Annotated in this window: 107 protein-coding genes and 1 riboswitch (2 of these 108 only partly in view); of the genes, 43 read left to right on the forward strand and 64 right to left on the reverse strand. The window is 72.0% G+C overall.

Annotated elements, in window-relative coordinates:
* Positions 1-165 carry the beginning of a hypothetical protein gene (locus ACIBVQ_RS19980; protein WP_399179050.1) on the reverse strand. It extends 288 nt beyond the left edge of the window, so the window shows 165 of its 453 coding nt (coding positions 1-165); the start codon lies at positions 163-165; its stop codon lies off the left edge, out of view.
* A 188-nt stretch (positions 166-353) separates the two neighbouring features.
* Here ACIBVQ_RS19980 and ACIBVQ_RS19985 point away from each other — a divergent pair, with 188 nt between their 5' ends.
* Positions 354-1,163 carry a methyltransferase domain-containing protein gene (locus ACIBVQ_RS19985; protein WP_352011492.1) on the forward strand — a complete coding sequence of 270 codons (810 nt, stop codon included), beginning with the start codon at positions 354-356 and terminating at the stop codon, positions 1,161-1,163.
* A 24-nt stretch (positions 1,164-1,187) separates the two neighbouring features.
* Here ACIBVQ_RS19985 and ACIBVQ_RS19990 read toward each other — a convergent pair whose 3' ends face one another.
* Complete coding sequence (locus ACIBVQ_RS19990; RefSeq protein WP_399179052.1) at positions 1,188-2,471, reverse strand: M14 family metallopeptidase; 1,284 nt, start codon at positions 2,469-2,471, stop codon at positions 1,188-1,190.
* A gap of 84 nt (positions 2,472-2,555) precedes the next feature.
* Positions 2,556-2,963: an ATP-binding protein gene (locus ACIBVQ_RS19995; protein WP_362775630.1), complete on the reverse strand. Its 408-nt coding sequence runs from the start codon at positions 2,961-2,963 to the stop codon at positions 2,556-2,558.
* Positions 2,964-3,154: 191 nt separating this feature from the next.
* Here ACIBVQ_RS19995 and ACIBVQ_RS20000 point away from each other — a divergent pair, with 191 nt between their 5' ends.
* From ACIBVQ_RS20000 to ACIBVQ_RS20010, 3 genes are all read left to right on the forward strand, one after another.
* Positions 3,155-3,979 (forward strand): helix-turn-helix domain-containing protein, encoded by an 825-nt coding sequence (locus ACIBVQ_RS20000; RefSeq protein ID WP_399179055.1) that lies wholly within the window; start codon positions 3,155-3,157, stop codon positions 3,977-3,979.
* A gap of 22 nt (positions 3,980-4,001) precedes the next feature.
* Positions 4,002-4,232 carry a DUF397 domain-containing protein gene (locus tag ACIBVQ_RS20005; protein WP_352011488.1) on the forward strand — a complete coding sequence of 77 codons (231 nt, stop codon included), beginning with the start codon at positions 4,002-4,004 and terminating at the stop codon, positions 4,230-4,232.
* Positions 4,233-4,775: 543 nt separating this feature from the next.
* The gene (locus ACIBVQ_RS20010) at positions 4,776-5,855 is read left to right on the forward strand and encodes an MraY family glycosyltransferase (protein ID WP_352011487.1); all 1,080 of its coding nucleotides are present in this window, start codon (positions 4,776-4,778) and stop codon (positions 5,853-5,855) included.
* Here the strand turns inward: ACIBVQ_RS20010 and ACIBVQ_RS20015 are convergent.
* On the reverse strand, positions 5,827-6,114 hold the full coding sequence (locus tag ACIBVQ_RS20015; RefSeq protein WP_352011486.1) for a hypothetical protein: 288 nt from the start codon (positions 6,112-6,114) through the stop codon (positions 5,827-5,829). The two genes, ACIBVQ_RS20010 and ACIBVQ_RS20015, sit on opposite strands and share 29 nt — an antisense overlap.
* Before the next feature lie 150 nt (positions 6,115-6,264).
* Entirely contained in the window at positions 6,265-7,401 is a 1,137-nt protein-coding gene (locus ACIBVQ_RS20020) for a PQQ-dependent sugar dehydrogenase (protein ID WP_399179058.1), read from the reverse strand.
* A 69-nt stretch (positions 7,402-7,470) separates the two neighbouring features.
* Between ACIBVQ_RS20020 and ACIBVQ_RS20025 the strand changes: the two genes are divergently transcribed.
* Positions 7,471-8,223, forward strand: a complete 753-nt coding sequence (locus tag ACIBVQ_RS20025; RefSeq protein ID WP_399179060.1) for an SDR family NAD(P)-dependent oxidoreductase — start codon at positions 7,471-7,473, stop codon at positions 8,221-8,223.
* 92 nt (positions 8,224-8,315) lie between these two features.
* Here the strand turns inward: ACIBVQ_RS20025 and ACIBVQ_RS20030 are convergent, their stop codons facing one another.
* Positions 8,316-9,536 (reverse strand): sn-glycerol-3-phosphate ABC transporter ATP-binding protein UgpC, encoded by a 1,221-nt coding sequence (locus ACIBVQ_RS20030; protein ID WP_352011483.1) that lies wholly within the window; start codon positions 9,534-9,536, stop codon positions 8,316-8,318.
* 176 nt (positions 9,537-9,712) lie between these two features.
* Here ACIBVQ_RS20030 and ACIBVQ_RS20035 point away from each other — a divergent pair, with 176 nt between their 5' ends.
* Positions 9,713-10,711 carry a LacI family DNA-binding transcriptional regulator gene (locus tag ACIBVQ_RS20035; RefSeq protein ID WP_352011482.1) on the forward strand — a complete coding sequence of 333 codons (999 nt, stop codon included), beginning with the start codon at positions 9,713-9,715 and terminating at the stop codon, positions 10,709-10,711.
* Here the strand turns inward: ACIBVQ_RS20035 and ACIBVQ_RS20040 are convergent.
* The gene (locus ACIBVQ_RS20040) at positions 10,683-11,168 is read right to left on the reverse strand and encodes a glutathione peroxidase (protein ID WP_352011481.1); all 486 of its coding nucleotides are present in this window, start codon (positions 11,166-11,168) and stop codon (positions 10,683-10,685) included. The genes ACIBVQ_RS20035 and ACIBVQ_RS20040 overlap by 29 nt on opposite strands.
* Before the next feature lie 221 nt (positions 11,169-11,389).
* Between ACIBVQ_RS20040 and ACIBVQ_RS20045 the strand changes: the two genes are divergently transcribed.
* Entirely contained in the window at positions 11,390-11,800 is a 411-nt protein-coding gene (locus ACIBVQ_RS20045; RefSeq protein WP_352011480.1) for a transglycosylase SLT domain-containing protein, read from the forward strand.
* 316 nt (positions 11,801-12,116) lie between these two features.
* Complete coding sequence (locus ACIBVQ_RS20050) at positions 12,117-12,707, forward strand: lytic transglycosylase domain-containing protein (protein ID WP_399179064.1); 591 nt, start codon at positions 12,117-12,119, stop codon at positions 12,705-12,707.
* Between the two features lie 129 nt (positions 12,708-12,836).
* On the opposite strand, the gene ACIBVQ_RS20055 is transcribed toward ACIBVQ_RS20050, so the two are convergent.
* The 4 genes from ACIBVQ_RS20055 to ACIBVQ_RS20070 form a co-directional block, all read right to left on the reverse strand.
* On the reverse strand, positions 12,837-13,559 hold the full coding sequence (locus ACIBVQ_RS20055; protein ID WP_399179066.1) for a hypothetical protein: 723 nt from the start codon (positions 13,557-13,559) through the stop codon (positions 12,837-12,839).
* Positions 13,560-13,650: 91 nt separating this feature from the next.
* Complete coding sequence (locus tag ACIBVQ_RS20060; protein WP_352011477.1) at positions 13,651-13,974, reverse strand: DUF202 domain-containing protein; 324 nt, start codon at positions 13,972-13,974, stop codon at positions 13,651-13,653.
* Positions 13,971-14,312, reverse strand: coding sequence for a DUF202 domain-containing protein (locus ACIBVQ_RS20065; protein ID WP_352011476.1), 342 nt, complete (start codon positions 14,310-14,312; stop codon positions 13,971-13,973). Before ACIBVQ_RS20065 ends, ACIBVQ_RS20060 begins: the two co-directional genes overlap by 4 nt.
* An 88-nt stretch (positions 14,313-14,400) precedes the next feature.
* Positions 14,401-14,802 (reverse strand): hypothetical protein, encoded by a 402-nt coding sequence (locus ACIBVQ_RS20070; protein WP_352011475.1) that lies wholly within the window; start codon positions 14,800-14,802, stop codon positions 14,401-14,403.
* A 231-nt stretch (positions 14,803-15,033) separates the two neighbouring features.
* On the opposite strand from ACIBVQ_RS20070, the gene ACIBVQ_RS20075 reads away from it, so the two are divergent.
* Positions 15,034-15,291, forward strand: coding sequence for a UBP-type zinc finger domain-containing protein (locus tag ACIBVQ_RS20075; protein ID WP_352011474.1), 258 nt, complete (start codon positions 15,034-15,036; stop codon positions 15,289-15,291).
* A 9-nt stretch (positions 15,292-15,300) separates the two neighbouring features.
* On the opposite strand, the gene ACIBVQ_RS20080 is transcribed toward ACIBVQ_RS20075, so the two are convergent.
* Complete coding sequence (locus tag ACIBVQ_RS20080) at positions 15,301-16,884, reverse strand: Na+/H+ antiporter (RefSeq protein WP_362911544.1); 1,584 nt, start codon at positions 16,882-16,884, stop codon at positions 15,301-15,303.
* Positions 16,885-16,944: 60 nt separating this feature from the next.
* Positions 16,945-18,237 (reverse strand): hypothetical protein, encoded by a 1,293-nt coding sequence (locus ACIBVQ_RS20085; RefSeq protein WP_399179069.1) that lies wholly within the window; start codon positions 18,235-18,237, stop codon positions 16,945-16,947.
* A gap of 265 nt (positions 18,238-18,502) precedes the next feature.
* Here ACIBVQ_RS20085 and ACIBVQ_RS20090 point away from each other — a divergent pair, with 265 nt between their 5' ends.
* Positions 18,503-20,542 (forward strand): ATP-dependent DNA helicase, encoded by a 2,040-nt coding sequence (locus tag ACIBVQ_RS20090; protein WP_399179071.1) that lies wholly within the window; start codon positions 18,503-18,505, stop codon positions 20,540-20,542.
* Positions 20,543-20,590: 48 nt separating this feature from the next.
* On the opposite strand, the gene ACIBVQ_RS20095 is transcribed toward ACIBVQ_RS20090, so the two are convergent.
* The 12 genes from ACIBVQ_RS20095 to ACIBVQ_RS20150 all read right to left on the reverse strand — a co-directional run bounded on the left by ACIBVQ_RS20095 (position 20,591) and on the right by ACIBVQ_RS20150 (position 32,860).
* A complete protein-coding gene (locus tag ACIBVQ_RS20095) occupies positions 20,591-21,370 on the reverse strand; it encodes an SGNH/GDSL hydrolase family protein (protein WP_362911546.1) in 780 nt (259 codons plus the stop codon).
* Complete coding sequence (gene aroQ / locus ACIBVQ_RS20100) at positions 21,370-21,801, reverse strand: type II 3-dehydroquinate dehydratase (RefSeq protein WP_352011393.1); 432 nt, start codon at positions 21,799-21,801, stop codon at positions 21,370-21,372. The genes ACIBVQ_RS20095 and aroQ overlap by 1 nt, the downstream gene beginning before the upstream one ends.
* A 4-nt stretch (positions 21,802-21,805) precedes the next feature.
* Positions 21,806-22,882 (reverse strand): 3-dehydroquinate synthase, encoded by a 1,077-nt coding sequence (gene aroB, locus ACIBVQ_RS20105; RefSeq protein WP_399179074.1) that lies wholly within the window; start codon positions 22,880-22,882, stop codon positions 21,806-21,808.
* The gene (locus ACIBVQ_RS20110; protein WP_399179076.1) at positions 22,879-23,382 is read right to left on the reverse strand and encodes a shikimate kinase; all 504 of its coding nucleotides are present in this window, start codon (positions 23,380-23,382) and stop codon (positions 22,879-22,881) included. The genes aroB and ACIBVQ_RS20110 overlap by 4 nt, the downstream gene beginning before the upstream one ends.
* Positions 23,383-23,404: 22 nt before the next feature.
* Positions 23,405-24,583, reverse strand: a complete 1,179-nt coding sequence (gene aroC, locus ACIBVQ_RS20115; RefSeq protein ID WP_352011390.1) for a chorismate synthase — start codon at positions 24,581-24,583, stop codon at positions 23,405-23,407.
* A gap of 68 nt (positions 24,584-24,651) precedes the next feature.
* Positions 24,652-25,392, reverse strand: a complete 741-nt coding sequence (locus ACIBVQ_RS20120) for a prepilin peptidase (RefSeq protein ID WP_399179079.1) — start codon at positions 25,390-25,392, stop codon at positions 24,652-24,654.
* 59 nt (positions 25,393-25,451) lie between these two features.
* Complete coding sequence (locus tag ACIBVQ_RS20125; RefSeq protein WP_399179081.1) at positions 25,452-26,048, reverse strand: SseB family protein; 597 nt, start codon at positions 26,046-26,048, stop codon at positions 25,452-25,454.
* A gap of 50 nt (positions 26,049-26,098) precedes the next feature.
* Positions 26,099-26,671 carry an OmpA family protein gene (locus ACIBVQ_RS20130; protein WP_399179082.1) on the reverse strand — a complete coding sequence of 191 codons (573 nt, stop codon included), beginning with the start codon at positions 26,669-26,671 and terminating at the stop codon, positions 26,099-26,101.
* Positions 26,655-27,281, reverse strand: coding sequence for a hypothetical protein (locus tag ACIBVQ_RS20135; RefSeq protein WP_352011386.1), 627 nt, complete (start codon positions 27,279-27,281; stop codon positions 26,655-26,657). Before ACIBVQ_RS20135 ends, ACIBVQ_RS20130 begins: the two co-directional genes overlap by 17 nt.
* Before the next feature lie 79 nt (positions 27,282-27,360).
* Positions 27,361-30,186, reverse strand: coding sequence for a BTAD domain-containing putative transcriptional regulator (locus tag ACIBVQ_RS20140; RefSeq protein WP_399179084.1), 2,826 nt, complete (start codon positions 30,184-30,186; stop codon positions 27,361-27,363).
* A gap of 4 nt (positions 30,187-30,190) precedes the next feature.
* Positions 30,191-31,717 carry a protein kinase gene (locus ACIBVQ_RS20145; protein ID WP_399179086.1) on the reverse strand — a complete coding sequence of 509 codons (1,527 nt, stop codon included), beginning with the start codon at positions 31,715-31,717 and terminating at the stop codon, positions 30,191-30,193.
* Between the two features lie 51 nt (positions 31,718-31,768).
* Positions 31,769-32,860, reverse strand: coding sequence for a ring-opening amidohydrolase (locus ACIBVQ_RS20150; RefSeq protein ID WP_362775606.1), 1,092 nt, complete (start codon positions 32,858-32,860; stop codon positions 31,769-31,771).
* A 734-nt stretch (positions 32,861-33,594) separates the two neighbouring features.
* Here ACIBVQ_RS20150 and ACIBVQ_RS20155 point away from each other — a divergent pair.
* The 3 genes from ACIBVQ_RS20155 to ACIBVQ_RS20165 all read left to right on the forward strand — a co-directional run bounded on the left by ACIBVQ_RS20155 (position 33,595) and on the right by ACIBVQ_RS20165 (position 37,938).
* The gene (locus ACIBVQ_RS20155) at positions 33,595-34,911 is read left to right on the forward strand and encodes a glycosyltransferase (RefSeq protein WP_386195313.1); all 1,317 of its coding nucleotides are present in this window, start codon (positions 33,595-33,597) and stop codon (positions 34,909-34,911) included.
* A 100-nt stretch (positions 34,912-35,011) separates the two neighbouring features.
* On the forward strand, positions 35,012-37,051 hold the full coding sequence (locus ACIBVQ_RS20160; RefSeq protein WP_399179089.1) for an acyltransferase family protein: 2,040 nt from the start codon (positions 35,012-35,014) through the stop codon (positions 37,049-37,051).
* Positions 37,048-37,938 (forward strand): glycoside hydrolase family 16 protein, encoded by an 891-nt coding sequence (locus ACIBVQ_RS20165; protein WP_352011380.1) that lies wholly within the window; start codon positions 37,048-37,050, stop codon positions 37,936-37,938. The genes ACIBVQ_RS20160 and ACIBVQ_RS20165 overlap by 4 nt, the downstream gene beginning before the upstream one ends.
* A 221-nt stretch (positions 37,939-38,159) precedes the next feature.
* Here the strand turns inward: ACIBVQ_RS20165 and ACIBVQ_RS20170 are convergent, their stop codons facing one another.
* Positions 38,160-38,885 carry a thioesterase II family protein gene (locus ACIBVQ_RS20170; protein WP_386190628.1) on the reverse strand — a complete coding sequence of 242 codons (726 nt, stop codon included), beginning with the start codon at positions 38,883-38,885 and terminating at the stop codon, positions 38,160-38,162.
* A gap of 290 nt (positions 38,886-39,175) precedes the next feature.
* Here ACIBVQ_RS20170 and ACIBVQ_RS20175 point away from each other — a divergent pair, with 290 nt between their 5' ends.
* The gene (locus ACIBVQ_RS20175) at positions 39,176-40,099 is read left to right on the forward strand and encodes a cation diffusion facilitator family transporter (RefSeq protein WP_399179091.1); all 924 of its coding nucleotides are present in this window, start codon (positions 39,176-39,178) and stop codon (positions 40,097-40,099) included.
* On the opposite strand, the gene ACIBVQ_RS20180 is transcribed toward ACIBVQ_RS20175, so the two are convergent.
* A complete protein-coding gene (locus ACIBVQ_RS20180) occupies positions 40,091-40,660 on the reverse strand; it encodes a TetR family transcriptional regulator (RefSeq protein ID WP_399179093.1) in 570 nt (189 codons plus the stop codon). The genes ACIBVQ_RS20175 and ACIBVQ_RS20180 overlap by 9 nt on opposite strands.
* An 81-nt stretch (positions 40,661-40,741) precedes the next feature.
* Between ACIBVQ_RS20180 and ACIBVQ_RS20185 the strand changes: the two genes are divergently transcribed.
* Positions 40,742-42,313 carry an MDR family MFS transporter gene (locus ACIBVQ_RS20185; protein WP_386190619.1) on the forward strand — a complete coding sequence of 524 codons (1,572 nt, stop codon included), beginning with the start codon at positions 40,742-40,744 and terminating at the stop codon, positions 42,311-42,313.
* A 66-nt stretch (positions 42,314-42,379) separates the two neighbouring features.
* Here ACIBVQ_RS20185 and ACIBVQ_RS20190 read toward each other — a convergent pair whose 3' ends face one another.
* Both ACIBVQ_RS20190 and ACIBVQ_RS20195 read right to left on the reverse strand, forming a co-directional pair.
* Entirely contained in the window at positions 42,380-42,916 is a 537-nt protein-coding gene (locus ACIBVQ_RS20190; RefSeq protein WP_362911559.1) for a carboxymuconolactone decarboxylase family protein, read from the reverse strand.
* Positions 42,916-43,470 carry a peroxiredoxin gene (locus tag ACIBVQ_RS20195; protein ID WP_352011374.1) on the reverse strand — a complete coding sequence of 185 codons (555 nt, stop codon included), beginning with the start codon at positions 43,468-43,470 and terminating at the stop codon, positions 42,916-42,918. Before ACIBVQ_RS20195 ends, ACIBVQ_RS20190 begins: the two co-directional genes overlap by 1 nt.
* Positions 43,471-43,566: 96 nt before the next feature.
* Between ACIBVQ_RS20195 and ACIBVQ_RS20200 the strand changes: the two genes are divergently transcribed.
* Positions 43,567-44,511 carry a LysR substrate-binding domain-containing protein gene (locus ACIBVQ_RS20200; protein ID WP_399179096.1) on the forward strand — a complete coding sequence of 315 codons (945 nt, stop codon included), beginning with the start codon at positions 43,567-43,569 and terminating at the stop codon, positions 44,509-44,511.
* 9 nt (positions 44,512-44,520) lie between these two features.
* Here the strand turns inward: ACIBVQ_RS20200 and ACIBVQ_RS20205 are convergent, their stop codons facing one another.
* Entirely contained in the window at positions 44,521-45,690 is a 1,170-nt protein-coding gene (locus ACIBVQ_RS20205) for a pyridoxal phosphate-dependent aminotransferase (protein WP_386190615.1), read from the reverse strand.
* Between the two features lie 112 nt (positions 45,691-45,802).
* On the opposite strand from ACIBVQ_RS20205, the gene ACIBVQ_RS20210 reads away from it, so the two are divergent.
* Genes ACIBVQ_RS20210 through ACIBVQ_RS20225 form a run of 4 tightly spaced genes read left to right on the forward strand, consistent with a single transcriptional unit; the run spans position 45,803 to position 48,503 of the window.
* Positions 45,803-46,789 carry a DUF418 domain-containing protein gene (locus tag ACIBVQ_RS20210; RefSeq protein WP_399179098.1) on the forward strand — a complete coding sequence of 329 codons (987 nt, stop codon included), beginning with the start codon at positions 45,803-45,805 and terminating at the stop codon, positions 46,787-46,789.
* On the forward strand, positions 46,786-47,604 hold the full coding sequence (locus ACIBVQ_RS20215) for a carbon-nitrogen hydrolase family protein (protein WP_352011370.1): 819 nt from the start codon (positions 46,786-46,788) through the stop codon (positions 47,602-47,604). The genes ACIBVQ_RS20210 and ACIBVQ_RS20215 overlap by 4 nt, the downstream gene beginning before the upstream one ends.
* A gap of 9 nt (positions 47,605-47,613) precedes the next feature.
* Positions 47,614-48,075 (forward strand): hypothetical protein, encoded by a 462-nt coding sequence (locus ACIBVQ_RS20220; protein ID WP_352011369.1) that lies wholly within the window; start codon positions 47,614-47,616, stop codon positions 48,073-48,075.
* The gene (locus ACIBVQ_RS20225) at positions 48,072-48,503 is read left to right on the forward strand and encodes a hypothetical protein (RefSeq protein WP_352011368.1); all 432 of its coding nucleotides are present in this window, start codon (positions 48,072-48,074) and stop codon (positions 48,501-48,503) included. Before ACIBVQ_RS20220 ends, ACIBVQ_RS20225 begins: the two co-directional genes overlap by 4 nt.
* A 10-nt stretch (positions 48,504-48,513) precedes the next feature.
* Here the strand turns inward: ACIBVQ_RS20225 and ACIBVQ_RS20230 are convergent, their stop codons facing one another.
* Positions 48,514-50,022, reverse strand: coding sequence for a carboxyl transferase domain-containing protein (locus tag ACIBVQ_RS20230; RefSeq protein WP_399179279.1), 1,509 nt, complete (start codon positions 50,020-50,022; stop codon positions 48,514-48,516).
* 49 nt (positions 50,023-50,071) lie between these two features.
* Entirely contained in the window at positions 50,072-51,229 is a 1,158-nt protein-coding gene (locus ACIBVQ_RS20235; RefSeq protein WP_399179101.1) for a CaiB/BaiF CoA transferase family protein, read from the reverse strand.
* A gap of 156 nt (positions 51,230-51,385) precedes the next feature.
* Here ACIBVQ_RS20235 and ACIBVQ_RS20240 point away from each other — a divergent pair, with 156 nt between their 5' ends.
* Positions 51,386-51,988 (forward strand): AAA family ATPase, encoded by a 603-nt coding sequence (locus ACIBVQ_RS20240; RefSeq protein ID WP_352011366.1) that lies wholly within the window; start codon positions 51,386-51,388, stop codon positions 51,986-51,988.
* Here the strand turns inward: ACIBVQ_RS20240 and ACIBVQ_RS20245 are convergent.
* Together ACIBVQ_RS20245 and ACIBVQ_RS20250 are read right to left on the reverse strand one after the other, a co-directional pair.
* Positions 51,973-54,099 (reverse strand): hypothetical protein, encoded by a 2,127-nt coding sequence (locus ACIBVQ_RS20245; protein WP_399179104.1) that lies wholly within the window; start codon positions 54,097-54,099, stop codon positions 51,973-51,975. The two genes, ACIBVQ_RS20240 and ACIBVQ_RS20245, sit on opposite strands and share 16 nt — an antisense overlap.
* A 98-nt stretch (positions 54,100-54,197) precedes the next feature.
* The gene (locus ACIBVQ_RS20250; RefSeq protein WP_352011364.1) at positions 54,198-54,851 is read right to left on the reverse strand and encodes a histidine phosphatase family protein; all 654 of its coding nucleotides are present in this window, start codon (positions 54,849-54,851) and stop codon (positions 54,198-54,200) included.
* Positions 54,852-54,911: 60 nt separating this feature from the next.
* Between ACIBVQ_RS20250 and ACIBVQ_RS20255 the strand changes: the two genes are divergently transcribed.
* Positions 54,912-55,304, forward strand: coding sequence for a signal peptidase I (locus tag ACIBVQ_RS20255; protein WP_399179106.1), 393 nt, complete (start codon positions 54,912-54,914; stop codon positions 55,302-55,304).
* A gap of 20 nt (positions 55,305-55,324) precedes the next feature.
* Here the strand turns inward: ACIBVQ_RS20255 and ACIBVQ_RS20260 are convergent, their stop codons facing one another.
* On the reverse strand, positions 55,325-55,783 hold the full coding sequence (locus ACIBVQ_RS20260; protein WP_352011362.1) for a hypothetical protein: 459 nt from the start codon (positions 55,781-55,783) through the stop codon (positions 55,325-55,327).
* A gap of 147 nt (positions 55,784-55,930) precedes the next feature.
* On the opposite strand from ACIBVQ_RS20260, the gene ACIBVQ_RS20265 reads away from it, so the two are divergent.
* Complete coding sequence (locus ACIBVQ_RS20265; protein ID WP_352011361.1) at positions 55,931-56,560, forward strand: thymidine kinase; 630 nt, start codon at positions 55,931-55,933, stop codon at positions 56,558-56,560.
* Between the two features lie 43 nt (positions 56,561-56,603).
* Here ACIBVQ_RS20265 and ACIBVQ_RS20270 read toward each other — a convergent pair whose 3' ends face one another.
* The 10 genes from ACIBVQ_RS20270 to ACIBVQ_RS20315 all read right to left on the reverse strand — a co-directional run bounded on the left by ACIBVQ_RS20270 (position 56,604) and on the right by ACIBVQ_RS20315 (position 66,322).
* A complete protein-coding gene (locus tag ACIBVQ_RS20270; protein WP_399179109.1) occupies positions 56,604-57,281 on the reverse strand; it encodes a DsbA family protein in 678 nt (225 codons plus the stop codon).
* A gap of 46 nt (positions 57,282-57,327) precedes the next feature.
* The gene (locus ACIBVQ_RS20275; RefSeq protein ID WP_399179111.1) at positions 57,328-58,230 is read right to left on the reverse strand and encodes a hypothetical protein; all 903 of its coding nucleotides are present in this window, start codon (positions 58,228-58,230) and stop codon (positions 57,328-57,330) included.
* Positions 58,231-58,283: 53 nt separating this feature from the next.
* A complete protein-coding gene (mnhG, locus tag ACIBVQ_RS20280) occupies positions 58,284-58,625 on the reverse strand; it encodes a monovalent cation/H(+) antiporter subunit G (RefSeq protein ID WP_352011358.1) in 342 nt (113 codons plus the stop codon).
* The gene (locus ACIBVQ_RS20285) at positions 58,622-58,882 is read right to left on the reverse strand and encodes a monovalent cation/H+ antiporter complex subunit F (protein WP_352011357.1); all 261 of its coding nucleotides are present in this window, start codon (positions 58,880-58,882) and stop codon (positions 58,622-58,624) included. Before ACIBVQ_RS20285 ends, mnhG begins: the two co-directional genes overlap by 4 nt.
* Complete coding sequence (locus tag ACIBVQ_RS20290; RefSeq protein WP_352011356.1) at positions 58,879-59,430, reverse strand: Na+/H+ antiporter subunit E; 552 nt, start codon at positions 59,428-59,430, stop codon at positions 58,879-58,881. The genes ACIBVQ_RS20285 and ACIBVQ_RS20290 overlap by 4 nt, the downstream gene beginning before the upstream one ends.
* Positions 59,427-61,040 carry a Na+/H+ antiporter subunit D gene (locus ACIBVQ_RS20295; protein WP_399179114.1) on the reverse strand — a complete coding sequence of 538 codons (1,614 nt, stop codon included), beginning with the start codon at positions 61,038-61,040 and terminating at the stop codon, positions 59,427-59,429. Before ACIBVQ_RS20295 ends, ACIBVQ_RS20290 begins: the two co-directional genes overlap by 4 nt.
* On the reverse strand, positions 61,040-61,735 hold the full coding sequence (locus ACIBVQ_RS20300; protein WP_352011354.1) for a Na(+)/H(+) antiporter subunit C: 696 nt from the start codon (positions 61,733-61,735) through the stop codon (positions 61,040-61,042). The genes ACIBVQ_RS20295 and ACIBVQ_RS20300 overlap by 1 nt, the downstream gene beginning before the upstream one ends.
* On the reverse strand, positions 61,732-64,515 hold the full coding sequence (locus ACIBVQ_RS20305) for a Na+/H+ antiporter subunit A (protein ID WP_399179116.1): 2,784 nt from the start codon (positions 64,513-64,515) through the stop codon (positions 61,732-61,734). Before ACIBVQ_RS20305 ends, ACIBVQ_RS20300 begins: the two co-directional genes overlap by 4 nt.
* 161 nt (positions 64,516-64,676) lie before the next feature.
* On the reverse strand, positions 64,677-65,357 hold the full coding sequence (locus tag ACIBVQ_RS20310; RefSeq protein WP_399179118.1) for a carbon monoxide dehydrogenase subunit G: 681 nt from the start codon (positions 65,355-65,357) through the stop codon (positions 64,677-64,679).
* A 17-nt stretch (positions 65,358-65,374) separates the two neighbouring features.
* The gene (locus ACIBVQ_RS20315) at positions 65,375-66,322 is read right to left on the reverse strand and encodes a fatty acid desaturase family protein (protein ID WP_386190642.1); all 948 of its coding nucleotides are present in this window, start codon (positions 66,320-66,322) and stop codon (positions 65,375-65,377) included.
* A 282-nt stretch (positions 66,323-66,604) separates the two neighbouring features.
* On the opposite strand from ACIBVQ_RS20315, the gene ACIBVQ_RS20320 reads away from it, so the two are divergent.
* The 3 genes from ACIBVQ_RS20320 (at position 66,605) to cydB (ending at position 70,341) form a co-directional block, all read left to right on the forward strand.
* Positions 66,605-67,480, forward strand: a complete 876-nt coding sequence (locus tag ACIBVQ_RS20320) for a polysaccharide deacetylase family protein (protein WP_399179120.1) — start codon at positions 66,605-66,607, stop codon at positions 67,478-67,480.
* 467 nt (positions 67,481-67,947) lie between these two features.
* Complete coding sequence (locus ACIBVQ_RS20325) at positions 67,948-69,387, forward strand: cytochrome ubiquinol oxidase subunit I (protein WP_352011350.1); 1,440 nt, start codon at positions 67,948-67,950, stop codon at positions 69,385-69,387.
* A 12-nt stretch (positions 69,388-69,399) separates the two neighbouring features.
* Positions 69,400-70,341, forward strand: coding sequence for a cytochrome d ubiquinol oxidase subunit II (gene cydB / locus ACIBVQ_RS20330; RefSeq protein WP_352011349.1), 942 nt, complete (start codon positions 69,400-69,402; stop codon positions 70,339-70,341).
* On the opposite strand, the gene cutA is transcribed toward cydB, so the two are convergent.
* The 4 genes from cutA to ACIBVQ_RS20350 are packed head-to-tail and all read right to left on the reverse strand — an operon-like array spanning position 70,299 to position 75,506.
* Positions 70,299-72,743: an aerobic carbon-monoxide dehydrogenase large subunit gene (gene cutA / locus ACIBVQ_RS20335; protein WP_399179122.1), complete on the reverse strand. Its 2,445-nt coding sequence runs from the start codon at positions 72,741-72,743 to the stop codon at positions 70,299-70,301. The two genes, cydB and cutA, sit on opposite strands and share 43 nt — an antisense overlap.
* Positions 72,740-73,213: a (2Fe-2S)-binding protein gene (locus ACIBVQ_RS20340; protein ID WP_352011723.1), complete on the reverse strand. Its 474-nt coding sequence runs from the start codon at positions 73,211-73,213 to the stop codon at positions 72,740-72,742. Before ACIBVQ_RS20340 ends, cutA begins: the two co-directional genes overlap by 4 nt.
* A gap of 5 nt (positions 73,214-73,218) precedes the next feature.
* Positions 73,219-74,112 (reverse strand): FAD binding domain-containing protein, encoded by an 894-nt coding sequence (locus ACIBVQ_RS20345; protein WP_399179124.1) that lies wholly within the window; start codon positions 74,110-74,112, stop codon positions 73,219-73,221.
* Positions 74,109-75,506, reverse strand: a complete 1,398-nt coding sequence (locus ACIBVQ_RS20350; protein WP_399179126.1) for a uracil-xanthine permease family protein — start codon at positions 75,504-75,506, stop codon at positions 74,109-74,111. Before ACIBVQ_RS20350 ends, ACIBVQ_RS20345 begins: the two co-directional genes overlap by 4 nt.
* Positions 75,507-75,790: 284 nt before the next feature.
* On the opposite strand from ACIBVQ_RS20350, the gene ACIBVQ_RS20355 reads away from it, so the two are divergent.
* On the forward strand, positions 75,791-78,193 hold the full coding sequence (locus ACIBVQ_RS20355; RefSeq protein WP_399179128.1) for a germacradienol/geosmin synthase: 2,403 nt from the start codon (positions 75,791-75,793) through the stop codon (positions 78,191-78,193).
* A 3-nt stretch (positions 78,194-78,196) separates the two neighbouring features.
* Here the strand turns inward: ACIBVQ_RS20355 and ACIBVQ_RS20360 are convergent, their stop codons facing one another.
* Together ACIBVQ_RS20360 and ACIBVQ_RS20365 are read right to left on the reverse strand one after the other, a co-directional pair.
* The gene (locus ACIBVQ_RS20360; protein WP_352011344.1) at positions 78,197-78,418 is read right to left on the reverse strand and encodes an RNA-binding S4 domain-containing protein; all 222 of its coding nucleotides are present in this window, start codon (positions 78,416-78,418) and stop codon (positions 78,197-78,199) included.
* A gap of 10 nt (positions 78,419-78,428) precedes the next feature.
* On the reverse strand, positions 78,429-79,997 hold the full coding sequence (locus ACIBVQ_RS20365) for a PucR family transcriptional regulator (RefSeq protein ID WP_399179130.1): 1,569 nt from the start codon (positions 79,995-79,997) through the stop codon (positions 78,429-78,431).
* Positions 79,998-80,218: 221 nt separating this feature from the next.
* Between ACIBVQ_RS20365 and ACIBVQ_RS20370 the strand changes: the two genes are divergently transcribed.
* The 5 genes from ACIBVQ_RS20370 (at position 80,219) to ACIBVQ_RS20390 (ending at position 87,436) form a co-directional block, all read left to right on the forward strand.
* Positions 80,219-81,121, forward strand: a complete 903-nt coding sequence (locus ACIBVQ_RS20370) for a DUF2877 domain-containing protein (protein ID WP_352011342.1) — start codon at positions 80,219-80,221, stop codon at positions 81,119-81,121.
* Entirely contained in the window at positions 81,118-82,581 is a 1,464-nt protein-coding gene (locus ACIBVQ_RS20375) for an FdrA family protein (protein ID WP_399179132.1), read from the forward strand. The genes ACIBVQ_RS20370 and ACIBVQ_RS20375 overlap by 4 nt, the downstream gene beginning before the upstream one ends.
* A gap of 47 nt (positions 82,582-82,628) precedes the next feature.
* Entirely contained in the window at positions 82,629-84,020 is a 1,392-nt protein-coding gene (locus ACIBVQ_RS20380) for a DUF1116 domain-containing protein (protein ID WP_399179134.1), read from the forward strand.
* 88 nt (positions 84,021-84,108) lie between these two features.
* A complete protein-coding gene (locus ACIBVQ_RS20385) occupies positions 84,109-86,082 on the forward strand; it encodes a serine/threonine-protein kinase (protein WP_399179136.1) in 1,974 nt (657 codons plus the stop codon).
* A 115-nt stretch (positions 86,083-86,197) separates the two neighbouring features.
* A complete protein-coding gene (locus ACIBVQ_RS20390) occupies positions 86,198-87,436 on the forward strand; it encodes an MFS transporter (RefSeq protein WP_399179138.1) in 1,239 nt (412 codons plus the stop codon).
* Here ACIBVQ_RS20390 and ACIBVQ_RS20395 read toward each other — a convergent pair.
* The 3 genes from ACIBVQ_RS20395 to ACIBVQ_RS20405 all read right to left on the reverse strand — a co-directional run bounded on the left by ACIBVQ_RS20395 (position 87,418) and on the right by ACIBVQ_RS20405 (position 92,249).
* Positions 87,418-89,019: a bifunctional 3'-5' exonuclease/DNA polymerase gene (locus ACIBVQ_RS20395; RefSeq protein WP_386190557.1), complete on the reverse strand. Its 1,602-nt coding sequence runs from the start codon at positions 89,017-89,019 to the stop codon at positions 87,418-87,420. The two genes, ACIBVQ_RS20390 and ACIBVQ_RS20395, sit on opposite strands and share 19 nt — an antisense overlap.
* 49 nt (positions 89,020-89,068) lie before the next feature.
* Positions 89,069-90,586, reverse strand: a complete 1,518-nt coding sequence (locus ACIBVQ_RS20400; protein ID WP_352011337.1) for a metallophosphoesterase — start codon at positions 90,584-90,586, stop codon at positions 89,069-89,071.
* Positions 90,587-90,674: 88 nt separating this feature from the next.
* Positions 90,675-92,249 (reverse strand): FAD-binding oxidoreductase, encoded by a 1,575-nt coding sequence (locus ACIBVQ_RS20405; protein WP_399179282.1) that lies wholly within the window; start codon positions 92,247-92,249, stop codon positions 90,675-90,677.
* A 46-nt stretch (positions 92,250-92,295) separates the two neighbouring features.
* Between ACIBVQ_RS20405 and ACIBVQ_RS20410 the strand changes: the two genes are divergently transcribed.
* The 4 genes from ACIBVQ_RS20410 to ACIBVQ_RS20425 all read left to right on the forward strand — a co-directional run bounded on the left by ACIBVQ_RS20410 (position 92,296) and on the right by ACIBVQ_RS20425 (position 96,120).
* On the forward strand, positions 92,296-92,871 hold the full coding sequence (locus ACIBVQ_RS20410) for a TetR/AcrR family transcriptional regulator (protein ID WP_352011336.1): 576 nt from the start codon (positions 92,296-92,298) through the stop codon (positions 92,869-92,871).
* Positions 92,868-94,361 carry a glycerol-3-phosphate dehydrogenase/oxidase gene (locus tag ACIBVQ_RS20415; RefSeq protein WP_399179141.1) on the forward strand — a complete coding sequence of 498 codons (1,494 nt, stop codon included), beginning with the start codon at positions 92,868-92,870 and terminating at the stop codon, positions 94,359-94,361. The genes ACIBVQ_RS20410 and ACIBVQ_RS20415 overlap by 4 nt, the downstream gene beginning before the upstream one ends.
* 426 nt (positions 94,362-94,787) lie before the next feature.
* On the forward strand, positions 94,788-95,702 hold the full coding sequence (locus tag ACIBVQ_RS20420; protein WP_399179143.1) for a sucrase ferredoxin: 915 nt from the start codon (positions 94,788-94,790) through the stop codon (positions 95,700-95,702).
* 103 nt (positions 95,703-95,805) lie between these two features.
* A complete protein-coding gene (locus ACIBVQ_RS20425) occupies positions 95,806-96,120 on the forward strand; it encodes a WhiB family transcriptional regulator (RefSeq protein WP_012893126.1) in 315 nt (104 codons plus the stop codon).
* A gap of 97 nt (positions 96,121-96,217) precedes the next feature.
* On the opposite strand, the gene ACIBVQ_RS20430 is transcribed toward ACIBVQ_RS20425, so the two are convergent.
* The 6 genes from ACIBVQ_RS20430 to ACIBVQ_RS20455 form a co-directional block, all read right to left on the reverse strand.
* The gene (locus tag ACIBVQ_RS20430; protein ID WP_352011333.1) at positions 96,218-96,463 is read right to left on the reverse strand and encodes a hypothetical protein; all 246 of its coding nucleotides are present in this window, start codon (positions 96,461-96,463) and stop codon (positions 96,218-96,220) included.
* 51 nt (positions 96,464-96,514) lie between these two features.
* A complete protein-coding gene (locus tag ACIBVQ_RS20435; RefSeq protein ID WP_399179145.1) occupies positions 96,515-96,883 on the reverse strand; it encodes a hypothetical protein in 369 nt (122 codons plus the stop codon).
* A gap of 179 nt (positions 96,884-97,062) precedes the next feature.
* A complete protein-coding gene (gene rsgA, locus ACIBVQ_RS20440; RefSeq protein ID WP_352011331.1) occupies positions 97,063-98,181 on the reverse strand; it encodes a ribosome small subunit-dependent GTPase A in 1,119 nt (372 codons plus the stop codon).
* A gap of 301 nt (positions 98,182-98,482) precedes the next feature.
* Positions 98,483-99,739, reverse strand: coding sequence for a serine hydroxymethyltransferase (gene glyA, locus ACIBVQ_RS20445; protein ID WP_352011330.1), 1,257 nt, complete (start codon positions 99,737-99,739; stop codon positions 98,483-98,485).
* 33 nt (positions 99,740-99,772) lie between these two features.
* Positions 99,773-99,853: riboswitch (ZMP/ZTP riboswitch) on the reverse strand.
* Positions 99,854-99,871: 18 nt separating this feature from the next.
* The gene (locus tag ACIBVQ_RS20450) at positions 99,872-100,837 is read right to left on the reverse strand and encodes a YihY/virulence factor BrkB family protein (protein ID WP_352011329.1); all 966 of its coding nucleotides are present in this window, start codon (positions 100,835-100,837) and stop codon (positions 99,872-99,874) included.
* 79 nt (positions 100,838-100,916) lie between these two features.
* Positions 100,917-101,315: a YccF domain-containing protein gene (locus tag ACIBVQ_RS20455; protein ID WP_352011328.1), complete on the reverse strand. Its 399-nt coding sequence runs from the start codon at positions 101,313-101,315 to the stop codon at positions 100,917-100,919.
* A 129-nt stretch (positions 101,316-101,444) separates the two neighbouring features.
* On the opposite strand from ACIBVQ_RS20455, the gene ACIBVQ_RS20460 reads away from it, so the two are divergent.
* From ACIBVQ_RS20460 to ACIBVQ_RS20480, 5 genes are all read left to right on the forward strand, one after another.
* Complete coding sequence (locus ACIBVQ_RS20460; RefSeq protein WP_352011327.1) at positions 101,445-101,591, forward strand: hypothetical protein; 147 nt, start codon at positions 101,445-101,447, stop codon at positions 101,589-101,591.
* A 363-nt stretch (positions 101,592-101,954) separates the two neighbouring features.
* The gene (locus ACIBVQ_RS20465; RefSeq protein WP_399179149.1) at positions 101,955-103,637 is read left to right on the forward strand and encodes a nitrite/sulfite reductase; all 1,683 of its coding nucleotides are present in this window, start codon (positions 101,955-101,957) and stop codon (positions 103,635-103,637) included.
* A 28-nt stretch (positions 103,638-103,665) separates the two neighbouring features.
* Positions 103,666-103,809 (forward strand): Insertion element protein, encoded by a 144-nt coding sequence (locus ACIBVQ_RS20470; RefSeq protein ID WP_184616917.1) that lies wholly within the window; start codon positions 103,666-103,668, stop codon positions 103,807-103,809.
* Positions 103,806-104,534, forward strand: a complete 729-nt coding sequence (locus tag ACIBVQ_RS20475) for a phosphoadenylyl-sulfate reductase (protein WP_352011325.1) — start codon at positions 103,806-103,808, stop codon at positions 104,532-104,534. The genes ACIBVQ_RS20470 and ACIBVQ_RS20475 overlap by 4 nt, the downstream gene beginning before the upstream one ends.
* Entirely contained in the window at positions 104,531-105,301 is a 771-nt protein-coding gene (locus tag ACIBVQ_RS20480) for a sirohydrochlorin chelatase (RefSeq protein ID WP_352011324.1), read from the forward strand. The genes ACIBVQ_RS20475 and ACIBVQ_RS20480 overlap by 4 nt, the downstream gene beginning before the upstream one ends.
* On the opposite strand, the gene ACIBVQ_RS20485 is transcribed toward ACIBVQ_RS20480, so the two are convergent.
* The 3 genes from ACIBVQ_RS20485 to ACIBVQ_RS20495 all read right to left on the reverse strand — a co-directional run bounded on the left by ACIBVQ_RS20485 (position 105,287) and on the right by ACIBVQ_RS20495 (position 107,429).
* Positions 105,287-106,120 carry a hypothetical protein gene (locus ACIBVQ_RS20485; RefSeq protein WP_399179152.1) on the reverse strand — a complete coding sequence of 278 codons (834 nt, stop codon included), beginning with the start codon at positions 106,118-106,120 and terminating at the stop codon, positions 105,287-105,289. The genes ACIBVQ_RS20480 and ACIBVQ_RS20485 overlap by 15 nt on opposite strands.
* Complete coding sequence (locus ACIBVQ_RS20490; RefSeq protein WP_399179154.1) at positions 106,117-106,620, reverse strand: SigE family RNA polymerase sigma factor; 504 nt, start codon at positions 106,618-106,620, stop codon at positions 106,117-106,119. Before ACIBVQ_RS20490 ends, ACIBVQ_RS20485 begins: the two co-directional genes overlap by 4 nt.
* Before the next feature lie 92 nt (positions 106,621-106,712).
* Positions 106,713-107,429, reverse strand: a complete 717-nt coding sequence (locus ACIBVQ_RS20495) for a DUF1707 domain-containing protein (RefSeq protein WP_386190539.1) — start codon at positions 107,427-107,429, stop codon at positions 106,713-106,715.
* Positions 107,430-107,525: 96 nt separating this feature from the next.
* Between ACIBVQ_RS20495 and ACIBVQ_RS20500 the strand changes: the two genes are divergently transcribed.
* Positions 107,526-108,974, forward strand: coding sequence for an ankyrin repeat domain-containing protein (locus tag ACIBVQ_RS20500; RefSeq protein ID WP_399179156.1), 1,449 nt, complete (start codon positions 107,526-107,528; stop codon positions 108,972-108,974).
* Positions 108,975-108,978: 4 nt separating this feature from the next.
* Complete coding sequence (locus ACIBVQ_RS20505) at positions 108,979-110,607, forward strand: isovaleryl-CoA dehydrogenase (RefSeq protein WP_399179158.1); 1,629 nt, start codon at positions 108,979-108,981, stop codon at positions 110,605-110,607.
* Here the strand turns inward: ACIBVQ_RS20505 and ACIBVQ_RS20510 are convergent.
* Positions 110,600-111,049 carry the 3' portion of a hypothetical protein gene (locus ACIBVQ_RS20510; protein ID WP_352011318.1) on the reverse strand. The gene runs 150 nt beyond the window's last position, so only the last 450 of its 600 coding nucleotides appear in the window; the start codon falls outside the window, past its right edge; the stop codon is at positions 110,600-110,602. The two genes, ACIBVQ_RS20505 and ACIBVQ_RS20510, sit on opposite strands and share 8 nt — an antisense overlap.

The raw sequence follows: 111,049 nt of genomic DNA on the forward strand, positions 1-111,049 counted from the left end.
TCCCGACCAGGGCGGCTGGACCGGCGTTCCCCCGCGCAGCCACACGACGACGTCGTGGCCGTGCGCGTCGGTCAGATGACGGACGACGTACTTCTCCTGCCAGACGTGCCAGCAACGCAGGCACTCCATCGGCCAGGTCTCACTTGTGCTGAACTCCTCGGTCACGAGGACCACCCCCACGGCGACGCCGGTACCGGAACGCCGGTACCGGACCCGAGTGTGAGCGCGCCCCACTGTGACAGCAAGTGTCCGAATGATGCGAAATCCGTAACGACCACATATTGAGACAACCTCTCTTGGAATATGAGATAGATGCTACGGTTCGGATAGATCGACCGAAGGAGTGATCCGCCATGACGTTCAAGAACGCCGTCTACACCCACGGGCACCACGAGTCGGTGCTGCGCTCGCATCGCTGGCGCACGGTGGAGAACTCCGCTGCCTACCTCCTGCCGCACCTGCGCCCCGGGATGTCCCTGCTGGACGTGGGATGCGGGCCGGGGACCATCACCGCGGAGCTGGCCGCCCTGGTCGCGCCGGGGACGGTCACCGCGGTCGAGGTCACCGAGGACGCGCTGGCCCTGGCCAGGGCCGAGGCCGAGCGCCGAGGGCTGTCCAACGTCGAGTTCGCCGTCGCCGACGTGCACGCCCTCGACCTGCCCGACGACGCCTTCGACGTCGTCCACGCCCACCAGGTGCTGCAGCACGTGGGCGACCCCGTCCAGGCGCTGCGGGAGATGCGCCGGGTCTGCGCGCCCGGTGGGGTCGTCGCCGTCCGCGACAGCGACTACGCCGCCTTCACCTGGTTCCCCAGGCCCCCGGAGCTCGACGAGTGGCTGAGCCTCTACCAGCGGGTGGCCAGGGCCAACGGCGGCGAGCCGGACGCGGGACGGCGGCTGCTCTCCTGGGCGCACCAGGCAGGGTTCTCCGACGTCACCGCCTCCGCCTCCGCCTGGTGCTTCGCGACGCCCGAGGACCGCGACTGGTGGGGCGGCATGTGGGCCGAACGCATCCTGAAGTCCGACATGGCCGGCCAGGCCCTCGCCTCGGGCGTCGCGACCGAGGACGACCTGCGCCGCATCTCCCGTGGCTGGCTGGCCTGGGCCGCCGAGCGGGACGGCTGGCTGTCCATCCTCCACGGCGAGCTGATCTGCCGCCCCTGATCCCGCCCCGCCGTACGGCCCGCGTCAGGCCTGCCGGGCGCCGCAGTACCGGGACTGTTTGCCGATGATCCGGTAGACGCAGTCGGCGTACTCCAGCAGGTGGAGCACGGCCTCCCTGTTGCGGGTCGTCTGCGGGCGGATCTGCTCGTCGGGCGGGTAGAAGCCCGGCGGGGAGTCGGCCGGATACATCTCGAAGGTGTAGCTGAAGATCTTGTAGGTGCCCCACAGCCAGTCGTCGATCGCTCCGTCGACGATGTAGAGGTCGCTGGACTGCATGGCCTCGTAGCCGTTGGTTGAGGCCATGTTCGCGCCGAGGGTGGCGAGGGCGTCGTGTTCGTCCCGCGTCATGCCGGGGGCGATCTCGTCGTAGGTGAAGCCGTACGGCCACAGGACCAGTTCGCTGTAGCTGTGCCAGTCGATGTTCGCCTTGATCTGCTGCACGCCGCCGACGACCCTGCCGCGCACCCAGTCGGCGACCGCCCTGACCTCGGGCGCGGACTCGGGTGCCGGGCCCCGGTAGGACTCGCTCGACGGTGAACGCGACGAGCCGCCGCAGCAGCCCCACCGATAGGCCCAGTTGCGGTTCAGGTCGGTCCCCACGTACGACGAGCCCGCGTTGGGCTGGCGGTTCTTACGCCAGAGCCGGTAGGAGCCGCTGGAGATGTCGTACTCGCCGCCGTCCGGGTTGAGGTCCGGCATGACCCAGATCTCCCGTGAGTTCACCAGGGAGGTGATCCTGGAGTCGGCGCCGTAGCCGTCGGTGAGCAGGTGGAGGATGTACAGCGCCATCTCCACGGTCAGGTGCTCCCTGGCGTGCTGGTGGTGGGTGAACAGCACCTCGGGTTCGTTCTCGTCCGTTCCCGCGTTGTCACTGATCTTCACCGCGATCAGGTCGCGTCCCTGGACGGAGGTGCCGTAGCTGCTTCTGCGCGCGATCGAGGGGTGGGCTGCGACGATCCGGTCGATCTCGGCGGTCATCTCGGCGTAGTTGTGGTAGCCGGAGTCCGCGGCGGGAAAGTCGAACGGCCTCGCCTCGCGGGAGGGGGGTCCCTGAATCCTCGTGACCGTGTAGCCCAGCCTTCTGATCGCCTCGACCTCGGCGTCCCCCGCGGTGATCACGACCGAGGACTCCTCGACGTGGTCGATCACCGCTCCGGTGGCCGCGACGGCGCTGCGCCGGCGCGGATCATCGGGTCCCTGGACGCGGTACTGGCCGCTCGGCGGCGGGTCTCCGGACGCGCCCGCGGTGGTGACGCCCAGACACGACAGCGCCAGGACCACGAGCACCATGATCGAACGGTGTCTCACCTGATCTCCTCTCCCGGCGCGTCTCGGAATCCACGCACCTCAACCGAGAGTCAGGCATCGACTCCGCAGAGTAAAGCACCCCGGTCAGAAGCCGATCTCGAACCAGACCGTCCGCCGCCCGCCCCGGCGGTCGTCCTTGACGCCCCACCGGTTCGCGAGCAGGTCGACGAGGAACATCCCCCGGCCGTTCTCGGCCTGCGGGTCGTTGCGCACGTGCGGCGCGGACGCGCCCGATCCGGCGTCGGACACCTCGACCAGCACGCTCTGCGCGCCGAGTTCGACGGTCATCGCGACCTGCCCGCCCGTGCCGGAGGCGGAGTGGACCACCGAGTTCGTCACCACCTCGCTGACCAGGAGGACGACGTCCTCCGACACGGGGTGTCCCTCACCGAGAAAGCCCCTGACCCGGTCCCTCGCCTCGGAGACGGCCTCCGGCACGCCCCGCAGGAACATCGTTGACCGCAGCGGCTGGATCCGTTGCACGACCGCCATGATTGGCCTCGCTCCCCGACACACACATTCCCATGCGCGTCGCGCTCTGAGATGGCACACTCACTCACGGTGAACTGTTCTATCAGGGACTTCAATAGCTCATATTGAGATTCCTCAGTTTCGTTGTCATTGGAACGGAGGTATGCACCATGGCTCCCCGGCGTAGTCCAACGGCGCGGCACCGCCGTCTGATGGCTGAACTGAGCCGTCTGCGAGAGAACAGTGGACTGACGCGGGTGGAGGTGGCTGAACGGATCGGCTCCACCGACACCACTCTCTGGAGATACGAGACGGGTTTGACCCGTCCGAAACCCTCAGACGTGTCGGTCCTCACCGATGTGTACGGCGTGACCGGGGAGGCCCGCGACTCCCTGATCCAGATGGCCAGGGAGGCCCGCCAGCGGGGTTGGTGGCACCGGCACCGGCAGGCGCTGAAACCCGGCTTCGACTCCTACATCGGGCTTGAGGCGGAGGCGTCGGTGGTGCGCACCTACGAACCGCTCGTCGTGCCCGGCCTGATGCAGACCGAGCCGTACGCACGAGCCGTCATCGAGGCGACCGCCATGACCCAGGCCCCCTCCGAGGTCGATGAGAAGGTCTCCGTGCGCATCTCGCGGCAGCAGTTGCTGCACGGCCCCGGTGACCCGATCCAGCTCGTCGCTTTACTCGACGAGGCAGTACTCCGGCGTCAGATCGGCGGGCGCGCGGTGATGCGCGAGCAGCTTGAACACCTCGTCGGGCTCGGCAGGCTGCCGAACGTGGAGATCAGGGTCATCCCCTTCTCCTCGGGGGCGCACGCCGCGATGGACGGCAAGTTCTGCCTGCTCAGCTTCCCCGAGCCCGAAGACCCCGATCTGGTCTACCTAGAGCAGGCCACGAGCGGGCTCATGCCCGAGGACCCGGAGGAGGTGCGCCGTTACACCCTCATGTTCGGCAGCCTGTCGGCACTGGCTCTCGGCGCGGAGGCGTCGGCCACCTTCATCGCCCAGATGGCGAGGCGATGTTCCAGTCCATAGAAAGAGAGTGCGAGGACCATCGATGGATCTGTCCAGCGTCGTATGGCGCAAGAGCAGCCGCAGCACCAACGGAGGAGACTGCGTGGAGGTCGCGGTCGTCCCCGGTGACCCGGCCCTGGCGGCGCACAAGGCCGACGCCGACGCGCTCTACCTCGTCCGTGACTCCAAGGACCCCGGCGGCCCGGCGCTGGCCTTCACTCAGGGTGAGTGGGACGCCTTCGTCGGCGGCGTGAAGGACGGCGAGTTCGGCTGAGTCGCCCTCGGGGGAACCGGGCATCCGGTTCCCCCGGAAAGCACCCCGGCGGCAGCCCGATCACACGGCCCCCTGCGTTTCCCCCTGTGCCTCCCACTGTGCCCTCCTCCGCAGCTCCCGCCATGCCCCGGCCATGCGTCGGCAGGGGATGGGAAAACATCTCCCCGCCATCGCCATAGCCGCGAAGGAGCGGGCGGACTCCCGGCTAACTTCTCCAGCACGTCCGTGATCCGTCGGTGAGGGACACCGGACGGGCCCGTCGGTGAAAGGCACCCGGTGCGGGACGCCGGGTGGGTTTACGGCCGGACACGTCACCGTCCCGGACCGGCACGAGAACGGCACCTGCGAGGGGGCCGGGGAACGTGTCCGTCGTGCGCACGGCCGCCGAGCTAGCGAGAGGTGACTGACCGTGAAGATCGTTGCGACCGGCGCAACCGGGGCCGCCCGTGCGAAGCCATATGTGAGACCGCGGCGTTGTGGTGCCTCCGTGGGGAACGTGCCCCGCGGGACGATCCGCCGGGTGCCGGGTGCCGGGAGCGCCCGGTGATCTCCGCGGTGGTCTCCGGGGAGTCCCTCACCGTCATCGCGTCGGCGGGCGCGGCGGCGTTCGTCCTGGTGGCCGTGTTCACCGAGTTCACCCGGCGGTTCGCCCTGCGGCTGAAGATCGTCGATCGTCCCGGGGCGTACCGGCCGCACCGGCGCCCGACGCCCCGGCTCGGCGGACCGGCTGTCGCGGCGGGAACGTTGCTGCCCACGACGGCGCTGGCCGGCGAGTGGAACCTCCAGCTCATCATGATCATGATGAGCGGCGTCCTCGTCGCCCTGCTCGGAGTGATCCACGACTGCAGGCGGCTGCGGCCCGCGTGGCGGCTGGCCGTCGAGAGCGTCGCCGCGACCCTGGTCGTGGCATCCGGGGTGCGCGTCGAGATCTTCGGCGCCTGGATCGACATGGCGGGCACGCTGCTGTGGATCGTGTTCGTCGCCAACGCGTTCGCCATGATCGACAACACCGACGGCGTGCTCGGAGGCGTCGGAGCCGTGGGCGCGGGCATCCTGGCCGTCACCGCGCTCGCCTCGGGCCAGCCCGCCTTCGCCCTGCTCCTGTTCTCGCTGGCCTGTGGTTGCGTGGGCTTCGCCGCCCACGGCTGGAGCCCCGCCCGCATTCGCATGGGCAAGGCGGGCCCGCTGTTCGTCGGCTTCACCCTGGCGGCGAGCGCGGTCGCGGTCTCCGGCCAGGCGGAGCCGGTCACGGTCGTCCCGGCGCTGCTGCTCTTCGCCTTCGTCCCGGTGCTCGACACCTGCCTGGCGGTCGCCGCCCGTCAGCGGGCCGGCCGCCCCTGGCTGCTGGCGGGCCCGGACCACCTGGCGCACCGCTGCGTCGCCGCGGGTCTCACCGCACGGCAGGTCGCCCTGGTCATGAGCGCCGCGGCCACCGCGGCGGGCCTGCTCGGCATGTACGTGATGCTCGGCCGGGTGCCGGGGGCCGTCGCGCTCCCCGGCGTCGTCTGCGCCGGTGCCGGGCTTCTGGCGTTCCTGGTGCGGATGCCGGGACGCTATCCCGTCGCCCCGCTCCGGGCCCGCCGCCTGGGAAGGGTCACGGCTTCCGCGGAGGGGAGAGGGTGAACCCGCCGGGCTGCTGCCTGCCGGAGCGCTTCCTCAGGTAGGCGGCGAACTTCCTGGAGAGCTTGCGGTCGGCGAAATGGCGGCCGGTGAACTCGCGTTCCGCGAGGTTCTGGCCGTCGTCGCCCAGCCGGGGCGACGGCTGGGCGTGCGCGGTCGGTTCGGGGACGGGTTCCGCGCCCGCCCCGGTCGCCGTGAACATCGGCCCGGCCGCGACCAGGGCCATGCCGAGAAGGATGGGCGTCACACGTCTTGCGGTCATCTCGAACTCCCCCGCCGGTGGTGAACTTCAGGGGAGACACGGGTGGGGCCTCCCCGCAGTCCGTGGTACCGGCCGCGGCGGGGGCGGCCCGCGCGCCCCGCGAGATGCTTGCCGAAGGATCGCGGACTGTTCTCCGGGCGTTGACGCCGGTCAGCCGGTCGCCGCCTCGATCCGGTAGAGGGGGCCGGACAGGCTCAGGGCGTACAGCTCGCCGTCGTGGTCCTCACCGAAGGAGGACAGCTGTTCGATCCTGCCCACCTCCTCACCGGCCCCGGGCCGGTCGGCGGGGGTCGTCCTGACCCAGCCCGCGCAGAAGTCGCCGTAGAGGAAGCGCCCGGACAGGGCGGGGACGCGCGTTCCCCGGTAGACGTGCCCGGCGATGACCGAGCAGTTCCCGCCCTCGTGCAGGGGATACTCGATGACCGGTTCGGCCGTTCCTGTGGCCTGGCCGCCTCGGAAGTCGTGTTTGCCCTCCCTGCGGTTCCAGCCGTAGTTCACGCCGCCCTTGCCCTTCGGGGCGAAGTCGACCTCCTCCCAGGAGTCCTGGCCGACGTCCCCGATCCACATGTCGCCCGTCTTCCTGTCGAAGGAGAACCGCCAGGGGTTCCGCAGGCCGTACGCCCATATTTCGGGTTTCGCCCCCTGGGTGGCCGTGAAGGGGTTGTCCTGCGGCACCCGGTACGGCGTGCCACGCGGGTCGATCCTGAGGATCTTGCCCAGCCAGGTCCCGGTGTTCTGGCCGTTTCCCTGCGGGTCTCCCCCGCTGCCCCCGTCGCCGAGGGCGATGTAGAGGTAGCCGTCCGGCCCGAAGGCGAGCTGCCCCCCGTTGTGGTTGGCGTACGGCTGCCGCTGGAAGAGCACGTCCCTGCGGTTCGTGGCCCTGACGCCGTCGAAGGCCCACTCGGTGACGTGGGTGTGCCCCTCGGCGTCGGTCCAGTCGAGGTAGAGGTGACCGCCGTCCGGATGGAAGGCGACGCCCAGCAGGCCCTGCTCGTTTCCTCCGCTCACCTCGGCGGAGAGGTCCACGACGGGTTCCGGCGCGACCTTGCCGTCCTTCACCGCGCGCAGCCGCCCGGTCTGCTCGGCGACGTAGAGCGTCTGGTCGCCCTTGCGTACGGCCATCGCCACCGGCATGTCGAGCCGCGCCAGCTCGGTGAACCGTACGGGCGAGGCGGCGGCCGGGGCCTCGGCGGGGGTGGGGGCGGGGGTGGAGCAGGCCGAGACGGAGACCAACAGGGCCGCGCATAACGCGGCCGCTCCCGGCCCGGTCCCACGGGAGATCGACATATTCCTCATGTCCCAATCATGCGTCGTGGGCCCGCGAGCGTTTCCGATCACAGGAACTAGACTGCGGACATGCCTTCAGCACTGATCACGGGCGCGACGGCCGGCATCGGTGCCGCCTTCGCGCGACGGCTCGCCGCCGACGGGTTCTCCCTCGTCCTGGTCGCCCGCGACGAGGAACGGCTGAGCGCCGCCGCCGAGTCCCTGCGCCTGCGGTACGGGGTCGAGGCCGAGGTGCTCGCCGCCGACCTGGCGACCGACGAGGGGTTGGAGCGGGTCGAGACGCGGCTGCGCCAGGGGGTCGACCTGCTGGTCAACAACGCGGGCTTCGGCCATCCCGGCTCGTTCCTCGACGTCCCGGTCGCCGACGAGCTGCGGATGCTGAAGGTGCACTGCGAGGCGGTGCTGCGGCTGACGATGGCCGCGCTGCCCGGCATGCGCAAGCGGAACCGGGGCGCGGTGATCAACGTGGCGTCAGTCGCGGCCTTCCTCAACCGCGGCACCTACAGCGCCTCCAAGGCCTGGGTCGTCAACTACAGCGAGTCGATGGCCGCCGAGCTGGTGGGGACGCGCGTGCGGGTGATGGCGCTGTGCCCGGGGTTCGTCAGGACCGAGTTCCACGAACGCGCCTCGATGGACACCTCGGGCATCCCCGGTTTCCTGTGGCTGTCGGCCGACGACGTGGTGAACGAGTCCATGCGCGACCTGGCGCTCGGCAAGCGGGTGAGCGTGCCCGACCTGCGCTACAAGGTCATCGTCGGGGTGAGCAGGCTGGTGCCCCGCGGTCTCGCGGCCGGTGTCTCCCGGCGTCTCGGCCGGAGATGATCGGAGACAGCCGGGAGGAACGGAAACGGAGAAGGAAGGGCCCGCGCGGCAGGAGGGGGTTGCGGCGCGGGCCCTTCCGGTACTCGGATCGGTCAGACGTGCAGGTTGGCCGGGTGGCCGATCGACAGACCGGAGACCGGGTCGAAGAAGTGCAGGTTGTGGGTGTCGACGACCAGCTCGACGTTCTGGCCGGGACGGACGTGGCTGCGGGAGTTGACGCGGGCGGTCCACAGCGACTTGTCGCCGACCAGCGGCAGCGTCGTCTCCTCGTCCTCACCGGCGTCCGCGGCGGCGACGGTGTCCTGGTGCTGGACCGGCGGGGCGTCGATCAGGAACAGGACGTTGATCTCGGAGCCGAGCTCCTCGGTGACCTCGGCGCGCACCTGCAGGCGGCTCCAGTGGCCCGGAGCGCCGCTGGCGGCGGCCGCGTCGTCGAAGTCGGAGGGCCGGACGCCCAGGATGACCTTCTTGCCGAGCCACTGGTCGAGACCGGGCTTGTCGGTGAAGCTCTGGTTGGGCACCGGGAGCTTGATGCCGGCGAACGAGACGAAGGCGCCGCCGTCACCGCGGACGAGCTCGGCGTTGACGAGGTTCATCGACGGTGAGCCCATGAAGCCCGCGACGAAGAGGTTGACCGGGCTGTCGAAGAGGTTCTGCGGGGTGTCGACCTGCTGGAGCAGGCCGTCGCGCAGCACGCAGACCCGGTCGCCGAGGGTCATGGCCTCGACCTGGTCGTGGGTGACGTAGACGGTGGTGACGCCGAGGCGGTCGTGCAGCGTGTTGAGGGAGGCGCGCATGGAGACACGGAGCTTGGCGTCCAGGTTGGACAGCGGCTCGTCCATGAGGAAGGCCTGCGGCTCACGCACGATGGCGCGGCCCATCGCGACACGCTGACGCTGACCACCGGACAGGGCGGCGGGCTTGCGCTTGAGGTACTGCTCAAGGCCGAGCATCTTGGCGGCCTCGTTGACCCTCTTGGAGATCTCCGCCTTGGGCATCTTGCGGAGCTTGAGGCCGAAGGCGAGGTTCTCCTCGACCGTCATGTGCGGGTAGAGCGCGTAGTTCTGGAAGACCATGGCGATGTCGCGGTCCTTCGGCGGCAGGTGGTTGACCACCCGGCCCCCGATGGAGATCTCGCCGCCGCTGATGTCCTCAAGGCCGGCGATCATGCGCAGAGCGGTGGACTTGCCGCAGCCGGACGGGCCGACCAGCACCATGAACTCGCCGTCCTTGATCTCAAGGTCAAGGCCGTTCACGGCTTTGACACCGCCTGCGTAGATCTTGTCGACTTTGCTGAGAACGATGGATGCCATGGAAGTCCTTAGCGCCTCGGGCCAAACCCGCGTTCACCCGATGTGGATACGTTTTCATGAATCTCACCGGAAACGAAGATCCCTGTCAACCCCTCAGCCGGTACTACCTTGTCAGCGGCGCTTCCGTTATCTCTCCGCGCTGGATCGAATACTGAAAACATGATGGAATCGTTTCCATGAGCATGCGTCGTACGACCATCAAGGACGTCGCGGAGGCGGCGGGGGTCGGGGTGGCAACGGTCTCGCGGGTTCTGTCCGGGGGGTCGGCCAGCCCCGAGACCAGGGAGCGGGTGCTGACCGTCGCGGCCCAGCTCGACTACCGGCCGAGCGCGCTCGGCCGTAACCTGCGCCAGCAGCGCTCGGGCGGGATCGGGCTGCTGTTGCCCGACATCACCGACACCTTCTACGGCCGGCTGGCCGACGGCGTGCTCGCCTGCGCCCGTTCGGCGGGCGAGCCGGTGATCCTGGGCGCCACGGGCGACGACGAGGAGCGCGAGGGCGAGCTGATCGGCATGCTGGTCGAACAGGGCGTCGACCGGGTGATCGCGGTGCCCTCGGGCGAGGGCGAGATCTGGGCTCCGACGCTGCGGGCCGGGCTCACCACGGTGTTCGCGCACCGGAGCGCGGGCGGGCGCGACGAGGTGCCCTCGGTGCTGGCCGACGACCGCGCGGGCGTGCGGACCGCGATCGACTATCTGACGGGCCTGGGCCATCGACGCATCGCCTACCTCGGCGGCCCCGGGCAGTCCCAGCGCCTGACCGCCTTCCGCCAGGCGCTGGGCCCCCTGGTCGACGAGGAGCTGATCGTGCTGGCGCGCGGCACCAGGGACTCCGCCTACGCCGCGGCGGCCGGGCTGTTCCAGCACCGGCCCGACCTGACCGCCGTGCTCGCCGGGGGCAACCTGCTGGGCGAGGCCGCCGTGCTCGCCGCGAGGGAGCTGGACGTACGGGTGCCCAGGGACCTGTCACTGATCATGTTCGACGACGTTCCCTGGGCCGAGCTGTGCTCTCCCCCGCTGACGGTGATCGCCCAGCCCGCGCGGGACATCGGCTACCGGGCGGCCGAACTCGTGCTCCGCGCGGGCGGCAGGCGCCCGCGCGGTGTGCTTCTGCCGACCGAGCTGATCGTGAGGGGAAGCTGCGGACCTAGAGGGTCTTCTCGATCGCCGCGATGACGGCCGGGTCGCCGGGCTCGACGCCCGGCCGGAACCTGGCCAGCACCTCGCCCTCACGCGAGACCAGGAACTTCTCGAAGTTCCACTGGACGTCCCCGGCCGTCCCCTCGGCGTCCGGGGTCTCGGTGAGCGAGGCGTACAGCGGGTGCCGCCCCTCACCGTTGACATCGGTCTTGGCCAGCAGCGGGAAGTCCACGCCGTAGGTGGTCGAGCAGAACTCCTGGATCTCCTCGGGGCTGCCGGGCTCCTGCCCCATGAACTGGTTGCAGGGGACCCCGACGACGGTGAGACCCGCCCCGCCGTAGGTCCGCTGGAGTTCGACGAGCCCGGAGTACTGCGGGGTGAGGCCGCAGCGGGAGGCGACGTTCACGACGAGGGCGGCGCCGTCCCCGGCCAGCTCGGCGAGGGTCGTCGGCGCGTCGGCGAGAGTGCGCAGAGGAATATCACGAATGCTCATGATCTGCACCCTAAACCCGCTGTCACATCCAAGAGTTATGACACCCGGGAAAGGAAATGTGACGGACGCCACAGGTGATTCGACGGCCCCCTGAGCAGGCACTTGATCTTTTTCTAACCGATCTTTGACAGAAGGCTTGACAAAGCCTGTCGGCTGGCCCGCTGGAAATCACTGGGGCATCGTGACGGCGTCCCCCGAAACCGGCGAAAGGTCACTTTCCTATGCCGACGCCACGCCGTACCAGCCTGTCGCTGGGCCTCATGGCGCTCGCCGTCAGCACCACCGCCACGGTCGTCGACGTCTCCCCCGCGGCCGCCTCGTCGTCCGCGTTGCGGGGCAACCAGGCCCTCGCGGCACCCATGGTGGCCGCCAGGGGCTGGAGCCGCGCCAACTTCGACTGTCTCCGGCGACTCTGGACAAGGGAGAGCAACTGGAACCACAGGGCGCACAACCGCTCCTCCGGCGCGTACGGAATCCCCCAGGCACTGCCCGGGAAGAAGATGGCCGACGCGGGCCGGGACTGGCGGACCAACCCCAGAACACAGATCAGATGGGGCCTCGGCTACATCCGGCAACGCTACGGCTCGCCGTGCGGAGCATGGGCGCACTTCCGCTCCCACGGCTGGTACTAGATCCAAACCCCAAGGCGGGGTGATTTTCGTCTCCCGCCGGTCTCCAGGCAGATCACCGCCGGTCAGGTGATCACCGCCGAACCACCCGCATGCCGCGAAGATCGGGCAAACACCTTCCCCGCACGTGTCCCAGGCGCCCGTCGCCGCTCCTCCGGCGTACTAGAAAGCCGCCTAGGAAACACGTCGCGGTGTCTCATGCCGGAAACGGGCCGGCGAGACCACGCGGGCGTCCCCGCCCGAGCCACGGGTGCCGGATCGTCGAGCGCGCGGGGACTCCGGTTCCACGCGCCTTCCCGCACGCGGCCAGCGGACAAGGATGAAAGTGGACAGAAACCGTGTTCTGCGCAACACCGTTCTGAGCATGATCGCCGCCTCGACCGTGGTCGGTTCGGCGTCCATCGGACGGGCCGACGACATCACGACGACCACGAACGCCGGTACCACCGAGGCGACCGGCACCGCCGGCGGCCCCGCGGCGTCCGAGGAGGCCGCCCGGACCGGGAGGGCCGCGGCCGCGGCCGTGAGTCCTCAGGTCAGGAGGGTCCACCGGGCCGTCTGGGTCACCAGGACCGTGCCCAAGGTCAGAACGGCCGCCAGAACATCGAAAAGCAGGAACAAGGCGATCGCGTTCCGCCTCGTCGCGCGCCGTTCGTGGTCTCGCGACCAGTTCCAGTGCCTGGACAGTCTCTGGACCAGGGAGAGCAACTGGAACCACCAGGCGCACAACCCCTCTTCGGGTGCCTACGGCATCCCCCAGGCCCTGCCTGGTTCGAAGATGAGGGGCGTCGGCGGGGACTGGCGGTCGAATCCGGTCACGCAGATCCACTGGGGTCTGCGCTACATCAAGAGCCGCTACGGGTCACCGTGCGGCGCGTGGGGTCATTTCCGGTCAAGAAACTGGTACTGACCTGGGGAGTGTCCAGGGGAAGGGAACACTCCCCCGGCGTCCGGGGCCCACAGGTCCCGGACGCCACCCCGTTCACCTCCCCGTACGGCCCGGACCGTGTTCAGTGGCCAGCAGGTGCCCGGGCAGCTCCTAGTGACCGAGGGCGCTCAGGCCCAGCAGGAGTGACTGCCGTTCTCCGGTGGTCAGGACCTCGTACGGCACGGCGGCCCTGCGGTTCGTGTCCTCCTCGATGCGCTCGCGGGAGGGGCCGGAGGACAGGCCGACGATCTGGGTGGCGGTGAGACCGGCCTCCTCCCACGCGGCGGCGTGGGCGTCGGCCCGGTGGTAACGCAGCGCGGCCAGCCGGTTGAACAGCAGCACCCCCTCTGAGGTCCCCTCCGGTTCGTACGGCGGCGCCGCCTGGGCGAAGGCCTCGCCACCGCTGTCCGCCGAGGCCTCGACGAGCCGCCCGGCGAGGCCGGCCAGCTCGGGCAGCCGTTCGGCGTGCCCGGCCCACATCTCCCCGGTCACCGTCGTGTGCAGGCCGTACAGCTCCGTGATGAAGGCCAGCGCCCTGGGGGTGGCGCGCAGGGCGCCGTCGTGGTCGGTGACGAGGGTCCCCTGGGCGAGCTGGACCCCGATCTCGTTGTCGTCGAACGGGTTGTACCGGTAGAGCGCGGCCAGCCCTCGCCGGGTGAGCGGGCGGGCGGGGAGCACGTACCGGAGATCGACCAGCAGGTCCGCCTGCAGTCCTGACCGTTCGACGAGTTCCCGGCCGAGCGGCCTGCCCGCGATGAGGACGCCGAGGTGGACGGCGTCGATCAGCGGGGCGATCGACGCGGCGTAGCCAGGCAGATCATCGAACCGTGACATGCTGCGCTATCCTGCCGTATTTTCCTTGAAGCAGGAGTACTTAGGCGGCGGAAACAGCCGACCGGCCGGATATTCGCGCCGAACGCCGTGGCTATCTGACGACGACGAAGACGGCCGCCCCGAGAGCGGCGGCCATCGTGCCGAGCCAGGCGACGAGGGCGTCCACCCGGACGTCGAGGGGACTGCCCTCGTGCAGGGCGCGCTGCACGCGCCGGTAGCGGACGCCGGTGCGGGCCAGCAGGAGGGCACCCGCGGCCGCGGAGAGGAAGAAGGGGGTCACGGCCGCCGGGGGCACCCCGGCGCGCAGCGCGACACCGCCCGCCCCCAGGCCGCCGACCGCCTGCACCGCGGCGGTGCGGACCCAGGCCAGCCGGGTCCGCTCGTTCTGCAGCCCCTCGTCCCAGATGGGGATCATCGGCCCAGGAGGATGAGAACCATGGCGAGCACGGCCACGGCCGCGACGCCGTACCCCAGGAGCGGGGCGATGGCGGGTTCGGGCAGCGGCGCCGCCTGGCGCAGGGCGCGCTGCACCCTGCGCCAGCGCGGGTAGGCCATCGCGGCGCACAGGGCCGAGAGCGAGACCAGGGTGACCGCCAGTACGGTCCTCATCCACGGGACGAAGACGTCGGCGGAGACGGCGGCCATGGCGACGCCGCCCGCGCTCAGGGCGAGCGACGTGCTGAGCCAGGTGAGGAACGTGCGTTCGTTCGCGAGGGTGAATCGGGGGTCCGGTTCGTCCCTGGATAGGTCCATATTGACGACGCTAGTTCAACCATATTTCCCATAGAGAACCCGGGAATGCGGGAGGCCTTCCCCTTTTCTCCGGCAGGGAAAGCGCCTCTCAGCTGCAGGCTTCGGTCAACTTCCTGATCCAGGCCACCGAGTCGTTGCCCGCCTTCTGCACGGCGTCGACGGCGCTCTGCGCGTCGGTGACGTTCAGGTTCTTCAGGCTCTCGGAGACGTCGTCCGCGGCCTGCTTGAGCGTGGTGTTGGACGCCTTGTCCGCCAGCTCTCCCAGCTTCGCGGCCCCGTCGTTCAGCGCCTTCTCCGCCGCGCCGGGGTCGTCGGCCAGGGTGGCGAGCTTCTTCACCGTGTCGGTGACGATGCCCGCGGCTTGCACGCACTGCTGGGCCTTGTCGACGCCGTCCGAGACCTGCTGGATCTCCGCGCAGCCGGAGAGAAGGAGGACGGCGGCCAGCCCGGAGGCGGCGATGGCGGGAATTCGTCGCGGAAGGGGTCGCATGCCCCGACCCTACCCAAGTGCCCGGCCAGGCAGGCGCCACCGTATCGGCCTTGTCACCCCATGGAGACTCCCCATGCCCGGTCCCCGCGCCCTTGGGGGTGTCCTGGGGGTAAGTAGAGTGGACTGGCCCGCCACGGTGCCGTCCGTGGATCTCGCAGGGGCGGGTTCGCGGGCCGGGCCGCGCGACGGCTCCGGCCGTACGGCCGGCACGACGATCCACCGAGAGGAACCATGTCCACCTGCGACCACCTCACCCAGGCCCAGAACCCGGCTCCCCGCACTCCCGAGGGGTGCGAGGAGTGCCTCGCGACCGGAAGCCGCTGGGTCCACCTGCGCAGATGCCTGTCGTGTGGGCACATCGGCTGCTGCGACTCCTCGCCGAACAAGCACGCCAGCGCCCACTTCGCCCAGGAGGGGCACCCGGTCGTCGCCTCCTTCGAGCCCGGCGAGAGCTGGCGGTGGTGCTACGTCGACGACATCCTCGGCTGAGGGGGACCCTCAGTCCCGCTCCAGGGTCGCCTCCTCGAAGTCGAGTTCGTGCATGACCCTGTTGAGCACCTCGTCGTCGAGACGCCCCTCGTCGCGCAGACGCACGAACACCTCGCGGCCCGCGGCGAGCATCTCCCTGCGCAGCCGCCGGTAGACGGTGCTCGGCGTCTCCTCACCCCTCGGCCCCGTGCCGCCGCCGAGGCGTTCCCAGGCGGTGAGGGCGCGGCGCTCGGCCCGCGACCTGAGCTGGTCGACGACCTCCCGGTGCACCTCGTCGATCCCCTCGGCGACCAACTCGTCGAGGCGGGCCAGCTCGGCCGCGGCGGCCGCCTGCTGGGCCGCGGCCTCGGTGAGGTTGTCGTTGAAGACCTCCTCCTCGTTGGAGATCCGCAGCCGCCTGATCAGCGCGGGGAACGTCAACCCCTGGATCAGCAGGGTGCCGATCACCACGACGAAGGTGAGGAAGAGCAGCGTCGGCCGCCCGGGGAAGTCCGGCGGGATGGCGAAGGCGGCGGCGAGTGAGACGACGCCGCGCATTCCCGCCCAGCTGACGACGACCGTGTTGCGCCACGACGGCGCGTTCGGCTCGTTCCTGCGCACCCCCGCCGACAACACCCGGGGGAGGTAGATGCTGGGCACGACCCAGACGGCCCTGGAGAGCACCGCGGCGGCGAAGACCGCGACCGCCATGCCGGTGAGCAGCCAGGGGTCGGCGTCCCTCAGCTCCGTCATGATCGGCCACAGCTGCAGGCCGATCAGGGCGAAGACGATCGTCTCCAGGAAGAAGTCGACGACCCGCCAGACGGCGCCGGACAGCAGGCGGGTGCCGAAGCCCGCGCGGGGCATGCGATGACCGACGTAGAGGCCGACGATCACCACCGCGATCACACCGGAGACGTGTACGGCCTCCGCGGCGAGGTAGACGCCGAACGGGATGAGCAGCATGACGGTGTTCTCGACCAGGGCGTCCCGCAGCATCAGCAGGATCCTGGCCAGGCACCAGGCGAGCACCAGCCCGACGACCACGCCTCCGGCGGCCGCGTAGAGGAACCGTCCCACGGCGTCCAGCCAGCTGATCCCCTCCCCGAGCGCGGCGGCGACGGCCACCCGGTAGGCGGTCAGCGCGGTCGCGTCGTTGAAGAGGCTCTCCCCCACCAGGATGGTGACCACCTTGCGGGGCAGCCCGAGCCTGCGGGCGACCGCGACGGCGGCCACCGCGTCCGGCGGCGCCACGATCGCGCCGAGCGCGAAGGCGGCGGCCAGCGGCAGCGACGGCATGAGCAGGTGGACGACCCAGCCGATGACGAGCGTGGTGAACAGCACCAGCCCGATCGAAAGCAGCGCGACCGGGCGCCGTACCGCCTTGAGCCGCATGTAGGAGCTGTCGATGGCCGCGGAGTAGAGCAGGGGCGGCAGGAAGACCAGCAGGACCAGCTCGGGGTCCAGCTGGTAGCCGGGTACGAACGGCGACAGCACCAGCCCGGCGAACACCAGCAGCAGCGGCGACGGCCACCCCCTGCGCCTGGCCACGGCCGCCACCGCGATCGCGATGATCGGAACGACCAGAAGCTGTACGGCGGACGCCTGGTTCATCCCACTCCTCACCCGTTCGGGTGATCAGACTACGGGATGGCCCTTCGGTGATCCGTCAGGTCACCAGTCGCGGCGTTCCTCGTGCTCGGGACGCAGCCGCTCACCGGTCGAGTGCGGCGACTCCTGGGAGCGTGAGCGCGAGCGCCTGTCCTGCTGCTGGCCTCCGAAGATGCCCAGCGGGTCGGACGGGTCGACGTCCTGCTGGTAGGCGGGCGGCTCCTGGTAGGAGGTCTGCTGCTCCTGGTAAACCGGCTGTTCCTGGTAGCCCGGCTGTTCCTGGTAGCCCTGCGGGCCGTACAGGTCTCTCAGGTCCGCCGGATGGCCCGCCTGCCTGCCGCCGAAGGCGTAGGGGTCGGGCTGCGCCGGGGCCGGATAACCGTAGGGGTCGGGCTGCGCCTGAGGGTAGGAGTGGGCCGGGAAGCCCGAGGGGTCGGTCGTGCCCGCCTGGACGTAGGGGTCGGCGGGACGCTGTCCGGAGCGCTGTCCGGGGCCCTGGGACGCGTAGGGGTCGGCGGGCAGCGGGGCGGGGGCCGTGACGCCGTACGGGTCAGGGCGGTTCTGCGGCGCGAACGGGTCGGGCTGCTGAACGGGAGCGGCGGCGTAGGGATCGGCCTGCTGGGCCGGGCCACCGTAGGGGTCGGGCTGGTGGGCGGGGGCCGTGGCGTAGGGATCGGGCTGCCTGGCCGCGCCGTACGGGTCCTGGGGCTGCGCGCCGTACCCCTGCGGGGCCGCTCCGCCGTAGGGGGCGGCGGGCTGCTGGGGCGGATAGAGGTCGCCCGGCATCTGGTAGACCGGCTCCGCCTGGCCGTGCCCAGCCTGCTCGGCGGGCTGACCGTAGGACAGGCTGTCGTTGACGATCATGTTCTCCCGGGGCACCACGCCATCGGGACCGTATCCCGCGGGCGGGCGCTCGACGGGCGGGACGGCACCTCTGGCGACGAGCACGTCGGTCGGGCTGAGCGCGGCGGGACGCGGTTCCTCGGCGGCGGGGACCACCTGGGTGGCCGCGGGGTCGGTGTACTGCTGCGGCGGGCTCGCGTAGTCCTCAGGCGCCGGCCTGGCGTACTGCCCGGTCCCGGGGAACCCGTTGGGGTCCTGGTAGCCGCCCTGCCCCGTCGTCTCGCCGACCTCGTCGGGGTACTGTCCCCCGGCCTCGACGAACCCCTCGTCGAGGGTGTCGACCAGGCGCCCGACATCGTTCATGGGCATGCGAAAACTGGCGGTGCACATCTCGCCGCGCCACAGGCTCAGCACCAGGGTGCCTTCGTGCCAGGTGACCCGGAGCACCCGCTCCTGGCCACGCTCGTCGAAGAACACCTCACCGAACGACGGCAAGGGGACAACTTCCGACATAGAGGACATAGTGCTTTAACCAGCCTTTATTCGTCCACTCAACCCCGGAAAACCCTACCGAACCGGTCTTTCCACCCCCATCCTCCATCCCGGTGAGCCGAAACGGGCGATCTTCTTTGACCGTACGAGGGCGGTGATCCGGATTGATCCAGCCAAGTCTGCCACGCGCCGCGAGCCTCGCGTCCCGGAATGCCGGGATGCGCACAGGGGGTGACTCACCGGAGCCAGCCGCGTCTGTCGGGGGAAGCCGGTACGGTTGGCTGTCGTGCCGACCGACTCGATCACCTCCGCCGAAGACGCCCCCACGGCGGTCCCCGCGACCGCGCCTGACCTGCCCCAGGTCGAGGAGTTGCTGAGCGCCGCCGTCGAGGCGGTCGGCGGGGTCGAACGCCCCGGCCAGATCGAGATGGTGCGGGCGGTCCAGCGGGCGATCTCCTCCGGCGACCACCTCGCCGTCCAGGCGGGCACCGGCACCGGCAAGTCCCTGGCCTATCTGATCCCCTCCATCCGGCACGCGATGTCATCGAAAGGCGCGGTGATCGTCTCCACCGCGACCATCGCGCTGCAGCGTCAGCTCGTCGACCGCGACCTGCCCAGGCTCTCCGAGGCCCTCGCCCCCCGGCTGCCGCACCAGCCGACCTTCGCCATCCTCAAGGGCCGCCGCAACTACCTGTGCCGCTACAAGGCCGCGGCCGGCTGGCCCGAGGAGGAGCAGGACCAGCTCTTCGACCCGCGCGAGGTCAACGCGACCGGCCGGATGGTCCAGCGCATCCAGGAGTGGGCCCAGGAGACCGAGACCGGCGACCGCGACGAGCTAGTGCCGGGCGTCAACGAGCAGGCCTGGCGGCAGTTCTCCGTGAGCTCACGCGAGTGCCTGGGCGCCACCCGCTGCCCCAGCGGCGCCGAGTGCTTCGCCGAGCTGGCCAGGGCCCGCGCGGGCGAGTCCGACGTCGTCGTCACCAACCACGCGCTGCTGGCCATCGACGCCATGGAGGACTTCTCCCTGCTGCCCGAGCACGAGGTGGTCGTGGTCGACGAGGCGCACGAGCTGGTCGACCGGGTCACCTCGGTGGTCAGCGGCGAGCTGTCGGAGGCCATGGTCTCGGTGACGGTCCGCCGGGTCGGGCGGCTGATCGAGCAGGCGATCTCCGACCGGCTCATGGAGGCGGGCGAGCAGCTCAAGGACCTGCTCGCCGTCGCCCCCGCCGGGCGCCTCGACGAGCTGCCCCCGGTGCTCGGGATGACCCTGGCCCTGGTGCGCGACGCGGCCTGGGCCTGCATCACCGCGCTCGGACCCAGGTCCGGCGGCGACAAGGACGACCCGGAGGGCGCGGGCCTGCGCAAGGCGGCCTTCACCGCCCTCGACGAGATCCACGACACCGCGCAGCGGATGCTGGACGCCTTCGGTCACGCGGAGGAGGTCGACCGGGCCGAGGTGGTCTGGCTGGAGGCGGCGACCGACCGGCGCCCGCCCCTGCTGCGGATCGCCCCGCTCACCGTGGCCGGGATGCTCCGCGACAAGCTCTTCGGCGACCGTACGGTGGTCCTCACCTCGGCGACGCTGGCGCTCGGCGGCGCCTTCGACGGCCTGGCCCGCCAGTGGGGTCTCGGCTCAGGGGACGGCAAAGGCGCCAAGGACGGCTGGCGGGGTCTGGACGTCGGCTCCCCCTTCGACCACGCGCGCAGCGGCATCCTCTACGTCGCCAAGCACCTGCCCCAGCCGGGCCGTGACGGCCTTCCCGAGGCCTACCTCAAGGAGATCACCGAGCTGATCGAGGCCGCGGGGGGCCGCACCCTGGGCCTGTTCTCCTCGATGCGGGCCGCCAAGGCCGCCACGGAGGCGCTGCGGGAGCGGCTGAGCGTGCCGTTGCTCTGCCAGGGCGACGACTCAACGATGCTGCTGGTCAAGCAGTTCGCCGAGGACGAGCCGACCTGCCTGTTCGGCACCCTGACCCTGTGGCAGGGCGTGGACGTGCCCGGCCCCTCCCTGCGGCTGGTCATCATCGACCGCATCCCGTTCCCGCGCCCCGACGACCCGCTGAGCTCCGCCAGGCAGCGCCACGTGACCGCCAGGGGCGGCAACGGCTTCATGTCGGTCGCCGCGACCCACGCGGCCCTGCTGCTCGCCCAGGGGGCGGGCCGCCTGCTGCGCAGCCAGCACGACAAGGGGGTGGTCGCGGTCCTCGACCCCCGCCTCGCCACCGCCCGCTACGCCGGTTTCCTGCGCGACTCGCTGCCGCCCTTCTGGCCGACCAACGACCCGGGAAAGGTCCGCGACGCGCTCAGGCGCCTCGGGAAGGGCTGAAGCCCGTTTCGCGGATCCTCGCCGTGGCGAGGGTCCGCGAAACAGGCCCTAGAGATCGAGAAGGCCCAGGTCGGGGCGCTTGGGGTCGAGGCCGTCGCCTGAGGAGCGTCCGCGTAGCCTGCGGACGACCCAGGGGCCCAGGTGCTCTCTGACCCACCGGACGTCCTCGCGCCGCCGCTCACCGGGGGTGACCCGCTCACGCGGCGGCCACCGCTTGCGCCACTCGTCCGCGCACTCGACCCCCAGGACGTCGCACACCTTGGCGGCCACCAGCCGGTGCCCCTCGGCGTTCATGTGCAGCCGGTCCTCGCTCCAGGCGCGCCAGTCGCGCAGGCCCTGCATCGACCACTGGTCGACCAGGCGGCAGCCGTACAGGTCGGCGATGGATCTGACGTGCATGTAGAAGATCGCGAAGGTGCCGCGGGCACGGCGCATGATCGGGGTGTCACGCGGGTCGACACCGGTGAACAGCAGCACCTCCGCGCCGGTCGCCCGCAGATCCCGTACGGCTCCCGCCAGCAGCCGGGCCATCGCGTCCGGGTCACAGCCGGGGCGCAGCAGGTCGTTTCCCCCCGCGCAGAGGCTGACCAGGTCGGGCCGCATCTCGACCGCCCTGGGGACCTGCTGCTCGACGACCTGGCCGAGCAGCCTGCCCCGCACGGCGAGGTTGGCGTAGCGGAACTCCGGTTCGAGCGCGGCCAGCCGTTCCGCGACCCGGTCGGCCCAGCCCCTGAAGGGTCCGCCCTCGCCGCCGGGGCCGGGGTCGTTCAGTCCCTCGGTGAAGCTGTCGCCCAGCGCGGCGAAGGAGGCGAAGGTACGGTGGCCCACTACACGAGCTCCGCCACGGCCTGCAGCGCCAGCACGTAGGACCTCAGCCCGAAGCCCGCGATCGTGCCGGTCGCCACGCCCGCGACCACCGAGTTGTGCCGGAACTCCTCACGGGCAGCCGGGTTGGAGATGTGCACCTCGACCAGGGGCGCGGTCCGCTGGGCGATGGCGTCGCGCAGCGCGTAGGAGTAGTGGGTGAACGCCGCGGGGTTCAGCACCACCGGGATCCGGCCGTCGGCCGCCTCGTGCAGCCAGGAGATCATCTCGGCCTCGTCGTCGGTCTGCCTGACGTCCACGGACAGGCCCAGCCCCCGGCCCGTCTCCCGGCACAGCGCCGCCAGGTCGGCCAGGGTCTCCGCGCCGTAGACGTCGGGCTCCCTGGTGCCCAGCCGCGACAGGTTGGGGCCGCTGAGCACGTAGACGGGTCTCATCCGATCACCTGGCGATCTCCTCGTAGGCGGCTTCGAGCAGCTCCTCCGGCGGGTCCTCAAGCGGGGACACCTTCGCCAGGTCGTCGAGGACGACGAAGCGCAGCCTGGCGCCGCGGCTCTTCTTGTCAAGGCGCATGTGTTCGCGCAGACCGGGCCAGGCGTCGCGGCGGTAGGCCGTGGGCAGCCCGACGGAGGTCAGGATGGACCGGGTGCGCTCGACGACGGCGGCGCCGATCCGGCCGTCCAGGCGGGACAGCTCGGCGGCGTAGACCATGCCGATGGCGACGGCCTCTCCGTGGCGGATCCGGTAGCCCTCGGCCCGTTCGATGGCGTGGGCCAGGGTGTGGCCGTAGTTGAGGATCTCCCGCAGGCCGCCCTCACGCAGGTCGGCGCCGACCACGTCGGCCTTGATCTGCACCTTGCGCTCGATGAGCTCGCGGGTGTGCCGTCCCTCGGGGTGCCTGGCCTCCTGCGGGGCCTCCTCGATGAGGTCGAGGATCACCGGGTCGGCGATGAAGCCGCCCTTGATGACCTCGGCCAGGCCGCCGACGTAGTCGTCGCGGGGCACCGAGACCAGCGTGGCCAGGTCGCACAGCACGCCCGCCGGAGGGTGGAAGGAGCCGACCAGGTTCTTGCCCTCGGGGGTGTTGATCCCGGTCTTGCCGCCGACCGCCGCGTCGACCATGCCCAGCAGCGTGGTCGGCACCTGCACGACCTTGACGCCGCGCAGCCAGGTGGCGGCGGCGAAGCCCGCCAGGTCGGTGGTCGCCCCTCCGCCGACGCCGACGACCGCGTCGGAGCGTGTGACACCGTGCGCGCCGAAGGCCGACCAGAGCCCGGCGGCCACCTCGACCGTCTTGGCCTGCTCGGCGTCGGGCACCGGCAGCGCGACGACCTGGTAACCGGCCGCCTCGATCGCCCCGCGCACGGGCCTGGCGATCTCCGGCAGGCTCGCCGGGTGGACCACCGCGACGGTGCGGACCGCGGGACCGAGCAGGGCGGGAAGCTCGCCGAGCACCCCGGTGCCGATCACCACGTCGTAGGGGGACTCTCCGGACACCTTGATCCTGGAGGTCGTCATGATCCGAGTCCCTTCACGATCTCGTCGACGACCTGTTCCGGGTCGCGCTCGTCGGTGGCCACGGTGAGGACGGCCAGCCCCTCGTAGATCGGGCGGCGGTCCTCCATGAGCTTCTTGAGCCGGCTGCGCGGGTTGAGCACCAGCAGTGGCCGGGCCGAGGCCAGACCGACCCGCTGCACCGCCTGCGCCAGGCCGACCTCCAGGTAGACCACGGGGTGACCGGCGAGCAGTTCCCGCGTCGCCTCGGCCAGCACCGCGCCGCCGCCCAGGGACAGCACGCCGTCGTGTTCGTCGAGCGCCAGCTGTACGGCCCGCGCCTCAAGCTCTCTGAAGTGCTCCTCGCCGTCCTCGACGAAGATGTCACTGACCGGTTTGCCCGCCGTGGCCTCGACGTCGGCGTCGGTGTCGCGGAAGGCGACCCCCAGCCGTTCGGCGAGCAGGTGGCCTACGGTCGACTTGCCCGCGCCGGGGGCGCCGACCAGGACTACGCGGGGACTCACCGTTCCTCCTCGGTTCGCACGCTCACTTGATCACCATCGAGGAGAGGTAGCCGGACAGGTTCCTGGCGACCTCCTCGACGGAGTCACCGCCGAACTTCTCCACCGCGGCGTCGGCGAGGACCAGCGCGACCATCGCCTCGGCGACGATCGCGGCGGCGGGCACGGCGCACACGTCGGAACGCTCGTGGTGGGCCTTGGCGGCCTCACCGGTCAGCACGTCGATGGTGGCCAGTGCCCTGGGCACGGTGGAGATCGGCTTCATGGCGGCGCTGACCCGCAGCGGCTCGCCGTTGGTCATGCCGCCCTCGACGCCGCCCGCGCGGTTGGTGATGCGGCGCACGCCGTCCGAGGTGTTCTCGATCTCGTCGTGGGCCCGGGAACCGGGACGGCGGGCGGTCTCGAAGCCGTCGCCGACGGCGACGCCCTTGATGGCCTGGATGCCCATCAGCGCGGCGGCCAGGCGGGCGTCGAGACGGCGGTCCCAGTGGGTGTAGCTGCCCAGGCCCGGCGGCAGGCCGTAGGCGACGACCTCGACGACCCCGCCGAGGGTGTCGCCGTCCTTGTGGGCCTTGTCGATCTCGGCGACCATCGCGGCGCTGCCCTCGGGGTCGGCGCAGCGCACCGGGTCGGCGTCGACGGCGGCCATGTCCTCGGGGCCGGGCAGGACGCCCGGCGTCGCCTGCGCCCCTCCGATGGAGACGACGTGGCTGACGATGTCGACGCCCAGGGCCTGCTTGAGGAAGGCGCGGGCGACCTGGCCCAGGGCGACCCTGGCGGCGGTCTCGCGGGCGCTGGCCCGGTCGAGCACGGGGCGGGCGTCGTCGAAGCCGTACTTCTGCATGCCCGCCAGGTCGGCGTGGCCCGGCCGGGGGCGTGAGCGCGGCGCGTTGCGCGCCTGCCCCTCCAGCAGCGCGGGATCGACCGGGTCGGCCGCCATGACGGTCTCCCACTTGGGCCATTCGGTGTTGCCGACGCGGATGGCGACCGGGCTGCCGAGCGTGCGGCCGTGCCGTACGCCGCCCACTATGTTCACCACGTCCTGCTCGAACTTCATCCGGGCGCCGCGGCCGTAACCGAGGCGGCGTCTGGCCAGTGCCCCGTCGATGTCGGCCGTGGTCACCTCCACCCCTGCGGGCAGGCCCTCAAGGATCGCGACGAGCTCGGGGCCGTGGGATTCTCCGGCGGTCAACCAGCGCAACATGGTGACAAGTCTTCCATGTGCCGCCCACTGGAATGGCCGAGGCTCACTGGTTGAGACGCTCCGGCATGTCAGCGGATTCCCTGGGCCGTGAGGATGACCGCGAAGGCACCGGCGGCCATGAAGGGGCCGAAGGGGATCTCACTGCCGCGTCCCGCCCGGCGCGCGGCCACCAGGGCGCCGCCGTACAGGCCTCCGGCGAGGAAGCCGAGGAAGGCGCCGGTGACCAGGGCGTCCCAGCCGAGCCGGCCGAGCGCCACGCCCAGCGCCGCCGCGAACTTGACGTCGCCGAGCCCCATGCCCTCCGGGTTGACCAGGAAGAGCAGGAGGTACAGGCCGGTCAGGACCAGGCCGCCGAGCAGCGCCCTGGCCAGGTCCGGGGCGCCGTCCCGTGTCAGGGCCGCGACCGTCAGCGGCGCCACCGTGCCCAGGAAGGCGGCGGCGGTGAGCCGGTCGGGCAGCCGGTGGACGGCGACGTCCACGGCGACCAGGGCGACCGTGACGGCCGTGAGCCACCCGTAGGCGGCCAGTTCGGGCCATGGGTATCGCGACGCGAGGGCGGCCAGCGTCACCGCGGTGAGGACCTCGGCCACCAGCGGCGGCGGCCCGATCCGTGCCCGGCACCCCGGGCAGCGCCCGGCCGCGAGTCTCAGGGACGCGACCGGGCCGCCGCCGACCGCCGTGGCGCAGCGCGGGCAGGCGTGCCCGAGGAGGGCCTCCTCCCCGACCGAGTGGCGGATGGCCAGGTCTCTCGCCCAGAAGCCGAGCGGCAGCCCGGCCAGGGCTGCGGCGAGGAGCAGGAGGTGGTTCACCGCGCCCCCGGGGAAGGTCGGCCGTGTTCGTCCACGGCCCGAACCCTAACGCGGGAAGGTCAGTCCCGGCCGCGTGACGACCTGCCGACCAGCGGCCAGCCGAGGCGGCGGCGCCGGGGGACGGCCGTCTCGGCTCCGGCCTCCGTGCGGGCCTCCATTCGGGCCACGGTGACCCCGGGGGTCTCGGAGCCGAGCCGGTCGAGGGCGCCGGCCCCGACCGCGGCGAACGCCTGCAGCACGGCTCCCTCGATCACGAACGGCACCGGGCCCGCGACGTCGATCACCACGGCCGCGGCGTCCTCGTGCGCCGCCGCCTGGCAGACCTGCGGGGTCGTCGCCTGGATGGGGCGGGCGTCGGGACGCCACAGCTTCAGCGGGCCGGTCCCGGTGAAGGCGAGCACCGCCTGCCTGCCGTCCTTGCCGACGAGCTTCGGCAGGGCCATCTCGCTCTCCTTCTCCTGCCGCAGCCCGTGCTCGCCGACCTCGGACTCCGTCAGCAGGGCCACGACCGGGACGAGCAGCCGCGCCCCGCCGAGGGCGGCGATCACCGCGCCCACGTCGGCCGTGCCCGCGGAGAAGGCGGCGAGCGCGGACGAGACGGCGGCGTCGGCTGAGCCGTCGTCGCCGGGGACCAGTGGCTGGGGAATGCTCGGCACGACCCCGAAGCCTACCCTCGGTGACCGGCGGGTCCTCGGCCGAGGGAGGGTCACCGGGCGGCGTCGAAGACGATCTCGACCCGCCGGTTCCTCGCACGGTTCGCCTCGACGGGAGCGCCGTCGACGATGTTGGGCACCTTGGGCCTGGACTCGCCGAACCCCCTGGCCAGCAGGGTCGTCCCGGTGCCGGCGAGGGCGGCCCGCAGGACCTGCCCCACGGCCCGTGCCCGTCTGAGCGAGAGCGCGTCGTTGTAGGCGTCGCTCCCCTGGTCGTCGGTGTGCCCCTCGATCCTGACCTCGCCGCCCGCGGACTCGGCGCGGACGCGCTCGGCGATCCGCCGCAGGCGCAGCTTCGCCCCGGTGGTCAGCACGGCCCTGTCGAGGGCGAACAGCACGTCGCTGGTGAGCGCGACGGTGATCTGTTCCCCGCGTTTCGACTCGCTCTCCGCGCCGTCGAGCGACTCGACCTCGGCGACGACGTCCTCGACACGGGCGACGATCTCCTCGACCCCGGCCGTGGCCGCCTCGGGGTCGGCGGGGTCGGCCCACGCGGCCGCCGGATGTCCCACCGTCAGGACGAGTGCGAGCGCCAGGGCCGTGAGACGTTCAGGAGATCGGGACATCGGCGAACACGCCCAGCACCTTGAGGTCCACGTTGATCTTCGTGACGTCCGGCGGCGGGGCGGCGAACGCCGCGTGCAGCGGCAGCACCTCGTCCGGCTCGGTGAACACGTCGTAGCTGGAGCACAGGCAGGTGACCTTGGGATAGGCGCCGGTGCGCGCGACGGTGTAGCGCTTGCCGTTGACCGGGTCGACCAGGCTGATCCCCCCGACGGTCAGCCCGAGACCGCCCGGGGTGTCCCCCATGTCGTTGCTCATCTGCCATCTGGCGTCGCCCGTGTTGGTGACCGTCCAGGTCAGCGTGGCCAGCCTGCCCTGCCGCCTGAGGCCGGTGATCCGTACGACCAGGTCGGCGCCGCCCGCCTTGACCTTCCTGGCGGCGATCACCTTCTCCTGTTCGACGTCCTGCTCGACGGGCACGTCCCGCTGTTCCGAGGGCTGTTCCGAAGACCTCTCCGCGGGTTGCCCGGCGGCCCCGGTCGTGGCCGCGGAGGCGGGGAGCGGCTGCCTCTCCTCACCGCCGCCGCCCCGCTGCCCGGGGAGCGCCCCGCATCCGCTCAGCACGGCCGCCAGTACGGCGGCGGCCAGCGCCGGCGTGATCCCTCTTCCCATCGTGCTTCCACCTCTTGCCCGTCGTGGTTCGCGTCGGTCCCGACCGTAGGCGGGCCACCTTCAGGACGCGTATAGCGCGCTATACGCGCAGGCCACGGCGGCGTCGTACCTCGTCGGCGAGCTCTTCCGCCGCGGCGCGGCCTCGCCGGTCACCGAGAGCGTCGAACTCTCCCATAACTCGCATTACTCCATCAAACGCCTCATCAATCTCATCAAGCCCGAGCAACGCCTCCGCCAGGGTGAGCGTCGCCCGCGCGGCACCGGCGCGGTCTCCGTGCTCGCGGAAGGTCTCCAGCGCCTCCCGCGCGCTCTGCCCGGCGACGTCCGCCCTGCCCTCCGCCAGGGCGATCCCGGCCAGGACCGTCAGCGCCGCGGCCTCGGGCAGCCGGTCCCCCAGCCGCCTGGCCAGGCCGAGGCCGTGTTCCGCCCGTTCGTTCGCCTCCCGAAGCCGCCGCGTGTCCAGGAGAAGCCCGGCGAGGTCGAGCGAGACCGCCGCCTCACCCCGTGGGTCGCCCAGCTCGCGGTAGGCCTCCAGACTCCTTGAGAGCAGGTCCCGATCCCGGCGCAGTCCGCCGAGGGCGCGCAGCGCGTCGGCCCTGCCCCGCCGGTCGCCCGCCGCGGAGAAGGCGGCCAGGCACGCCACGAAACACGCCTGCGCCTCGGACGGCCGTTCCCCGGCGAGGTGGACCAGGCCGAGCCGGTACCGGACGCGGGCCGCCTCCCCCGGCTCCGCGAGCCCGAGCGCCCGCCGCAGTGCCTCGGCCGCCTCGGGCAGCCTGCCCTCCACACGGTGCAGGTCGGCCAGGGATCTGAGCAGCAGCGCCTCACCGTTGCGGTGCCCCGCGCGCCGTACGGCCCGCAGCCCCTCCTCCACGGCCGAGCGCCAGTCTTCGCGGTGCGCGCCCAGCTCGAAGAAGGGCGTCAGGTAGAAGGCCAGCCGCCAGGCCGCCTCGTCCAGGCCCGCCCGCCGCGCGTCGGCGACGGTCGCGACCAGGAACCTCCGTTCCGCGGCCAGCCAGCGGGCCGACTCCCGAAGGAGCGCGGTCTCCGCGGCCGCGGCCTGCTCGGCCGTACGGGCCAGGGTCAGGCCCGAGCCCGGCTCCGCGGGCAGGAGCAGCGTCCTGGCCCGCCGGGCGCGGTCTAGGATCTCCGGGGCCGCGGCGGCCAGGACTCCGGCGGGCGGGCCCTCCTCCGCGGCCAGGCGCTCGGCCGCGTAGAGCCTGGTCAGGTCGTGCCAGCCGTACCTCTCCTGACCTGCCGGGTCGAGACCCCGCGCCTGCAGCAGGCCCGCCCCGGCCAGCGCCTCAAGCGTCTCCTCGGCGGGCGCGCCGAGGACGGCCGAGGCCGCCCAGGGGGCGAAGTCGGGGGCCGACAGCGCGCCGAGACGGCGCAGCAGCAGGCGTTCCCGGTCGGAGAGGGCGCGGTAGCCCAGCGCCAGGCTGCCGCGCACGGCCAGGTCACCCGCGCTGAGCTCGTCCAGGCGTCCGCGTTCGTCCTCAAGACGTCCCGCCAGGTGTTCCAGGGTCCAGCCGGGACGCCTGGCCAGCCTGGACCCGGCGATTCTGAGGGCCAGCGGCAGCCCGCCGCACAACTCGGCGATCCGCGCCGCCGCCCGTGGCTCCGCCTCGACGCGACGCCGCCCGGCCACCCCGGCCAGCATCGCCACGGACTCGTCCCGGTCGAACACGCCGAGTTCGCGGGCGCGCGCCGCCTCCAGGCCGTGCAGCGGCGAGCGGCTGGTCACCAGCGTCAGGCAGCCGGGCCCGGTGGGCAGCAGCGGGCGTACCTGGGCCTCCCGCTCCGCGTCGTCGAGCACCACCAGCAGGCGCCGTCCGCTCACCGTGCTGCGGTAGAGACGGACGCGCCCGTCCAGGCCTGCGGGGATCGCCGTCTCCTGGCAGCCGAGCGAGCGCAGCAGGTCCTCAAGCACCGCCTCCGGCGTCCTGCCGCCGAGCGAGGCGTGCAGCCGCCCGCCGGGGAAGTCGAGCGCGGTGGCCGCGTGGACCGCGACCGCGGACTTGCCCACCCCCGCCGGGCCGTGCAGCACCAGGTGGACGGGCGCGCCCGCGGCGTCGGGCACCGACCGGCGAATCCAGTCCAGCACGTGTTCACGCCCGGTGAAGTCGGCGATGTCCGGCGGTGTCTCGTTCGGTGTCTCGTTCGGCACCTGTCCGGCCCGGGTCGAGGTGCCCGCGAGCACGCGTTCGTGCGCCTCGCGCAGCGCCTCCCCCGGTTCGAGGCCGAGTTCCCCGACCAGCAGCCGCCGCGCCTCCTGGTAGGCGCCCAGCGCCTCCGACCTGCGTCCCGCCTGGCCGAGGGCCGTGATGAGCTGCCCCCACGCCCGTTCCCGCAGCGGGTAGGCCGCCACGAGCGCGCGCAGTTCCCCGGTCACCCGCGCGCCCCGGCCGAGCGCCAGGTCCAGTTCGACCCGCTCCTCGACCGTGGTCAGCCGCAGTTCCTCAAGCCGTACGGCGTGCGCGCGCCGCAGCGTGTCCGACTCGACGTCGGCCAGCGCGGGCCCCCGCCAGAGCGCGAGGGCCGCGCGCAGCCCCTCTGCCGCCTCGGCCCGCCCGCCCGCCTCCCCGGCTCGCGTGGCCTCCGCCACCAGCCGCTCGAACCGGTGCGCGTCCACCCGGTCGGGGTCGACGTCGAGGAGGTATCCGCCGGGCACGGTGCGAATCCCCTCGACCACCTTGCGCAGGGCGCTGACGTAGACCCGCAGCACCGCCTCCGCCGAGGCCGGCGGCCGTCCGTCCCACACCTCGTCGACCAGCCGGACGACGGCCACCGGCCGCGCGGGCCGCAGCAGCAGGGCGGCCAGCAGCGCGCGGTGTTTCGCGGGCCCGGGGGTCAGGTCGCGATCACCGTCGAGGACCAGCAACGGCCCCAGCACGCCGAACCGCACCGTCTCAGCCCTTCGGCCCGCTGAGGTCGAAGGAGCGGAACCTGACCCGGACCGGGGCGCCGGTGTCCGGCGCCGCGTGGACTCCGGCCGCGCCGGGGCCGTACGGATCGCGTGTGTCGACGGCCTCGGCGACCAGGACGTCGTCGACCCACATGCTCAGGGCGGTTGCCGTACCCCGTTGACCGCACCGGGCCACGACACGGCTGTCCGCCGTTCCCCGTACCCGGACCGGCCCGTCCAGGACGACGCCCCGCCCCGCGCGCCGTTTGACGATGGAGGCGTCTCCGGAACCCGCGACCGTGAACTCGTACCGGTCGCCGGTGCCCAGGTCGCCACGGCACCACACGCCGAACTCCCCCGACCCCGCTTCGAGCCGGGCCGAGGAGCTGACCACGACGTCCTGCGCGCGTTCGCCGGGGAAGGGGGCCGACTTCCACAGCCGCCACCCTGGGTTGGCGGTCAGCAGGTAGGCGGCGCCGTCCCGCTCGCTCCGGCCGCCCTCGGTCACGCCGACCTCCCAGGAGTCGGCGAAGTCCGCGTGGTAGGGCAGGACGGGCGCGGCGCCGAAACCGGCCTGGACGGCCACGCCTGCGGTGACGGCCGTGGCGAGCGCGACCGCGCCCAGAGCCCACGGCCACCGGCGCCGGACCCTCTTCCCCGGCGCGACGACGGCGGGCCCGTCAGGGACGGCGGGCTCCTCCTGAGCGGTGACCGTCCAGGAGCGTTCTACGGCCTGGGTGGCGGTCGCCGGGGTCGGGCTGCCGCCGATCAGCTCGCCCAGCAGCCGCCCGGCGCTCGGCCTGCGCGCGGGGTCCTTGGCCATGGCCCGTTCGACGACCGCGCGCATCCGGTCTTCGAGGCCGTCGAGGTTCGGCCCCTCGTTGACGATCCGGTACAGGACCTCGGGCGGGGAGCCTCCGCCGAACGGCAGGCGGCCCGTGCCCGCGAACGCGATCACCCCGCCCCACGCGTAGACGTCGGCGGCGGGGGTCGGCGACTCACCGCGCACCTGCTCGGGCGCCATGAACGCGGGCGTGCCCAGGATCGCCTGGCTGGCCAGGCTCTCCTCGTCGGCGAGCCGTGCGATGCCGAAGTCGATCACCCGCGGGCCGAGCGGGGACAGCAGCACGTTCGACGGCTTGAGGTCGCGGTGGATCACCCCGGCCTCGTGGATGGCGTGGAGCGCGGTGGCGATCCCGGCCGCGAGCGCCTCCAGGTTGGCGCCGGTCAGCGGCCCCTGCTCCCGTACGGCCTGCGCCAGGCTTGGGCCCTTGACGTACTCGGTGACGAGGTAGGCGACGTCCCCGTCGACCCCGGCGTCGAGGACGGGGGCGGTGCAGAACCTGGCCACCCTGCGGGCCGCGGCCACCTCGCGCTCGAAGCGCCGGACGAAGGCCGGATCGTCGGTGAGCCGGGGATGGATCACCTTCACCGCGGCCAGGCCGCCGGTCGGGGTGGTGGCGAGGTGCACCACGCCCATGCCGCCCCGGCCAAGCTCACGCCTGAGCACGTATCCGCCGATCACGTTCACCGGAGTCACCCTACGATCAAACACCGACACCAGGGACAAAAGCCCCGGCACTCAGCCCAGGTCGGCGATGGCGGCGACCGGGCCGCCCCCGCTGGGGCCCTGGTGGACGGCGGCGACCGAGACGAAGACGGCAGGGTCGCCGGTGACGCTGGCCGCGACACCGCCGACGGTCGCCTTGATCTGGCGGTGCCAGTGCACGTCGGAGTCGTCGAGCATGATGTTGCGCCTGCCCCTGACCCTGCCCGAGGGGTCCGCCTCGCACTTCATGAACACGTTGACCAGCCTGCCGTCCAGGTCGGAGGGGTGCGGGCGCTCCGGCAGGTCGATCCCGCTCGACCGGATGGCCGCCCAGATGCCGTCGGCGTCCAGCGCGTCCCGCATGACGGAGTGGCCGATCCGGTAGCGCCCGCCGATGCCCCTGACGTTGCCGACGACGACGATCTGCGCCCTGTCCAGCTCGACCCCCGAGGAGCAGGAGGCGACGGAGGAGTACAGCGACAGGTCCCGGTGGATCTGCCCGGCCGTGGGCGTCCCGATCTCGCCGAGCGCGACCGCGACGCCGAGGGCGGTGGTCGAGTTGGAGATGTCCATCGAGGGCCCGGTGTCCTCGACGACCACGTCCTGGCCCCGGGACCTGGCGTCGTTGATGGTGGCGAGGGTGAGCAGGGGCGTCTTGGTCTGGACGTAGTGGACGTCGGCGGGGTCGTCGATCCCGGCGGCCTCCATGGCCTTCCTGACGCCCGCGGCGACCTTCTCGACCATCGCGGGGCGGCCGATGTCCTCGGGCAGGATGACCTCGCTCATCGCGACCCCGACGCTCAGGCGAGGTTCCTGGCTCGGTTCGGCGTCCGCCGTGGTCGCGAAGATCGTCGCGTGCGGGCTGAGCACGCCGTCGGTGCCGCCGGACCAGACCAGCGGGACGTCCTGGGGCGCCGGATGCCCCCGCTCGGCGAGCACCTCACGGAAGGCGCGGTCGGCCAGGATGCGGGTGTAGTCGTTCACCCCGCCGTTCCCCTCGGTCTTGCCGATCACCGCGAGGACCCGGTGCGCCTCGATCACCCCGTCGTCGATGAGCCGGGACAACCCGGAGGCGTCGGTCACGCTCTCGATCGCCACCTTGCGCACTTCAATCGGTTCCGGCATCCCTGTCACCTCTCGGTCCCGCTGCTTCCCTGTGGGTTCCCTGTGGCCTCGCTGTGGCCTCGCTGTGGCCTCGCGACCCCCGGCCCGGACCGGCCCCGGGGTCGCGACACCCGTTGCGATACCCACCGCGCGGGGCGGGCACCGGCGCGGGGAGCGGTTTCCCCGTCCGGGGACGGACACCCGTGAGGAGGGCGCCCGGGGCCTCCTTGATCGGTAATCGTTCTCCCGGGGCGGTCCGCGCACCCGGCCCCCGCACGGTACGGCCCCGCCTGCGGGCCGCTTCAAACCTGTGATCTGCGACACATCCAAACATCCGATGATTTTGGACATATCGCCACTTCTCACAACATCGACGGATATTTCACAGCACCGAATGACGTTCAGTTAACGTCACGTTTCCCGCTAGATCATCTGCCCGCGCACGCGACACCAATAACTTTGTTTACAGTTGATCCAGCGGTGGAAAACGAGCCGCTCCACGCAGCTGAGAAAACGGGGTTCTCCGCATGCTTGCATTACTTGACGCGCCTCCTGACAAGGCCGATCAATATCTTCCACAGCCTCCGTCCGACGACGAGCTGAAACTGTATTTCGGGCCACAAAAGCGCTGGGTGCTTCTGTCCGTGCCCCTTTCCCTGACATTAACCGCAGGGACTCTTTTCCTATTCTCCATGCGTCATCCCGCGTTGTGGCCGTTTTTCGTTGCCCTGCTGCTGAACCTCAGTGGATGGACGATGTCGTTCGTCGACGGGCAGCGTCAGCGGCTGACCACCTGGGAGTCCCACGAGCTGCTCGTGCGTTCCTGGCGGCCCGCCCGCCTGCCCTCCGTGGACGTCTTCCTGCCGACCAGGGGCGAACCCATGGAGATCCTGCGCAACACCTTCCGCCACGTGGGAGCGCTCCGGTGGAACGGTCCAGTCACGGTCTGGGTGCTCGACGACGCCGCCCGCGACGAGGTGGAGGAGCTGGCCGTACGGCACGGCTTCCGGTACAGCGCGCGGCCCGACCAGGGGTACCTGAAGAAGGCCGGCAACCTCAACCACGGCCTGTCGATCAGCTCGGGCGAGGTCGTCGCGGTCTTCGACGCCGACTTCTGCCCGAGGCCCGACTTCCTGTCCCACCTGGTCCCCTATCTGGAGGACCCGAGGATCGCCGTGGCCCAGTCGCCGCAGTACTTCGACACCACGCAGGAGATGCCCTGGCTGCAGCGTACGGCCGGGGCCGCCCAGGAGATGTTCTACCGGTGGCTGCAACCGTCGCGGGACGCCGACGGCGGAGCCATCTGCGTGGGCACGAACGTGGTCTACCGGCGCGCGACGCTTGAGGAGATCGGGGGCTTCCCCAAGATCGACCACAGCGAGGACATCTACACCAGCGTCGAGCTGATGAAGCACGGCTACCGCACCAAGTACGTCCCGGTGCTGCTGGCCAAGGGCCTGTCCCCCGACAACGTCGCCTCCTACATCGCCCAGCAGTACCGGTGGGCGATGGGCTGCATGAGCCTGCTGTTCGACCGTGACTTCCACCGCACGCCGATGTCGTGGCGGGTACGGCTGTCCTACTACAGCGGTTTCCTGAGCTACTTCGTCTCCGCCGCCAACATCGCGGCCGTCCCGCTGCCCGGGCTCGTCATGCTCGCCTTCTATCCGGACGAGGTCAGGGCGTGGCACATGATCCCGTTCGTGGGGCCCCTCTGGGTGGCGCTGGTGCTGCTGCCCGCGGTCTCGGTGAGCCGCTGGCGCTTCGAGGTGACCCGCGCCCAGACCCTGTACGCCTACTGTCATCTGATCTCCATCGTGCACGCGGTGCGCAACCAGGCCGCGGCGTGGGTGCCCAGCGGCGCCGCCGCGGGCAAGAGCACGCTCGTCTCGACCGTCGCCCGCATGGCCTTCGTCTGGCTGACCGTCACCACGGCCGCCACCTGGATCGGCATCGCGCTGCGCGCGTCCGTCTACGGGTGGGGTGAGTACTGGGCGCTGACCCTGTTCGCCGTCGGCACCACCTACATCGCCCTCCCCCTCATTCGTGATCTGTGGAGGATTCTCCGTTGAACCACCGTCTGCGCTGGCCAGAGGCCCTGGCCATCACCGTCCTGTTACTGCTCGGCGTGCTGCTCGCCTCCGGCCTCGCCGTACTGCCCCCGCTGCTGCCGTGACGCCGCGCTACCGTCTCGGCTTCAGGCCGGACATCGAGGGGCTCCGGGCGGTCGCCGTCCTGGCCGTGCTCGCCTTCCACGCGACCGTGCCCGGCATGGCCGGGGGGTTCGCCGGGGTGGACGTGTTCTTCGTCATCTCCGGGTTCCTGATCACCGGTCTGCTGCTGCGCGACATCTCGGCCGAGGGCCGTTTCTCGCTGGCGGACTTCTACGCCAGGAGGGCCAGGCGCATCCTGCCCGCCGCCGGGGTCGTGCTGCTCGCCACGACGGCCGGGGCCTGGCTGCTGCTGCCGCCGCTGCGCGGCACCGACGTCGCCGGTGACGTGGTCGCCGCCGCCCTGTATCTCGCCAACTGGCGGTTCGTCGCGGGCCAGACCGACTACCTGGCCGCCGCGCGGGACCCGAGTCCTCTGCTGCACTACTGGTCGCTGGCCGTCGAGGAGCAGTTCTACCTCCTGTGGGCGCCGCTGCTGCTGGTGCTCGTGCTGGTGGCGCGCCGCCTCGGCCGCAGTCCCCTGCCCGCGATCGCGGTGGCCGTCGTGGCGCTGACCGGTGTCTCGTTCGCGCTCGCGCTGTGGTGGACGGGCACCAGCGCCCCTCTCGCCTACCTGTCCTCCCCCTCCCGTGCCTGGCAGTTCGGCGTGGGTGCCCTGGCCGCCCTGCTCACGCCGTACGGCGGGCGTCTCGGCGCGCGTCCCGGAGGCGGCGAGGGCCACCGGGACGTCCCCCGCTTCTCCCTGCGGGTCGTCTCCGGGGCACTCGGCCTGGCCGGGGCGGCCGCGGTCGCCTGGTCGATCGTGGCGCTCGGCCCGCAGACGCCGTACCCGGGGACGGCCGCGCTGGTCCCCACGCTCGGCACGGCGGCGGTCATCGTGTTCCGCTCGCCGGTCTCAGCCGCGCTGTCCTGGGCACCGGTCCGGCTGGCGGGGCGGCTGTCGTTCTCCTGGTACCTGTGGCACTGGCCTGTCCTGGTCCTCACCGAGGCCGCGCTCGGCGAGCAGTCGTGGCCGATACGGCTGGCGCTGGTGCTGGCCTGCGCGCTTCCCGCGGCCCTGACGCTGAGGCTGGTCGAACAGCCGCTGCGGACGTCACGGGTCGTGGCGGCGCTGCCCCGGCGCGGTCTGGCCCTGGGCACCAGCGCGATGGCCGTGCCCGTCGCCGCCGCGCTCCTGCTCAACGGCGGGATCGTGCAGGGCGCCACGACCACCACGGTCACCGTGGCGCAGTCGGCCGAGACACCGGACGCCCCCGGTACGGCGCTGCGCCCGCCACCCGCGCAGGCCAGGAACGACTTCCCCAAGTCCCAGGGCTGCGAGATCGCGCTGACCGCGACGACGAGCCCGCCGTGCCTGTTCGGCGACACCTCCTCCAAGGACAGGGTCGTCCTCATCGGCGACTCCCACGCGGGCCAGTGGTTCGCCGCGGCCGAGCGCATCGCCGTACGGAGAGGGTGGGCCCTGGAGGTCCTCACCAAGCCCGGCTGCCCGCTGCCCCGGCTCACGGTCGTCGACCCCCGGCTGGGTCGGGAGTACCGCGAGTGCGACGCCTGGCGGGAGTACGCGATGAAACGGCTGGCGAGCGAGGCTCCGCCCCGGCTGATCCTGCTGGCCTCGCTCAACGCGTACACCACCGACAGGGCCGCGCTGACCCGCGCCTGGGACTCGACCCTCACCCCGCTGTCACGGCTCGGCGCCTCGCTGGTCTACCTGCGTGACACGCCGCTGCCCGGCAAGGACGTGCCCGCCTGTCTTTCCGGGGGTCCCGTCTCCGGCTGCGCGTTCCCGCGCGCCGCCGGGCTGCGCCCCGACCCGCTGGCCGAGCAGATCACCGCGGGGGGACGTCCGGGGGTCCGCCTGCTGGACGTGACGCCGCTGCTGTGCCCGGAGGACTCCGCTTCGGCCACCTGCCCCGCGGCGCTCGACGGCATCGTGCTCTACCGCGACGACGCGCACATCACCGACACCCTCGCGGTACGGCTCGCTCCCCGGATCGAGCAGGACCTTGAGGACCTCGACCTGATCCCCACGGTGCTGTGAGGCCCGCCACCCGGGTGGTCCTCGCCCTTGTCGTCCTCCTGGCCGGGTGCTCGGGGCCCGGCCGGGAGGCCCGGGAGGCACGCTGGACCGAGATCTTCCGTGACGACTTCTCCGGGGCCGCCGGATCCCCGCTTCCCCAGGGGTGGCTGCACGACCTCGGTACCTGCTATCCCGGCTGCCCCGCCCCCCGGTGGGGCACCGGGGAGATCGAGACCATGACCGACTCGACGGAGAACGTCTCCCTCGACGGTGCGGGGAACCTGGCCATCACCCCGCTGCTGCGCGAGGGGGCCTGGACGTCGGGCCGGGTGGAGACCGCCCGCTCCGACTTCAGGCCCCCGCCGGGAGGCGTGCTGCGTGTGGAGGCCAGGATCCGGCTTCCGGCGGTGACCCCGGCGGACGGCGCGGGCTACTGGCCCGCGTTCTGGATGCTGGGCGCCCCGCTGCGCGACGGTTACACCGGCTGGCCCGCCATCGGCGAGATCGACGTGATGGAGGCGGTCAACGGCCGTCCCTCGGTCATGGCCGCCATGCACTGCGGTGTGATGCCCGGCGGGCCGTGCGGCGAGCCTTCGGGCATCGGCTCCGGCGAGCGTCCCTGCCCGTCCTGTCACGGGAGCTTCCACCGCTACACCGTGGAGATCGACGAGAAGGAGATCCGCTGGTATCTCGACGACGCCCCCGTCCTGACCGTCGCCGCCACCCGGATGGACCCGCAGACCTGGGGCAGGGCGACGGCGCACGGCTTCTTCCTGATCCTGAACGTCGCCGTGGGCGGCGGCCTCCCCAACGCCTTCGGCGGCGGCCCCACCCCCGCCACCGTCCCCGGCCGCCCCATGCTCATCGACTACGTCTCGGTGAAGACCAAACCCGCCCCCAAGGCATGAACACCCCCAAATGCGAGAAGTTTCGTCTCATGCTTTCCCGGTGCCACGTGTGAGGGGTTTCGGCTTGGGCGCGTCGGTGCTTGGACTGAGGAACGCAGGAGCGAAGCGACGCAGTGACGAGGGAAAGCACCGACCCGAGGCGACCAAGCCCGCGACGCCGCCAGGCGGAGCAAAGGGACACAACCCGCGACGCCGCAGGCGGCGCAAGGAGACACAACCCCCTACCCCATCCTCCGTAGGATCTCGGCCACCACGGCGGCGCGTTGGGGCTGGAGGTAGAAGTGGCCGCCGGACAGGATCGTCAGGGAGAAGCCGGACTCCGTGCGGGCCTGCCACTCCTTGGCCTGCAGCGGGGTGACCACCGGGTCGGTGTCGCCGACGATGACGGAGATGGGGGTGCGCAGCGCGGGCCCGGGGGTGTGGCGGTACTCCTCGACCAGGCGGAAGTCGGCCCTGATGTAGGGGAAGACGACCTCTCTCATCGCCGGGTGGGAGAGGATCTCAAGCTCGGTTCCGCCGAGTTTGGTCATCTCGGCCAGAAAGGCCTCGTCGTCGTAGGAGGAGATCTCCCGCCTGCGTCTGGGCTCGTGCGGGGCGGCGCTTCCCGAGACGAACAGCCGGACGGGGCCGTTCCCCCCGGCTTCGAGTGCCCTGGTGGTCTCGTAGGCGACGATCGCGCCCATGCTGTGCCCGAACAGCACGACGTCCCGGTCCATCAGGGGCCGGATCTCCTCGACGACGGGGCCGACGATCTCGTGGATGTCGGCGGGCATGGGGTCGCCGAACCGGTCCGCCCTGCCCGGCAGCTGCACGCCGTACGGCTCGACCGATCCGGGGAGCAGGTCGGGCCAGTCGCGGTAGGCGGTGACCGAGCCGCCCGCGTGCGCGAAGCAGATCAGCCGCGTGGTGGCCCTCGGCCTGGGCTTGAGGGTACGCAGCCAGGTCATGTTGGTTCCTTCCGTGCTGTGGACTGGGGCGGCGCGGCGGCCGTCCCTCCATGATCGCCCCCCGGGTGCGGACGGCGCGAGGGGGACGGCCACTTGGGCCGTTTCGGAGATGACCGGCACCGGACAGTGCGGGGTGCGGGGATTCCCGGGTGACGGGTGGGGAACCAGTGTTGTGCGGGTCGCGCATTTCCTGTCCTGCCGGTGCCTCCGCGCTTCAGATCTTGTGCTGTTAGGCTTACCTTTCTTAACGTCTGAGCAACTGTTCAAGTGTTGATGAGGCGGGTCTCGGGATGGGCCACGGACATGGGCATGGACACGGGCACGGCCACGGGGCGAACTCCGACCGTCGCTACCTGGTCGCGGCACTCGTTCTGCTGACGGTCTTCATGGCGGCCGAGGTCGTGGTCGGCGTCATCGCCAACTCCATCGCTCTGGTCTCGGACGCGGGACACATGCTCACCGACGCGGCCTCCATCGCCCTGGCCCTGGTGGCGATGAGCATGGCGGCCCGTCCCGCCAGCGGCGCCTACACCTTCGGCTGGAAACGTGCCGAGATCCTCTCGGCCGCGATCAACGGGCTGACGTTCGTGGCGCTCGTCGTCTACTTCGTCTACGAGGGCGTCCGGCGGCTCCTGCAGCCTCCGGAGGTGACGGGGGCGCTGGTCCTCGGCACGGCGCTGGTCGGCATCGGGGTCAACGCCGCCGCGGCCTGGCTCATCGCCAGGGCCGACCGCGGCAGCCTCAACGTCGAGGGCGCCTTCCAGCACATCCTCAACGACATGTACGCCTTCGTGGCGACCGCGGTCGCGGGGGCGGTCGTCTGGCTCACCGGCTGGGGCAGGGCGGACGCGATCGCCGCCCTGGTCGTGGCGGCCCTGATGGGCAAGGCCGCCTACGGCCTGCTGCGCGAGGCCGGGCGCATCCTGTTCGAGGCGGCGCCCCCCGGCGCGCCCCCGGCTGAGGTGAGCGCGGCCATCGCCGCCCACACCGAGGTCACCGGGGTCGACGACCTGCACGTGTGGACCGTGACCAGCGGGCTGTCCGCGCTGTCGGCGCACGTGACCGTCGCGCCGGGCGGTGACTGCCACCGGGTCCGCCGCGAGCTGGCCGACCTGCTGCACGAGCGCTTCCACATCGACCACAGCACGCTGCAGGTCGACCACGTCCCGGGTGCCGCCTGCCGGATCGCCGCGGGCCGCGACAGGTCAGCCTGACGCCTCCCCGAGGCAGGCCTCGAAGACCTTCGTGAACCGCGCGACCACGGCCTCCCTGCCCGCCTCGTCGAACGCGCCCGGCCCGAAGAGCTGGCGCAGCGTGCCCGCGCCCGCCACGAGCGCGGTGGCGGCGGTCGCCCCGATGAGGGCCTCCCGGGCGGGCAGGCACGCGGCCAGCGGCTCCAGGATCGCCGAACGGACCCGGTCCCTGACGATCTTGTGGATCTCCGGGCAGACCGTCGAACGGCTGAGCGTCGCCAGCACCGGCCCCTCCTCCCGCGAGCCGAGCAGGTCGGCGACGTACTCGGCCAGGCGCCGGGGCAGCTGCTCACGCGGGACGTCCAGCACCCCGGGAAAGCGTCCCCGTACGGCCAGCACCTCGGCGAACAGTGCCCGCTTCGTGCCGAAGTAGCGGTTGATCAGGGCGATGTTGACCCCCGCCTCGGCGGAGATGAGCCGCATCGTCACCTGGTCGTAGCCGAGTTCGGCGAACAGACGGCGGGCGGTGTCCAGGATGCGGCACCTTGTGCCCTCCCTGTCGCGACGCCGTATCTCGTCCACTTTCCCATTCCTTCCAGATTTGACGGGTAAACAAGCGTCTACTAACTTCATGTGTATCGTACATACATTGGGGGATGGTCCATGCTGACCGAACAACAGGTCCAGGCCGAGGCGGCCCCGAGGTTCACCCACAGACAGGTGCTGGAGATCCTGGCCGGCCTGATGCTCGCCATGCTGACGTCGATGATCTCGACGTCCGTGGTGGGGACCGCGCTCCCGACGATCGTGGGCACGCTCGGCGGTCAGGACCAGCTCGCCTGGGTCGCCAGCGCGACGCTGCTGACCATGACCGCCTCGACCCCGCTGTGGGGCAAGCTGTCGGACCTGTACGGCCGCAAGTTCATGTTCCAGGCCGCCCTGCTGGTCTTCGTGCTCTCCTCGGTCGCCGCGGGCTTCTCCCAGGACATGGGCCAGCTCATCGCGGCCAGGGCCGTACAGGGGATCGGCGCGGGCGGCCTGGCGGCACTGCCGCAGATCATCCTCGGCGACGTGGTCGAGCCGAGGGAGCGGGGGCGCTACTCCGGCTACATCGGCGCGGTCTTCGGCGTCTCCACCGTCGCGGGACCGCTCCTCGGCGGCTTCGTCGTGGACAACATGTCCTGGCGCTGGACGTTCTGGATCTGTGTGCCGCTGGCCGTGGTCGCCTTCTTCGTCATCCAGCGGGTGCTCAACCTGCCGCCGTCCCACCGCGCGGCCAAGGTCGACTGGTGGGGCGCGACCTTCATCACCGGCGGCACGACCGCGCTGATGCTGCTGCTGTCACTCGGCGGCAAGGAGTTCGCCTGGAGCTCCGGCTGGACCTACGGGCTCGGCGCGCTGAGCCTGGTGCTGTTCGGCCTGGCCGTCCTCGCCGAGCGCCGGGCGGCCGACCCGATCCTGCCCCCGCACCTGTTCCGCAACCACACCTTCGTGCTCACCTGCCTGGCCTCGCTGCTGGTCGGCGCCGCGATGTTCGGCGCGCTGATGTTCCTGCCGCAGTACCTGCAGATCGTCAAGAACATGAGCCCGACCGCCTCCGGCCTGATGACGCTGCCCATGGTGCTCGGCCTGCTCGCCTCCTCCATCGCCGTCGGCCGCTTCGTCACCAGGACCGGCCGCTGGAAGGCCTTCCCCGTCGTGGGCATGCTGCTGGTCGGCCTCGGGCTGTTCCTGCTCTCCCGGCTGCACGTCGACAGCTCACTGGTGAGCGTCGGCGTCGACATCACGGTGCTCGGCGTCGGGCTCGGCGCCTCCATGCAGATCCTGATCCTGGCCGCGCAGAACGCCGTCACCCGCGCCGACATGGCCTCGACCACCTCCGGCGTGACGTTCTTCCGCTCCCTCGGCGGCGCGGTCGGCGTGGCCGCGTTCGGCGCGATCCTGTCCAACCGGCTCACCTCCGAGCTGGTCTCCCTCGCCAAGGCCGCCCATCTGCCCCTGACCGGTGGCGCGGCGCCCAGCCTCGGCTCCCCCGCCGCGATTCACCGTCTGCCGGCGCCGGTGCTCGAAGTGATCCTTGAGGCCTTCACCCGGGCCATCCACACGGTCTTCCTGGTCGGCGTGCCGATCGCCGTACTGGCCGCGCTGGCGGCGCTGATGCTCAAGGAGCTCCCGCTGCGCTCGGCGCGGGGCGCGGCGCCCGCGGCGCAGGGCGACCTCGCCGACGCGAGCTGACGCCAGACACGAAGAAGGGCAGGCACAAAGAAGGGGCGGGTGCACACCCGCCCCTTCTTCGCTGTCTCAGACCGTGGCCAGAGCGGCCTCCGACTCCAGCACCGCCGCGACGGCGTTGACGACCGCGGCGATCCGGATGGCCTCCTGGATCTGCTCGCGGGGCAGCCCCGCCTTGCGCAGCACCTGCTCGTGGGACTCCAGGCAGCGGCCGCAGCCGCCGATCGCGGAGACCGCGAGCGACCAGAGCTCGAAGTCGACCTTGTCCACGCCCGGGTTCCCGATGATGGTCATGCGGAGCTTGGCGGGCATGGTCGCGTAGGTCTCGTCACCGATCAGGTGCATCGACCGGTAGTAGACGTTGTTCATCGCCATGATCGCGGCGGCGCCCTTGGCCGCCCTGAACGCCTCGGCGGACAGGACGTCGGCCGCCTCGGCCGCGATCTCGGCGATCACGCGCTGGGACCTCGTCGCCGCCGCGCAGGCGAGCAGCGTCCCCCAGAGCTGCTGCTCGCCGAGCGAGGAGGTCGTGACGAGCGAGCCCAGGTTGAGCTTGACGTCCTTGGCGTAGTCGGGAAGGGCGCCCTTGAGGTTGTCGACGGACATCAGACGCCGGCCAGCAGCTGCTTCGCGTCCAGACCGGCCTCGCCCTTGTTCCAGTTGCAGGGGCACAGCTCGTCGGACTGGAGGGCGTCGAGGACCCGCAGGACCTCCTTGACGTTGCGGCCGACCGAACCGGCGGTCACCATGACGAACTGGATCTCGTTGTTCTGGTCGACGATGAAGGTGGCGCGCTGGGCGACACCGTCGGAGCCGAGGATGCCCAGCGCCGACGACAGCTCCCGCTTGATGTCGGACAGCATGGGGAAGGGCAGGTCACGCAGGTCGGGGTGGTCCTTGCGCCAGGCGTGGTGGACGAACTCGGAGTCGACCGAGAAACCCAGGACCTGGGCGTCGCGGTCGGCGAACTCGCCTTCGAGACGGCCGAACTCGGCGATCTCGGTCGGACAGACGAAGGTGAAGTCCTTGGGCCACGCGAAGTAGACCTTCCACTTGCCCTCGTAGGACTTGTGGTCGATCTGGGCGAACGCGCTGTCCGCGTCCAGGGAGACACAGGCGGTCAGCTCGAACTCAGGGAAGCGGTCACCGATGGTGAGCAAGTCCGGTTCTCCTTCACAGGGGACGTCGTTGTCGGAGCCCAGACTGCCGCACCTAGCATTGATTCGAGAAATCGAGCAGTCGAACGAATCTGACAGGTGATCCTTATCAGTGAGCCAACCCCCACCCTCGCTCAACTGCGGGCATTCCTCGCGGTCGCCGATCATCTGCACTTCCGGGAGGCGGCCTCCGCGCTGCGGATGAGCCAGCCCGCGCTGTCGAGCGCGGTCTCCGCCCTTGAGGAGACCCTGCACACCCGGTTACTCGAACGGACCACCAGGAAGGTCCTGCTGACCCCCTCGGGCGAGCGGGTCGCGGTGCACGCGGCGCGGGTGCTCAAGGCGGTCGAGGACCTCATGGGTGAGGTCGCCCAGAACCGGGAGCCGTTCAACGGCCCCGCGCACCTGGGGGTGATCCCCACGGTCGCCCCCTACGTGCTGCCCGCGTTGCTGCCGATGTTCTCGCGGCGCTTCCCCAGGCTCAAGCTGACCGTGCACGAGGCCAAGACCGAGACCATCCTGGAGGAGGTGCGTGAGGGCCGTCTCGACATGGTGATGCTCGCGCTGCCGACCGAGGTGACCGGGCTGGTCGAGAAGCCCCTCTACGAGGAGGACTTCCTGCTCGCCTTCTCCCCCGACCACCCCATGGCCGGGGATGACACGCCGCTGGACCGCGAGGCGCTCAAGGGGCTGGACATCGTGCTGCTCAACCAGGGCCACTGCCTGCGCGAACAGGCCATCGACGTGTGCCGTGAAGTCGGCGCGCGGGCGACGGCGGCCACCTACGCCACCAGCCTGCCGACCCTGGTCCAGCTCGTCGCGGGCGGTCTCGGGGTGACGCTTCTGCCCGAGTCGGCGGTCCCGGTCGAGACGGGCAAGCGGGTACGGCTGGCGCTGCGCCGCTTCGCCGACCCCGCCCCCGGCAGGACCATCGGCCTGGCCTACCGCGCCAGCTCGGCCAGGTCCGCCGAGTACGGCCTGCTCGCCAGGGCCGTCCGCTCGGCGCTGCGCGCCAGACGCCTGCCGGTCAGGATCGTCGGCTGAACGGCGCGCTCACCGGCCCGCCAGACGGCCGAGGCGGGCGACGGCCTCGTCGATGACCTCCTCCTTCTTGCAGAAGGCGAAGCGGACGAAGTGGCTGCCGCGTCCGGGGTCGGCGTAGAAGACCTGGGTGGGAATGGCCACCACGCCCGCCAGGTCCGGCAGCTCACGGGCCAGGGTGAGGCCGTCGGTGAAGCCGAGGGGGCGGATGTCGGTCTGCACGAAGTAGGTGCCCGAGGGGCGGTAGACCTCGAAGCCCGCCGCGGACAGCCCGGCCGTCAGGCGGTCGCGCTTGGCCTGCAGGGCCGCGCGCTGCCCGGAGACCCACTCCATCTCGTGGCGCAGGGCGTGGGCGACGGCCAGCTGCCAGGGGGCCGAGGCGGTGAAGGTGAGGAACTGCTTGACGGTCTGCACGGCGCGCACGAGCGGGGACGGCCCGCACACCCAGCCCGTCTTCCAGCCGGTGACCGAGAAGGTCTTGCCCGCCGAGGAGATCATCACGGTGCGCTCGCGCATGCCGGGCAGGGTGGCCGGCGGGATGTGCTCGACGCCGTCGAAGGTGAGGTGCTCGTAGACCTCGTCGGTGACGGCCACCAGGTCATGCTCCCTGCACAGCAGGGCGATCTCCTCAAGCTCGGCGCGGGTGAGGACGGTCCCCGTCGGGTTGTGCGGTGAGTTGACCAGGATCGCCCTGGTACGCGGGCCGACGGCGGCGCGCAGTTCCGCCGGGTCGAAGGTGAAGCGTCCCTCGACCGGGCGCAGGGTGACCGGGCGCAGCACGGCCCCGGCCAGGGCGATGGCGGCGGCGTAGGAGTCGTAGTAGGGCTCGAAGGCGATCACCTCGTCTCCCGGCTCGCACAGCGCCAGGATCGAGGCCGCGATCGCCTCGGTCGCGCCGACGGTGACCAGGATCTCGCCGTCGGGGTCGTAGTCGAGGCCGTAGCAGGCCTTGCGGTGCTCGGAGACGGCCTGGCGCAGGTCGGGGACGCCGGGGCCGGGAGGGTACTGGTTGGCCCCCTCCCTGATCGCCGCCGCCGCGCGTTCCAGCATCGCGGCGGGCCCGTCGGTGTCGGGAAAGCCCTGTCCCAGATTGATCGAACCGGTCCGTACGGCGAGCGCCGACATCTCGGAGAAGATCGTCGTGCCGAACGCGCGCATCCGCGCCACCAGGGGATCGTTCACACGGCAACAGTAGACCGGGGCGCGTGACAGATCGAGTGCCAGCCCGACGACCTAGATTTGTATGGGCTTGTCGTCTTATGACAGAGGTCGTCTAGGCGAGATGGATTGCGCGGTGATACGTCTGTTTCCTGTGACCCATACGGCTCCCGCATCCGGAAGGCTCCACGAGCTGGACGCGCTACGCGGGTTCGCGGTGTGCGGGATCATGCTGGTCAACACCTGGCAGCACCTTCGTGAACGCGTGCCCGGCGCCGAGCGCGGTGCCGTCGACTGGGTCGTGGAGAATCTCGGACAGAGCCGTTTCTATCCAATCTTCTCCGTGCTTTTCGGGATGAGCCTTGTGCTGTTCCTCGATTCGGCCGCCGCGCGCACCGACCGTCCCAGGCTCGTGCTGCTGCGCCGCCTGGCCGTGCTCGGGATGCTCGGCCTGCTCCACCAGACGGTGAACCCGGGCGAGGTGCTCCTGCCGTACGCGATCTTCGGGGCGCTGGTGCTGCTGCCCGCCTCGTTCCTGCCGCGCCGGGGGGTGCTGCTGCTCGGGATCGTCGTGACGGTGTGGGGGGTGCGCGAGGGCGGCGGCGTCATCCTCATCCCCGGTCTGTTCCTGCTGGGCATGGCGATGATGGAGTACGGGCCGCCGCGGTGGCCGGTGGGGCCCGCCTTCGTGGCCGGTACGGCGCTGGCCGTCGTCCTCGGCTACCTGTGGGTCAGGGCGACGGCCGGGGACCGCACGTTCTACTTCCGCGGCCTCTACCCCACGGCCGGGCTCGCCGCCGCGACGGCCTACTGCACGGGGCTGCTGCTGCTCCTGCGAACCCGGGCGCGCGGGCCGCTGCTGGCGGTCCTGGCGCCGCTCGGCCGGATGGCGCTGACGAACTATCTGACGAGCACCCTGGTCATCCTGGCGGCGCTGCCGTTGCTGGCCGCGGACCCGACCAGGATCACGGTGGTCGCGCTGACGGTCAGCGTCCTGGCCGCGCAGGTGTTCCTCAGCAGGGCGTGGCTGCGGGGGCACCGCTACGGCCCGCTGGAGTGGGGATGGCGATGCCTGACGTGGCTGGAACGGGTGCCCAACCGCCGGATAGGGTCGAGGACGTGACGCGCATCGCACTGTGCCAGATCCCGGTCTCCGAGGACCCCGCCGTCAACCTGTCCCGCGCCCGCGAGGCCCTGCGCTCCGCCGCCGAGGACGGCGCCGAGCTGGCGATCCTCCCCGAGGCCACCCTCACCCGGTACGGCAGGCGGATCACCGGCCTGGCCGAGCCCCTGGACGGGCCGTTCGTCACCGGGCTCGCCGAGGCCGCCAAGGAGTCCGGCCTCGCGGTCGTCGCCGGGGTGTTCGAGACCGGAGAGGCCGGGACCGGAGAGACAGGGCGGGGCCGGGTGTACAACACCGCCGTCGCCCTCGACGAGACGGGCGCGCTCCTGGCCGCCTACCGGAAGATCCACCTGTTCGACTCCTTCGGCGCCAAGGAGTCGGAGCTGGTCGTCCCCGGTGAGGAGCCGGTGGTCGTCGAGCTGGCCGGGCTGCGGGTCGGCCTGGTCACCTGCTACGACGTCCGCTTCCCCGAGCTGGGTAGGGCGCTGGCCGACCGGGGGGCCGACCTGTTCGCGGTGATCGCCGCCTGGGGGTCGGGCCCGATGAAGGAGGAGCACTGGGCGACCCTGGTGCGGGCCCGCGCGATCGAGAACACCACCTGGGTCGCGGCCGTCGGGCAGGCGCCGAACCCCGAGGCCGCCGACGGTTTCGGGATCGGCAGGAGCATGCTCGTCGACCCGATGGGCGTCGTCCACACCGACCTGGGGCCCGCGCCCGCGGTGCGGACGTGCGTGCTCGACCCCCAGGTCACGATTGCCACCCGGAATGCCCTGCCCTGCTTGGAACACCGGCGGCTTCAGGTCGGCAGATCGTAAAATGCGACCGTGAGTGAGCCACCTGGGCGTAGAACGCAGATGCAGAAGGTCATCCCGCCCCGACTGCTCGTGCCCTATCTCGCGGGCAGGCGCAGCGTCATATCGGGATATGTCTACCGCGTGCAGGACTGCGCCCGCCTGACAACGCCCGCCCAGCTCTTCGCGGGCCTCGACCTGGGCTTCGAGGGCTCCGAGCTGACCACGGCCGTCCCGGAGCTGTACCTCATGCGCTGGTTCGCCCGTGACGTCGACGCCTACGCCGTCCCCTACGGCCCGCACATGGGAGGCGACTGGAACGACGTCCCCCCGTTCGCGGGCAACGGCTTCACCACCTCGCGTGAGCACGTCGTGCCCCAGTTCCACACCACACCCGTGCCGATCCCAGCGGGAGCCGAGATCATCCACGTGACACCCGGCGAAGAGCGCCTGTTCGGCCGTTACGACGGCCTCGCCTGGCGGCGGGCCTCGTGAGCGACGTGATCGAACCGGTGGCATCCGGTTTCCTGGCGCGCTACGGCGAGCGGACCCACGTCGCGGCGCTGGGCCCCGGTGACTCCGAGGTCGTGCTGTTCGCCAAGGAGGCCCGGCAGGGCTTCGAACGTCTCTCCGGCTACTGGCGGGCCGTGGTGCCCCGCGAGGAGCTGGAGTGGCTGGTGCTGGTGCGCACGGTCGGGGCGTTCGGCGGCGAGCCGTGCCTGGTCCTCGACGTCTCCGAGGAGAACGGCGAGGAGAGCCTGCACATCGCCTACACCGGTCACAGCGGGCTGAAGGCCGAGGCGCTCGGCTACTGGATGGTCGACCACGGCGCCTACGAGGTCGTCGTCCCCCGTGACGAGGTCTTCTCCATCCGCGTCGAGCGCGTCCCCCTGTCCCTCACCCCGGCCGAGCCGGAGTCGTGACGTCCCGGCCTCAGGCCGGGTCCGCCCGCCCGCCGAGCGCCCGGTAGCGCGCCAGGCGGGCGGTGAGCCGGTCGGCCGGGGCCGACCGCAGCAGTCCGGCGATCTCGTGTTCCAGGGCGTGCGCGACCCTGCGGGAGAAGGCCTCCGGCTCGTAGGCGGCGTCGGGCAGCTCCGGGATGATCCGGTCGACGATGCCGTCGCGCCGCAGGTCGGTCGACTTCACCCGTTGCGCGGCGGCGGTCTCCGGGGCGAAGTCGACGCTCCGGTACAGCAGCGCCGAGGCGCCCTCCGGCGGCAACGGGGACAGCCAGGCGTGCTGGGCGCACAGCACCCGGTCGGCGGGCAGCAGCGCCAGGGCGGCGCCGCCGGCGCCCTCACCGAGCAGCAGGCAGACCGTCGGTGCCTTGAGCGTGACCAGGTCGGCCAGGCAGCGGGCGATCTCCGCGGCCAGGCCGCCCTCCTCGGCCGCCTTGGACAGCGCGGCCCCCGGGGTGTCGACCACCGTGACCAGCGGCAGGCCCAGTTCCGCGGCCAGGCGCATCCCCCGCCGGGCGACCCGGAGCCCGGCGGGACCGAAGGGGGCCGTGACCCTTCTGCGGCCCCGGTCCTGGCCGAGCACGACGGCCGGGGCCTCACCGAACCTGGCCAGCGCGATGAGCAGGCCGGGGTCCGCCTCCCCCTCGCCGCTGCCGTTGAGCGGGGTGACGTCGCGGGCGCCGTACCCGAGCAGCTCACGCACACCGGGGCGGTCGTCCCTGCGGGAACGGGTGACGGCGTCCCACGCCTGGACCGGGGGGACGTGCTCGTCCGGCTCCCGCCCTGCGGGCCGTACCTCACGCGGGGCGCACAGCACGGACAGGGCCCGGACGGCGAGCCGCCTGGCCTCAGGGGCGGGCACGACCGCGTCGAGCAGGCCGTGGGCCAGGAGGTTCTCCGCGACCTGGACGCCCTCGGGAAAGGGGTAGCCGTGCAGCGACTCGAAGATCCTGGGGCCCAGGAACCCGATCAGGGCGCCGGGCTCGGCCATGGTGACGTGCCCGAGCGACCCCCACGAGGCGAAGACCCCGCCCGTGGTGGGGTGCCGCAGATAGACCAGGTACGGCAGGCCCGCGGCGCGGTGGGCGGCGACCGCGGCGGTGATCTTCACCATCTGCACGAAGGCCGGGGCGCCCTCCTGCATCCGGGTGCCGCCCGAGGCCGGGGCGGCCAGCAGCGGGAGCCGTTCCGCGGTCGCCCGCTCGATCGCGGCGGTGAGCCGTTCGGCGGCGGCGAACCCGATCGATCCGGCGAGGAAGGAGAACTCGCTGGCGGCGAAGGCCACCCTGCGGCCGTCGAGCAGCCCCTCCCCGGTGACGACCGACTCGTCGTAGCCGCTCCTGGCGCGGGCCTGGGCCAGCTCCTCCGCGTAGCCGGAACCCTCGGGTGCGGGGTCGGCGGGCGTCCGGTCCCACGACCGCCACGTCCCGGGGTCGAGGAAGGCGTCGATCAGCGCGCGGGCGTCGGGACGCACGAGGTTCATACCCCGGCTCTCCGGCCCGCGCGGCAGGGTGGGTACGAGGAAGAGGTCGTCATCTTTCACGTTCCTCCAGCCACGCGAGGACCTCGTCGTTGTGCTCGCCGAGCGCGGGCGGGGCGGTGTGCCGCATGGGCGGATCGCCGTCGAAGCGCAGCGGCGGCCCGGGAAGCTCGATCGTGCCCAGGACCGGGTGGTCGACCTCGACGACCAGGCCCTGGGAGCGTGTCTGCTCCCAGGCGTAGACCTCGTCGATCGTCCTGATCGCCCCGGCGGGCACCCCGATCCCGGCGAACGCCGCCAGCCAGTGGGCGCGGCCGTGCCCGGCCAGGGCCCGTTCGATGTCGGCGATCAGGCGGGAGCGGTGCGCGAAGCGTTCCCTGTTCGTCGCGTACTCCGGGGTCAGCGGGTCGATGCCGAGCAGGCCGGCGACCTTGCGCCACTGGGCGTCGTTGGCCACCGCGATCTGGAGCATGCCGTCGGCGCAGCGGAAGGCGCCGTAGGGGGCGATGGAGGCGTGGTGGTTGCCGCCCGCGCCGGGCACCCGCCCCCCGACAGTCCAGGCCGTGCCGTGGTAGGAGTGCACGCCGGTCACCGCGGCCAGCAGCGAGGTCCGCACGACCTTGCCCCGCCCGGTCCGCTCCCGCTCGTAGAGCGCGGCGACCACACCGTAGGCGCCGTGGATGCCGCCGAGCAGGTCGGCGATGGAGGCCCCCACCCGGTACGGCTCCGCGGGCGAGGGGCCGGTCAGGCTCATCAGTCCCGCCTCGCCCTGGGCGATCTGGTCGTAGCCGGGCCTGCCGCCCTCGGGGCCGTCGTGCCCGAACCCGGTGATCGACAGCACGACGAGACGGGGGTTGAGTTCGTGCAGCCGCTCGACGCCGAACCCGAGGCGGTCCAGGACGCCGGTGCGGAAGTTCTCGACCAGGACGTCGCTCTGCCGCACCAGGCGTTCGATGAGGGTCCTGCCCTCGGCGGACTTCATGTCCACGGTGATGGAGCGCTTGTTGCGGTTGGCCGCGAGGAAGTAGGTGGAGATGTCGTGGCCGGGGCCGACGAAGGGCGGTCCCCAGCTCCGGGACTCGTCGCCCGCCTCCGGCTGTTCCACCTTGATCACCCGGGCTCCGAGGTCACCGAGCATCTGTGCCGCGTGCGGTCCCGCCAGGGCGCGGGAGAGGTCGAGTACGACGATGTCGCCGAGGGCTCCGTGCAAGATCAACCTCCATTGGTGGTCGCCGAGCCTAGCCGAATCGGGACGGGAAAGGGGTGTCCCCCGCCACCGGCCGCCCCGCCCATCGAAGATCTTCCCAGCCCTCCGTCCGGCCCCTCCATCCGGCCTGGGACCGCCTTGGGGGGCCATCATGGAGGAATGGACGAGATCGTCTCCTTCGAGCGGCTCGCGGACACGGTCCTGCGGCTTCCCCCGTCGTGCGGCCCCGTCCGGCTCGTCACGGTCGACGGCCCCGCCGGGTCGGGCAAGACGACCTTCGCGCGGCGTCTCGGCGCGGCGCTCGGGGCGCAGGTCGTCTCCAGCGATGACTTCCCCGTGCCGTGGGACGAGGTGCCCAGGGAGTGGTTCCGGCTGGTCGAGGAGCAGGTGCTCGGCCCGCTCGCCGCGGGTGAGCCGGGGGGCTACCGGCGCTTCGACTGGGCCGGTGGCGGTTACGCGGAGCGGGTCGAGGTGCCCGTCGCGCCCGCGCTGGTCCTCGAAGGGGTGAGCACGGCCCGCCGTACGGCCCCGGCCGCCCTCGCGGTGTGGGTGTGCGCGTCCGCCGAGGTCCGCCGGGCCCGGGTGCTGGCCAGGGACGGCGCGCAGCTGGCCGAGCAGTGGCGGCGCTGGTGGCGGGCCGAGGAGACGTGGTTCGCCGCCGACGACACCCGCGCCAGGGCGGACCTGCTGGTCGACGGGGCCCGGGTCCCCGGGGAGTTCGTCAGGGTGCCCCGCGACCGGGTCCGTCAGGGCCTCGCGTGAACCGTCCCCGGCGTCTCCCCCGAAGCCGTGACGGGGAGGGCGTCCGGGGCCGCGGAGACGGGTTCCGCCGCGCAGGGGGCGCCGCCGCAGACGTCGACGACCACGCCCTCCCGCAGGAAGTGGGCCTTCTGCACGCGGGCCTCCGGGGAGTTGCGCGGGTCATGGTGCGGGTCCCTGCCGTAGGCGGTGCCCAGCGGCGGCGTGTTGGTCCGCGGCGGGGTGACGGCCCCGCTGTCCCAGACGATGAGCGCCGAGCCGGCGTACGGGCGGGGCGGCAGCGCCCTGATCCCCCAGTAGGGGGCGACGTCGGGGTCGCGGCCCGCGGCGACGGCGGGCTGGTGGACACGGGCGCCGATCGTGCGCGCCTCGACCTGTGCGGTCACGGTGGAGACCTGGTGGTCGCCGTAGGCGACGTGCAGCAGCACCCGGTGCCTGGGTGAGCCGGGCAGCGGGTCGTCGGTCAGGTGCTGGGCGTAGCCGTTGGTCTCCCCCCGGTCCCAGAGCATCTGCATGAGCGCGAAGCAGACCTGCTGGGTCAGCCGGTCGGGGTAGGCCTCGTCCATGATCCGCTGGAACGGCTGGAAGGCAGTGCTGCGGTTGAGCAGGGTGCTGTAGTTCATACCCGTCACCCCGAGCACGGCGTTGCGCACGTCGGGGGAGACCGCGACCAGTGCGCCGCCCGAGATGCCGCCCTGGCTGTTGCCGTCGTAGGCGAGCCCGGCCCGCCGGTCGAACAGTGGCCTGCCCTGTTCGTCCCTGAACGCCCGGTGGCCGGTGAACCCGTCCTTGCCGACCATGGCGCGGCCGAGGAGGACGAAGTTCAGCAGGCTCTGCTGCAGCCGGTCGGGGACGGTGCCGAACGCGGACAGGTCGCGGAACACGCCCGCCACATGCTGGACGTCCTCCTCCGACATGCCGATCCACGCGGTGGCGCAGAAGACGAAGCCCTGCTGCCCGGCCATCTCCCGCACGTCACGGGAGCGCACCTCGGCGGCCCTGCCGAGCAGGCCGTGGCCGTACAGGGCGGGGGTCGCGGGTCTGGTGAAGGCCGAGCGCGGGATCACGCACTGGTAGCGCGTCCGCAGCGTGTCGCCGAGCGGGCGCGGCCTGCCGTCCTGGTCCCGGTTGAGGCGCGCCCCCGGCGGCGCGCCGGGCTTGTCGAGGTAGTTCGGGACCTGGATCTCCCCGGTGACCTCGCGGGCGATGTCGGGGTCCTGGGCCTCGGTGAGGTCGGTCACCGACTCCACGGTGAAGCGCGGCGCGGCCCCCCTGAGCGCGCGCAGTGCCTCATCGCGCATGCTCAGCACGGGACCGGCCAGGCCCCGCCCGCTGGCCACGGTGAAGTCCCAGGCGAGGTGGAGCCCCCGCCTGTCGACCCCGGCCGTCGCGAGGTCGGCGAGGGTCCTGCGCAGCGCGCGCTGCCGTACGGCGAGCGGGTCCCCCAGGGGGAGGTCGGCGCCGGTGAGCCTGGTGAAGGTCTCCGGGGCCCGCAGGGGGACGCCCGAGGCGTCCTTAAGGCCGCGCAGCGCGACGGCGTATCGGTGGCCCTCGATGAGGTTCCTCGCGGGTCTGACGATCAGCGCCCGCCGGGCCGGGTCGGTCGCCCCCGCGTCGAGCTCCGCCCAGTACGGCCAGCGCTCCCCGGTCACGGTGTCCACGATCACGATGGGGGCGTCGCGCCGCAGGGACCACCCGATGTCGGTGACGGGCGCCGCCCCCGTCCTGGCGAGGTCGAGGCCCGGCACGTGGGCCAGCAGCATGGACCCCGGGGAGAAGCCGTCGGCGGTGTTCCACGACGCCGGGTCGACGGGGGTGCCCTCCTCGTTGCGGGGCATGGCACCGGCGGACAACTCGACCCGCAGGCCGGTCGCGGTGCGCGCGTTCACGGTGAACCAGTCGTTGGGGAAGGGCAGCAGGCACTCGTGGCCCGCGATCGGGTCGCAGCCCGCGTCCTTCGCCCCGGGAGCGGCGACCGGCGGCACGGACGTCGAGGAGGCGGCCGGGACCGAGTCGGAGGGCGGGGCGGGGGCCAGGACGGGCAGCACGGGCCTGGGGCCCATCGCCGAGACCACGGCCAGCACGAGACTCGCCACCATCGCGCGCGGACGCATGCCTGTGCCTCCCTGAGCCTCGCCGGTGCCGGACACCCGTGACTAGCGCAGCAGACCGCAGGAAAGACCGTCCGTCAATGGGTGATCGACGAATGGGTTCAGAGTGATATGTCCCTCAGATGCCCGTCGTCGTTGAAGATCTCGGCCCGCGAGCCACGCCAGACCGAGACCGAGGCGTTCGTGACCGGCGCGAACGCGGCGACCGAGTCCAGCGCGACCCCCTCGATCACGTGTTTGAGCATCAGCACCACCGCGTCGTGCGCGACGACCAGCACCCGCCGCCCGGCGTACCCGGCGCGCATGTCACCGACCACCGCGCGCACCCGGTCCGCGACGTCGGAGAAACACTCCCCGCCGGGAGGGCGGTAGCCGTACTCGGCCCGCAGCAGTGACCGCGCCTCCTCGGGGAAGCGCCGCATGATGGCGGCCAGGTTCATCCCCGCGAGCTCGCCCATCAGGCGGTCGCCGAGCCTGGCGTCGAACCGTACCTCGGGGACGGCGCTCAGCTCGGCCGCGGCCAGCTCCCAGGTCTGCACGGCCCGCCGGTACGGCGAGCACCACACCACGTCGGGCCCCCGCTCCCGCGCCAGGCGCCTGCCGAGGGCGCTCGCCTGCCGTCTGCCGAGCGGGGTGAGCGGGACGTCCTCGTCGGCGCCGGTCAGGACGACGGCCGTCCCGCTCGCCTGCGCCCTGGCGTAGGCCACGTTGGACTCGCTCTGGCCGTGGCGTACCGCGGTGATCATCGAGGGCATGCCCTCAGCCAACCTCGCCGTGAACGTCCGCGCAAGACCCGGCTGCTAACGTCCGGTCACATGGACGACGGCGTTTACGTGGGCAACGCGGGCGAGGACGCGGCACTGGACCGGGGATGGATCCTGGGGCACTTCAAGGAGGCCGGGGACCCGCGGCACAGCGAGAACGTGGAGATCAAGTGGGGGGTCCACCCGCCCGGCGACCGGCGGGCCCGGTGGGTGCGGGGTGAGGAGCGCACGGCGCTCCTGGTGCTCGTCAGCGGCCGTTTCCGCGTGGAGCTGCCCGGCCGCAGCGTCCTGCTCGAACGCCAGGGTGACTACGTCGTGTGGGGCAGGGGCGTCGACCACTCCTGGGTCGCCGAGGAGGAGTCGGTCGTGCTGACGGTCAGGTGGCCGTCCGTGCCCGGCTACGCGGTCGCCCCGGTGGAGCGCCCGCCGCTCGTCCAGAGCTGACACCGGGCACGGACCCGGGTTCAGCGGCGGCGGGGGCCCATGGTCGAGCCGATCACCGAGTCCGCGTCGTGGGCGTGCACCTTGGCCGCGAGCCGGATGGCCATCTCGCTCGTACGGCGCAGCTCGGCCTCGACCCTGTCCTTGCCCGACTGGCCGACCTGGACGCCGAAGTAGGCGCCGATGATCGCGCCGGAGACGCCGACGAGCCCGGCGAACGGGGCGGTCGAGTCGCCGCCGCGCATGGCGATCACCACGAAGGCGACCAGGATGACGACAAGGCCCGTCACCACGACGTAGAACCCGTAGCGCCAGCGGGCCGCCTCGGCCTTGGCGGCCACGGCCTCGTCCTCGGTCATCATCGCCGCGAGCGCGACGGGGATCTCGACGGTCTCGCCCGTCGGGGCCGTCGGGGGGACCGCGGAGGTGTTCACCGCGGGTGACTTGATGACGGGCGGAGCGGAGTTCTTGGTGGTCGTCACAGGTTCTCCCACTTCTCGTTAGAGCCTCAACGAGGCTCCCACGCTTTACACGAACAAGCCAATCGAAAGGTGTCGCGCGGGACCTGACTCCCTTACCGGTGTACCGCGCCCCAAACCCCCGTCGAAGAACCACTAGGCTGGCCGCCTGTGACCGAACCGTCCGCGCTCTCCGCCGTCCCCACCGGAACCAGGGACGGCGTGCTCCGCTTCTACTTCGGCCCGATGGACTGCGGCAAGTCCACACTGGCCCTGCAGATGAACTACAACCATCGGCGTCAGGGCAGGCACGGTCTGGTGCTGACCAAGCACGACCGTTCCGGCGACGCCAGGGTGACCAGCAGGATCGGCCTGGGCAGCGAGGCCGTCGAGGTGGTCGACGGCCTCGACCTGGTCGAGCTGGTGCGCGGGCAGCGGCGCGTCGACTACGTGATCTGCGACGAGGCGTGCTTCTACACGGTGGAGCAGATCGAGCAGCTGGCCGACCTCACCGACGACTTCGGCATCGACGTCTACGCCTTCGGCCTGGCCTCGGACTTCCGGTCGCAGATGTTCCCCGCCGCCCAGCGCCTGTTCGAGCTGGCCGACGAGATCAACCGGCTGCAGGTCGAGGTGCTGTGCTGGTGCGGCAGGCCCGGCAGGCTGAACGCCCGCGTGGTCGGGGGCAGGCTGGTGCGCACCGGGGAGCAGGTCGTCATCGGCGACACGGGTGAGGCGCCGATCCGCTACCAGGTGCTCTGCCGCCGCCACTACCGCGCGGGCGATCTCGGCGACGCCTGACGTCCGCCCGGGGTCCGGCCGGACGTCAGGCGAGGGCGGGGCGTCAGATCGCGCAGTGGCCGTCGTCGCAGGCCTCGCCGGTCTCCGCCGTCCCGGGGGTCTGCCCGGTCCGCTCGGCGACCTCCTCAAGGGCGGCGAGCAGCGTGTCCTCCGGCTGGGCGCCGGAGACCGCGAACTGGCCCTCGAACAGGAACAGCGGGACGGAGGAGACGCCCAGGGAGCGGGCCCTGGACAGCTCCTGGCGGACCTGCTCCGTCCCGCCGGGGCCGTCGAGGTCGGCCTTGACGTCCAGGTCCGTGGCGATCGTGGCCAGGACCTCGCGGGAGCCGACGTCGAGGCCGTCGGTGAAGTGGGCGGCGAACAGGCGGTACAGCGCCTCCTCCCCCCTGCCCTGCTCGTCGGCGATCTGGATGAGCCGGTGCGCGTCGAGGGTGTTGGCGTGGACGGCGCGGTCGAAGCGCATCTCAAGGCCGTCCTGGGCGGCGACCTGGGTCACGTGGGCGAACATCTGCCGCGCGCGTTCCTGGCCGCCGAACTTGGCCGCGGCCCAGGTGAGCAGGGGTGACCCAGTGGACTCGGCGTCCGGTGCGAGCTGGAAGGGCCGTAGCCCGATCTCGACCTCGCCGCCGGTGGCCCGGTAGCGCTCGACGGCGCGGGCGAAGCGGGTGTGACCGATGTAGCACCAGGGACAGACCACGTCCGAGTAGATTTCAACCTTCACAGAAGGCTGCAACCAGGGCGAAGCCCCACTGATTCCGGAAACGAGGTCAGATGGCCGAGGCGATGTCCTCAAGCCGGGCGGCGAGGCGTTCCCTGTCTCCCTCGGCCAGCGCGGCGGCGGCGCGCCACCAGCCGAACCACTCTCCGCTGCGCCACATCCAGTCGGCCCGTTCGATCGCGGCGACGACGTCGCCCCTGTCCCGCCAGGCCTCGCCGACGTCCTCGGTGTGCGCCCCGTGGCGCAGCGCCCAGGCGCGCAGGATCTCGGCGGCGGCGGGGTCGACCGGCCGCGCGTAGGGGTCGGGGTCCTCACCGGCGAGCCGGTGCGGGCCGAGCCCCGCGGCGACGCCCCAGCTCCACTGCGCCTCGGCCGGACGGGAGTAGCGCAGCGAGTGGAAGTCCAGGTTGGAGCCGAGGGTGTCGTCCGCGCGGGCGACCACGACCGCGTCGAGCCTGCCGCCGACGTCGAAGGAGACCAGGACCCGTTCGCCGGGCCGTACGTTCCCCGGCAGGTCGATCCGGTCCTCCGCCTGCCAGGAGTTCAGGTCGGTCGCCGCCAGGGGGCTCCCCCACTGCTCGTCCGCGGCGTCGTCGGCGATCCAGGCGGCGAGCATCTCCAGCACGGTCAGGTCGGTCCACGGGTCGATCGCGGTCGCGGTGCGCAGCACCTCGTCCGGGGAGGGCAGCTTCTCCCCCCTGGACCGCGACCACCACTCCTCGCCGAGGTCCCGGGTGCCGACCAGCAGCGCGGCGAGCGCCGCCAGCTCGGCCGACCTGCGGGTGAGCGCGACCCCCCTGACGAGGTCCGCGCAGAGCCTGGCCCGTTCGGCGCCGAGCACGGCCCGCGCCTCGCCGAGCAGCGTCACGGCGTCGGGTTGTCCTGCTCCGAAAAGGTCACGAACCAGTCTTCTGGCCTCGGTTCGGGCGTCCTCCGCACGTTCCTCGCGCATACGCGTCAGATTACGCCGGGAGCCAACCTCGCGCGAGGGTTGCGCGCCGTCGCTCACCGGCCGGCGTCCTCGCCGGGGATGGCCGTACCGTCGTCGCCGTCGCCGCCGGCCGAGGAGGCGTTCCTGTGGGCCGCGCGGCCGACCATGTAGGCGGCGACGGTCGCGGTGATCACCTGGAACACCCCGGTCAGCAGCAGCGTCCCCGCGACGGCCCAGGTGGGGTGGCGCAGCCACATGGCCAGCAGGACCAGTTGCAGGCCGAGCACCTGGGGCTTGGTCGCCGGATGCATGCGCGACAGGGTTCCGTGGAACCGGAACATCCCCACCCCGGCGGCCAGGGCGAAGGCGGCGCCGAGCAGCACGCACACCGCCGCGGCCACCTCAAGCGGGGTCACCGGACCCGCCCGGAGAAGAACCTGGCCAGCGAGACCGACCCGACGAACCCGACGAGGGACAGCACCAGCAGCACCGGCAGCGCGGAGTAGGCGCCCAGGGCCGTCGCCCCCGCCGCGATCCCGCACATCACCACGGCGGTGAGCACGTCGAGCGCGACCGCCCTGTCCAGCATGGACGGGCCGCGCACCAGCCTGGTGAGCGTCAGCGCCGCCGCGCAGCCGAGCAACGCGAGCGCCGTCAGGTACACCGCCGTCACCGCAGTTCCTCCCTGTCCTGTGAGGTGCCGAAGGCCGCGACGATGGCGCCCTCCAGACGGGTCACGTCGGCCTGGACCGTGGCGGGGACGTCCCCCTCGACCCCGAGCACGTGCAGGACCAGTCGCCTGTCCGCGAAGCGCGCCTCAAGGACCAGGCTGCCGGGAAGCGCCGACAGGGCGATCGTGACCAGCACGGTCATCACCTCCGACGAGGTGCGCAGCCGTACGGTGACCACCTCGACGGGCGGCTGGACGCCCAGGCGCAGCGCCCAGAGGGCGACCCTGAAGCTGGACATCACCAGGTCGCCCGCGAAGCGGGCCAGGAAGACGGCCGCCGCGACCGGGTGGATCCTGACGCCGGAGTCGAGTACGGGCAGCGGCAGCGCCCAGACGATGACCGTGGAGGCCAGCAGGCCGCCGAGCACGTTGCCCACGCTCGGATCGCCCCACAGCAGCAGCCAGACCACGGTCAGCCAGACCACCTCGCCCGGCGGGACCGGCCTGCCCAGCAGACGCGGCACCCGCCCTGCCCCGCCCGTCGCCCTCACCGCGCGCTCCCCAGGACCGCCGAGATGTACGGCTCGCGGGCGAGCAGTTCCGCGGCCGTCCGGCTGGTCAGGGCCGACAGCGGCCCGGCGAGGACGGTGTAGGAGAGCCCGAGCGCCACCAGGGCCGTGGTCGCGCCCAGCATCGGCGCGGGCATGGTGGCGCTGGTGACGATCTCCCGCCCGGTGATCCCCTCGGTGCCGGGCGCCCTGGTGAGCGTGGTCTCCTCGCTCTCCAGCACGGTTCCCGGCCGGTCGGCCGCACCCGGGGCCGGAGCCCGCCAGAACGCCTTGCTCCAGGCCGTGGACATGGCGTACAGGGTCAGCAGGCTCGTCACCAGGCCGCCCGCCACGAGGATGAGCGGCAGGGCTCCCCCGGCGGCGATCCCGGCCTGGACGAGGTTGAGTTTGCCCAGGAAGCCGGACATCGGGGGGATGCCGGCCAGGTTCATCGCGGGGACGAAGAAGAGGACCGCGATGACCGGAGCCAGCCGCATCAGGCCGCCGAGGTCGTCCAGGGAGGTGGTGCCCGCGCGCCGCTCGATCAGCCCGGTCACCAGGAAAAGGCTGGTCTGCACGGTGATGTGGTGGACGACGTAGAAGACCGCGCCCGACATGCCCGCGGCGGTCGAGAGCCCGACCCCGAAGACCATGTAGCCGATGTGGCTGACCAGCGTGAAGGAGAGCATCCGTTTGATGTCGGTCTGGGCGACGGCGCCGAAGATCCCGACCAGCATCGTCAGCAGCGCCGCCCACATCAGCAGGACGCTGACCGGGCCGCCGGGGAACAGCAGCGCCTCCAGCCTGATGACGGAGTAGATGCCGACCTTGGTGAGCAGCCCGGCGAACAGGGCCGTGGCGGGGGCGGGCGCGGTCGGGTAGGAGTCGGGCAGCCACGCCGACATCGGGAAGATCGCGGCCTTGACCACGAAGACCAGCAGGAGCGTCAGCTCGACCAGCAGCTTGAGGTAGTCGGGCAGCACCTGGAACCGCTCGGCGAGCTGGGCCATCGACACGGTGCCCGTCGCTCCGTAGGAGACCGCGATCCCGACCAGGAACAGCAGTGAGGAGGCCAGGCCGATCACCACGTAGGTGGCGCCCGCGCGGATGCGGGACTCGGTCCCGCCGAAGGTGAGCAGCACGTAGGAGCCGCTGAGCAGCATCTCGAAGGCGACGAAGAGGTTGAACAGGTCACCGGAGAGGAAGGCGTCGGAGACACCCGCCACCATGATCAGGTAGGCCGGGTGAAAGATCGCCAGTGGGGCGGCGTACTCCTGGTCGGCGTAGGCCTGCGCCAGCGAGTAGACCATCACGCACAGCGTCACCGCCGAGGAGACCACCAGCATCAGCGAGGAGAGGCGGTCGGCGACCAGGGCGATGCCGACCGGGGCGGCCCAGCCGCCGAGGTGCGTGGCCAGCGGCCCGCCGCCGTCGGCCGCGGCCAGCAGGAGCACCGAGACCACGAGCACCGCGGTGAGCGTGATCACGCTGATGAGCGCCTGGAGCCTGCGCGACCTGCCGCCGATGGCGAGCTTGAGCCCGGCCGCGAACAGCGGCAGCAGCACCGGCACCGCGACCAGTTCCCGTGCCACCCCCTCCACCGCCTGCGCCATCAGTCGTCCCCCTCCAACTCCGGGTCCTGCGCCCTGGCCTGCCGTTCCCTGTCCTGCCTGATCGCCTCCCGCATCTCGGCGCGCGCCTGGCGGCGCCGTTCGCGCAGCCTCCTGCGGATCCTGCGCTCCCGCGCGGCCTGCTCCCGCTCCCTGCGGGCGAACTCGGCGCGCAGCCTGGCGGCCCGTTCGCCGCCGCCCTCCTTCGAGGCCTCCTCGGCGTCACGGCGTTCGCGTTCGCGCCTGGCCTCGTCGAGGCGGGCCAGCTCGGCCCGCTGCTGCCTGACCAGGCGCCGGTAGGCCTCGCGCCTGGCGAGCACGGACCTGGCCAGCTCCCCTCTGCGGGCGCGCAGCCGTACCCTGCGGTCCTCGGTGTCGTCCTGCACCTCGTCGCCGCCGGTGAGCTGCCAGGAGCGGTGGACCATGGCCAGCAGGAACGCGGTGACGCCCAGGGTGATCACCAGGGAGGTGAGGACCATGGCCTGCGGCAGCGGGTCGGCCATCCGCTCGACGGGGGAGACGCCGAGGATCGGCGGCTCGCCCGCGGGGCCGCCCGTCAGGACGATCAGCAGGTTGACGCCGTTGCCGAGCAGGATGACGCCCACGAGCAGGCGCACCAGGCTGCGTTCGAGCAGCAGCGCCACCCCGGCCGCGACCATCGTGCCCGAGGCGGCGAACGGCACCAGCGAGACGGTCACCGGCCCTCCTCCTCGATCTGCCGGTCGAGTTCGCCGCCCAGGCTGCGCAGGAAGTCCTGGACCATGCCGACGACCGCGGCGTAGACGCCGACGTCGAACAGCAGCACGGTCGACAGGTGGAGCGTGCCGACCAGCGGGACCTGCACGTCGGCCGCGAGCATGGTCAGCGGGGTCCCGGAGACCAGCAGCCCGACGAGGGCGGTGACCGTCGAGAGCAGCAGGCCGAAGCCGATCAGCACCCCGGCGTGCGCGGGCACCGCCAGGGCCAGTTCGTAGCGTCCGCCCGCGAGGTAGCGGACCACCAGCGCCAGCCCGGCCACGATGCCGCCCGCGAAGCCGCCCCCGACCGCGCTGTGCCCGGTGAACAGCAGGAAGACCGAGATGAGCAGCACGGTGTGGAAGATCAGCCGGGCCACGATCTCCAGGACTGCGGCCCGCTCCCCCTTCGGCAGGGTCGCCGCCAGCCAGTGCGGTCCCCGCTCGGGGCCGGGTTCCCCCGACGGGCGTTCCAGCGTGTAGGTGCGACGGCGCAGGAAGACCAGGCTGGTGACGCCGAGGGTGAGGACGACGAGCACGGAGCTCTCCCCCATGGTGTCCCAGGCCCGGATGTCCACCAGAAGGGCGCTGACGGCGTTGGAGGCCCCGGCCCTGCGGGCGGCCTCGGGGATCAGCGCCCCGACGGGGGGCGCCTGGCGGGCGGAGACGGCCAGCATCCCGGCGACGGTCACGACGACGCCGCTGACCGCGCCGAGGCCGAGCCGTACGCCGAGGGGCACCCTGGGCCTGCCCTCCCTGGGGCCGAGCGGGAGCCTGCGCAGCACGAGCACGAAGACCACCAGGCTCAGCGTCTCGGTGAGGAACTGGGTGAGCGCCAGGTCGGGTGAGCCGTGGACGAGGAACAGCAGGGCCGTGCCGTAACCGGTCAGGCCCGCGACCAGGGCGAGCACGATGTGCGTGCGGATCCGCGGGGCGAGGGCGGCGCCGGCCACCAGCAGCGCCCCGACCAGGGGTTGTTCCGGGCGGGTCCAGGAGGTGACGTCGAGGTGGACGTCCGGCGTGGGGCCGTACAGCGCGGCGAAGACCCCGATGCCCGCGACGGAGACGAACGCGATGATGAGGTAGTCGGTCAGCGAGCCCCGCTGGGTGACCCCGGTCAGCTGCAGGGAGAAGCGTTCCAGGCCCCTCATCAGCGCCCAGTAGACCCGTCCCGAGTCCACGAGCCGCAGCACCCGTCCCACCCGTTCGACGAGCCCGCCCGCCGCGAACAGCAGCGCCCCGCCGCACAGGGCCGCGGCCGACAGCAACAGCGGCGTGAGCGCCCCGGTCCACAGCGCGAGGTGGACGTGGCCGGTGCCGGGGAAGGTGCCGGTGTAGCCCTCCATCGCCCGGCCGTACCAGGAGGCCAGGGGGGCGAGCACCACGCCCAGTACGGCCAGCAGCGCGGGCGGGGTGAAGGTCGCCGCGGCGGCGGGGCTCGCCGGGGTCGCCGCGAGGCCGCGTCCGCCGCCGAAGGTCCCCCACAGGAACCTGGCGCTGTAGGCGACGGTGAGCATGGAACCGGCGACGACGACCGCGAGCGCCACGGTGTCGGCGGTCCGACCGGTCAGCAGCGACTCGAAGGCCGCCTCCTTGCCGACGAACCCCAGCGTCGGCGGTATCCCGGCCATCGAGACCGTCGCGGCCGTCGCCACCGCGCACAGCCACGGCGCCGAACGCCACAGGCCGTTCAGCTCGCGCAGGTCACGGGTGCCGGTGGCGTGGTCGACGACGCCGACGACCAGGAACAGCGACGCCTTGAACAGGGCGTGCCCGAGCAGCACGGCCACGCCCGCGAGCGCGGTGTCCCGGGTCCCGGCGCCGAACAGCGCCGTCATGAAGCCGAGCTGGCTGACCGTGCCGTAGGCGAGCAGCCGTTTGATGTCGTACTCGCGCAGCGCCCGCCACCCGGCCAGCAGCATGGTGAGCAGACCGAGGGGTACGGCGACCGCCCGCCAGACGGGCAGCGTGCCGAAGGCGGGGCCGAACCTGGCCAGCAGGTAGACGCCGGCCTTGACCATCGCGGCGGCGTGCAGGTAGGCGGAGACCGGGGTCGGGGCCGCCATCGCGGCGGGCAGCCACATGCTGAACGGGAAGATCGCCGATTTCGACAGGGCCCCGGCCAGGAGCAGGACGACCGCCGCCGGGACCAGGGCGCCGGAGGGCGGGTCCGCGACGATCCGCGAGATCCGGTAGGTGCCCGCGCTCTCGCCGAGGATGACCATCCCGGCCAGCATGGCCAGTCCTCCGGCTGCGGTGACGGTCAGCGCCTGGGTGGCGGCCCTGCGGGCCTGCCTGCTGCGCGGGTCCTGGCCGATCAGCAGGTAGGAGAAGACCGTGGTCAGCTCCCAGAACACGTACAGCAGCAGCAGGTTGTCGGCGACGACCAGGCCGAGCATCGCCCCGGCGAAGGCGACGAGGACCCCGCCGAACCGGCCGAGCCCCTCCTCGCCCGCCTCGAAGTAGCGCGCGCAGTAGACCAGCACCAGCGCGCCGACCCCGGTGACCAGCGCCATCATGAGCACGCCGAGCGCGTCGGCGCGGAAGTCCAGGTCGAGTCCGAGGGCGGGCGCCCAGGTGTGGCTCGACCTGGCGGGGACGCCCGTCAGGGCGATCCACAGCGTGTAGGCGAACCCGCAGGCGGGCGCGACGGCGAGCACGGGGAAGGCGCCGCGCCCGAGACAACGGGCCAGCGCCGGGGCGCACATCGCCGCGACGGCGTGCAGGATCAGCAGCGACTCCATGTTCCCCCGGGCACCGTCGTGGTCGGCACAGCGTCGGCACCGTGTCGGCACAGCCCAAAGTCCCAGAAGCCGGATGTTTCCTCGCCTGGCGCACCGGCGCCTTGACCCGAAAAGCGCCCCCTCTTCACCGCTCCCTGATCAATCCCCGGCCCGCCCCGGGGTCAGCGCCCTCTGCCGGTCCTGCCGAGCAGCCAGCCGATCACGGCGCTGCCGAGCGCGACCCCCGCCCCCATGCCGAACGCCGCCAGGACCGGCCAGGCGGGACCGTTCTCACGGTGCCGTACGGCGGGCCGCTCGAAGACCCGGGCGGGTTCCCCGGTCGCGGCCTCATGGACCTCCTCGGGCGCGGCCCCAAGGGCGGGGACGGCCTCAGGGGCGGGGACGGCCTCAGGGGCGGGGACGGGGGTGCCGGACAGGTGGGTCTCGACGGCGGAGAAGAAATCACCGGCCGTCCTCTTCGCCACCGAGCCGAGCACCCGCTGGCCGACGCCGCCGATCATGCCGCCCACCACGGCCTCCGCGTCGTAGTCGACCCGGGTGCCGTCCTCGACCTCGCTGAGCCGTACCTCGACGGTCGCCTCCACGGTGCCCGGCGCGCCCTGGCCCCTGGCCCTGAGCACGAACCGGTGCGGGGCCTGCGGGTCGAGCAGGGCCACCTCCCCCCGGTAGACCCCCTTGACGGAGGCCACCCCGGCGGTGACCGTCATCCGATAGACCCCGGGCCCCGTCTCCTCAAGGCGCTCGCAGCCGGGGATCGTCCGTACGAGCACGGCCGGGTTCTGCAGCGCGGACCACACGCGTTCTCTGTCGATGCCGAGTACGGCACTGCCTGCGACCTTCACTCCAGCACGATAGGCCGTCAGGTCCTCCGCGTCCGCAACGGCTCACCCGCCTCGTGCAGGTGCCGCAGGGCCTGGCCGTACGACTCGATCAGGCCGCACTCCAGGTAGGGGATGCCCAGTTCCGCGCAGTACCTCCTGACGATGGGCTGGGCGTGACGCAGGTTGGGGGCCGGCATGCCGGGGAACAGGTGGTGCTCGATCTGGTAGTTCAGCCCGCCGAGCAGGACGTCGACCACCCGGCCGCCGCGTACGTTGCGCGAGGTCAGCACCTGCTTCCTGAGGAAGTCGAGCCCGTCCTCGTCGGTCGGCATCGGCATCCCCTTGTGGTTGGGGGCGAAGGTGCAGCCCAGGTAGACGCCGAAGACCGCCTGGTGCACGAGCAGGAAGGCCACCGCCCTGCCCGGCGAGAGCACGGCGAACAGCGCGCCGAGATAGGCCACGACGTGTACGGCCAGCAGCGCCGCCTCAAGCCCCCTGCGCCGCAGGCTGGGGCGGGCCAGCGCCCTGAAGCTCGAAACGTGCAGGTTGAACCCCTCCAGGGTGAGCAGCGGGAAGAACAGGTAGGCCTGCCACCCGCCGATGAGCCTGGCCAGTCCCCGGCTCTCGACCGCCTGCTCCCTCGACCAGACCAGGGCGTCCGGGGCGACGTCGGGGTCGTGGTCGGCGTGGTTGGGGTTGGCGTGGTGGCGGGTGTGCTTGTCCATCCACCAGCCGTAACTCATGCCGATCGCCAGGTTGCCCGCGACCAGACCGGCGGCCTCCGCGGCGCTTCTGGCGCGCAGGACCTGCCGGTGGGCCAGGTCGTGGGCGACCAGCGCGACCTGGGCGAACACCACGGCGAGGAAGACCGCGACGAGGAGCTGGTACCAGGAGTCGCCGACCGTGAGGAAGGCCGCCCAGCCCGCGACGTAGAGACCGCCGACGATCCCCAGGCGCAGGACGTAGTGACCCGGCCGTGGATTCATCAGCCCCGCCTCCGTGACGCGACGCGACAGGCGCGCGAAGTCGCTGCCCCTGGCGCTCCTGAGCATGGTCGTTTCGGTCACACTTCCCCCTATATCCGTGGAGTGCCGGGGTGGCACCCGCCACAGGATCGCTGCAGCGGCCGGGGGCGCGGACCCCCGCCGCCACCCCGGATCGTGGTAGTGCTGGCCCCACCCCTGATGCACCGGTTATGAGAGGTTTCGCAGGGAGATCAGGGGTTTACCAGCCAATTGAGGCTTCTGTTACTGGCAGGATGGTGCCCCATGACTTCGGGGACGTCGTGGGCGATCAGGACGGCGGCCGTGTTCACGGCCCTGGCGGCGAGCGCGGGGTGCGCGGCGGGGACCGGCGGCGACGCGAGGCCGGGCACGGGCGGGCGGGCCGCCGGGGAGCCCTCCGCGAGGACGACCCCCACCACGGCCCCTGCCCGCCCGCAGGGACCGCCCGGCGTGCCGCCCAGGCCCGGGGAGGTCGGCAGGATCCCCCGGCCCGCCGACGGGCTGCCGCCGGTGATCAGCTCGATCCCGACGACCAGGAAGGTGGTCTTCCTCACCATCGACGACGGCTGGGAGCAGGACCCCGGCTTCCTCGCGCGGGTCCGCGACCGGCGGATCCCGATCACGGCCTTCGTCACCCGCGACGCCGTCGAGGCCAGGGGCGCGACCGACCCGACCGCCCAGGGCGGCAGGTTCCTCGGCGCGGGCAAGTGGGGCTACATGCGCGACCTGCGCGACGCGGGGGTGCCGATCGAGAACCACACCCTGACCCACCCGAACCTGCCCACGCTGGGCTACGCGGGACAGCGGGCCGAGATCTGCGGCGCCTCCACGGTGATCCGCAGGCAGACGGGCAGGAGGCCCACGCTCCTGCGCCCGCCGTTCGGCAACCAGAACTCCCTGACCCGTAAGGCCGCCAAGTCCTGCGGCGTCGACGCCCTGCTGCTGTGGACCGCGACCGTGCAGCCCGGCGGGAAGATCGCCTACCAGGTGCCGGACAAGAAGCTGCGCCCGGGAGACGTCCTGCTGATGCACTTCAGGCCCAACCTGTCGCGGGACTTCCGCGTCCTGGTCGACAAGATCGAACGCAGGGGCTTCGAGCTCGGCAACCTGGACGCCTACCTGAAGGCGGCGCTGCGTTAGGGCCTGTTCCGCGGACCTTCACGCCCACCGCGGCCGCCCGGCCGACGGCCCGCGGAACAGGTCCCGGTCATCCGCGCGGGGAGGATCGTCCCGGTCTCGGTGAGGAGGCGGGTCCGCCGCCCGGCGTACGCCGGAGTCATTCCGGCGGCTGACGACCCGTGGGGGTCACGTGACCGACGATGGTCGTGTGCTCGCGGGACCTGGTGACCCGCGAGCCCTCCCCGGCGGGTGGGGCGCGCACCTCGCCCGCCGGGACGACCGGGGCCCGGAGCCCCGGTGGCACGGGGAAAGCAGGCGCCGCGAGCCGGAGGGGACGATCTTGGTCCGGAGGAGATGTGCGGTCTCCCACCGGCCATGTGACAGAGATCGCATGTGCTCGCGGCGCCAACCCCTCTCAATGCTCTACGCCTTGTAGTACTACTAGTAGTAGAACTACGAGTTGTAGAGCTCCAGCCCGCGAGGGGAAGATGGACGCACTAGACCTGGCACGGTGGCAGTTCGGGGTCACCACCGTTTATCACTTTCTTTTCGTACCTCTGACGATCGGCCTCGGCGTCTTCGTGGCCGGGTTGCAGACCGCCTGGCACCGTACCGGCAAGGAGCACTACCTGAGGTTGACGAAGTTCTTCGGGAAGTTGTTCCTGATCAACTTCGCGATGGGCGTGGTCACCGGCATCGTGCAGGAGTTCCAGTTCGGGATGAACTGGAGCGAGTACTCGGTCTTCGTCGGAGACGTCTTCGGCGCGCCGCTCGCCCTTGAGGCGCTGCTCGCCTTCTTCCTTGAGTCGACCTTCCTCGGCCTGTGGATCTTCGGCTGGGACCGGCTCCCCAAGCGGGTCCACCTGGCGACCATCTGGGCCGCGGTGATCGGCTCCAACCTGTCGGCCTACTTCATCCTCGCCGCGAACGCCTGGATGAAGCACCCGGTCGGCTACGAGGTCGTCGACGGCAAGGCCCGCATGACGGACCTGTGGGCGGTGCTGACCAACCCGACCGCGACCGCCCAGGTGCCCCACGTGGTGGCGGCGTCGTTCGTGGTGGCGGGCGGTTTCGTGCTGGCCGTGTGCGGATACCGCATCCTGCGGGAACGGCGCGACCCCGACCGCACCAGGCCCGTACGGCGTGGCGCGGACATGTGGCGGACCCCGGTGCGGGCGGCCCTGGTCATGACGGCGATCGCGGGAGCCGTCGTCGCGGTCAGCGGCGACACCTCCGCCAAGCTGATGTACGAGCAGCAGCCGATGAAGCTCGCCGCCGCCGAGGGGCTCAGGCACGACACCGCCGGGGCGCCCTTCTCCCCGGTGCCCGGCGTCGAGGTGCCCATGCTGCTCAGCTTCCTGGCGACCAACGACCCGCAGGCCGTGGTGCAGGGCACCGAGGACCTGCAGAAGCGCTTCACCGAGCGGTTCGGCCCGGCCGACTACCGCCCCAACCTGCCGGTGGTCTTCTGGTCCTTCCGCGTGATGATCGTCTTCGGGATGACCACGGTCGGCCTGGCCGTACTCGGCCTGTGGCTGACCCGGGGGCGCCGCCGCGGACGCCGCGGGGAGGGTCCGCCGCGTGCGGTGCCCTCGTGGCTGGCCCGCGCGTTCCTGCTCGCCCTGCCGCTGCCGACCCTCGCGATCATCGCGGGCTGGCTGCTCAGCGAGATCGGCCGCCAGCCGTGGACCGTCCAGGGTGAGCTGCTCACCGCCGCCAGCGTCTCCCCCGGCGTCGGGCTCGGCCAGGTCGCCGTCTCCCTCGCCCTGTTCACCGCCCTGTACGGCGCGCTCGCGCTGGCCGAGGCCGTACTGATCGTCCGGCACGTCAAGGCGGGTCCCGAACCCGTCCCCGCGCGCCGGCCGGACGTGCCCTCCGGTGTGGGCGGGAACGCGACCGCCGAACTCCAGCCGACCCTGATGTACTGAGGCGTCAAGATCATGGAACTCACCACCTTCTGGTTCGCGATCATCGCGTTCCTGTGGACCGGCTACTTCGTCCTTGAGGGGTTCGATTTCGGAGTCGGGCTGCTCGCCCCGGTGCTCTCCAGGAACGAGGCGGAGCGCAAGCAGGTGCTCGGCACGATCGGCCCCGTCTGGGACGGCAACGAGGTCTGGCTGATCACCGCGGTCGGCGCGATGTTCGCCGCCTTCCCCGCCTGGTACGCCGGGATGCTCAGCACGTTCTACCTGCCGCTCACGCTGATCCTGGCGGGACTCATCGTGCGCGGTGTCGGCCTTGAGTGGCGGGGCAAGGTCCAGCACGCCTCCGACCGCGCCTGGTGCGACCTGGGCGTCATGGTCGGCAGCGGGCTGACCGCCTTCCTGTGGGGCGCCGTCTTCGCCGACCTGCTGCACGGCAGCGCCCTGGCGGCGCTGGTCGGCGGGGTGTTCTCGCTGTCGGTCTGCGCGCTGCACGGCGCGGTCTTCGTCGCCCTCAAGACGACCGGAGCCGTACGGGCCAGGGCCCGCCGTACCGCGATGGCGGTCTCCGCGGTCGCGGTGCCCGCCGCGGTCGTCGCCCTGTCCGGCATCCCCGCGGCCCGTACGGCCGTGGCCGACTGGACCGCCGCGCCGTGGCTGTGGGCCTGCGCGCTGACCGCGATGGCGGCCCTGGCCGCCGGGGTCGCGCTGGTCTGGCGGGGCAGGGAGGGCTGGGCGTTCACCGCGACCGCCTCCTCGCTCGCGCTGGGCGGCGTCGCCCTGTTCGGCGCCCTGTGGCCCGCCCCGCTGCCCGGCCTCACCGTCGCCGGGGCGGCCTCCGGGCCGTACACGCTGGGCATGCTGACCTGGATCGGCCTGGCCGCGCTGCCCTTCGTGCTCGGCTACCAGGCCTGGTCCTACTGGGTGTTCCGCAAGAGGCTGGTCGCCGAGCCGGTCTGACCGGTCCGCCGGTCAGGGGAAGCCGAGCGGCGCAGGTCGAACAGCTCCGACGGGGAGATGGGCATCCGGTCGATCCTGATGCCCTCCGCGTCCTCGACGGCGGAGGCGATCACCGCGGAGACCGGGATGACCCCCGCCTCCCCCGCCCCCTTGACGCCGAGCGGGTTCAACGGCGACGGCGTCCGCAGGTGGGCGGTCTCCACGTGGGGGACCTCGGTCGCGTACGGCATCAGGAAGTCCATGAACGAGGCGTTCAGCAACTGGCCGTGCTCGTCGTAGACCATCCGCTCGTACAGCGCGCCGCCGACGCCCTGGGCGACCCCGCCGTGGATCTGCCCCTCGACGATCATCGGGTTGATCAGGTTGCCGCAGTCGTGGACGACGGCGTAGCGCAGGATGCGGATCTCCGCGGTCAGCGGGTCGGTCTCCACGATCGCCGCGTGCATGCCGGAGGCGAAGGTCGAGCGGATCGGCGAGTAGTAGCCACGGCCCTCAAGCCCCGGCTCGTCCCCCTCGGCGACCGGCGGCCTGTCCGGGGACGGGGTGCCCGCGAACTGGGTCGCCCGGCCCGCCTCCGCGTCGAAGGCGTAGCGCAGCGGGTTGGACAGCACCGCGACCGTGGCCAGCGGCAGGCCCGTGCCCGGCGAGCCGACGACCCGCACCACCCCGTCGACGATCTCCAGGTCGCCGGGGTCGGCCTCCAGGGCGTCCGAGGCGATCCGCAGCGCCTTCTCCCTGACCTTCCCGCAGGCCAGGGCGATGGCGTTGCCGCTCATCACCGCCGCCCGCGAGGCGAACGTGCCGACCGCGTAGCCGAACCTGCGGGTGTCGCCGGTGACCACGCTGACCCGTTCGATCGGCACGCCGAGCTCGGAGGCGGCGATCTGGGCGAACACCGTCTCGTGGCCCTGGCCCTGTGAGGTGAGGCCGGTCGAGACGTGCACCCGGCCGTCGGAGGTGATCTGGACGTGACCCCCCTCGTACGGCCCGACCCCGGTGCCCTCCACGTAGCAGCCGATGCCGATGCCGAGCCTGCGTCCCTGTCCCGTGGCCCGTTCCCTCAGCGCGGGGAAGTCGTCCCAGCCGACGAGTTCCTTGAGCATGCGCAGCGACGCCGGGTAGTCGCCGCTGTCGTAGATCAGCGGGCGGCCGTCCTGGAAGGTCAGGCCCTGGTCGTAGGGGAACTCCTCCGGCTGGATGAAGTTGGCCTCGCGCACCGCCGTACGGTCCAGGCCCAGGTGCCGGGCGATGCGGTCCATCGTCCGTTCCATGCAGAAGACCGCCTGCGGGCGCCCCGCCCCCCGGTACGGCGTGACCTGCACGGTGTTGGTGTAGAGGGAGGAGAACTCCACCCGGTAGGCGCCCAGCTTGTAGGGGCCGGGAAGCTGGGTCGAGGTGATGATCGGCACGATGATCCCGTACGGCGTGTAGGCGCCGTGGTCGTGCAGGATCGTCACGTCGAGCCCGAGCACCCGTCCCCGGTCGTCGAAGCCGACCCGGACGTGGTGCGCCTGGGCGCGCTCGTGCGCCGAGGAGACGAAGTGCTCACGCCTGTCCTCGGTCCACCTGACCTCGTGGCCGAGCAGCATGGCGGCCCACGGGACGAGCACCTCCTCCGGCCAGGGGTGCACGATCTTGACGCCGAACCCGCCGCCCACGTCCGGGGCGACGACCTCGACCTGGGGCAGCGGCAGGCCGAGCTTGGCGGCGATCGCCATCCTGACGCTGGTGGAGGTCTGGGTGCTCGAATGCACCCGCAGCGACCGGTCCCCGGCGTCCCAGCGGGCGTGCACCCCGCGCCCCTCAAGGGGCGTGGCGGCGCTGCGCTCGATGTCCAGGCCGAACTCCAGCCGGTACGGCGCCGCCTCGATCGCCTCCCGGGCGCCCAGTCCGGTCGCCGAGCGCACCTCCTGGACCAGGTGGGCGCCGACGTTGCCCGGCACGTCCCGGTGGACCAGCGTCTCGGCACGCCTCGCCCGCTCGATGCCGACGACCGGCGTGAGCGGCTCGTAGTCGACCTCGATCAGCGCGCAGACGTCCTCGGCGAGGTAGCGGTCGCGGGCGACGACCATCACGACGGGCTCGCCGACGTGCCTGACGACGTCCCGCGCCAGCGGGTGGGCGGTGCGGCCGTGGGTCAGCGCCGGATGCGGGATCAGCAGCGGCAGCGGCTCGGCCAGCCGGGCGGGCAGGTCCTCCCAGGTGTAGATCGCCACCAGCCCCTCGACGTCGATCGCCGCCGAGACGTCTATGTCGCGGATCACGGCGTGCGCGTGCGGGGACCTGACGAACGCCGCCTCGAAGGCGCCCTCGCCGATGTCGTCCAGGTAGCGGCCCCCGCCGGTCAGCAGCCTGGGGTCCTCCCTGCGCCGTACCGGCTCCCCGAACAGCCGTGTCGTCACCGCTCCTCCGCCAGGATCTCGGCGGCCCGGTGGACCGCTCTGACGATGTTCTGGTAGCCGGTGCACCGGCACAGGTTGCCGGAGAGCCCCTCGACGACCTCCTCCTCACCCGGCGCCGGGTTGTCGCGCAGCAGGGCGGTGACCGTGCACAGGAACCCCGGCGTGCAGAACCCGCACTGCAGGCCGTGGCACTCGGCGAAGGCCCGCTGCACCGGGGAGAGCGTGCCGTCCGGCTCCGCGAGCCCCTCCACGGTCGTCACCTCGTGCCCGTCCGCGCTCGCCGCGAACATCAGGCACGAGCGCACCGGCCGCCCGTCGAACAGCACCGTGCAGCAGCCGCAGACGCCGTGCTCGCACCCGACGTGTGTGCCGGTCAGCCCGAGGTCGTGCCGCAGGCAGTCCGACAGCAGCCGCCGCCCCGGCACCGTGACCCGCCGTACGACCCCGTTGACCGTCAGGGTGATCGCGATGTCCCTCACCCGCGCGCCGCCTTCCGCTCCGCTTCCTGCGCCGCCTGCCGGGCCGCCTCTGTCAGCGCCCGTTCGGCCAGCACCCCCAGCAGGTGCCGCCGGTAGTCCGCGCTCGCGTGGATGTCGGCCTCCGGTTCCGTCCCGTCCCGTACGGCCGCCGCCGCGCCCCGCCAGTCGGCCGACCCCCACGGGTGGTGGCCGCAGGCCCCGGAGACGTCCACGACCACCGGGACCGGCCCGGCGCTCACGCACGCCGCCCTGGCCGTGACGACCCGCAGGTCCTCGTCCAGGACGACCAGCGCGGCCACCCCGGCCACCGCGTAGTCGCCGTGCCGCCTGGCCACCTCGTGGAAGGCCGTGCCCGAACGCGGCGCCAAGGCGGGGAACAGCGCCGAGACGGCCAGTTCTCCCGGCCGCAGCGCCGATTCGAGGGGACCGGTGAAGAAGGCGCCCGCGGGGACCTCCCTCGTCGCGCCCGCGCTCGCCAGCCGTACCGAACCGCCGAGCAGGGCCAGCACGGCGGGCAGTTCGGCGGCGGGGTCGGCGTGCGCCAGGCTGCCGACCACGGTGCCCCGGTTGCGGATCACCGGGTGGGCGACCAGCCTGAGCGCCCTGCGCAGCAGGGGCTGTACGGCGGCGACCGGCTCGGAGTGTTCGACCTGGGCGTGCCTGGCCAGCGCGCCGACCAGGACGCCGCCGGGCCCGGCCTCCACGGTGGCCAGTTCGGTGAGCCCGTTGACGTCCACGATGTGCCGGGGATGCGTCAGGCGCATGTTCAGCATCGGGATCAGGCTCTGTCCCCCGGCGAGGACCTTGCCCTCCCGCCCGGCGGCGGCGAGGATCTCCAGCGCCTCGCCGAGGGAACGGGGGGCGTGGTAGTCGAACGGGGGAGGCTTCACCCGGCCGCCCTTCCCTCGCCCGTTCCTCCGCTGTCCTGGCCGCCTGCCGCTCCCCCGTCCTCCCGCCCTCCGCGTCGCAGCACCCGCAGCAGGTGGTAGCCGCCGACGACCACGACGGTGCCCAGCGCGATGCCCTCAAGGGTGAAGGCCGAGCCGAAGGTGTGCCTGACCGGGCCGATGGCGAGGATGATCCCCGCCCCGATCGGCACCATGTTGACCGGGTCGGAGAAGTCGACGCGGTTCTCCACCCAGATCTTCGCGCCGAGCAGGCCGATCATGCCGTAGAGGATCACCGTGATGCCGCCGAGCACACCGCCCGGGGTCGCCGCGACCAGCGCGCCGAACTTGGGGCACAGACCGAACAGGATCGCGATGAGGGCCGCGATGTAGTACGCGGCCGTCGAGTAGACCCTGGTCGCGGCCATGACGCCGATGTTCTCCGCGTAGGTGGTCGTCGGGGAGCCGCCGAAGGCGCTGGCGACGGCGGTGGCCAGGCCGTCCGCCGCGATGGCCCTGCCCAGGTAGGGGTCCACGTCGGTGCGGGTCATCTCACCGACGGCCTTGACGTGGCCGACGTTCTCCGCGACGAGCGCGATCACCGCGGGCAGCACCAGCAGCACGGCGGAGACCCTGATGTCCGGCAGGTGCGTGTCCGGCCACCCGACCCAGGCGGCGTCGGCGACCGCGGAGAGGTTCACCCTGGGATGGGTGTCGATCCGCTGGGTCACCGCGTTGTAGGCGGTGACGTCCCCGAGGACCCGGTCGGCCGCCCAGGACAGCGCGAAGCCGAGGACCAGGCCGAGCAGGATGGCGATCCGGCCGGCGAACCCCCGCAGGACCACGAGGAACAGGAAGGTCGCGGTCATCGTGACCAGCGCGATCCACTGGTCCTGCGGCCAGTAGACGTCGGCGACCACGTAGGCCAGCCCGAAGCCGATCAGCATGACGACCGCACCGGTGACGACCGGCGGGAAGACCCGGTTGATGACCTGCACGCCCAGCCGATGTACGGCGAGGCCGACCAGGGCCAGCACCAGCCCGACGACGAGGACGGCGCCGGTGACGACCGCGTCGGCCGCGGGCGTGTCCCCGCCGTACAGGGACCTGATGGCGAGCACCCCGCCGACGAAGGAGGCGCTGGTGCCGAGGTAACTGGGGATCCTGCCGTTCACGACGAGCAGGAACATGATCGTCGCGACGCCGGAGAACATGATGGCGATGTTGGGGTCGAGGCCCATGACCAGCGGGAAGACGAACGTCGCGCCGAACATCGCCACGACGTGCTGCGCGCCGAAGCCGACCATGCGCGGCCAGGACATCCGCTCGTCCGGTTTGACGACCTCACCGGGCGCGAGGGTCCTGCCGTCCCCGTGTTTGGTCCACCCCGCAACCATCACGCCCCACCTCTCACCGGGCCGTCGGTCGGCGGCCGCCCCGCAGGCTTCCCTCCGGCGAACTCCCATGCCGTCGTCGCGGCCCGCGCCACGGACGGGCGAGGGTCTACGGAGGGTTTCCCGTAGGCACCACGTGCGAAACCCAGCTGTGTGATCATGGGGAGGTTGGAGAGATTGGTCGGAGAACTCCCGGTACGACCATGTGATGCAGTACGGTGAGTGGCGCTTTCGCGACTTTGAGTGAACCGTCCTGATCGGCCCCAGAGAAGAGTAGGCGCGCCCCCATGCAGGCTTTCACGCTGCCCGGCTTCTACATCCCGCACCCCGCCAGGCTCAATCCGCATCTGGAACGTGCCCGCGCGCACAGCAACGCCTGGGCCCGCGAGATGGGCATGCTCGACTCCCCCAAGCCCGGTGGCGGTCTTGTCTGGGACGAGCAGGCGCTGGCGAAGATGGACTACGCGCTGATGTGCGCCTACACCCACCCCGACTGCGACGGCCCCGCCCTGGACCTGATCACCGACTGGTACGTCTGGGTGTTCTTCTTCGACGACCACTTCCTTGAGCACTTCAAGCACTCGCGTGACCTGCGCGGCGCCAAGGCGCACCTCGACCGGCTCGAACTGTTCATGACCGTGGACGGCCAGGAGCCGCCCGAGCCGGAGAACCCCGCGGAGGCCGGGCTGAAGGACCTGTGGAGGCGGACGATCCCCTCGATGTCGGCCGGGTGGCGGCGGCGGTTCATCACCAGCACGCACAACCTGATGATCGAGTCGATGTGGGAGCTGCACAACATCGACCAGGGCAGGATCGCCAACCCCATCGAGTACATCCAGATGCGGCGCAGGGTCGGCGGGGCACCCTGGTCGGCCAACCTCGTCGAGTACGCCGTCGGCGCCGAGATCCCCGACGTCCTGGCCGGGACCAGGCCGCTGCACGTGCTGTGCGACACCTTCTCCGACGCCGTGCACCTGCGCAACGACCTGTTCTCCTACCAGCGCGAGGTCCGCGAGGAGGGGGAGAACTCCAACGCGGTCCTGGTCTTCGAGCGCTTCCTCGACTGCCCGACCCAGGAGGCCGCCGAACTGGTCAACGAACTGCTGACCTCACGGCTGCTGCAGTTCGAGGACACCGCGCTCGCCGAGATCCCGGCGCTGCTGGCCGAGCACGCCCTGCCCCCGGACGAGCAGGTCGCGGTCGGCCTGTACGTCAAGGGCCTGCAGGACTGGCAGTCGGGCGGCCACGAGTGGCACGCCAGGTCGAGCCGCTACATGAACGAGGGAACCGTCACCTCCCCCGGCGTCTCCAGGGGGCCGCTCGGCCTGGGCACCTCGGCCGCGCGGCTGCCGACCGCGGCGCTGACGCCGGGCCTGGCCCGCAGGACGCGCCAGCAGTCCCACCGGCCCTTCGAGCCGGTCGGACACCTGCCGCTGCCCGACTTCCACATGCCCTATCCCGTCCGCATCAGCCCCCACCTGGACGCCGCCCGCCGCGACTCGGTCGGCTGGGCGCGCCGGGTCGGCCTGTTCGACGCGATCCCCGGAGTCGAGGCCGGCGGCGTCTGGGACGAGCGGCGTTTCCTGCTCTTCGACCTGGCGCACTGCGCCTCGATGATCCACGCCGACGCGAGTCTCGAACAGCTCAACCTGTCGTCCGACTGGCTGTCCTGGGGCACCTACGGCGACGACTACTACCCCGTGGTCTTCGGCGCCTCCCGCGACCTGGCCGCGGCCAAGCTCTGCGACGAGCGGCTCGGCCTGTTCATGCCGATCGACCTGGGCGCGGTCCCCGAGCCGCTCAACCCGCTCGAACGGGGCCTGGCCGACCTGTGGCACCGTACGGCCGCGCCGATGAACGAGGCCGCCAGGCGTGACTTCCGCGCGGCGATCGAGGCGATGACCAGCAGCTGGCTGTGGGAGCTGGGCAACCAGACGGGCAACCAGGTCCCCGACCCCGTCGACTACGTCGAGATGCGCCGCGACACGTTCGGCTCCGGCCTGACGATGAGCCTGGCCAAGCTCGCGCACTACGACCTGGTGCCCGCCGAGCTGTACCACACCAGGGTGATGCGTGAGCTGGACACCGCCGCCCAGGACTACGCGACCTTCACCAACGACCTGTTCTCCTACCAGAAGGAGGTCGAGTTCGAGGGTGAGGTCCACAACATGGTGCTGGTCGTGGAGAACTTCCTCCAGGTGGACCGGCTGACCGCCAGGGACGTCGTGGCGGACCTGATGACGGCGCGGATGCGGCAGTTCCAGCACATCGTCGAGGAGGACCTGCCCGCGATGTTCGAGGAGTTCGGCCTCGGCGACGAGGTTCGCGGCGTCCTCACCCGGCACGCCGACGGCCTCAAGGAGTGGATGTCGGGAATCCTGGAGTGGCACCGCAGGTGCGCGCGGTACACCGAGGCCGAGCTGCGCCGCCACCACCACGGCTCCGTGTCCGCGGTGGTGCCCGCGACGGTGGTCTCCCGGTTCCTGCCCTCGGGGCCGGGCACCTCGGCGCTGCGCCTGCGCCCCGCCGCCGCGCGCGACGTGCCCTCCTCCCCCGCACCGGCTCCGGCGGCCCCGGCCCCGGCCCCGGCGGGGGTCGCCGCGTTCAGGAGGCCCTCCGGGCTCGGCACGTCCGCGGCCAGGCTCTCCCCGGTCTCCGTGCCGTCCCCCTCGGGGAGCGGCCCGGCGTGACGGTCAGCCGCCGGGGGCGACCACGTGGATCTCGAAGCCGTCCCCGGCGACGACCTGTCCGGCGCGGATCTTGCAGGTCTTGCGGAGCTCGACCCGCCCGTCGACCGTCACGTTGCCCTCGGCGATGAAGTGCTTGGCCTGGCCGCCCGTGTCGGTCACGGCGCAGTACTTCAGCAGGTCGCACAACGGAATGTAGTCGGTTTCCAGCTCAAAGGTCTCGTCCACGCCCGTGAGTCTAGATGCCCCGCATCCGCAGGACGTGCAGGGCCAGGGTCAGGTTCAGCCGCAGATGGGCGTCCTCGGTGAAGTCACCCAGCATCCGTTCCAGCTTGCCGATCCGGTAGCGCAGGGTGTTGTAGTGGAAGTGCAGCCGCCTGGCCGTCTCCGCGACGTTGAGGTTGGTCTCCAGCAGCACCTGCAGGGTCCTGCGCAGGTCGCCGTTGTCGGCGTCGGTGTCGGAGGCGAGCGGGCCGAGGGTCTCACGGACGAAGGCGTGCAGTTCCTCGGTGTCGCTGACCAGGGAGAGCAGCCGGTAGACCCCCAGCTGGTCGAAGTGGGCGACCGCGCCGGGGCCGTGGAGCTGGCGGCCGACCCTGGCGGCCTTCACGGCCTGGCCGTACGCCTCCGGCAGGACCTCGATCCCGGCGGCCGTCCGGCTCGCGCCGGTCGAGAAGGTCGCGGGCAGGCACTCGGCGAACGCGGCGACGGCGTCCCTGGCCAGGCGGGTGGTGTCCACGGCGGCGTCCACGACCGCGACGACCTCGTGGGAGAAGCCCGCGACCGCGCCGTGCCCGTCGTGACGGCGCATCGCGCTGGTCCAGCAGGTGACCAGCCTGTCCTGGGCGACGCGTTCGTCGCCGTCCGGGTCGAGTTCGGCGACCAGGACGGTCACCGGGCGCCGCAGGTCCCAGCCGAAGGCCTTGGCCCGCGCGGCGACCCGTTCGGCGCTGCCCGCCCTGCCGGTGAGCACGTCGCGCAGGAAGTCGGCGCGGTACTTGCTCTCGACGGCGTTCACCGCCTCCTGCCTGGTGATCACGAGCGCGGCCACGGTGGCCGCGCGCTCCAGGATGCCGATGTCGTTCTCCCCCTGCCTCGGCGGGGCGCAGGCGACGATCCGCCCGTGGTGGTGGCCGCCCGCGACGACGGGGACGAAAAGGTGTTCCCCCCGGTCCCGCGCTCCCGACGCGCGCAGCCCGGCCACCTGCTCGGCGGGCCCCGCCGCGGCCAGCACCTGCCCCGCCCCGTCCAGTACGGCGACGGCGGCGCCGAGCAGCCCGGCCACCTCCTCGGTCACCTCGCCCAGCCCGCCGCCCGCGAGCACGACCTGGACCAACGCCCGGTGCGCCTCCTCCGCCCTGGCCAGCGCCGCGGCCTGCCGGTTGAGGATGTCGGTGAGGACCTGGTTGAGGATGTCGTCGAAGCCGACGTCCTCGGGGAGCTGGATGAGCGGGAACCCGAGCCGGTCGGCCTGTTCGACCATCTCCTCGGGCAGCCTGTCCAGATAGCGGCCGAGTTTGATGCCCAGCGCGGCCAGGCCGCGTTCGTCCAGGTCGCTGACCAGCCGGTCGAGTGACTGCGGGGTGTTGCGCAGCGGATAGCCGGTGGTGAGCAGCAACTCGTTCGGCTTCACCCAGGCGAGGATGTCGGGAACCTCCATGACGTTGAGCCGCTGCACGATCCTGCCGAGGCCGCGTCCTCCGGCCAGCAGCCTGGCCCCGGCGAGTGTCGAGGCGCCCAGTACCTCGCCTACGGCCACGCCGTGGGTGATGGTTCCGGTGCTCGCCAGCCGTACAGGAGGTTCCATGACGTGATTGTCACCGATAAGGCCGTCTGTCAGGAAGAACCAACCTTTGGGGTTTCTGTTGGCACCTTTCTCCGTACGGCGAGCTCGCCGGGCGTTCTACCGTCGGCTCAGTGGAACGGGGGCGTCCTGGCCGGTCACAGCCGCGCGACACGGTGACGACACGACCGCGGCACAAGCACGGCACAGCACGGCACGGCACGGTGAAAGGCAGGCGAGGGCTCATGACCGTCGGAGCGCGTCCGAGGGCCCGGCGGAGCCGGGGCGTCCAGCCAGGACATGTACGGGCGCACGCGACGGGCGCGGCCGGCACGGCCCTGCGCGCGCTGCTGGAGTCGCCCCGCCGCCCCGCGCGGGTGCTCGCGGCCTTCCCCGCCGGGATCTACCTTGAGGTCCGCACGGAGCTGGAGCCCCACGTGGTCGCGGTGCTCTCGGGGGACGCGGTCCGGCTGCCCAACGCGATGGTGATCAACGGCCCGATGCCCCGGGTCGCCGTGGGCGAGGAGGCGTGGGTCGGTGACGGTTCCATCGAGCTCGGCGGCCTCGGCCTGCGGGCGCACCGCTGGTGGGACGCGGCGCCGCCGCTCGGTCCCGTCGAGCCCGCGCTGCTGGCCTCCTGGCTGCCGGTGCTTTCCGGACTGTGCGAGCGTTCGCCGAGACGTCCCGGGCTTGAGGGCAACGACGCCGCCGTACGGCTCGCGCTCGGGTGCGCGGAGGGTTCGCTGCTGCGCGGCGTCACGGCCGCCGAGCAGCTCGTGGGTCTCGGCCCCGGCCTCACCCCGAGCGGCGACGACATGATCGCCGGGCTGCTGGTCGCGCTGCGCCATCTCGGCACCGCCTCGGGCGTCGGCCGGGCCGTGTGGCTGGCCGACTGGCTGGCCGCGGCGGTCACCTTCGAAGCCCGTGAGCGGACGACGCCCATCTCCGCGGCGCTGCTGCACTGCGCCGCCAGGGGTGAGGCGTGCGGGGAGGTGCTGGCCGTGCTGCGGGGCCTGGCCGGGCGGCAGGCGCTCGAACCCGCGCTGCACCGGCTGTTCCAGATCGGCCACACCTCGGGAGCCGACCTGGCGTGGGGGGTGCGCGCCGGTCTCGCCGCGGTGGCCGGGCTTGCGGGAGCGGGCCGTTGAGCGCCGACCTGGTCCGGGTGCGCCCCGGGGTCTACCACGACTCGGTGAGCCTCATGCGGGTCAGCGGGGCCCTGTCGGCTCTGCCCGGGATCGAGGTGGCGGTGGTGGCGATGGCCACCGAACTGAACCTCGGCCTCGCCGCCGGGCTGGGTTTCGCGCTGCCCGAGGCGGGACAGGGCGACCTGCTGGTCGCGCTGCGCGGCGCGGGCCCCGATGACCTGGAGACGGCGCGCGCCGAGCTGGACCGGCTGCTCACGGGCCTCACCGTACGAACCGTTCAGGGAGGCGGCGGGGAACGGCCCGCGCGCACCGTGCGCTCGGCGGCGCTGCGCGGGGCCGGTGAGGGCTATGAAGGCGCTGCCACGCTGGCGCTGGTCTCGGTGCCGGGGCCCTACGCGTTCGCCGAGGCGATGGACGCGATCGAGGCCGGTCTCTCGGTGATGATCTTCAGCGACAACGTCCCCGTCGAGCAGGAGGTGCTGCTCAAGAGACGCGCGGCCGAGCTGGGCCCGCTGGTCATGGGGCCGGACTGCGGCACCGCGGTGGTCTGCGGCGCGGGTCTCGGTTTCGCGAACGTGCTGCGGCCCGGTCCCGTCGGCGTCGTCGCCGCCTCGGGGACGGGCGCCCAGCAGGTGACCTGTCTGCTGGACCTGGCCGGCGTCGGGGTCAGCCACGTGCTCGGCGTCGGCGGCAGGGACCTGTCCGCCGAGGTCGCCGGGCTGTCCACACTGCGTGCCCTGGCGGCGCTCGACGCCGACCCCTCGACCGAGCTGATCGTGCTGGTCTCCAAACCACCCGCCCCCGAGACCGGCCTGGCCGTACGGCGGGCCGCGCGGGCGCTGTCCACCCCGGTCGTGACGGCGCTGCTCGGGTCCGGCGGTGGTTCCGGCTGTGACCTCGACTGTGACCTCGACGGCGACTCCGGGGGCGGCCCCGGCGACCTGACCCACGCGGCGGAGGCCGTACTGCGGGCCCTGGGTGTCCCGGTCCCGGTGTGGCCCTCGTGGCCCGCGCCCGTGAGCCCGCGGGCGGGCCCCGCCGGGACGCTGCGCGGCGTCTACTCGGGGGGCACGCTGTGCGCGGAGGCGAGGACGGTCGCCGGGACCGGGGAGTTCACCGACTTCGGCGACGACGTCTACACCCGGGGCAGGGCGCACCCGATGATCGACCCCTCCCTGCGCCTTGAGGCCCTCGCACGGGTGCCTGCGGGGGACGTCGCGCTGCTCGACGTGGTCCTCGGACACGCCGCCGACCCCGACCCGGCCGCCGGGCTCGCCTCCGGGATCGCCTCGGCCGTGGCCCGGGGCGTGCCGGTCGTGGTGGCGCTGGTCGGCTCGCGTGACGACCCGCAGGGGCTGACCGCCCAGGCGGAGGCGCTGCGGGCGGCGGGCGCCTCGGTCTTCGTCTCCAACTCCCACGCGGCCGGGTACGCGGCGGCCCTTCTGGCGGGTGCGCGGTGACTCCGGCGACTCCGGCTTTGCTGCCGGCCCTCTACGGGGAGCCCAGGGTGGTCACGGCCGGGGCCGAGGTGTTCGGGGAGGCTCTGGACGCGCAGGCCGTACCGAGGATGGCCGTCGACTGGCGCCCGCCGCTGCCGGGCACCGGGGACGACGTCGCACGGGTGCTGGCCGACCCCCGCAGGTCCCGCGCGAACGCGACGGCGCTCGGCCGCATGACGTCGGCCAGGCCCCACCTCGTCGGGGTACGGCGGGCGGGTGAGGCCCTCGGCCTGCCGCCGGGCACGTTCCTGCACGCGGGCCCGCCGATCCGCTGGGAACGCGCCTCGGGACCGCTGCGCGGCGCGCTCACCGGGGCGGTGCTACTCGAAGGACTGGCCGGGGACCCCGAGGAGGCGCTGCGGCTGCTCGAACAGGGGCGTGTCCGCCTTGAGCCCTGCCACGGGCGGGGCGCGGTCGGGCCGATGGCGGGCGTGGTCAGCCCGTCCATGTGGATGTTTGAGGTGCGTGACGAGGAGAACGGCGGCACCGCCTGCTGCTCGCTCAACGAGGGCCTGGGCAGGGTGCTGCGCTACGGCGCCTACGACGACGGGGTGCTGCGGCGGCTGCGCTGGATGGGCGAGGTGCTCGGCCCCGCGCTGCGCGAGACGCTGCGGGCGTCCGGGCCGCTCGACCTCGGGGCGCTGATGGCGCAGGCCCTGCAGATGGGCGACGAGCTGCACAACCGCAACCGCGCCGCCACCTCGCTGCTGGTGCGGGAGCTGGCCTGCGGCCTGGTCGAGACGGCTCCCCTGCACGCGGCCGAGGTGCTGCGCTTCGTCGGCGGCAACGACCACTTCTTCCTCAACGCGGCCATGGCGGCGTGCAAGGTGAGCGCGGACGCCGCCAGGGACGTCCCCGGCTCCAGCCTCGTCGTGGCGATGGCCCGCAACGGCACCGACTTCGGCGTGCAGGTCTCCGGGCTTGGCGAGCGCTGGTTCACCGGCCCCGCCGCCGTGCCCGACGGTCTCTACCTCGGCGCGTACGGCCCGCGGGACGCCAACCCCGACATCGGTGACTCCACGATCACCGAGACGGCGGGCCTGGGCGGCTTCGCGATGGCGGCGGCCCCGGCGATCGTCCGGTTCGTCGGCGGGGAGGTGGCCGCCGCGACGGAGGCGACCCTCTCCATGTACGAGATCACCCTCGCCGAACACCCGGTCTACCGGATCCCCGGGCTCGGTTTCCGCGGCACCCCGGTCGGCGTGGACGTGACGCTGGTCGCCAGGACCGGCCTCCTGCCGGTCGTCAACACCGGCATCGCGGGCAGGGTCGCGGGCACGGGACAGGTCGGCGCGGGCCTGGTGACCCCGCCCGTCTCGGCCTTCACCTCCGCGCTGGCCGCGCTCGCCGAGGTCGCCGAGGTCGCCGTCACCGGCGGGCCGCCGACTTCCGTTGCCTGACACGATCCCGATATCGTGTCCAACCTTGCGCATAGGGTTGGTTGCGGGGACGAGGCAGGACGACCGATCGTCTGCCGGGAGGGCCCCCATGGGTTCGGAGGGCGACACCATCGGCACGACCGAGGCGGAGGCGCAGGGCAGGCTGGTCGGCAGGCGTTACCGCCTGATCTCACCGGTCGGCCGGGGCGGTATGGGTGTGGTGTGGCACGCGCACGACGTGCTGCTCGACCGTGACGTGGCGGTCAAGGAGTTGATCCTCCCGCCCGGTCTCGACGAGGAGGGCATGCACGCCGCGCACCGGCGCATGCTGCGCGAGGCACGCTCGGCCGCCCGGCTCAGCCATCCGGGGATCATCACGGTCCACGACGTGGTCGAGGAGGACGGCCGTCCCTGGATCGTGATGGAACTGGTCCGCGCCTGGTCCCTTGAACAGGCCGTACGGCGCAACGGTCCGCTGCCGGTCGTGCAGGCCGCCGAGATCGCCGTCCGGGTGCTCGACGCGCTGCGGCACGCGCACGGCGCCGGGGTGCTGCACCGTGACATCAAACCGGGCAACGTGCTGCTCACCTCGGACCGGGTGGTGCTCACCGACTTCGGCATCGCCGCGATAGAGGGCGACGTCTCGGTCACCCAGACGGGCCTGCTGATGGGTTCGCCCGCCTACATCCCGCCGGAGCGCCTGTCCGGCAAGCCGATCACCCAGGCCGCCGACCTGTGGTCCTTCGGCGCGACGCTGTACACGGCGGTCGAGGGGCGGCCGCCGTACGAGGGGCCGGACGCGGTGGCCGTGCTCGGCGCGATCCTCACCCAGGAGCCCAACCGGCCGCAGCGGGCCGGGGCGCTGATCGCCGTCATCGAGGGCCTGCTCCGCAAGGACCCGGCGGACAGGATGACCGCCGGACAGGTCTCCGAGCTGCTGGGCCGGGTGCTGCGCAGCCACGGTTCCGTGCCCCACGACCAGCTGCCCACCGCGCCGCCCGCGCCCGAGGTCCTCACCCCGGTGCGGCCCGCGGCCCCGCAGCCCGCCCAGTTCTCACCGTTCTCCCAGACCTCGTTCACGCAGTCCGCGCCCGCCCAGCCGCCGGGACCGCCGGGACCTTCGGGGCCGACGGGACCGCTGCCCTCGCGGATCATCGAGACCCCCTCCGGGCCTGTCCGGGTGCCCTACGACGCGCCCGGGCTCGTCTCCGGGACCTCCGCCGTCCATCCCGACGGCCGCCCCGCCACCCGCCCCGACGGTCAGGAGACGGGGCACGGCCGCGGGTACGACGCGTTACGCAGCCCGGCCTCCGGTCTCGGGCGTGGCTCCTTCGTCGACCTTCCCGAGGCTCCTCCCGCCTCGGCGCGGCGTTCGGCGCGCGGACGTGACGAGGAGGACACCCTGGCCGGGACACGGCCTCCCGCCGCGGGCGGCCGCAGGAGCGCGCGGCGCAGGGCCGTGAACGAGGGCCCCTGGATGCGCGGGGGCCGTCCGGCTCCCCTGCTGATCGCCGTCTGCGCGGTCGCGGCGCTGGCCGCGGTCGCCGCCGTACTGTTCCTGCTGTTCCTCCCCGGTTCGGCCACCCCGCAGGCGGCTCCCTCCCCGGCCGCTCCGGCCCCCTCCTCGGCCGCGCCGTCGCCGTCCCGGGCCGAGATCCCCGGCGGTTACCGGACCCTGGGCGCCGGGGGTGTCTCGGCGGCGCTGCCCGGGGGCTGGACGGTGCGTGAGGCCGACGGGGTCGTGACCTTCCACGGGCCGAGGAACAGCGGGCAGAGCGTCGTCGTCTCCCAGACAGCGGTGACCGACCCGGTCGCGGCGCTCGACGGGATCACCAAGGACGACCTGGACGAGTACACCGAGGTCGGGGTTGAGACGGTGCCGTACGGCTCGTGGCGGGCGGCCGACTGGGAGTACACCTACGTCAGGTCTCCCGGGGCCGTCCCCATGCATGGTTTGACGCGCTATGTCGCGGTGGACGGGCAGAGCGCCTACCTGATCTCGTTCACCGCCCAGGATCTCGACTGGGACCGGGGCACCCAGGCACGGCGGGTCTTCTTCTCCACGTTCCAGCCGAACGCCTGAGCGACCCCCACCATCCCACCCGATAAAACGTTATAAGTGATGACAAAATTCATTTGTGACCGCAACCCCCACAAATAGCGCCATTTCCTATAAAGAAACACGGAAAGCAGCCGTGGTGCAGCGGCGAACGCTCGTCGTACTGTCCGTAGCGCAGATCGCCAGCGGGATCGGCACCGCCGTCGGCTTCACCCTGAGCTCCCTGGTCGTCGCACAGCTGTCGGGCTCGAAGACGATCAGCGGGCTCGCCGGGACCGCCACCGTCCTCGGCGCCGCCCTGCTCGCGCTGCCGACCGCCAGGACCTCCGGCAAGGGCGGACGGCGGGCCGGGCTGGCCCTCGCCTACGGCTGCGCCCTGGTGGGATGCGTGATCATCCTCGCGGCCGTCACCGTGCGGTCATGGCCGCTGCTGCTCGGCGGGCTCGTGCTGTTCGGCAGCGCCGGCGCGGGCAGCCTGGCCTCCCGCTACTCGGCGACCGACCTGTCCCCGCCCGGGCACACCGCCCGGCACCTGGCGTGGGTGGTGTGGGCCGCGACGATCGGCTCCGTCGCCGGCCCCAACCTGGCCGAACCCGTGGAACGCCTCGGCCGCTCCCTCGGCCTGGCGCCGGACACCGGCCCCTTCGCGCTCTCCCTGATCGCCTTCGCCGTCGCCCTGGTCGTCATCCTGGCCGGTCTGCGCCCCGACCCGTTGCTCCTGGCCCGCTCCCTGGCCCCCGCGGAGAACCCGGCGGCCCCGGAGAAGGGAGGCCCCAGGCGGGGCGGCACCCCGCGCACCGCCTGGCGGACCCTGCGCCGGGAGCCGGGCGCCTCCCGGGCGCTGGCCGCGATCGCGGTGAGCCACACGGCGATGGTGTCGATCATGTCCATGACGCCGGTCCACCTGGGCCACGGCGGCGCGGACTACTCGGTCATCGGCATCGTGCTCAGCCTGCACATCGCGGGCATGTACATCCTGTCCCCGGTGGTCGGCTGGCTCTCCGACCGGATCGGCCGGGTCAGAGTGCTCGTGCTCGGCATGGGGTTCCTGCTGGCCGCCGCGGTCCTGGCGGGCGGGGCCGGACCCCACGACGTCGCCCGGGTGGCGGCGGGGCTCACGCTGCTCGGCCTCGGCTGGTCCTGCGGGCTGATCTCCGGCTCCGCGATGCTCAGCGAGGCCGTACGGCTCGAAGACCGCCCCGCCGTACAGGGCGTGTCGGACCTGCTGATGAACGTCTGCGGCGCGGTGGGCGCGGCGCTCGCCGGGGTGGTCGTCGGCACCCTGTCCTACGGGGTGCTCGGGACGGCCGTCGCGGTCATGGTGACCGTCACCGGCGCCTGGCTGGTCCTGCGGCCCGTTCACTTGGCGTCGGCGTAACAGCGCACGGCGACGGCGTGCATCGGGAAACGCACCGGCGTGTCCCCGAACAGCAGCCCGGTCGCCTCCTCCGCGGCCCTGCCGACCGCCTCGACCACCTCCTGGCCCAGCTCGGCGGGACAGTGCACCATCACCTCGTCGTGCTGGAAGAACACCAGCGCCGCCGGAGGGGGCAGCAGGCCACGCAGGACGGCCATGAACGCCAGCGCCCACTCCGCCGCGGTCGCCTGGACCACGAAGTTGCGGGTGAAGCGCCCCCAGTCACGCGCCGCCCTGGCCCCCTCCGGCCCCGAGACCAGCTCCCGCCAGCGTGCCGAGGGCGGCGGCGAGGTACGGCCCAGCCAGGACCGGACCAGCCTGCCCTCCTCCCCCGCCCTGGCGGCGTCCTCGACGAACCGGTAGGCCCTGGGGAAGCGCTGGCGCATCACCGCCAGCAGCTTGGGCGCGTCGCCGCTGGTCCCGCCGTACATCGCCGACAGCAGGGCGATCTTGGCGTGGTCGCGTTCACCGCCGAACGCCCGGGCCAGCGCCTGGTAGAGGTCGATCTGCCCGGCCGCCGCCGCCAGGCCCCGGTCACCCGCCATCGCGGCCAGCACCCGGGGTTCCAGCTGGGCGGCGTCGGCGACGACCAGCGTCCAGCCCTCGTCGGCGACCACGACCCTGCGCATCACCTTGGGGATCTGCAACGCCCCTCCGCCGTTGGTCGCCCAGCGCCCCGAGACCACCCCGGCCACGACGTACTCGGGCCTGAAGCGGTTCTCCCGCACCCACTGGTCGGCCCAGGTCCAGCCGTGGAAGCTGTGGATCCTGGCCAGCTCCTTGTAGGCGAGCAGGGGCGCGACCCCGGGATGGTCGACCTCCTTGATCTCCCGCGCCCTGGTCGAGGTCACCGACAGACCGGCGGACTTGAACGCCTTGACGATCTGCTGCGGGGAGTCGGGGTTGAACGGGCCGCCGAAGGCCCGCGCGAGCTCGTCGGCCAGAGCCTGGAGCTTGGCCGGGCGCATGCCGTGCACGGGACGCGGCCCCAGCAGGTCGGTCAGCAGCTCGTCGTGCGCGTCACGACGCCACGGCATGCCCTCGTGGGCCATCTCGGCGGCCACCAGCGCCCCCGCCGACTCCGCGGCGACCAGCAGCCGGAACCGCCCCGGCTCGGGAAGGGCCTCGATCCGCCTGAGCTGGTCGGCGTGGACCTCGGCCACCAGGTCCGCGTCCGGCGGGGGCGCCTCCTCGTCGAACAACGTCGCCTGCCTGGCCTGCGGCCCGGGATGCTCCTCGGGCACCGGCAGGCCGTGCAGCCTGGCGTGCGCGGCCCGCGCCGAACGGGGCTCGCCGTGGCGCCCCTCGTAGCCCAGCAGCAGCCCCTCGGTGAGGGCCAGGTCGTGACAGCGCCCCAGCCACACCCCCTCACGCAACAGCGCCGGGTAGACCTCCCGCGTGTCGGCCCAGACCCAGCGGGGCGTCCCCGCCCCCGTCTCAAGCTCCCGTACGGCCGCCGCCAGATCGGCGACCGTCCGGGACCCCTGCCCTTCGGGGCGCAGCACCCCCGAGGTGCCGGGCCCCGCGGCGACTGCCACGTTCATCCGGCCAGCCTGTCACGCGGGACCGACACTTCCGGTCAGGCGCCTCCCGTCAGGTGAGCGGGATCTCGACCTCGTCCTCAAGCGGCGGCTCCATCTCCTGCGGCAGGCAGCCGGTCGCGGCGAAGCAGCGGATCCGCAGACTGGCCGGGGTCACCGACACGTGCAGGAAGCTTTTGAAGAACGGCGGGGTGTCCCAGTCGGACAGCTCCGACAGGTAGCGGTGGAAGGTCTTGCCGACGGGCAGCCGCAACGGCATGGGCCAGCCGCCCAGGATCCGCGCCGCCCAGCGCATCCTGCGCGTGATGGGGACCGGCCCGATGTCCCTCGGCGGGGTGTTGCCGATCTGCCGCGACATCAGCGCCACCCCCTCCTCCGGGGTGAGGTAGAGCCAGCGCATGCGCAGCCGTTCGCTGTAGAGCTTGCTGTAGAACGACAGCGAGTCTCCGCGCAGCGGGTAGCACCGGTAGTCGTCCTCGTTCACCCCGCCGACGGTGATCCTGGGGGTGGTGTGGGTGGCGTGCATGAAGGCCCCGGAACCGCCCGCCACGATGTACTGGATCGTCCGGTCGCCGACCCTGACCGGGAAGCGCTGGTAGTTGTGCACGTCACCGCCGATGGCCGCGACGTAGTTGTTGGCCGGGTCGGTGACGACGTCGTCGATCGTCCCGCCGCCCTCGATCCCGGACGGCTTGTAGTCGTTGCGGACGTAGATCGGCTTGCCGGTGATCAGGATCTTGGGCCGTGGGTCCCGGGAGACCTCGCGCAGCCAGCGTCCCTGCTCCCGGTCCAGGCCGCCGTGGATGCCGGTGTCGACGCCGACGATCAGCAGGCTCGGCGTCTCCATCGCCCAGTACGGCCCCGGCTGCGCGGGCTGGGCCGTACCCTGCTCGGGGCGGGCCCTGAGTTTGCGCGCGCCGGTCAGGCGGACCTCGTCGATCGCCTCCGGCTCACGCCACAGCGTGCCGCGCAGCCCCGAGCGCGACATCCTGAACCCGCGCCGCTCCTGTTCGAGCGCGGGCGCGTCGCAGAAGACCCGCATGAAGCCGCCGAGCCCGTCGTACCAGTCGTGGTTGCCGGGGACCGCGTAGATCGGCGCCCGATAGTCCTGGTAGGGGCGGAAGAACTTGTCCTCGTACTCGTCGCCCGCGCCCGCCGGATAGATCACGTCGCTGGCGATGACCGCGAAGGCCGTGTCCGCCCCGATCTTGAGCATGCCGGGGACGACGGCGTACTGCGACAGGTCGCCCTCCCCGGTGTCCCCGAGGAGGAGGAAGGAGAACTCGGGCCCGACGTCCATCGGGACGCGGAGGGAGGGGTCGACCCCCCGTTCGAGCTGCGCGGCGACCCAGCGCGCCCTGGCCTGTCCCGAGGGGTCGCCGAACAGGCCCGCGAGCACCTGGTTCCTCGACTTCCACAGCACGCGCGGGCTGAGCCAGCTGAAGGTCTTCCTGTCGGGCACCAGGGCCCTGAAGGTGCCCATCTGGGCGCAGGACCAGCCCGCGCCCTCCTCTGAGACCCGCGAGGAGACCTCACGCCCGCGCCTGGCGGCCCGCCCGACATCGACCATGGTCATATCTTGGCGTTGATCTTACGGAGACGCATCCGTTTCGTGGTGAAACCGCCCACCGCGACGGCCCGGCCCTTTACGTTGTAGATCAAAAACTGGGGATCAGCGCCCCGGGGTTGAGAACCCCCTCCGGGTCGAGCCGCTCCTTGATCCCGCGCAGGATCTCCCCGCCCAGCTCGCCGATCTCCACCGCGTAGGCCTCCCGATGGTCGCGTCCCACCCCGTGGTGGTGCGAGATCGTGCCGCCCTCCGCCACGATCACCTCGCTCACCACGCGTTTGGCCCGTTCCCACTGCGCCACCGGGTCCTCCTCCTGCGCCGTGACGACCGTGAAGTAGAGCGAGGCCCCGGTGGCGTACACGTGGGAGATGTGGCACATCACCAGCGGCGCGCCGAGTGAGGCGGTCAGCGCCGCGCGCACCGCCTCGTAGAGCCGGGGCAGAACGGCCCAGAAGCCCGCCGTCTCCAGCGTCTCCACGGTCGCCCCCTCCGCCAGCAACGCGTCCCGCAGGTACGGCGCCGCGTAGCGGCCGCGCGCCCACGCCTGTCCCGGCTCGGTTCCCAGACAGGTTCCGCCGAGTTCGGACAGCACCGCGGCGGCCCGCTCCCGCGTCTCGGCGACCTCCAGGGGCCCGCCCTCATAACCCGCGACGACCAGGCAGCCCGCCCCTGCCACCGGTTCGCCGATCTCCTCCGGCCTGGCCAGCCCGATCATCGTCTCGGTCTCGTCGGAGAGCCTGAGCACGGTCGGCAGCGGCCCGTCCTGGGCCAGCCGCCGCAGCGCCGCGGCGCCCTCGGAGAAGGAGGCGAAGCGCCATCCCTCGTAGTGGCGCTCCGCGGGCGAGCGCCGTACCCGGAGCCGGAGCGAGGTGATCACGCCGAAGGCGCCCTCCGAGCCGAGGATCACCTGGCGCAGGTCGGGACCCGCCGCCGACCTGGGCGCACGGCCGAGGCCGAGGGTGCCGCGCGGGGTCGCGACCGTCATGCCGACCACCATGTCGCCGAACCCGCCGTAGCCCGCCGAGGCCTGACCGCTCGACCTCGCCGCGGCGAAGCCGCCGAGTGTGGCGTACTCGAACGACTGGGGGAAGTGCCCGAGGGTGAGCCCGCGCTCGCCCAGGAGCCGTTCGGCCTCGGCCCCCCGCAGCCCCGGCCCCAGCTCGGCGACCATCGACTCGGTGTCGAGGGAGACGAGCCGGTCGAGCCTGCCCACGTCCAGCGCGACGACCCCGGCGAAGCCGTGCCCGTCGGCGCTCAGACCGCCGACGACCGAGGTGCCCCCGCCGAACGGGACGACCGCGACCCGGTGGCCGGAGCACACCCGCAGCACCCGGAGCACCTCGTCGTGGGAGCCGGGCAGCACCACGGCGTCCGGTGCCCGTGAGGCGTCCCCGGCGCGCAGGCGGATCAGGTCGGGGGTCGACTTGCCCCGGGTGTGCCGGATCCGGCTCTCGTCGTCGGAGCGGACGTGCCCGGCGCCGACGACCGCGCGCAGCTCGTCGAGGACGGACGGCGCGAGCACGACCTCGGGCGGCCTCACCTCTTCGAGCCCGACGGCGGGGGTGCTCAGCGCGCGCACCCCCAGCAGGTCGCGCAGCAGCGACCGTACGGCCTCGGGCAGCTCGACGGCCCCGGCGGGGTCGCCCCATCCGGACCAGAGCATGGGCTCGGCTGTTTTCTTGGGAGTGTCCACCTCTACACTGTGACATATGGCGTCTATTCGTCACAATGACCCCGTAGAGGGCGGAACACCCGCCGACCCGGTGCTCGACGCGGCCAGGGAGGTGGTGCTCGCGGTCGGTGTCAGGCGGACCACGCTCACCGACGTGGCCCGCAGGGCCGGGCTGTCCCGCATGACGATCTACCGGCGCTGGCCCGACGTGCACGCCCTGGTCGCCGACCTGATGACCCGCGAGTGGCTGCGCGTCGCGGGCCGCTTCGCCACCGAGGACCCGGTGACCGCCGCGGTCGCGACCGTCGGCGCGCTACGCGGCCACCCGCTCTGGCGCAAGATCGTCGAGGTGGACCCCGAACTGCTCCTGCCGTACCTGCTGTGGCGCAGGGGCGCCAGCCACGAGGTGATGCTCTCGCTGGTCGGCTCGGCCGTCGCCAGGGGCCAGGAGCGGGGCACCGTACGGCCCGGTGACCCGGCGCGGCTGGCCGGGACGGTCGTGCTCACCGCCCAGTCGTTCCTGCTGTCCGGCCCCGTACTGCTGGCCCCGCTCACCGGGGACGCCCTCGACGCCGAGCTGACCGAACTCCTGGAGAGGTACCTGCGGCCGTGAACTCCTCCCTCAACGCGGCGCGGCGGGCCCGCGAGCTGGCCGGACTCCCCGGCCTCGTGGTCGACGTGCTGGTCGTCGGACTCGGCGTCACCGGGACGGGCGCCGCGCTCGACGCGGCCTCGCGGGGTCTGTCCGTCGCGGCGATCGACGCGGGCGACCTGGCCTCCGGCACCTCACGGTGGAGTTCGAAGATGGTCCACGGCGGCCTGCGCTACCTGGCCAGAGGACAGGTCGGGGTGGCGCGGGAGAGCGCCGTCGAACGCGACGTCCTGCTCACCCGCACCGCCCCCCATCTGGTACGGGCCCAGCCGTACCTGCTGCCGCTCACCCCGTCCGTCTCCCGGGGCCGGGCGGCGACGGTGATGACCGGCTACCGGCTCGGAGACGGGCTGCGGATCGCCGCGCGCACGCCCAGGCGCCTGCTGCCCGGCCCCTCAAGGGTTTCCGCGGGGACGGCGCTGCGCCTGGTGCCCGGCCTGGAGTCCCGGGGCCTGCGCGGCGCGCTGCTGTCCTGGGACGGGCGGCTGACCGACGACGCCAGACTCGTCGTCGCGCTGGCCAGGACGGCCGCCGCGCACGGCGCCAGGATCCTGACCCGGTGCCGGGCGCTCGAACTGACGGGGGACGGGGCGCTGGTCCGCGACGAGCTGACCGGGCAGGTCCTGACGGTCCGGGCCAGGGCGGTCGTCAACGCGACCGGCGTCTGGGCGGGCACGCTGGTCCCCGAGGTCCGGATGCGGCCCTCACGCGGCAGCCATCTGGTGCTGCGCCCCGAGACCCTGCCGGGCCTGTCCGCCGGGCTGCACGTGCCGATCCCTGGCGAGGCCAACCGGTTCGTCCTGGTGCTCCCCCAGGCCGACGGCAGGGTTCACGTGGGGCTCACCGACGAGCCGGTCGAAGGCCCGGTGCCGGACGTGCCCTCGGTCCCGGAGGAGGACGTGACGTTCCTGCTCGGCGTGCTCAACTCGGTGCTCGGAACGGCGGTCGGCAGGCGGGAGGTGGCCGGGGTCTACGCCGGGCTGCGCCCGCTGCTCGACGCCGAGGGACGCACCGCGGACCTGTCGAGGAGGCACGCGCTCTCGGTCTCCCGCGACGGGGTCGTGACGGTCGCCGGGGGAAAGCTGACCACCTACCGGCGGATGGCGCAGGACGCGGTCGACCTGGTGGTACGGCTGCGCGGCCTGCCGGCGGGCGGCAGCCGTACGGCCCGCCTGCCCCTGGTCGGCGCGACCGGGGGAAGCGGGACACCCGGACGTCTGGCCGAGCGTTACGGGAGTGAGGCGGCGGCGGTACAGGCACTGACACGGGAGGACCCGGCACTGGCCGAACCGCTGCCGACCGGGGTGACCCGGGCCGAGCTGGTCTGGGCCGTCAGGCACGAAGGCGCCCTCGACGTCGACGACCTGCTCGACCGCCGTACCCGTATCGGGCTGGTCGCCGAGGACAGGGCCGTGGCCCTGCCCGCGGCGCGGGCGGCGCTCGACCGCTGAACGGCGGCGCCGTATGACGACTTCCGTGCGCCCATGCGGGGGTCACCTGGGATCACGGAAAAGAACACGGAAAAGATCACGGAAGAACAGAGAAGAGGCTGGGGGAGGTTCAGGGCACCGGGCCCCTCCCGGCGGACCTGGAGCGGTGGCCCACCACCACCCCATGACCGCCGGCTCGGGACGGCGGACGACCGCCCGCCGGTGTGAGCCCGTTGACAGCGCCCATTGAAGCAGGGGTGTGGGTGCCCGCACGGGGGAACGGCTTTATTCGGCGGTTCCATTGACAGCGGGACACCGCAGGATTTAGTGAACGTCCGATTCACCCAGGGATCGCCCCGCTCCTCCTCCGTCACGTTCGCAACACTCTTAGGTTAGTCTTACCTAAGTATGCATTGGGAAGACGTCACCGGGGGGAGCGTTCCGGATATGACACTCAGGGGTTGCGCGCATCCCGAGGGCTGCCATACCGGCGACCTGCCCGTTCTGGCGAGCGCCACCGTCGGGGCCCGCTTCTGGCTGCTGGTCGAGCACCCCGGCCCCTGGGCCTCCCACCTGGAGGAATGCCGCCTGCCCTCCGGAGTGCGCGCCCTCGTCGACAGGGCCGTCGCCGCCGGTGTCCGGCCCCAGCTCATCCGCCGTCCCGGACGCCGCAGACCCGTGACAGGCGGCATCCACGTCATGGTCGCCGACTCGACCGCCGCCGAGCCCTGGCTCGCCGAGGGCGTCGTCGCAGGTCCAGACGATCTTGACATGGACGCCTTGATGGCCGGAGTGGTCCCGGAGTCCTGCATACTTGTGAGTGAGCCGGTTTTTCTGGTCTGCACGCATGCCAAACGCAACGCGTGCTGCGCCCGCATTGGACTTCCCCTAGCTCGTTCCCTGGCGAAGGTTTTGCCGGACAGAGTATGGGAAACATCACATGTTGGCGGCGATCGCTACGCCGCCAACCTTGTGTGCTTGCCACACGGCCTCTACTACGGCAGCATGTCTCAGGCTGCTGCGATCGCGGCAGCCGATGCGTACCGGTCCGGCGAGATCACTCTCGACCGTTTCCGGGGACGTTCAGGCATCCCTGAGCCACTGCAGGCCGCCGAGCATTTCGTCCGCGCCCACACGGGCGAGCTCTCGGTTGGCGGAGTGGCCGTGGAGTCCTCCAGGTCGGACGGCGCCACCACCGAGGCATTTGTGCGCGGTAGTGGCGTTCGTTTTCGGGTAGTGGTTGAACCCATGACGTTGACGACGCCATGTGGTACGGCTTGCGCCGAGAAGATCACTACCTATCGGCTGGTCGCGCTGGACAGGCTCACCCCTGTGCGGTACGCCACGCCCGCCCTGACCTGACCTGGGGAACATCACGGCCTATCCAGGCGTTGGACCCAAGGACGCCGGAAACGTCCAATGCGGCATCAACCCGAAATACCTCTCACTAAAAGGTGGTTTTCTCATGTCTCAGGTACGTCGGCAGACCGCCCGGCCCCGGCCCAGCTGGGGCTGGCAGGATGACGCCGCGTGCCGGGGTGAGGACCTCGTGCTCTTCTTCGGTCCTGACGGGGAGCGTCAGCCTGAGCGTGACATCCGCGAGCGGAAGGCCAAGGCGATCTGCGCCCAGTGCCCGGTCCGCGCGGAGTGCCTGGACTACGCGCTGTCCCGTCCGGAGAAGTACGGCACCTGGGGCGGTCTGAACGAGGACGAGCGCGCCTCCGAGCGTCGCCGTCGCATGCGCCGCGCCGCCAGCGCCGGCATCAGCGCCGTCGCCTGAGCAAGTACCTCCACCCGGCTTCCCCCTGACGTGTGATCTCGCTGATTCCCCTGCGAGATCACACGTTGTCGTGTAAGGGATGGATACGTGCGGGCGGTCAGTTCCGCGGTGGAATCTTCGGTGTGTCCCGGTGCCCGCGCGAGGGCAGCGGTTTGACGTGGGACGCCGAGCATTCGGGGCAACTCTGGTCGACCCACGGCGGAGTGGTGACGATCCCCCTCCTGCGCCACACCACCGGACGCCCGTCGTCGGCGTGGCAGGTCTCGTAGAGGTCTCCCCAGACGTGCTGGCAGCGCAGGCACTGGAAGTCCCAGGCCTCGGCGACAGTGTCGATCTCTCGCATGTGCTCTCTTCTCGCATGGATTCCGTACCGGCCTGTGGGCAGGACGTCGGCCTATATGCGAGACACACCGATCATGATCAGCCTGCCGGCTCCGGTGGGCAGGGCGGCGGGAAGGTCCTCCCTGTTCCCGCTCCGCTCCGGCCCCCGCCCCTGCGGCGCCCGCGCGTCCCCGGCGGGGCGCGGTGCGGGCTGGTGCGATTCACGTCCCCGCCCGGCGTCGTGCGCCAGGGGTGAGACGGGCGTCTCGTCGACCGGGTGCGGGGCCTCCTCCACCCGTTCGACGCACTGGCGTTCGGCCACCAGGCCCACCAGTCCACCCGGCTGCCAGCCGAGACAGAGCCCGAGGCAGACGGCGAGCAGGACCCACGGCACCGTCCAGCGGCGCCGCGAGGGCGCTCCCGAACACGAACCGGCGATCACACCTACAAGGTTTGCCTACTCTGGGTCAACGAAACACGACTCATGGTGACCGGCATGGCGCCCGGAGGAACGCGACCCTCCCCCGGTCCGCTGAAACACACGGCGCCGTGCCGGACCCGGGGCGGAATCTCCCGCCCCGGATCTTTCCCGTTCTCCACGGCCTGTGGCGGCTCGGGGCATCAGGGACGGCTGCGCCCCGGCTTACGCATCTCCTTGTGGATGGTCTTCCACCGGTTCTGCATCTCCTTGCGAAGGCGCGCGTCGGTCCGCGACGCCATCCACAGGGCCTCGCGCTGGAGCTTGTTCCAGCTCTCCAGCCGCCGCTCGGGAAGCGTGCCGTCCTCGATGGCGGCGATCACCGCGCAGCCCGGCTCGCTGTCGTGCCCGCAGTCGGCGAAGCGGCACCGCTCGGCCAGTTCCTCGATGTCGGAGAAGACCATGTCGACGCCCTCCCCCATGTCGTACAGGCCTATACGGCGGATACCGGGGGTGTCGATGATGAGCCCGCCGTCGCGCAACGGGATGAGCTCGCGGTGGACCGTGGTGTGACGGCCCCTGCCGTCGGCGGCCCTGACCTGCTGGGTCTCCATGACCTCCGCCCCGGCCAGCGCGTTGACCAGGGTGGACTTGCCCGCGCCCGAGGCACCGAGCACGACGGCGGTGCGCGTCCCGCCCAGGTGCCCGCGCACGATGTCCACCCCTTCTCCGGTGAGGGAGGAGATCGCGTGCGCCTCGACGCCGGGCGCCGCCGCGGCGACCTCCTCCATCAGGAAGGCCAGGCTCGCCCCCGCGAGGTCGGACTTGGTGACGAGCACGACGGGCTGGGCGCCACTCTCCCAGGCCAGGGCGAGCAGCCGCTCGATCCGGCCGAGGTCGGCGGTGTCCGTGGCGTGCAGGGCGGGTTCGGCGACGAAGACGACGTCGACGTTGGCCGCGAGCACCTGCCCCCTGGAGTCGCCCGACAGGCCGCCGCGCGAGAGCCTGGCGACACCGCCGCGCACGAACGCCGTGCGGCGGGGCAGCAGTGCCTCAAGCTCGTAACGGCCCTCGGCGAGTTTCCTGAGCCCGGCCCAGTCCCCGACACAGGGCAGGGCGACGGGGTCGGCCGCTGCGGCCCGCCGTACGGCGGCGCCGTAGTGAGCCTGGAAGTGGCCTTCGGCGCACAGGATCTCGGCGGCCCCCCGGTCGACGCGCGCGACCCTGGCGGGAATCAGCCCGTCGGGCAGCGAGGTGGCGTGGGAGTCGTCCCAGCCGAGCGAGGACAGGTCGGAGGAGACGGGAAAACGTGAAGCTGACAACGTGGGTACACCCTTTTCGAGGAAGGTCGGGTGCCCGGTGAAGGAAGTCGGCTAGACGGGCACCCGGAGGACGGCTGAAGGCATGCCAAGGAAGAAGACCCGCATGTCCTCACCTCCTCATCTCTCGGCCACCGCTCGCGGCGGTGGCGTCGCCCACGGGCGCGACAACGCCCACCCGCAGAACATTAGCGCGAACTCCCCCATCACGCGCAAACCTTTTTTCCGGCGAGCCGGGGAAGCAGGGCCGTACGGCGTGCGAAAGCCCCGGAACCACGGGCTCCGGGGCTTTCTCTCGTGCGGGTTACAGGCCGGGAGCCGGGAAGTGGCTCGTCAGCTCACGGACCTCGCCGTGCACCCGGGTGATGACGTGCTTTGCCTCGTCCTCGTCCTTGGCCAGGGCGCTGACCACCTGGTCGATCCAGGCGCCGATCTGCCGCATCTCGGTGACGCCCATGCCGCGGCTGGTCACGCCCGCGGTGCCGATGCGGATGCCGGACGGGTCGAAGGGCTTGCGCGTGTCGAAGGGCACGGTGTTGTAGTTGGTCTCAAGCCCGGCCTTGTCCAGGGCCTGCGCGGCGGGCTTGCCACCGATGCCCTTGGGGGTCAGGTCGAACAGGATGAGGTGGTTGTCCGTGCCGCCGGACACCAGGTCGAAGCCGCGGCTCTTGAGCTCCTCGGCCAGCGCCTGGGCGTTCAGGACGACCTGACGCGCGTAGTCCTTGAAGTCGTCGGTCGCCGCCTCCTTCAGCGCGACCGCGATGGCCGCGGTGGTGTGGTTGTGCGGACCGCCCTGCAGGCCGGGGAAGACGGCCTTGTTGAGCGCGGTGGCGTGCTCGTCGGAACTGGCCATGAGCATCGCACCACGGGGACCGCGCAGGGTCTTGTGGGTCGTGGTCGAGATGACGTCGGCGTGGCCGACCGGCGACGGGTGGGCGCCACCGGCGACCAGGCCCGCGATGTGGGCGATGTCGGCGGCCAGCACGGCGCCGACCTCACGGGCGATCTCCGCGAAGGCGGGGAAGTCGATGGTGCGCGGGATGGCGGTGCCGCCGCAGAAGATCAGCTTGGGGCGCTCGCGGAGGGCGATCTCACGGACCTCGTCCATGTCCACGCGGCCGGTGTCCTTGCGGACGCCGTAGCGGACCGGGTTGAACCACTTGCCGGTCGCCGAGACCGACCAGCCGTGGGTCAGGTGGCCGCCGAACGGCAGGCCCATGCCCATGACGGTGTCGCCGGGCTGCAGGAAGGCCAGGTAGATGGCGAGGTTGGCGGGCGAGCCCGAGTAGGGCTGGACGTTGGCGTGCTCCACACCGAACAGGGACTTGGCGCGGTCGACGGCAAGGGTCTCGATCTGGTCGATGACCTGCTGGCCCTCGTAGTAGCGCTTGCCCGCGTACCCCTCGGAGTACTTGTTGGTGAGGACGGTGCCGGTGGCCTCAAGGACCGCCTTGGAGACGTAGTTCTCCGAGGCGATCAGCTTCACCGTGTCGGCCTGGCGGCGCTCCTCGGCCTTGATGAGCTCGGCGATCTGCGGATCGACGTCGGATAGAGAACCCATGGCGCCTTCACTCCCCTGTCATCGTTGACAACCTGCGAAGACCCAGGCGTACGGCCTCCGCTTTTCGCTCCCCGGTGGTCGCTCCCACCCAATGCGCCAGTCGCGCTTTAGACGATAGCGGACCCTTCGTGCTCACCCCGCACGCGCTGCGCGGCCCGCGCCGTCGACCGGCCAGAGCCTGTCGACCTCCGCGTTGAGCGTCGCGCCGATGAGCACGGCCAGGGCGGTGATGTACAACCACAGCAGGACCGCGATGGGGGCGGCGAGGGAGCCGTAGATGGAGACGGGGGAGAACCAGGCGGCCAGCACCGCGCGCAGCACGGCGGCGCAGGCGATCCAGATGATCAGCGCGAGCACGGCCCCCGGTGTCTCCCGCCACCAGCGGGTGCGCACCGGGACGCTCACGTGGTACAGGAGGGTGAGGAAGAACACCGAGCCCGCGACGACGACCGGCCAGTACAGACCGGTGACCAGGCCCGCGTAGTCGGGGGGCAGCGCGCTGCGCAGCGCGACCGGGCCGAGGACGAGGACCGGCATGACCAGCAGCCCGATCAGCAGGCCCGCCAGGTAGAGCCCGAAGGACATCAGGCGGGTGCGGATGATGCCGCGTTCCTCCCCGAGGCCGTACGCCAGGGAGATCAGGTCCACGTAGACGAACAGCGCCCGGGAGCCCGACCACAGGGCCAGCAGGAAACCCAGGGAGATGAGGGAGACCTGGTTCTCCGGTTTCAGCACGTCGTCGATGAGCGGGGAGACGACCTTGTCGACGGCGTTGTCGGTGAACAGCAGATGCGCCTGCGTCTCGATCCAGTCGCTGACGTCCTTGACCGTCTCGGGGCCGAAGACACGGGTGAACCGGCCGAGCACGCCGATCAGGCCGAGCATGAACGGCGGCAGCGACAGCAGGGCGAAGAAGGCGGCCTCCCCCGCCAGCCCGGTGACACGGTAGGCGACGCCCGCGCCGGTGGTCGCCCGCGCCAGGGCCCAGGCGTCCGTTCCCCGCACCCAGGACAGGCCCGCGCGCAGCCGTGCCCTGGCCGCGCCCGGCTCACGCCTGCGTGGCCCTCGCCTGCGCGCCGGCGCGTCGGTGGAGGTCATGGCACACCACGGTATGCGCAGCGCCCCTGTGATCACGAGCTCACGCGGCAAACGATCGAGTCTCGGGTCGGTCGCGTCGTCACCTGCGGTAAAACGCCTCCGCGTCGTCCACGTCGACGATCCGGGCGCCCAGCGGCAGCAGGGAGACGGGGATCAGCTTGATGTTCGCGACGGCCAGCGGAATGCCGACGATCGACAGGAACAGCGGGATCGAGGTGAGCACATGGCCGATGGCCAGCCAGATCCCGGCGACGACGCACCAGATGACGTTCCCGACGGTCGACAGGCAACCCGCCTCGGGGTCGCGCACCACGGTCCGCCCGAAGGGCCACAACGCGTAGGCGGCGATCCTGAAGGAGGCGATGCCGAACGGGATCGTGATGATCAGGACACAGCAGATGACGCCCGCGACGACATAACCGAGGGCCAGCCAGATCCCCGCGAACACCAGCCAGATGACGTTCAACAACGTGCGCATGTTCCGATCATCTCAATGAGCGGACAGACAACTCCATCGGGCACAGCCCTGGCGAAACCCTGGAAAGCCCCTGATCCGGACGGAGTGCCGCTCCACGGGGTACGCCCCACGCCGCCGCACAATGGAGGGGTGATCTGCGCGAGCTGCAAGGAACGCAGGCACGGCGAGTGCAGGGGTGGCTCGTGGTGCGACTGCCAGCACCAGCCGGAGACCCGCCGGGACCGGGAGGAGGAACCTCCCGCGGAGCCCGCGACGAACTGGCTGAGACAGGGGTGATCTCCGGCCGTTCCCGCCCGGTGGACCCGGCCGCGCCAGGGCTGGGCGGACGGCGCCAGGGAAGGATGCGGAAAGTCCAGATTCCGGACCCCGCATTGGACATCTCGGGCCGCCAAGGTATCGTCATGGACATGCCAGCGGACCCATTGCTCGTCGTGCGACGCCACGTCGACCTGCTTCGTGTCCGCAGCGCCATCTGTCGTGACGTCCGTTGACCGTCGCCCTCCGCTGATTTCATCCAGCTCGGGCGCGTGACAGACGTCATCGCTCTGTGAGCGCCACTCCCCCGCACTCAACGAAGAGGCGGCGGCAACGTCTGCGCGTGTCCGGAAATCACTCCACCGATTTACAAAGGACGCGCACATGACGACCCCGGCCAGGCCGGCTAACCGCCACCACAAGCGCCCGCGAGGCGAAGGTCAGTGGGCTCTCGGTTACCGCGAACCGCTCAACAAGAACGAAGAGCTCAAGAAGAACGACGACGGGCTCAACGTCCGCCAGCGCATCATCGACATCTACTCCAAGCAGGGCTTCGACTCCATCGACCCGGCAGACCTGCGGGGCCGGATGCGCTGGTACGGGATCTACACCCAGCGCAGGCCCGGGATCGACGGCGGCAAGACCGCGATCCTGGAGCCGGAGGAGCTCGACGACCGCTACTTCATGATGCGGGTCCGGATCGACGGCGGCAGGCTCAGCCTGGCGCAGCTGCGCACCATCGCCGACATCGCCAACCTCTACGGCCGGGGCACCGCGGACGTCACCGACCGGCAGAACATCCAGCTCCACTGGATCGAGATCGAGTCCGTCCCCGACATCTGGGAGCGCCTGGAAGCCGTCGGCCTGTCCACGACCGAGGCCTGTGGCGACACCCCGCGCGCCTTCCTGGGCTGCCCGCTGGCCGGGATCGACACCGAGGAGGTCCTGGACGGCACCCCGACGGTCCTGGAGATCCGCGACAAGTACATCGGCGACCCCGCCTACTCCAACCTGCCCCGCAAGTTCAAGACCGCGGTGAGCGGCTGCCCGGCGCACTGCACGGTGCACGAGATCAACGACGTGGCCTTCGTCGGCGTGGTCAACGACAAGGGTGAGGCGGGCTACGACCTGTGGGTCGGCGGCGGCCTGTCGACCAACCCGATGCTGGCCAAGCGCCTGGGCGTCTTCGTCACCCCCGAGCAGGCCAGCGCGGTCTGGGCCGGCGTGATCGGCATCTTCCGTGACTACGGCTACCGTCGCCTGCGGCACAGGGCGCGGCTGAAGTTCCTGGTCAGCGACTGGGGCACGGAGAAGTTCCGGCAGGTCCTGGAGACCGAGTACCTCGGCCACGCGCTTCCCGACGGCCCCGCGCCCGAGCCGCCCCGCAACGGGCGCAGGGACCACGTGGGCGTCTTCCCGCAGAAGGACGGCAACTTCTACGTCGGCTTCGCCCCCAAGGTCGGCCGTCTCAGCGGTGACACGCTGCACCTGATCGCCGACATCGCCGAGCGGCACGGCTCGGGCCGGGTGCACACCACGGCCGAGCAGAAGATGGTCATCCTCGACGTCGCCCCCGACCAGGTCGACAGCATCGTGGCCGAGCTGGAGGCGAACGACCTGCGGGTCAACCCCTCCACCTTCCGCCGCCAGACCATGGCGTGCACGGGCATCGAGTTCTGCAAGCTGGCGATCGTCGAGACCAAGGGCGCGGGCGCCAACCTGATCGACGAGCTCGAAAGGCGCCTTCCCGACTTCAAGCAGCCGCTGACGATCAATCTCAACGGCTGCCCGAACTCCTGCGCGCGCGTCCAGGTCGCCGACATCGGCCTCAAGGGCCAGCTCGTCGTCAACGACGAGGGCGAGCAGGTCGAGGGCTACCAGATCCACCTGGGCGGCTCGCTGGGCGTCAGCTCGGGCTTCGGCCGCAAGGTCCGCGGCCTGAAGACGACGGCCACGGAGCTTCCCGACTACGTCGAGCGCGTGGTGCGCAACTTCGACAAGCAGCGAAACGAGGGCGAGACCTTCTCCGAGTGGGTCCAGCGGGCCGACGAGGCGGACCTCAAGTGACCGGCCTGCCGTACGGGGAGGGCCAAAGATGAGCGAGCGGGCCGTCCCCTTCCACTGCCCCTACTGCGGCGAAGAGGACCTCGAACCCTACGAGGGCGACGGCGGCTGGTACTGCCGTTCGTGCGCCCGCGCCTTCAAGCTGAAGTTTCTCGGAATCGGAGTGCGGTCATGAGCCTGGTGGACATCGAAGTCGGATTACGGCAGCAGCGCGGCACGCTGGACCTGCAGGACATCGTCGAGTCGGCGGCCCGTTTCCTTGAGGACGCCTCCGCGCTTGAGATCATCCGCTGGGCGGCGGCCACCTTCGGCGACCGGCTGTGCCTCACCTCCTCCATGAGTGACGCCCTGCTGATCGACCTGGTGAGCCGGGTCAAGCCCGGGATCGACGTGCTGTTCATCGACACCGGTTACCACTTCGCCGAGACGATCGGCACCCGTGACGCGGTGCGGCAGGTCTACGACGTGAACGTGATCGACGTCAAGCCGTCCAGAACGGTGGCCGAGCAGGAGCGCGACCTCGGTCCCCGCCTGTTCGGGCGCAATCCCGACCTGTGCTGCTACCTGCGCAAGGTCGAGCCGCTCAACCGCGCCCTTGAGCCGTACCTCGCCTGGATCTCCGGCATCCGCCGTGACGAGGCCAGCACCCGCGCCGGGGTCAAGGTCGTCGAGTGGGACGCCAAGCGCCAGATGGTGAAGATCAACCCGATCGCCCGCTGGACGCAGGAGGACGTCGACAACTACATGGCCGACAACGGCGTGCTGATCAACCCGCTGCACTACGACAACTACCCCTCGATCGGCTGCGCGCCCTGCACCCGTCAGGTGGCGCCCGGCGAGGACCCGCGCAGCGGCCGCTGGGCGGGGATGGGCAAGACGGAATGCGGGCTGCATCTATGACGTCCGTGACGTGGCGCCCGCGTGGCGTGACGTCGGCACCGCCCCTGATCGCGGTGGCGCACGGGTCCCGCGACCCGCGCGCCGCCGCGACGGTCGAGGAACTTCTCGACCTCGTACGGCGCGCCCGTCCCGAGATCCCGGTGCGCACCGCCTACCTCGACCACGCCCCGCCGACGCTCGCCATGGCGCTCTCGGGGCTGGGCGAGGCGGCGGTGCTGCCGCTGCTGCTCACCGAGGCCTACCACAGCCGGGTCGACATCCCCGGCGCGCTGGCCGAGGCCACGGCCCGTAACCCCAGGCTGCGTGTGCACAGGGGCGCGACGCTCGGCCCGCACCCGCTGCTGGTCACCGCCCTTGAGCGGCGTCTGGCCGAGGCGGGGGTCGAGGCGGGGGACCCCTCGACCGCGGTCGTGCTGGTCTCGGCCGGGTCGAGCAGCCGCAGCGCCAACGCGACGGTCGCCGGGGTGGCCGCCCAGTGGGGACGGCGCCGGGGCTGGTGGTCGGTGACCGCAGCCTACGCCACGGCCGCGGAGCCGACGCCGCAGGAGGAGGTCCTACGGCTGCTGCGCGCGGGGGCCCCTCGGGTGGTCGTGGCCCCCTACCTGCTGGCCCCCGGCCACTTCGCCGACAAGATCCGCCGTGACACGACGGCCGTGGGCGCCGAGGTCGTCGCGGACGTCCTCGGCGCCGCCCCCGAGCTGGCCACCGTGTTAATCGAACGTTACGAGCAGGCCCTGGGCGGGCTGGAGCGCTCAGCCACCGCCTGACCCCGTTCCACCGGTGGTGGGATGGACGGGGGTGATGGTGATCGTGATGGTGACGGAGGGCGAAGGCGAGGGCTTGGGAGGGCTGGGAGTGACGGTCACGGTCATCGTGGGCTCAGGGGTGTTCCCGTCCACGAAGGTGCAGTCGGGTCCGTTCTCGCAGGGTTCGATCCACGTGTCGGTGACCCTGAACCGCATGTCGGCCCGCCCCCCGTCCGCGAGGTCGAGCACCCGGCGCGCGTCCTCCCCGGTGACGAGTGTCCTGCCCAGCCGGGCGACGGAACCCGCCGGGAGCACGGCGACCTCGAAGCGCGAGCCCCGTCGCACGGTCAGGTTGACGCCGTCTCTGAACTTCTTGTCGGTGCCGGGCAGCCATTCGGCGCATGACAGGGCGTTGCGGTAGACGCCGTCCTCCCAGTAGAGCAGTTCCGCCCCGCGCGGGCAGGAGATCATCGCCGTCGCGTTGCCCCGGTCCGTCTTTCTGGGGATGTCGAAGGCGACGCGCTCGCCCATCTTGGTGAACCGCTTGTCGAGGACGACCTTGCTTCTGGAGGCGACGCCGTAGCCGGGTGAGGAGGCCGCGGACATGACGCCGTTCCAGGTGTCGTCCGTGCTCTCCGGGGCCCCGGTGGCCGGCAGGATCAGGGTGGCGGCGACGGCGAGCCCCACCCCGGCGGCACCGCCGAGCAGGCCGATCCTGCGCCGTCTGATCCCGCGGACGCGCTCGTGGACCCGGGCGACGGTGACGCCGCCCCCGGCGCCCTCCCACCGCTCGGCGTCCTGTCGCAGCAGGTCGCGCAGCTCGGATTCGATGTTCGTCATGTCAGCTCCCCGAGGGTGGCCGCGGCCCTGGCCGCGGGATCGACGCGCAGCTTGGCCAGCGCCCTGGCGGCCTGGCTGCGTACGGTGACCGCCGAGCAGCCGAGGATCTCGGCGATCTGCCCGTCCGGCAGGTCCGCGTAGTAACGCAGCACCAGCACCGCCCGCTGCTTGGCGGGCAGGGCGGCCAGTGCCGTACGGAGTTCCTCGCGGACGCCGAATCCGTCCGAGGGGTCCTCCAGGAGGTTCTCCGGCAGGCTCCCTGTCGGGATCTCTGACCGCCATCTCCTGCGCCACCAGCTCGCGTGGGTGTTGGCCAGGATCCGGTACACATACGGGTCGGGGTCGTCGCGCACCCTGCGCCAGGCGAGCCACGCCTTGGCCAGCGCCGTCTGCGTCAGGTCCTCCGCCTGCCCCCAGTCGCGGCAGAGCAGATAGGCGGTGCGCAGCAGACGGGCCGAGCGTTGCGCGACGTAGCCTTCGAAGTCGGCCCGGTCTCGCATCCGATGGTCCTCACTGATCGGTGATGTTCACCGATCACTACCGTCCGGACCCCCGGGAACGTTGCACGGCCGTACGGGACGGCAGAGGGAGGCTAGCGCCGGTCGTCGCGGCGGTCGGAGCCGTGCCGGCCGTGTGAGCCGGGACCGTGCTGTTCCCCCGTGAGCTCTCCGCGCATTTCCCGCCACTGCTCCCGCCAGGCGGCCCACTGCTTCTTCAGGGGCTTGGTCCTGGAGTCGCCGATCACCTTGAGTTCGCCCATGAGCACGTACGCCTTGACCCGGATCAGCGGCGCGTTCACGCCGGGCGGCGCCTCGTTGACCTTGACCTTCTTCTCCCCCATGATCGCGATGCCGTCCAGCTCGACGTCCACGCCGTCCGGCACGATGATCTTCACCTCGCCCATGACCGCGGTGACGACGATGTCGACCACGTCGGTGCGAACCTCGGCCTCGCGCAGGTCGAGGACGACCCCGCCCATCACGGCGACCGCGCCGAGCCCCTGGTCGATGCGCCACTTGCCGCGGCGCTTCGACTCGCTCATCACCGCGACGAACCACTTCCGCGCCCTTCCCGGGGGCCGCCCCTGCGGCTCGTAGGCGGGGGCGGGAGCCGGGGCTGAGCGTCCTGTGCCGGGCAGGTCCGAGGTGATGACGGCCAGCTCGGCCTGGGTGACGGCGGTGTAGGCCGCCTCGGTGCGCTCGGTCAGCTCCCCGAGCGTCAGCCGCCCCTCGACGGAGGCGACACGCAGCCACTCGACGGTGGCCTCCCGCTCGGCGTCCGAGATTCGCATCGCACCGGGATCGCTCATAACTCACAACATATCGCGAGTTGTCCGGTCAACAGCTCCTCCCTGAGGAGGACATGACCGCCCCTGAGGAGGGCGGGAACAGGTTAGGGTCCCCTCATGTACGAAGAACTTCTTGAGGCGGTCGCCCGCGGTGACGTCGAGCGCGTCGAGCGCCTGCTCCGGGACGGCCTCGGCGCCGACCCCGAGGCGGCCGGGCACAGCACGGCGCTGTACGCCGCCGCCGCGGGTGGCAGGACGGCGATCGTCGAGGCGTTGCTGGCGCACGGGGCCGACCCGGGCAGGATCAGCGGCGGCGAGGAGGAGGGCCTGCCCCTGTGCGCGGCCGCCGCCCTGGGCCGTGTCGAGACCGTGGAGGCGCTGCTCCGCGCCGGGGCCGACCCCTCGGCCAGGGAGGAGGACGGCTGGACCGCGCTGCTCTGGGCCGCCTCGAACGGCCGGGAGGAGGCCCTCACGGCGCTGCTGGACGCCGGGGCCGACCCGGAGGAGGCCAACGAGAGCGGCGAGACCGCGCTCACCCTGGCCGCCAGGCGCGGGGCGCTCGGCGCGACGCGGGTGCTCCTGGAGCGCGGGGCCGAGGCCGACAGGCCCGACGGCGAGGGCGACGCCCCGCTGGCCATCGCCTACGACTGGCTGGGCACCCAGCTGGAGAGCGCGCTGCTCGAACAGCTCACCGAGCAGGTCCCCGAGGACTCCCAGTTCGTCGTCGGCCGCAGCCGGGCCTCCGACGGCACCGACCTGGTGACCGTCGCCGCCGTGAGCCAGGACGGGGAACGGCTGGCCGAGCTGCGCTGCCAGCGCGGCCACGCGGCCGTCGCGACCCTCCTGGAGGAGGCGACCGGTCAGCTTCCCGGCGTCGAGACGCTGGTCGAGCGGGCGCTGCCGTACCGGGACGTCGACGAGGAGGCGGAGACCTGGTGGACGATCGCGGGCGCGCTGAGCAAGCGCGCGGACGAGGAGACGTTCGAGGCCGCGGCGCGGTTGTGCGTCAGTGAGGACCCGCGCAGGCGGGAGTTCGGCGTCGACGTGCTCGCCGAGTTCGGCTTCACCGACGACGAGCGGCCCTTCCTCGACCGGACCCTGCCGATCCTGCGGCGGATGGCGGCCACCGAGGGCGACGAGCGGGTGCTGCGCTCGGTGCTCGGCGCGCTCGGCCACCACGCCGACCCCCGCTCCCTGCCCGAGGTGCTGGAGATCGTCACCGCCCCGGGCTGGACCCGCACCCAGGCCGACCCGGCCGCGCTGGCCGCCGTGCTGCCGCCCGGCCACGCCGAGGGGCTCGCGCTGCTCATCTCGATGAGCGAGGACCCCGACGAGGAGGTGCGCGAGTGGGCGACCATGGGCCTGGCCGGGCTGTCCGAGGACGGCGAGCCGATCCGTGACGCGCTGGCGGCGCGACTCGGCGACGAGGAGCTGGGCACGGTGGCCGAGGCGACGCGCGGCCTGCTGGTGCGCGGCGACCCGCGGGCCAAGCAGGGGGTCGAGCGGGTCCTCGCCGAGAGCGACGAGGACGACGACTACCTGCGCGACCTGGTCAAGGAGGCCTGACTGGATGACCCACGACGTCTTCAACCAGGTTCCGCCGCTCGTCGGGCACGACGTGTCCGACGACGCCGCCCTCCTGGCCGGCGTCGAGCGTGAGGGGGCGGGCTGGGCCACTGGGGAGGTGCGGGCGCTGGGCGTGCTCGCGGGCTCAGCGCGGGCCGCCGAGTGGGGGCGCCTGGCCAACGAGCATCCGCCGGTCCTGCGCACCCACGACGCCCGTGGCCACCGGATCGACGAGGTCGAGTTCCATCCCGCCTGGCACGAGCTGATGGCCGTCGCGGTCGGCGAGGGGCTGCACGCCGCGCCCTGGGCCGATGCCAGGCCCGGCGCGCACGTGGCCCGCGCGGCCGGGTTCTACCTCTGGAGCCAGGTCGAGGCGGGGCACGGCTGCCCGATCTCGATGACCTACGCCTCGGTCGCCGCGCTGCGTCACGCCCCCGCCCTCGCCGCCGAATGGGAGCCGCTGCTGACGTCCAGGAGCTACGACTTCGGGCTCCGGCCGCCGCTGGGCAAGCGCGGGGTGCTCGCCGGGATGGCGATGACCGAGAAGCAGGGCGGCTCAGACGTTCGTGCGGGCACCACGAGGGCCGAGCCCCTCGCCGGCGGCGGCTACGCGCTGACCGGCCACAAGTGGTTCAACTCCGCCCCGATGTGCGACGCGTTCCTGGTGCTCGCCCAGGCGCCGGGAGGCCTGTCGTGCTTCCTGCTGCCCCGCGTCCTGCCGGACGGCACCCGCAACGCCATGCGCCTGGTGCGGTTGAAGGACAAGCTGGGCAACCGGTCGAACGCCAGCGCCGAGGTGGAGTACGAGGGGGCGTTCGCCTGGCCGGTCGGTGAGGAGGGCCGGGGCGTGCGGACCATCCTGGAGATGGTGAACATGACCCGGCTCGACTGCGTGATCGGCTCGGCCGCCGGGATGAGGTACGGCGCGGTCAGGGCCGTCCACCACGCCACGCACCGCGCCGCCTTCGGCAGGAGGCTGGCCGACCAGCCGCTGATGCGCAACGTCCTGGCCGATCTCGTCCTGGAGTCGGAGGCGGCGACCACGTTGATGACCCGGCTCGCCGGGGCCACCGACCGGGCCGTCGCCGGGGACCGGTCCGAGGCGGCGCTGCGCCGTACCGCGCTGGCGGTCGCGAAGTACTGGGTGTGCAAGCGCGCCCCCGCCCACGCGGCCGAGGCGATGGAGTGCCTGGGCGGCAACGGCTACGTCGAGGACTCCCAGATGCCCAGGCTGCTGCGCGAGTCACCGCTCAACGGCATCTGGGAGGGCTCGGGAAACGTCGCGGCGCTGGACGTGCTGCGTGCTCTGGGGCGTGAGCCGGAGGCCGTCGAGGCGTTCCTCGCGGAGGTCGCGCTCGCCAGGGGGGCCGACCGGCGTCTCGACGCGGCGGTCGTACGGCTGCGTGCCCTGCTGGGCGCGCTCGGCGATCTCGCCGCCGCCGAGGCGAACGCCCGCCGGATCGCCGAGGACATGGCCCTGGTCCTGCAGGGTTCCCTGCTCGTACGGCTGGCGCCCGCGGCCGTCGCCGACGCCTTCTGCGCCTCCCGGCTGGCCGGTGAGGGGGGCCGTGCCTTCGGCACCCTGCCGCCCGGCCTCGACCTGGAGGCCGTGATCGGCCGGGCCGTCATCTGACCCATCCCTGGCGTCTCTGGTGGTAGGCGGCGACGGCCGCCGCGCTCTGGACGTCGTCGGCGAGCAGTCTGGTCAGCCGGTCGAGCCGGTTGGCGGCGCACAGCGCGTAGCTCTCCGCCCACCACTCGGCCGGGCAGTCGCGGTAGCGGTCGAGAACCAGCAGGGGGCGGCAGAAGCGCATGATCCGGCGCCACTCAGGGGTCTGGTCCATCTCGTCCATCTGGCACAGGGCGTGACCGATCATGTGGTGGACCAGCGAGCCCGACGAGTGCGCCCCTCCGGTGACGACGATCGTGCGCCCCATGTGGATGCCCGCCGACTCCGCGGCGACCCGCGCGTCGCAGGAGTCGTCCGGCTCCGGTGGCTCGGGCAGCAGGTCGGCGCCGAGCCAGATCCCGTCGAGGTCCTCGGACAGCCGGGTCGCCAGGTGGACCGGCAAGCT

Source organism: Streptosporangium sp. NPDC049376, assembly GCF_044466505.1.
Lineage (GTDB): Bacteria > Actinomycetota > Actinomycetes > Streptosporangiales > Streptosporangiaceae > Streptosporangium.

Excerpts from the sequence above, each read along its gene's own strand:
- ACIBVQ_RS19985 (WP_352011492.1), top strand. The coding sequence starts at position 354 with ATGACGTTCAAGAACGCCGTCTACACCCACGGGCACCACGAGTCGGTG.
- ACIBVQ_RS19995 (WP_362775630.1), bottom strand. The coding sequence starts at position 2,963 with ATGGCGGTCGTGCAACGGATCCAGCCGCTGCGGTCAACGATGTTCCTG.
- ACIBVQ_RS20000 (WP_399179055.1), top strand. The coding sequence starts at position 3,155 with ATGGCTGAACTGAGCCGTCTGCGAGAGAACAGTGGACTGACGCGGGTG.
- ACIBVQ_RS20005 (WP_352011488.1), top strand. The coding sequence starts at position 4,002 with ATGGATCTGTCCAGCGTCGTATGGCGCAAGAGCAGCCGCAGCACCAAC.
- ACIBVQ_RS20015 (WP_352011486.1), bottom strand. The coding sequence starts at position 6,114 with ATGACCGCAAGACGTGTGACGCCCATCCTTCTCGGCATGGCCCTGGTC.
- ACIBVQ_RS20020 (WP_399179058.1), bottom strand. The coding sequence starts at position 7,401 with ATGTCGATCTCCCGTGGGACCGGGCCGGGAGCGGCCGCGTTATGCGCG.
- ACIBVQ_RS20025 (WP_399179060.1), top strand. The coding sequence starts at position 7,471 with ATGCCTTCAGCACTGATCACGGGCGCGACGGCCGGCATCGGTGCCGCC.
- ACIBVQ_RS20030 (WP_352011483.1), bottom strand. The coding sequence starts at position 9,536 with ATGGCATCCATCGTTCTCAGCAAAGTCGACAAGATCTACGCAGGCGGT.
- ACIBVQ_RS20035 (WP_352011482.1), top strand. The coding sequence starts at position 9,713 with ATGAGCATGCGTCGTACGACCATCAAGGACGTCGCGGAGGCGGCGGGG.
- ACIBVQ_RS20040 (WP_352011481.1), bottom strand. The coding sequence starts at position 11,168 with ATGAGCATTCGTGATATTCCTCTGCGCACTCTCGCCGACGCGCCGACG.
- ACIBVQ_RS20045 (WP_352011480.1), top strand. The coding sequence starts at position 11,390 with ATGCCGACGCCACGCCGTACCAGCCTGTCGCTGGGCCTCATGGCGCTC.
- ACIBVQ_RS20050 (WP_399179064.1), top strand. The coding sequence starts at position 12,117 with ATGAAAGTGGACAGAAACCGTGTTCTGCGCAACACCGTTCTGAGCATG.
- ACIBVQ_RS20055 (WP_399179066.1), bottom strand. The coding sequence starts at position 13,559 with ATGTCACGGTTCGATGATCTGCCTGGCTACGCCGCGTCGATCGCCCCG.
- ACIBVQ_RS20060 (WP_352011477.1), bottom strand. The coding sequence starts at position 13,974 with ATGATCCCCATCTGGGACGAGGGGCTGCAGAACGAGCGGACCCGGCTG.
- ACIBVQ_RS20065 (WP_352011476.1), bottom strand. The coding sequence starts at position 14,312 with ATGGACCTATCCAGGGACGAACCGGACCCCCGATTCACCCTCGCGAAC.
- ACIBVQ_RS20070 (WP_352011475.1), bottom strand. The coding sequence starts at position 14,802 with ATGCGACCCCTTCCGCGACGAATTCCCGCCATCGCCGCCTCCGGGCTG.
- ACIBVQ_RS20075 (WP_352011474.1), top strand. The coding sequence starts at position 15,034 with ATGTCCACCTGCGACCACCTCACCCAGGCCCAGAACCCGGCTCCCCGC.
- ACIBVQ_RS20080 (WP_362911544.1), bottom strand. The coding sequence starts at position 16,884 with ATGAACCAGGCGTCCGCCGTACAGCTTCTGGTCGTTCCGATCATCGCG.
- ACIBVQ_RS20085 (WP_399179069.1), bottom strand. The coding sequence starts at position 18,237 with ATGTCGGAAGTTGTCCCCTTGCCGTCGTTCGGTGAGGTGTTCTTCGAC.
- aroQ (WP_352011393.1), bottom strand. The coding sequence starts at position 21,801 with ATGAGACCCGTCTACGTGCTCAGCGGCCCCAACCTGTCGCGGCTGGGC.
- aroB (WP_399179074.1), bottom strand. The coding sequence starts at position 22,882 with ATGACGACCTCCAGGATCAAGGTGTCCGGAGAGTCCCCCTACGACGTG.
- aroC (WP_352011390.1), bottom strand. The coding sequence starts at position 24,583 with ATGTTGCGCTGGTTGACCGCCGGAGAATCCCACGGCCCCGAGCTCGTC.
- ACIBVQ_RS20130 (WP_399179082.1), bottom strand. The coding sequence starts at position 26,671 with ATGTCCCGATCTCCTGAACGTCTCACGGCCCTGGCGCTCGCACTCGTC.
- ACIBVQ_RS20135 (WP_352011386.1), bottom strand. The coding sequence starts at position 27,281 with ATGGGAAGAGGGATCACGCCGGCGCTGGCCGCCGCCGTACTGGCGGCC.
- ACIBVQ_RS20150 (WP_362775606.1), bottom strand. The coding sequence starts at position 32,860 with ATGCCGGAACCGATTGAAGTGCGCAAGGTGGCGATCGAGAGCGTGACC.
- ACIBVQ_RS20155 (WP_386195313.1), top strand. The coding sequence starts at position 33,595 with ATGTCGTTCGTCGACGGGCAGCGTCAGCGGCTGACCACCTGGGAGTCC.
- ACIBVQ_RS20170 (WP_386190628.1), bottom strand. The coding sequence starts at position 38,885 with ATGACCTGGCTGCGTACCCTCAAGCCCAGGCCGAGGGCCACCACGCGG.
- ACIBVQ_RS20175 (WP_399179091.1), top strand. The coding sequence starts at position 39,176 with ATGGGCCACGGACATGGGCATGGACACGGGCACGGCCACGGGGCGAAC.
- ACIBVQ_RS20185 (WP_386190619.1), top strand. The coding sequence starts at position 40,742 with ATGCTGACCGAACAACAGGTCCAGGCCGAGGCGGCCCCGAGGTTCACC.
- ACIBVQ_RS20190 (WP_362911559.1), bottom strand. The coding sequence starts at position 42,916 with ATGTCCGTCGACAACCTCAAGGGCGCCCTTCCCGACTACGCCAAGGAC.
- ACIBVQ_RS20230 (WP_399179279.1), bottom strand. The coding sequence starts at position 50,022 with ATGAACCTCGTGCGTCCCGACGCCCGCGCGCTGATCGACGCCTTCCTC.
- ACIBVQ_RS20240 (WP_352011366.1), top strand. The coding sequence starts at position 51,386 with ATGGACGAGATCGTCTCCTTCGAGCGGCTCGCGGACACGGTCCTGCGG.
- ACIBVQ_RS20245 (WP_399179104.1), bottom strand. The coding sequence starts at position 54,099 with ATGCGTCCGCGCGCGATGGTGGCGAGTCTCGTGCTGGCCGTGGTCTCG.
- ACIBVQ_RS20250 (WP_352011364.1), bottom strand. The coding sequence starts at position 54,851 with ATGCCCTCGATGATCACCGCGGTACGCCACGGCCAGAGCGAGTCCAAC.
- ACIBVQ_RS20255 (WP_399179106.1), top strand. The coding sequence starts at position 54,912 with ATGGACGACGGCGTTTACGTGGGCAACGCGGGCGAGGACGCGGCACTG.
- ACIBVQ_RS20275 (WP_399179111.1), bottom strand. The coding sequence starts at position 58,230 with ATGCGCGAGGAACGTGCGGAGGACGCCCGAACCGAGGCCAGAAGACTG.
- ACIBVQ_RS20295 (WP_399179114.1), bottom strand. The coding sequence starts at position 61,040 with ATGGCGCAGGCGGTGGAGGGGGTGGCACGGGAACTGGTCGCGGTGCCG.
- ACIBVQ_RS20305 (WP_399179116.1), bottom strand. The coding sequence starts at position 64,515 with ATGGAGTCGCTGCTGATCCTGCACGCCGTCGCGGCGATGTGCGCCCCG.
- ACIBVQ_RS20315 (WP_386190642.1), bottom strand. The coding sequence starts at position 66,322 with ATGAATCCACGGCCGGGTCACTACGTCCTGCGCCTGGGGATCGTCGGC.
- ACIBVQ_RS20320 (WP_399179120.1), top strand. The coding sequence starts at position 66,605 with ATGACTTCGGGGACGTCGTGGGCGATCAGGACGGCGGCCGTGTTCACG.
- ACIBVQ_RS20325 (WP_352011350.1), top strand. The coding sequence starts at position 67,948 with ATGGACGCACTAGACCTGGCACGGTGGCAGTTCGGGGTCACCACCGTT.
- cydB (WP_352011349.1), top strand. The coding sequence starts at position 69,400 with ATGGAACTCACCACCTTCTGGTTCGCGATCATCGCGTTCCTGTGGACC.
- ACIBVQ_RS20350 (WP_399179126.1), bottom strand. The coding sequence starts at position 75,506 with ATGGTTGCGGGGTGGACCAAACACGGGGACGGCAGGACCCTCGCGCCC.
- ACIBVQ_RS20355 (WP_399179128.1), top strand. The coding sequence starts at position 75,791 with ATGCAGGCTTTCACGCTGCCCGGCTTCTACATCCCGCACCCCGCCAGG.
- ACIBVQ_RS20365 (WP_399179130.1), bottom strand. The coding sequence starts at position 79,997 with ATGGAACCTCCTGTACGGCTGGCGAGCACCGGAACCATCACCCACGGC.
- ACIBVQ_RS20370 (WP_352011342.1), top strand. The coding sequence starts at position 80,219 with ATGACCGTCGGAGCGCGTCCGAGGGCCCGGCGGAGCCGGGGCGTCCAG.
- ACIBVQ_RS20385 (WP_399179136.1), top strand. The coding sequence starts at position 84,109 with ATGGGTTCGGAGGGCGACACCATCGGCACGACCGAGGCGGAGGCGCAG.
- ACIBVQ_RS20395 (WP_386190557.1), bottom strand. The coding sequence starts at position 89,019 with ATGAACGTGGCAGTCGCCGCGGGGCCCGGCACCTCGGGGGTGCTGCGC.
- ACIBVQ_RS20400 (WP_352011337.1), bottom strand. The coding sequence starts at position 90,586 with ATGGTCGATGTCGGGCGGGCCGCCAGGCGCGGGCGTGAGGTCTCCTCG.
- ACIBVQ_RS20405 (WP_399179282.1), bottom strand. The coding sequence starts at position 92,249 with ATGCTCTGGTCCGGATGGGGCGACCCCGCCGGGGCCGTCGAGCTGCCC.
- ACIBVQ_RS20410 (WP_352011336.1), top strand. The coding sequence starts at position 92,296 with ATGGCGTCTATTCGTCACAATGACCCCGTAGAGGGCGGAACACCCGCC.
- ACIBVQ_RS20420 (WP_399179143.1), top strand. The coding sequence starts at position 94,788 with ATGACACTCAGGGGTTGCGCGCATCCCGAGGGCTGCCATACCGGCGAC.
- ACIBVQ_RS20425 (WP_012893126.1), top strand. The coding sequence starts at position 95,806 with ATGTCTCAGGTACGTCGGCAGACCGCCCGGCCCCGGCCCAGCTGGGGC.
- ACIBVQ_RS20430 (WP_352011333.1), bottom strand. The coding sequence starts at position 96,463 with ATGCGAGAGATCGACACTGTCGCCGAGGCCTGGGACTTCCAGTGCCTG.
- glyA (WP_352011330.1), bottom strand. The coding sequence starts at position 99,739 with ATGGGTTCTCTATCCGACGTCGATCCGCAGATCGCCGAGCTCATCAAG.
- ACIBVQ_RS20450 (WP_352011329.1), bottom strand. The coding sequence starts at position 100,837 with ATGACCTCCACCGACGCGCCGGCGCGCAGGCGAGGGCCACGCAGGCGT.
- ACIBVQ_RS20455 (WP_352011328.1), bottom strand. The coding sequence starts at position 101,315 with ATGCGCACGTTGTTGAACGTCATCTGGCTGGTGTTCGCGGGGATCTGG.
- ACIBVQ_RS20465 (WP_399179149.1), top strand. The coding sequence starts at position 101,955 with ATGACGACCCCGGCCAGGCCGGCTAACCGCCACCACAAGCGCCCGCGA.
- ACIBVQ_RS20470 (WP_184616917.1), top strand. The coding sequence starts at position 103,666 with ATGAGCGAGCGGGCCGTCCCCTTCCACTGCCCCTACTGCGGCGAAGAG.
- ACIBVQ_RS20475 (WP_352011325.1), top strand. The coding sequence starts at position 103,806 with ATGAGCCTGGTGGACATCGAAGTCGGATTACGGCAGCAGCGCGGCACG.
- ACIBVQ_RS20480 (WP_352011324.1), top strand. The coding sequence starts at position 104,531 with ATGACGTCCGTGACGTGGCGCCCGCGTGGCGTGACGTCGGCACCGCCC.
- ACIBVQ_RS20485 (WP_399179152.1), bottom strand. The coding sequence starts at position 106,120 with ATGACGAACATCGAATCCGAGCTGCGCGACCTGCTGCGACAGGACGCC.
- ACIBVQ_RS20490 (WP_399179154.1), bottom strand. The coding sequence starts at position 106,620 with ATGCGAGACCGGGCCGACTTCGAAGGCTACGTCGCGCAACGCTCGGCC.
- ACIBVQ_RS20495 (WP_386190539.1), bottom strand. The coding sequence starts at position 107,429 with ATGAGCGATCCCGGTGCGATGCGAATCTCGGACGCCGAGCGGGAGGCC.
- ACIBVQ_RS20500 (WP_399179156.1), top strand. The coding sequence starts at position 107,526 with ATGTACGAAGAACTTCTTGAGGCGGTCGCCCGCGGTGACGTCGAGCGC.
- ACIBVQ_RS20505 (WP_399179158.1), top strand. The coding sequence starts at position 108,979 with ATGACCCACGACGTCTTCAACCAGGTTCCGCCGCTCGTCGGGCACGAC.